Source organism: Acidovorax sp. NN32 (assembly GCF_057597245.1).
The window spans coordinates 4,989,240-5,098,864 of sequence record NZ_CP199679.1; the positions used below are offsets into that span (position 1 = coordinate 4,989,240).

112 protein-coding genes (2 of these 112 cut by a window edge) are annotated in these 109,625 nt (G+C 66.5%); 49 read left to right on the top strand and 63 right to left on the bottom strand.

The features are described from left to right. On the bottom strand, positions 1-611 hold the 5' portion of the coding sequence (locus ACT89O_RS23070; RefSeq protein WP_176887423.1) for a mechanosensitive ion channel family protein. Its footprint begins 538 nt before the window's first position; the window shows 611 of its 1,149 coding nt (coding positions 1-611); it begins with the start codon at positions 609-611; its stop codon lies beyond the left edge, outside the window. A 375-nt stretch (positions 612-986) separates the two neighbouring features. Here ACT89O_RS23070 and ACT89O_RS23075 point away from each other — a divergent pair, with 375 nt between their 5' ends. Continuing rightward, entirely contained in the window at positions 987-1,364 is a 378-nt protein-coding gene (locus ACT89O_RS23075) for a DUF4398 domain-containing protein (RefSeq protein WP_055398468.1), read from the top strand. 108 nt (positions 1,365-1,472) lie between these two features. After that, positions 1,473-2,393 (top strand): OmpA family protein, encoded by a 921-nt coding sequence (locus tag ACT89O_RS23080; protein ID WP_055398498.1) that lies wholly within the window; start codon positions 1,473-1,475, stop codon positions 2,391-2,393. Between the two features lie 93 nt (positions 2,394-2,486). On the opposite strand, the gene ACT89O_RS23085 is transcribed toward ACT89O_RS23080, so the two are convergent. The 3 genes from ACT89O_RS23085 to ACT89O_RS23095 form a co-directional block, all read right to left on the bottom strand. Further along, a complete protein-coding gene (locus ACT89O_RS23085; protein WP_436131388.1) occupies positions 2,487-3,506 on the bottom strand; it encodes an aldo/keto reductase in 1,020 nt (339 codons plus the stop codon). Positions 3,507-3,565: 59 nt separating this feature from the next. Beyond that, positions 3,566-4,174, bottom strand: coding sequence for a YdeI/OmpD-associated family protein (locus tag ACT89O_RS23090; protein WP_487261300.1), 609 nt, complete (start codon positions 4,172-4,174; stop codon positions 3,566-3,568). A gap of 64 nt (positions 4,175-4,238) precedes the next feature. Continuing rightward, on the bottom strand, positions 4,239-5,066 hold the full coding sequence (locus tag ACT89O_RS23095; RefSeq protein WP_487261301.1) for a sigma-70 family RNA polymerase sigma factor: 828 nt from the start codon (positions 5,064-5,066) through the stop codon (positions 4,239-4,241). A 159-nt stretch (positions 5,067-5,225) separates the two neighbouring features. On the opposite strand from ACT89O_RS23095, the gene ACT89O_RS23100 reads away from it, so the two are divergent. The 3 genes from ACT89O_RS23100 to ACT89O_RS23110 all read left to right on the top strand — a co-directional run bounded on the left by ACT89O_RS23100 (position 5,226) and on the right by ACT89O_RS23110 (position 7,688). Beyond that, entirely contained in the window at positions 5,226-5,579 is a 354-nt protein-coding gene (locus ACT89O_RS23100; RefSeq protein WP_487261302.1) for a FlxA-like family protein, read from the top strand. A gap of 124 nt (positions 5,580-5,703) precedes the next feature. Continuing rightward, complete coding sequence (locus ACT89O_RS23105; protein WP_487261303.1) at positions 5,704-7,020, top strand: flavin-dependent oxidoreductase; 1,317 nt, start codon at positions 5,704-5,706, stop codon at positions 7,018-7,020. A 68-nt stretch (positions 7,021-7,088) separates the two neighbouring features. Next, positions 7,089-7,688, top strand: coding sequence for an ATP-dependent Clp protease proteolytic subunit (locus ACT89O_RS23110; RefSeq protein ID WP_487261304.1), 600 nt, complete (start codon positions 7,089-7,091; stop codon positions 7,686-7,688). Between the two features lie 81 nt (positions 7,689-7,769). Here the strand turns inward: ACT89O_RS23110 and ACT89O_RS23115 are convergent, their stop codons facing one another. The 8 genes from ACT89O_RS23115 to ACT89O_RS23150 form a co-directional block, all read right to left on the bottom strand. Then, on the bottom strand, positions 7,770-8,723 hold the full coding sequence (locus ACT89O_RS23115) for a Gfo/Idh/MocA family oxidoreductase (RefSeq protein ID WP_487261305.1): 954 nt from the start codon (positions 8,721-8,723) through the stop codon (positions 7,770-7,772). Positions 8,724-8,736: 13 nt separating this feature from the next. Beyond that, positions 8,737-9,603 (bottom strand): class III extradiol dioxygenase subunit beta, encoded by an 867-nt coding sequence (locus ACT89O_RS23120; protein WP_056067996.1) that lies wholly within the window; start codon positions 9,601-9,603, stop codon positions 8,737-8,739. A 2-nt stretch (positions 9,604-9,605) separates the two neighbouring features. Further along, positions 9,606-10,046, bottom strand: coding sequence for a protocatechuate 4,5-dioxygenase subunit alpha (ligA, locus tag ACT89O_RS23125; protein WP_487261306.1), 441 nt, complete (start codon positions 10,044-10,046; stop codon positions 9,606-9,608). Between the two features lie 4 nt (positions 10,047-10,050). Beyond that, positions 10,051-10,980, bottom strand: coding sequence for an amidohydrolase family protein (locus ACT89O_RS23130; protein ID WP_436131396.1), 930 nt, complete (start codon positions 10,978-10,980; stop codon positions 10,051-10,053). 34 nt (positions 10,981-11,014) lie between these two features. Continuing rightward, positions 11,015-12,022, bottom strand: coding sequence for a Bug family tripartite tricarboxylate transporter substrate binding protein (locus tag ACT89O_RS23135; protein ID WP_121421511.1), 1,008 nt, complete (start codon positions 12,020-12,022; stop codon positions 11,015-11,017). A gap of 97 nt (positions 12,023-12,119) precedes the next feature. Continuing rightward, complete coding sequence (gene ligK, locus ACT89O_RS23140) at positions 12,120-12,803, bottom strand: 4-carboxy-4-hydroxy-2-oxoadipate aldolase/oxaloacetate decarboxylase (protein ID WP_176887434.1); 684 nt, start codon at positions 12,801-12,803, stop codon at positions 12,120-12,122. Position 12,804: 1 nt separating this feature from the next. Further along, positions 12,805-13,839 (bottom strand): amidohydrolase family protein, encoded by a 1,035-nt coding sequence (locus ACT89O_RS23145; protein ID WP_487261307.1) that lies wholly within the window; start codon positions 13,837-13,839, stop codon positions 12,805-12,807. Positions 13,840-13,874: 35 nt separating this feature from the next. Next, positions 13,875-14,567, bottom strand: coding sequence for a substrate-binding domain-containing protein (locus tag ACT89O_RS23150; RefSeq protein WP_487261308.1), 693 nt, complete (start codon positions 14,565-14,567; stop codon positions 13,875-13,877). A 170-nt stretch (positions 14,568-14,737) separates the two neighbouring features. On the opposite strand from ACT89O_RS23150, the gene ACT89O_RS23155 reads away from it, so the two are divergent. Next, a complete protein-coding gene (locus ACT89O_RS23155; protein WP_121508259.1) occupies positions 14,738-15,688 on the top strand; it encodes a LysR substrate-binding domain-containing protein in 951 nt (316 codons plus the stop codon). A 105-nt stretch (positions 15,689-15,793) separates the two neighbouring features. Here ACT89O_RS23155 and ACT89O_RS23160 read toward each other — a convergent pair whose 3' ends face one another. The 6 genes from ACT89O_RS23160 to ACT89O_RS23185 all read right to left on the bottom strand — a co-directional run bounded on the left by ACT89O_RS23160 (position 15,794) and on the right by ACT89O_RS23185 (position 21,667). Continuing rightward, positions 15,794-16,717, bottom strand: coding sequence for an NAD(P)-dependent oxidoreductase (locus ACT89O_RS23160; protein WP_487262898.1), 924 nt, complete (start codon positions 16,715-16,717; stop codon positions 15,794-15,796). A gap of 38 nt (positions 16,718-16,755) precedes the next feature. Beyond that, on the bottom strand, positions 16,756-17,718 hold the full coding sequence (locus tag ACT89O_RS23165) for a Bug family tripartite tricarboxylate transporter substrate binding protein (protein ID WP_487261309.1): 963 nt from the start codon (positions 17,716-17,718) through the stop codon (positions 16,756-16,758). Further along, on the bottom strand, positions 17,718-19,037 hold the full coding sequence (locus ACT89O_RS23170) for a TRAP transporter large permease (RefSeq protein WP_055398487.1): 1,320 nt from the start codon (positions 19,035-19,037) through the stop codon (positions 17,718-17,720). The genes ACT89O_RS23165 and ACT89O_RS23170 overlap by 1 nt, the downstream gene beginning before the upstream one ends. Then, a complete protein-coding gene (locus ACT89O_RS23175) occupies positions 19,034-19,522 on the bottom strand; it encodes a TRAP transporter small permease (RefSeq protein ID WP_121421517.1) in 489 nt (162 codons plus the stop codon). The genes ACT89O_RS23170 and ACT89O_RS23175 overlap by 4 nt, the downstream gene beginning before the upstream one ends. A 102-nt stretch (positions 19,523-19,624) precedes the next feature. Further along, positions 19,625-20,662 (bottom strand): TRAP transporter substrate-binding protein, encoded by a 1,038-nt coding sequence (locus ACT89O_RS23180; RefSeq protein WP_121421518.1) that lies wholly within the window; start codon positions 20,660-20,662, stop codon positions 19,625-19,627. A gap of 216 nt (positions 20,663-20,878) precedes the next feature. After that, positions 20,879-21,667 (bottom strand): GntR family transcriptional regulator, encoded by a 789-nt coding sequence (locus ACT89O_RS23185; protein ID WP_487261310.1) that lies wholly within the window; start codon positions 21,665-21,667, stop codon positions 20,879-20,881. Between the two features lie 287 nt (positions 21,668-21,954). Here ACT89O_RS23185 and ACT89O_RS23190 point away from each other — a divergent pair, with 287 nt between their 5' ends. Together ACT89O_RS23190 and ACT89O_RS23195 are read left to right on the top strand one after the other, a co-directional pair. Further along, positions 21,955-23,010 (top strand): aromatic ring-hydroxylating dioxygenase subunit alpha, encoded by a 1,056-nt coding sequence (locus ACT89O_RS23190; protein WP_487261311.1) that lies wholly within the window; start codon positions 21,955-21,957, stop codon positions 23,008-23,010. Then, a complete protein-coding gene (locus tag ACT89O_RS23195; protein ID WP_055398492.1) occupies positions 23,007-23,972 on the top strand; it encodes a PDR/VanB family oxidoreductase in 966 nt (321 codons plus the stop codon). Before ACT89O_RS23190 ends, ACT89O_RS23195 begins: the two co-directional genes overlap by 4 nt. 183 nt (positions 23,973-24,155) lie before the next feature. On the opposite strand, the gene ACT89O_RS23200 is transcribed toward ACT89O_RS23195, so the two are convergent. From ACT89O_RS23200 to ACT89O_RS23210, 3 genes are all read right to left on the bottom strand, one after another. Continuing rightward, positions 24,156-24,506, bottom strand: a complete 351-nt coding sequence (locus ACT89O_RS23200; protein ID WP_055398493.1) for an HPF/RaiA family ribosome-associated protein — start codon at positions 24,504-24,506, stop codon at positions 24,156-24,158. 279 nt (positions 24,507-24,785) lie between these two features. Next, positions 24,786-26,795: a CHASE2 domain-containing protein gene (locus ACT89O_RS23205; protein ID WP_487261312.1), complete on the bottom strand. Its 2,010-nt coding sequence runs from the start codon at positions 26,793-26,795 to the stop codon at positions 24,786-24,788. Continuing rightward, positions 26,767-30,336, bottom strand: a complete 3,570-nt coding sequence (locus ACT89O_RS23210; protein ID WP_487261313.1) for a TonB-dependent receptor domain-containing protein — start codon at positions 30,334-30,336, stop codon at positions 26,767-26,769. The genes ACT89O_RS23205 and ACT89O_RS23210 overlap by 29 nt, the downstream gene beginning before the upstream one ends. A 294-nt stretch (positions 30,337-30,630) precedes the next feature. Here ACT89O_RS23210 and ACT89O_RS23215 point away from each other — a divergent pair, with 294 nt between their 5' ends. Beyond that, entirely contained in the window at positions 30,631-31,506 is an 876-nt protein-coding gene (locus tag ACT89O_RS23215) for a gamma-glutamyl-gamma-aminobutyrate hydrolase family protein (protein WP_487261314.1), read from the top strand. A gap of 9 nt (positions 31,507-31,515) precedes the next feature. Here ACT89O_RS23215 and ACT89O_RS23220 read toward each other — a convergent pair whose 3' ends face one another. Beyond that, positions 31,516-32,457, bottom strand: coding sequence for a LysR family transcriptional regulator (locus tag ACT89O_RS23220; RefSeq protein WP_487261315.1), 942 nt, complete (start codon positions 32,455-32,457; stop codon positions 31,516-31,518). A gap of 58 nt (positions 32,458-32,515) precedes the next feature. Between ACT89O_RS23220 and ACT89O_RS23225 the strand changes: the two genes are divergently transcribed. The 4 genes from ACT89O_RS23225 (at position 32,516) to ACT89O_RS23240 (ending at position 36,155) form a co-directional block, all read left to right on the top strand. Next, positions 32,516-32,863, top strand: coding sequence for a protocatechuate 4,5-dioxygenase subunit alpha (locus ACT89O_RS23225; RefSeq protein WP_431151154.1), 348 nt, complete (start codon positions 32,516-32,518; stop codon positions 32,861-32,863). 12 nt (positions 32,864-32,875) lie between these two features. Beyond that, entirely contained in the window at positions 32,876-33,721 is an 846-nt protein-coding gene (locus ACT89O_RS23230; protein WP_487261316.1) for a class III extradiol dioxygenase family protein, read from the top strand. Between the two features lie 136 nt (positions 33,722-33,857). Further along, complete coding sequence (locus ACT89O_RS23235) at positions 33,858-35,150, top strand: putative DNA modification/repair radical SAM protein (protein ID WP_487261317.1); 1,293 nt, start codon at positions 33,858-33,860, stop codon at positions 35,148-35,150. Between the two features lie 15 nt (positions 35,151-35,165). After that, complete coding sequence (locus tag ACT89O_RS23240) at positions 35,166-36,155, top strand: TIGR03915 family putative DNA repair protein (protein WP_487261318.1); 990 nt, start codon at positions 35,166-35,168, stop codon at positions 36,153-36,155. On the opposite strand, the gene ACT89O_RS23245 is transcribed toward ACT89O_RS23240, so the two are convergent. Both ACT89O_RS23245 and ACT89O_RS23250 read right to left on the bottom strand, forming a co-directional pair. Further along, entirely contained in the window at positions 36,049-37,050 is a 1,002-nt protein-coding gene (locus tag ACT89O_RS23245) for a pyridoxamine 5'-phosphate oxidase family protein (protein ID WP_121421528.1), read from the bottom strand. The genes ACT89O_RS23240 and ACT89O_RS23245 overlap by 107 nt on opposite strands. Then, a complete protein-coding gene (locus tag ACT89O_RS23250; RefSeq protein ID WP_487261319.1) occupies positions 37,047-37,688 on the bottom strand; it encodes a glutathione S-transferase family protein in 642 nt (213 codons plus the stop codon). Before ACT89O_RS23250 ends, ACT89O_RS23245 begins: the two co-directional genes overlap by 4 nt. A 117-nt stretch (positions 37,689-37,805) precedes the next feature. Between ACT89O_RS23250 and ACT89O_RS23255 the strand changes: the two genes are divergently transcribed. Together ACT89O_RS23255 and ACT89O_RS23260 are read left to right on the top strand one after the other, a co-directional pair. Continuing rightward, the gene (locus ACT89O_RS23255; RefSeq protein ID WP_487261320.1) at positions 37,806-38,729 is read left to right on the top strand and encodes a LysR family transcriptional regulator; all 924 of its coding nucleotides are present in this window, start codon (positions 37,806-37,808) and stop codon (positions 38,727-38,729) included. A gap of 301 nt (positions 38,730-39,030) precedes the next feature. Then, positions 39,031-39,600: a response regulator gene (locus ACT89O_RS23260; protein WP_218300909.1), complete on the top strand. Its 570-nt coding sequence runs from the start codon at positions 39,031-39,033 to the stop codon at positions 39,598-39,600. Positions 39,601-39,659: 59 nt separating this feature from the next. On the opposite strand, the gene ACT89O_RS23265 is transcribed toward ACT89O_RS23260, so the two are convergent. Next, positions 39,660-40,253 carry a TetR/AcrR family transcriptional regulator gene (locus ACT89O_RS23265; RefSeq protein WP_218300908.1) on the bottom strand — a complete coding sequence of 198 codons (594 nt, stop codon included), beginning with the start codon at positions 40,251-40,253 and terminating at the stop codon, positions 39,660-39,662. Positions 40,254-40,388: 135 nt separating this feature from the next. On the opposite strand from ACT89O_RS23265, the gene ACT89O_RS23270 reads away from it, so the two are divergent. Both ACT89O_RS23270 and ACT89O_RS23275 read left to right on the top strand, forming a co-directional pair. After that, the gene (locus ACT89O_RS23270) at positions 40,389-41,225 is read left to right on the top strand and encodes an SDR family NAD(P)-dependent oxidoreductase (protein WP_487261321.1); all 837 of its coding nucleotides are present in this window, start codon (positions 40,389-40,391) and stop codon (positions 41,223-41,225) included. Positions 41,226-41,269: 44 nt separating this feature from the next. Continuing rightward, a complete protein-coding gene (locus ACT89O_RS23275) occupies positions 41,270-42,403 on the top strand; it encodes a thiolase family protein (protein ID WP_487261322.1) in 1,134 nt (377 codons plus the stop codon). 13 nt (positions 42,404-42,416) lie between these two features. On the opposite strand, the gene ACT89O_RS23280 is transcribed toward ACT89O_RS23275, so the two are convergent. The 6 genes from ACT89O_RS23280 to ACT89O_RS23305 all read right to left on the bottom strand — a co-directional run bounded on the left by ACT89O_RS23280 (position 42,417) and on the right by ACT89O_RS23305 (position 46,486). Continuing rightward, a complete protein-coding gene (locus ACT89O_RS23280) occupies positions 42,417-42,893 on the bottom strand; it encodes an FKBP-type peptidyl-prolyl cis-trans isomerase (protein ID WP_121421535.1) in 477 nt (158 codons plus the stop codon). Positions 42,894-42,983: 90 nt separating this feature from the next. Then, on the bottom strand, positions 42,984-44,063 hold the full coding sequence (locus ACT89O_RS23285; RefSeq protein WP_487261323.1) for a pirin family protein: 1,080 nt from the start codon (positions 44,061-44,063) through the stop codon (positions 42,984-42,986). Between the two features lie 288 nt (positions 44,064-44,351). Beyond that, the gene (locus tag ACT89O_RS23290) at positions 44,352-44,720 is read right to left on the bottom strand and encodes a DUF1428 domain-containing protein (RefSeq protein ID WP_487261324.1); all 369 of its coding nucleotides are present in this window, start codon (positions 44,718-44,720) and stop codon (positions 44,352-44,354) included. A gap of 89 nt (positions 44,721-44,809) precedes the next feature. Continuing rightward, positions 44,810-45,304 (bottom strand): DUF1579 domain-containing protein, encoded by a 495-nt coding sequence (locus ACT89O_RS23295; RefSeq protein WP_487261325.1) that lies wholly within the window; start codon positions 45,302-45,304, stop codon positions 44,810-44,812. Between the two features lie 58 nt (positions 45,305-45,362). After that, the gene (locus tag ACT89O_RS23300; protein WP_487261326.1) at positions 45,363-46,022 is read right to left on the bottom strand and encodes a glutathione S-transferase family protein; all 660 of its coding nucleotides are present in this window, start codon (positions 46,020-46,022) and stop codon (positions 45,363-45,365) included. 35 nt (positions 46,023-46,057) lie between these two features. Beyond that, complete coding sequence (locus tag ACT89O_RS23305; protein ID WP_487261327.1) at positions 46,058-46,486, bottom strand: VOC family protein; 429 nt, start codon at positions 46,484-46,486, stop codon at positions 46,058-46,060. Positions 46,487-46,623: 137 nt separating this feature from the next. Between ACT89O_RS23305 and ACT89O_RS23310 the strand changes: the two genes are divergently transcribed. Next, positions 46,624-47,307, top strand: coding sequence for a TetR/AcrR family transcriptional regulator (locus tag ACT89O_RS23310; protein WP_121421539.1), 684 nt, complete (start codon positions 46,624-46,626; stop codon positions 47,305-47,307). 111 nt (positions 47,308-47,418) lie between these two features. Here the strand turns inward: ACT89O_RS23310 and ACT89O_RS23315 are convergent, their stop codons facing one another. The 3 genes from ACT89O_RS23315 to ACT89O_RS23325 form a co-directional block, all read right to left on the bottom strand. Further along, positions 47,419-48,231, bottom strand: coding sequence for a cupin-like domain-containing protein (locus tag ACT89O_RS23315; RefSeq protein ID WP_487261328.1), 813 nt, complete (start codon positions 48,229-48,231; stop codon positions 47,419-47,421). Next, positions 48,231-49,688, bottom strand: coding sequence for a metal-dependent hydrolase (locus tag ACT89O_RS23320; RefSeq protein ID WP_487261329.1), 1,458 nt, complete (start codon positions 49,686-49,688; stop codon positions 48,231-48,233). The genes ACT89O_RS23315 and ACT89O_RS23320 overlap by 1 nt, the downstream gene beginning before the upstream one ends. A gap of 214 nt (positions 49,689-49,902) precedes the next feature. Beyond that, entirely contained in the window at positions 49,903-50,883 is a 981-nt protein-coding gene (locus ACT89O_RS23325; protein WP_487261330.1) for a helix-turn-helix transcriptional regulator, read from the bottom strand. A 103-nt stretch (positions 50,884-50,986) separates the two neighbouring features. Here ACT89O_RS23325 and ACT89O_RS23330 point away from each other — a divergent pair, with 103 nt between their 5' ends. From ACT89O_RS23330 to ACT89O_RS23340, 3 genes are read left to right on the top strand one after another with little or no spacing between them, the layout of a single operon-like run. Continuing rightward, positions 50,987-51,751, top strand: a complete 765-nt coding sequence (locus ACT89O_RS23330; RefSeq protein ID WP_487261331.1) for an NIPSNAP family protein — start codon at positions 50,987-50,989, stop codon at positions 51,749-51,751. Between the two features lie 19 nt (positions 51,752-51,770). After that, on the top strand, positions 51,771-52,394 hold the full coding sequence (locus ACT89O_RS23335; protein ID WP_487261332.1) for a glutathione S-transferase family protein: 624 nt from the start codon (positions 51,771-51,773) through the stop codon (positions 52,392-52,394). 55 nt (positions 52,395-52,449) lie between these two features. Further along, a complete protein-coding gene (locus ACT89O_RS23340) occupies positions 52,450-52,971 on the top strand; it encodes a hypothetical protein (protein ID WP_487261333.1) in 522 nt (173 codons plus the stop codon). 141 nt (positions 52,972-53,112) lie between these two features. On the opposite strand, the gene ACT89O_RS23345 is transcribed toward ACT89O_RS23340, so the two are convergent. Next, positions 53,113-54,012: an oxidoreductase gene (locus ACT89O_RS23345; protein WP_487261334.1), complete on the bottom strand. Its 900-nt coding sequence runs from the start codon at positions 54,010-54,012 to the stop codon at positions 53,113-53,115. A 171-nt stretch (positions 54,013-54,183) separates the two neighbouring features. On the opposite strand from ACT89O_RS23345, the gene ACT89O_RS23350 reads away from it, so the two are divergent. Then, on the top strand, positions 54,184-55,158 hold the full coding sequence (locus ACT89O_RS23350; protein ID WP_487261335.1) for a LysR family transcriptional regulator: 975 nt from the start codon (positions 54,184-54,186) through the stop codon (positions 55,156-55,158). Between the two features lie 192 nt (positions 55,159-55,350). After that, the gene (locus tag ACT89O_RS23355) at positions 55,351-55,863 is read left to right on the top strand and encodes an SRPBCC family protein (protein WP_055401106.1); all 513 of its coding nucleotides are present in this window, start codon (positions 55,351-55,353) and stop codon (positions 55,861-55,863) included. A 38-nt stretch (positions 55,864-55,901) separates the two neighbouring features. On the opposite strand, the gene ACT89O_RS23360 is transcribed toward ACT89O_RS23355, so the two are convergent. Both ACT89O_RS23360 and ACT89O_RS23365 read right to left on the bottom strand, forming a co-directional pair. Further along, positions 55,902-56,777, bottom strand: a complete 876-nt coding sequence (locus ACT89O_RS23360) for a hypothetical protein (RefSeq protein ID WP_370628737.1) — start codon at positions 56,775-56,777, stop codon at positions 55,902-55,904. Between the two features lie 108 nt (positions 56,778-56,885). Further along, on the bottom strand, positions 56,886-57,686 hold the full coding sequence (locus tag ACT89O_RS23365) for an SDR family oxidoreductase (protein WP_055401108.1): 801 nt from the start codon (positions 57,684-57,686) through the stop codon (positions 56,886-56,888). A 138-nt stretch (positions 57,687-57,824) separates the two neighbouring features. On the opposite strand from ACT89O_RS23365, the gene ACT89O_RS23370 reads away from it, so the two are divergent. Continuing rightward, positions 57,825-58,748, top strand: a complete 924-nt coding sequence (locus ACT89O_RS23370; protein ID WP_218300972.1) for a LysR family transcriptional regulator — start codon at positions 57,825-57,827, stop codon at positions 58,746-58,748. Positions 58,749-58,938: 190 nt separating this feature from the next. Here the strand turns inward: ACT89O_RS23370 and ACT89O_RS23375 are convergent, their stop codons facing one another. The 4 genes from ACT89O_RS23375 to ACT89O_RS23390 form a co-directional block, all read right to left on the bottom strand. Next, positions 58,939-59,514: a DUF1439 domain-containing protein gene (locus ACT89O_RS23375; protein ID WP_121508226.1), complete on the bottom strand. Its 576-nt coding sequence runs from the start codon at positions 59,512-59,514 to the stop codon at positions 58,939-58,941. A 184-nt stretch (positions 59,515-59,698) separates the two neighbouring features. Then, entirely contained in the window at positions 59,699-59,950 is a 252-nt protein-coding gene (locus ACT89O_RS23380) for a hypothetical protein (RefSeq protein ID WP_055401112.1), read from the bottom strand. A gap of 162 nt (positions 59,951-60,112) precedes the next feature. Beyond that, the gene (locus ACT89O_RS23385) at positions 60,113-60,595 is read right to left on the bottom strand and encodes a GNAT family N-acetyltransferase (RefSeq protein ID WP_487261336.1); all 483 of its coding nucleotides are present in this window, start codon (positions 60,593-60,595) and stop codon (positions 60,113-60,115) included. 63 nt (positions 60,596-60,658) lie between these two features. Continuing rightward, the gene (locus ACT89O_RS23390; RefSeq protein ID WP_121421549.1) at positions 60,659-61,537 is read right to left on the bottom strand and encodes a PA4780 family RIO1-like protein kinase; all 879 of its coding nucleotides are present in this window, start codon (positions 61,535-61,537) and stop codon (positions 60,659-60,661) included. 191 nt (positions 61,538-61,728) lie between these two features. Between ACT89O_RS23390 and ACT89O_RS23395 the strand changes: the two genes are divergently transcribed. Continuing rightward, on the top strand, positions 61,729-62,577 hold the full coding sequence (locus ACT89O_RS23395; protein WP_487261337.1) for a hypothetical protein: 849 nt from the start codon (positions 61,729-61,731) through the stop codon (positions 62,575-62,577). A gap of 150 nt (positions 62,578-62,727) precedes the next feature. Here the strand turns inward: ACT89O_RS23395 and ACT89O_RS23400 are convergent, their stop codons facing one another. The 3 genes from ACT89O_RS23400 to ACT89O_RS23410 form a co-directional block, all read right to left on the bottom strand. Continuing rightward, on the bottom strand, positions 62,728-63,150 hold the full coding sequence (locus ACT89O_RS23400) for a hypothetical protein (protein WP_055401120.1): 423 nt from the start codon (positions 63,148-63,150) through the stop codon (positions 62,728-62,730). 358 nt (positions 63,151-63,508) lie between these two features. Further along, positions 63,509-64,288 carry a tRNA-uridine aminocarboxypropyltransferase gene (locus ACT89O_RS23405; protein ID WP_228897222.1) on the bottom strand — a complete coding sequence of 260 codons (780 nt, stop codon included), beginning with the start codon at positions 64,286-64,288 and terminating at the stop codon, positions 63,509-63,511. Then, positions 64,285-64,893: a methyltransferase domain-containing protein gene (locus tag ACT89O_RS23410; protein WP_487261338.1), complete on the bottom strand. Its 609-nt coding sequence runs from the start codon at positions 64,891-64,893 to the stop codon at positions 64,285-64,287. Before ACT89O_RS23410 ends, ACT89O_RS23405 begins: the two co-directional genes overlap by 4 nt. A gap of 124 nt (positions 64,894-65,017) precedes the next feature. Here ACT89O_RS23410 and ACT89O_RS23415 point away from each other — a divergent pair, with 124 nt between their 5' ends. Then, positions 65,018-66,253 carry a helix-turn-helix domain-containing protein gene (locus ACT89O_RS23415; protein ID WP_487261339.1) on the top strand — a complete coding sequence of 412 codons (1,236 nt, stop codon included), beginning with the start codon at positions 65,018-65,020 and terminating at the stop codon, positions 66,251-66,253. 120 nt (positions 66,254-66,373) lie between these two features. After that, positions 66,374-67,060 (top strand): Vgb family protein, encoded by a 687-nt coding sequence (locus ACT89O_RS23420; RefSeq protein ID WP_487262899.1) that lies wholly within the window; start codon positions 66,374-66,376, stop codon positions 67,058-67,060. A 40-nt stretch (positions 67,061-67,100) separates the two neighbouring features. Here ACT89O_RS23420 and ACT89O_RS23425 read toward each other — a convergent pair whose 3' ends face one another. Further along, positions 67,101-67,490, bottom strand: coding sequence for a VOC family protein (locus ACT89O_RS23425; protein ID WP_055401124.1), 390 nt, complete (start codon positions 67,488-67,490; stop codon positions 67,101-67,103). 173 nt (positions 67,491-67,663) lie between these two features. Here ACT89O_RS23425 and ACT89O_RS23430 point away from each other — a divergent pair, with 173 nt between their 5' ends. Continuing rightward, complete coding sequence (locus tag ACT89O_RS23430; RefSeq protein ID WP_487261340.1) at positions 67,664-68,263, top strand: flavin reductase family protein; 600 nt, start codon at positions 67,664-67,666, stop codon at positions 68,261-68,263. Positions 68,264-68,295: 32 nt separating this feature from the next. Here ACT89O_RS23430 and ACT89O_RS23435 read toward each other — a convergent pair whose 3' ends face one another. From ACT89O_RS23435 to ACT89O_RS23445, 3 genes are all read right to left on the bottom strand, one after another. Further along, positions 68,296-68,637, bottom strand: coding sequence for a DUF1330 domain-containing protein (locus tag ACT89O_RS23435; RefSeq protein WP_055400741.1), 342 nt, complete (start codon positions 68,635-68,637; stop codon positions 68,296-68,298). A gap of 187 nt (positions 68,638-68,824) precedes the next feature. Further along, positions 68,825-70,234: a DUF2130 domain-containing protein gene (locus ACT89O_RS23440; protein ID WP_487262900.1), complete on the bottom strand. Its 1,410-nt coding sequence runs from the start codon at positions 70,232-70,234 to the stop codon at positions 68,825-68,827. 72 nt (positions 70,235-70,306) lie between these two features. Next, positions 70,307-71,227 (bottom strand): LysR family transcriptional regulator, encoded by a 921-nt coding sequence (locus tag ACT89O_RS23445; protein ID WP_487262901.1) that lies wholly within the window; start codon positions 71,225-71,227, stop codon positions 70,307-70,309. A 116-nt stretch (positions 71,228-71,343) separates the two neighbouring features. Between ACT89O_RS23445 and ACT89O_RS23450 the strand changes: the two genes are divergently transcribed. The 3 genes from ACT89O_RS23450 (at position 71,344) to ACT89O_RS23460 (ending at position 74,575) form a co-directional block, all read left to right on the top strand. Further along, entirely contained in the window at positions 71,344-72,180 is an 837-nt protein-coding gene (locus ACT89O_RS23450) for a pirin family protein (protein ID WP_487261341.1), read from the top strand. An 82-nt stretch (positions 72,181-72,262) separates the two neighbouring features. After that, positions 72,263-72,907, top strand: a complete 645-nt coding sequence (locus ACT89O_RS23455; RefSeq protein ID WP_487261342.1) for an NADPH-dependent F420 reductase — start codon at positions 72,263-72,265, stop codon at positions 72,905-72,907. A 318-nt stretch (positions 72,908-73,225) separates the two neighbouring features. Then, positions 73,226-74,575 carry an MFS transporter gene (locus tag ACT89O_RS23460; protein WP_487261343.1) on the top strand — a complete coding sequence of 450 codons (1,350 nt, stop codon included), beginning with the start codon at positions 73,226-73,228 and terminating at the stop codon, positions 74,573-74,575. Positions 74,576-75,356: 781 nt separating this feature from the next. Here ACT89O_RS23460 and ACT89O_RS23465 read toward each other — a convergent pair. Further along, positions 75,357-76,115: a tyrosine-protein phosphatase gene (locus ACT89O_RS23465; protein ID WP_431151186.1), complete on the bottom strand. Its 759-nt coding sequence runs from the start codon at positions 76,113-76,115 to the stop codon at positions 75,357-75,359. Positions 76,116-76,244: 129 nt separating this feature from the next. Here ACT89O_RS23465 and ACT89O_RS23470 point away from each other — a divergent pair, with 129 nt between their 5' ends. Further along, positions 76,245-77,087 (top strand): helix-turn-helix domain-containing protein, encoded by an 843-nt coding sequence (locus tag ACT89O_RS23470; protein ID WP_431151187.1) that lies wholly within the window; start codon positions 76,245-76,247, stop codon positions 77,085-77,087. Here ACT89O_RS23470 and ACT89O_RS23475 read toward each other — a convergent pair. From ACT89O_RS23475 to ACT89O_RS23500, 6 genes are all read right to left on the bottom strand, one after another. Continuing rightward, positions 77,048-77,386 (bottom strand): DUF2834 domain-containing protein, encoded by a 339-nt coding sequence (locus ACT89O_RS23475; protein WP_426305583.1) that lies wholly within the window; start codon positions 77,384-77,386, stop codon positions 77,048-77,050. The genes ACT89O_RS23470 and ACT89O_RS23475 overlap by 40 nt on opposite strands. Before the next feature lie 149 nt (positions 77,387-77,535). Continuing rightward, a complete protein-coding gene (locus ACT89O_RS23480) occupies positions 77,536-77,886 on the bottom strand; it encodes a DUF4124 domain-containing protein (RefSeq protein ID WP_431151188.1) in 351 nt (116 codons plus the stop codon). Between the two features lie 71 nt (positions 77,887-77,957). Beyond that, complete coding sequence (locus ACT89O_RS23485) at positions 77,958-78,560, bottom strand: YbhB/YbcL family Raf kinase inhibitor-like protein (protein ID WP_487261344.1); 603 nt, start codon at positions 78,558-78,560, stop codon at positions 77,958-77,960. 115 nt (positions 78,561-78,675) lie between these two features. Then, positions 78,676-79,452, bottom strand: a complete 777-nt coding sequence (locus tag ACT89O_RS23490; protein ID WP_176887491.1) for a helix-turn-helix transcriptional regulator — start codon at positions 79,450-79,452, stop codon at positions 78,676-78,678. Between the two features lie 89 nt (positions 79,453-79,541). After that, entirely contained in the window at positions 79,542-79,772 is a 231-nt protein-coding gene (locus tag ACT89O_RS23495; protein WP_487261345.1) for a hypothetical protein, read from the bottom strand. Beyond that, positions 79,772-82,696, bottom strand: a complete 2,925-nt coding sequence (locus ACT89O_RS23500; protein WP_487261346.1) for a DNA topoisomerase III — start codon at positions 82,694-82,696, stop codon at positions 79,772-79,774. The genes ACT89O_RS23495 and ACT89O_RS23500 overlap by 1 nt, the downstream gene beginning before the upstream one ends. A gap of 131 nt (positions 82,697-82,827) precedes the next feature. Between ACT89O_RS23500 and ACT89O_RS23505 the strand changes: the two genes are divergently transcribed. Genes ACT89O_RS23505 through ACT89O_RS23515 form a run of 3 tightly spaced genes read left to right on the top strand, consistent with a single transcriptional unit; the run spans position 82,828 to position 85,089 of the window. After that, positions 82,828-83,430, top strand: a complete 603-nt coding sequence (locus tag ACT89O_RS23505; protein ID WP_121508207.1) for an SET domain-containing protein — start codon at positions 82,828-82,830, stop codon at positions 83,428-83,430. Further along, the gene (locus tag ACT89O_RS23510) at positions 83,427-84,290 is read left to right on the top strand and encodes a biotin--[acetyl-CoA-carboxylase] ligase (RefSeq protein ID WP_487261347.1); all 864 of its coding nucleotides are present in this window, start codon (positions 83,427-83,429) and stop codon (positions 84,288-84,290) included. Before ACT89O_RS23505 ends, ACT89O_RS23510 begins: the two co-directional genes overlap by 4 nt. 46 nt (positions 84,291-84,336) lie before the next feature. Next, positions 84,337-85,089 (top strand): SPOR domain-containing protein, encoded by a 753-nt coding sequence (locus ACT89O_RS23515; protein WP_487261348.1) that lies wholly within the window; start codon positions 84,337-84,339, stop codon positions 85,087-85,089. 45 nt (positions 85,090-85,134) lie between these two features. Here the strand turns inward: ACT89O_RS23515 and ACT89O_RS23520 are convergent, their stop codons facing one another. From ACT89O_RS23520 to ACT89O_RS23530, 3 genes are all read right to left on the bottom strand, one after another. Further along, entirely contained in the window at positions 85,135-86,136 is a 1,002-nt protein-coding gene (locus ACT89O_RS23520; protein ID WP_487261349.1) for an MBL fold metallo-hydrolase, read from the bottom strand. Between the two features lie 106 nt (positions 86,137-86,242). Next, a complete protein-coding gene (locus tag ACT89O_RS23525; RefSeq protein ID WP_487261350.1) occupies positions 86,243-87,694 on the bottom strand; it encodes a sensor histidine kinase N-terminal domain-containing protein in 1,452 nt (483 codons plus the stop codon). 232 nt (positions 87,695-87,926) lie between these two features. After that, a complete protein-coding gene (locus ACT89O_RS23530; protein ID WP_055394601.1) occupies positions 87,927-88,601 on the bottom strand; it encodes a response regulator in 675 nt (224 codons plus the stop codon). Between the two features lie 118 nt (positions 88,602-88,719). On the opposite strand from ACT89O_RS23530, the gene ACT89O_RS23535 reads away from it, so the two are divergent. Genes ACT89O_RS23535 through ACT89O_RS23545 form a run of 3 tightly spaced genes read left to right on the top strand, consistent with a single transcriptional unit; the run spans position 88,720 to position 92,029 of the window. Further along, a complete protein-coding gene (locus ACT89O_RS23535; protein WP_487261351.1) occupies positions 88,720-89,376 on the top strand; it encodes a response regulator in 657 nt (218 codons plus the stop codon). Next, a complete protein-coding gene (locus ACT89O_RS23540; protein ID WP_487261352.1) occupies positions 89,373-90,788 on the top strand; it encodes a sensor histidine kinase in 1,416 nt (471 codons plus the stop codon). Before ACT89O_RS23535 ends, ACT89O_RS23540 begins: the two co-directional genes overlap by 4 nt. 50 nt (positions 90,789-90,838) lie before the next feature. After that, entirely contained in the window at positions 90,839-92,029 is a 1,191-nt protein-coding gene (locus ACT89O_RS23545) for a serine hydrolase domain-containing protein (RefSeq protein ID WP_436131447.1), read from the top strand. 29 nt (positions 92,030-92,058) lie between these two features. On the opposite strand, the gene ACT89O_RS23550 is transcribed toward ACT89O_RS23545, so the two are convergent. Further along, positions 92,059-92,988 (bottom strand): N-formylglutamate amidohydrolase, encoded by a 930-nt coding sequence (locus tag ACT89O_RS23550; protein ID WP_487261353.1) that lies wholly within the window; start codon positions 92,986-92,988, stop codon positions 92,059-92,061. Between the two features lie 121 nt (positions 92,989-93,109). Further along, positions 93,110-94,075 carry a Bug family tripartite tricarboxylate transporter substrate binding protein gene (locus ACT89O_RS23555; RefSeq protein ID WP_228897203.1) on the bottom strand — a complete coding sequence of 322 codons (966 nt, stop codon included), beginning with the start codon at positions 94,073-94,075 and terminating at the stop codon, positions 93,110-93,112. 108 nt (positions 94,076-94,183) lie between these two features. Here ACT89O_RS23555 and ACT89O_RS23560 point away from each other — a divergent pair, with 108 nt between their 5' ends. The 3 genes from ACT89O_RS23560 to ACT89O_RS23570 all read left to right on the top strand — a co-directional run bounded on the left by ACT89O_RS23560 (position 94,184) and on the right by ACT89O_RS23570 (position 96,005). Beyond that, positions 94,184-95,161, top strand: a complete 978-nt coding sequence (locus ACT89O_RS23560; protein WP_218300865.1) for a LysR substrate-binding domain-containing protein — start codon at positions 94,184-94,186, stop codon at positions 95,159-95,161. 70 nt (positions 95,162-95,231) lie between these two features. Beyond that, positions 95,232-95,462, top strand: coding sequence for a helix-turn-helix domain-containing protein (locus tag ACT89O_RS23565; protein ID WP_121421570.1), 231 nt, complete (start codon positions 95,232-95,234; stop codon positions 95,460-95,462). 15 nt (positions 95,463-95,477) lie between these two features. Then, positions 95,478-96,005, top strand: a complete 528-nt coding sequence (locus ACT89O_RS23570) for a Clp protease N-terminal domain-containing protein (RefSeq protein ID WP_218300864.1) — start codon at positions 95,478-95,480, stop codon at positions 96,003-96,005. A 6-nt stretch (positions 96,006-96,011) separates the two neighbouring features. Here the strand turns inward: ACT89O_RS23570 and ACT89O_RS23575 are convergent, their stop codons facing one another. Continuing rightward, positions 96,012-96,524 carry a MarR family winged helix-turn-helix transcriptional regulator gene (locus tag ACT89O_RS23575; RefSeq protein ID WP_218300863.1) on the bottom strand — a complete coding sequence of 171 codons (513 nt, stop codon included), beginning with the start codon at positions 96,522-96,524 and terminating at the stop codon, positions 96,012-96,014. Between the two features lie 141 nt (positions 96,525-96,665). Here ACT89O_RS23575 and recA point away from each other — a divergent pair, with 141 nt between their 5' ends. Then, positions 96,666-97,742: a recombinase RecA gene (recA, locus tag ACT89O_RS23580; RefSeq protein ID WP_121422935.1), complete on the top strand. Its 1,077-nt coding sequence runs from the start codon at positions 96,666-96,668 to the stop codon at positions 97,740-97,742. An 82-nt stretch (positions 97,743-97,824) separates the two neighbouring features. Next, positions 97,825-98,307, top strand: coding sequence for a recombination regulator RecX (gene recX, locus ACT89O_RS23585; protein WP_487261354.1), 483 nt, complete (start codon positions 97,825-97,827; stop codon positions 98,305-98,307). Between the two features lie 33 nt (positions 98,308-98,340). On the opposite strand, the gene ACT89O_RS23590 is transcribed toward recX, so the two are convergent. After that, positions 98,341-101,034 (bottom strand): chemotaxis protein CheW, encoded by a 2,694-nt coding sequence (locus ACT89O_RS23590; protein ID WP_487261355.1) that lies wholly within the window; start codon positions 101,032-101,034, stop codon positions 98,341-98,343. Between the two features lie 164 nt (positions 101,035-101,198). Next, the gene (gene argC / locus ACT89O_RS23595) at positions 101,199-102,131 is read right to left on the bottom strand and encodes an N-acetyl-gamma-glutamyl-phosphate reductase (protein ID WP_487261356.1); all 933 of its coding nucleotides are present in this window, start codon (positions 102,129-102,131) and stop codon (positions 101,199-101,201) included. 215 nt (positions 102,132-102,346) lie between these two features. Here argC and sucC point away from each other — a divergent pair, with 215 nt between their 5' ends. The 6 genes from sucC to ACT89O_RS23625 all read left to right on the top strand — a co-directional run. Then, the gene (gene sucC, locus ACT89O_RS23600) at positions 102,347-103,507 is read left to right on the top strand and encodes an ADP-forming succinate--CoA ligase subunit beta (protein ID WP_056056610.1); all 1,161 of its coding nucleotides are present in this window, start codon (positions 102,347-102,349) and stop codon (positions 103,505-103,507) included. Positions 103,508-103,522: 15 nt separating this feature from the next. Beyond that, the gene (gene sucD, locus ACT89O_RS23605; protein WP_056056609.1) at positions 103,523-104,419 is read left to right on the top strand and encodes a succinate--CoA ligase subunit alpha; all 897 of its coding nucleotides are present in this window, start codon (positions 103,523-103,525) and stop codon (positions 104,417-104,419) included. Between the two features lie 358 nt (positions 104,420-104,777). Then, positions 104,778-107,408 carry a CHASE2 domain-containing serine/threonine-protein kinase gene (locus ACT89O_RS23610; RefSeq protein ID WP_487261357.1) on the top strand — a complete coding sequence of 877 codons (2,631 nt, stop codon included), beginning with the start codon at positions 104,778-104,780 and terminating at the stop codon, positions 107,406-107,408. A gap of 17 nt (positions 107,409-107,425) precedes the next feature. Further along, positions 107,426-108,214, top strand: coding sequence for a Stp1/IreP family PP2C-type Ser/Thr phosphatase (locus tag ACT89O_RS23615; RefSeq protein ID WP_121421578.1), 789 nt, complete (start codon positions 107,426-107,428; stop codon positions 108,212-108,214). A gap of 44 nt (positions 108,215-108,258) precedes the next feature. Continuing rightward, positions 108,259-108,912, top strand: coding sequence for an FHA domain-containing protein (locus ACT89O_RS23620; protein ID WP_121421579.1), 654 nt, complete (start codon positions 108,259-108,261; stop codon positions 108,910-108,912). Positions 108,913-108,975: 63 nt separating this feature from the next. After that, positions 108,976-109,625 carry the 5' portion of a CHASE2 domain-containing protein gene (locus ACT89O_RS23625; protein ID WP_487261358.1) on the top strand. 1,612 nt of this gene lie beyond the right edge of the window, so 650 of the gene's 2,262 nt are visible here — the first part of the coding sequence; it begins with the start codon at positions 108,976-108,978; its stop codon lies beyond the right edge, outside the window.

Sequence of the window (109,625 nt, forward strand, 5' to 3'; positions counted from 1 at the left end):
AACGGCTTGTCCACCGCGATGGCGAGCGAGGCAAACAGGTCTCCCAAGATGTTTTGCACCGCCAGCGCCACCGCAATGCCGCCCACGCCCAGGCTGGCGATGAAGGCCGTGATGTTCACACCCACATTCGACAAAATGGCCAGCAGCACCACGCTCCACAACAGCGTGCGCAGCCCCCAGGACATCAGCGTGGCCGAGGCACTGACCTGCGTCATGCCACTGGACGAGTGCCGCTCCACATAGCGGCGCACGCCAATGCCAATGGCACGCATGCCCCACAGGCCCATTTGCAGCGCCACGGCCACAAACCACAGCTGGCTCAGGCGGCTCTCCCAGCGGCCGGGCAGGTCCAGCAGGCTCGCGCCCACGAGCAGAGCCACCACCAGCATCAGTGTGCGGCTGGTGCCTTCCAGCACATCCACCATGGTCAGCGCCATGCCGCTGTGCGACTGCGTGGCCCACACCTTGGCGCGGCGGGTCAGCAGGTGGAGCACCACAAGGATGGCTGCATAGGTGGCCGTGGTGGCTGCCAGGGCCACGCACAGGCTCCACAGCGGCACGCCGGCAAAGGTGGTCTCCTGGACCCAGGTCATAAAGGTGGATGGCTGCATGCGGGGACTCTCCTCTTCGTGGTGCAGTGACGGGATGGGGCGCGCGGGGGCGGGGCTGATACACGGGGTCGACCCGTGACCTCGGCCATGCAGGGCGCTTCAGCCCCGCAATGGAGCGCTGAGGTGCGCAACGTCCTTGATCGAGACCCCGTGGAAGTCAGAGTTCCGCAGTTGATCAGGCAACGGCCAATGCGCCGCTGGTCTGCCCCCGTTTGCAAGTGTTCGTAAGACATGCCCCACAGCAATACAGAGGCAGGGCCTACGCCCCGGTACTGCGCGGGCCCCAACAATGCATCAACACCAGAACATCGCTGGCTGCCCGCCCGAAACCTCGGTGCGGCACATCCCACAACCTCCACAGGAGTCCACCACACCATGCATTCATCCGCACTGATCCGCACCGCCACAGCGGCACTCGCACTGGGCGCACTGGCCGCCTGTTCCTCCACCCCCGCACCCACCGAGCAAATGGCCGTGAGCCGCACCACCGTGAACCGCGTTGCGGCTGCCCCGGCTGTAGCCACGAGCGCCCCCGTGCAGTTGCAACAAGCGCGCGAGAAGCTCATGCAGGCCGAAAAAGCCATGGCTGAAAAGGACTATGTGGCCGCGCGCCGCCTGGCCGCTGAGGCCGAGGTAGATGCCCGCGTGGCCGAAACCCGCGCCGACGCAGCCAGCAATGCCGCCAACCTGACGCAAGTGCAAGACGGCATCCGAGCGCTGCAAGAAGAAATCAACCGCCGATCGCCGCGCTAGGCCAGCGCCAGACGTTGAAGCCTTAGCGCCCAACCTGGCTTCGACTCACGCCCAACACCGTTGAGGCCCCGCGATTGACCTCCCCCCCATTTCAAGGAACACCTGACCATGCATCGCTTTTTTCACCGAACCACCGCCCTGTGCACCAGCCTGATTGCCGTAGGCCTGTTGGCCGCCTGCGCCAGCACCACCCCATCGCCCGCGCTGGAAGAGGCCCGTACCGCAGTGAGCACCGCTGCAGGAGACCCGGCCGTCAACCAGTACGCGCAGCTCGAACTGAAGCAAGCCACCGACGCACTCGCCAAGGCCGACCGCGTGTGGGCCGATGACCGCGACACGTCCGAGACCAACCACTTGGCATACATCGCCCGCCAACGCGCCGAGATCGCCACCAACGCGGCCCGCGCGCGCCAGCTCGATGCCAACATCCAGCAAGCGGGCAGCGAAGCCGACCGCATCCGCCTGCAGGCCCGCACCCAAGAGGCTGACGCAGCCCGCCTGCGCGCCCAGCAAGCCCAACAACAGGCGATGAGCGCAGAGCAACGTGCGGCCCAACAGCAGGCCCAGGCCACGGCCGCCATGGCCCAGGCCAACGCCGCACAAGACCGTGTGCGCGCCCTCGAAGCACAACTGCGCGAACTCGAAGCCCAGCAAACCGAACGCGGCCTGCTGGTCACTCTGGGCGATGTGCTGTTTGCCTTCAACAAGGCCGAGCTCTCCGCCCAGGCCGGCCCGCGCCTGGACAAGCTGGCCAACTTCCTCAAACAGTTCCCGGACCGCAAACTGCTGATCGAGGGCTACACCGACAGCGTGGGTAGCGACAGCTACAACCAGGACCTGTCAGACCGACGCGCCCAAGCCGTGCGCGACGCGCTGGTGCAGCGCGGTGTGGACACCAGCCGCATCACCGCACGCGGCTACGGCAAGGCCCACCCCGTGGCCGACAACGCATCGCCCGAAGGCCGTGCGATGAATCGCCGCGTGGAGATCGTGATCGCCGATGACAAGGGCAACCTGCGCGGGAGATAAAGTACCCCCCTGAGGCGCTGCGCGGCGACCACTGGCTTGAGCCACGCCGGTTTCAGCGGCCTATATCGATAAACGCGTCAAAGACCGCGCCGCTTACGCCGCGCGGTCTTCAAACGTTTCGGTATCCACTTCGCGCGCGCTCTGGGCGTTGTAGCGATTGCCCACCACCGTGCGCTCATTGATCAGCGCGCCCAGACGCTCCATGGTGGCAGCATCCAGTCGCACGTTCACGGCACCCAGGTCGTCGTGCAGATGCTCCACGTTCGTGGTTCCTGGGATGGGGATGATGTGCTCACCTTGGTGCAGCAGCCACGCCAGGGCCAGCTGGGCGGGCGTGCAGCCCACATCGCGTGCAATCGCCTGGTAGCCATCGAGCAGCTTCAGGTTGGCCGCATACGCCTCGGGTGCAAAACGCGGCATGGCACGGCGAATGTCCTTGGCGTCCAGCGTGCTCACATCGGTCAAGCCGCCACACAAGAAACCCCGTGCCACCGGGCTGAACGCCACAAAGGCCACGCCCAATTCTCGGCAGGCGTCCAGCACGGCAATCTCGGGGTTGCGCGTCCACAGTGAATACTCGGTCTGCATCGCCGTGATTGGGAACTCGGCATGCGCGCGGCGCAGCGTGGCAGCAGACACCTCGGAGAGACCCACAGTGCGAATGTGCCCCCGCCGCACCAGCTCGCCCAGTGCGCCCACGCTTTCCTCAATCGGCACGCTCTTGTCCCAGCGGTGCAGGTAATACAGGTCGATCACATCGGTCTGCAGGCGGCGCAGGCTGTCTTCGCAGGTCTTTCGCAGCGTATCGGGCCGCCCGTCGATCACGCGCACCAGCTTGCCGTCACCCGCCACATCCACCCCCTGCATGCCGCATTTGCTGGCCAGCGTGAAGCGGCTGCGGTGCTGCTTCATCACACGGCCCACCAGGGTTTCGTTGGCTCCAAAGCCATAGAGCGTGGCGGTGTCGAACAGCGTCACGCCCGCATCAAGTGCAGCCAGCAGCACGCGCTCGCCCTGCTCGGCAGACACCGGCGCGCCATAGGCGTGCGACAGGTTCATGCAGCCCAGGCCGATGGCCGAGACGGAGAAAGGTCCAAGGTTTCTTTGTTGCATGTCGCGAGCTTACGGCAAGCGCGGCAACCCAGCGGGTGGCTCGGGCTTGGGTGCGGGGCCTAAGATTTTGCGGCCGATGGCCGCTTGGCCCACAGCTCAATGCGCTCACCCGCAGCGCAGGCGGCCACCAACTCCGCAAACCGTGCCTCGCGGGTCGCATCGCGCTTGGCGGATGCGACCCAGTGCAGCATGCTCTTGCGATAGCTGGGTGGCGTGGACTCCTGAAAGAACCGCCACGCGGCCTTGTTGCGCTGGAAGGCGCGCTGCAGCGACGCCGGCAGCTCGACCACTGCCGCCTGCTCGTGGGAATAGATGGCCGACTTGTGCGCCTTTCGGTGGGCAAAGGCCGCGAGCCCCGCGGGCGTCATGCGGCCTGCCGCCTGCAACTGCTCCACCTTGGCGATGTTGACCGCGCTCCAGATGGACGACGGCTTGCGCGGGGTGAAGCGGATCGAATACGTGTGCTCGTCAATGCGCCGCCGGATGCCATCGATCCAGCCAAAGCACAGGGCTTCGTCCACCGACTCCGACCAGCTCATGCTGGGGCGGCCCGAGCCCACCTTGTGAAAACCCACCAGCAACTCCGGCGCGCTGTCTGCATGGCGCTCCAGCCACTGGCGGAACGCCTTCGGGGTGGCAAAGAAGGTGGGGGTGGTCTGAGAGGCCATGGTGCTGCGAACGTCTTTTTGTGCAGGCGGGCGGCTGGCAATTGCTGTTGTGCGGGTGCGTCGGCTAGGCCACCACGCCTTCGTGCGCCAGCTCGGCGCATGGCCCCAGGGGCAACACGCACAGTGTCACGCCATCCAGCGTAAGCACCAAACCCAGTTGCCCACCTACCTGCACCACACCACCCGCCTTGGCCCGTGGGCGTCGGGCTTGGTGCTGCAACGGGAGCACGGCATGCACCGCACCATGTATGGCCAATGCACTGACCGGCGGCTGGCGCAGCAGGGCCCACAGGCCCTGTGCGTCCCGCGATTGCAGCGACTGCAGGTACAGGCGCAGCAGCGCAGGGTCGGCGTCCTTGGATTCATCGTGCCCATCACCACGGCGGGCCTCCTCTTCGGCCCGCCGCAGGCGTTGCAACGCGCGGCGCAATTGCTGGCGGCTGGCCGCCTCCGTCCGGCCGGTGGCCTGCGCCAGCTCGGCGTGGCTGGCATCGAACACAGCATGCAGCAGCACCGCAGCCCCCTCCACGGGCGTCACGCACGCCGCCAGCCGCCGCAACGCCAGCGTGGCTTGCTGCGCCAGCGCGGCATCGGCCTCTGCCGAAGGCGCGACCGAAACGAGGGCATCCCCTTGCGCTGCCTGGATGGTCTCTGCCGCCCACTGCGCCATCCACTGACGGCGACGCAGTCGATCAATGGCCAGGTTGCGCACCACCGTCAGCAGCCACGCCTGGGCCGCATTGAGCGCCGGGGCGTTGGCCTCCAGCGCACGCACATAGGCGTCCTGCACGGCGTCCTCGGCCTCGGCCGGGCCCAGCAGGCGCGTTGCGGCACGCAGCAAGGTGCTGCGGCTGGCGTTCACCAGCGCCATCAGGTGTTCATCGTTCTGCATCGGGGCATGGTGCCACAGGCTGAAGCCGGCCACACATCGGCAGACAATGGCTCGCAGGCTGTTGTCTCTACCTCCGTCACATGGGTTGGCGGCGTTCAACAGCCCGCAGCGCGAGAGGGCCGCCGGTCAACTTTCCTTGCGCCTTGCCGATAACCAGGGATGCAAATTGCCAGCACCACCTCCACCACCGGCCCGGTCTCTTCCTCCAGTGGCAGCAGCGACATCGCCAAGCTGCAAAAGCAGCTGCGCGAGCTGACCGAGCAGCTCAAGGGCTTGGCCAGCTCCGACATGGATGCCAAGGCCAAGCAACAGAAGGCCAAGTTGCTGCAGGCCCAGATTCAGATGGTGCAGGCCCAGATCACGGCGATACAGCGCGCGCAACAGCAAGAGCAGCAACGGGCCCAGGCAGCGAAGGCCGAAGGCGCTGCGGCCAGTGCCGCACAGCAGCAGAAGGCAGTATCCGCAAAGAATCAACCCGCTGGGCTGGGCAACAACGTCGATACCTACGCCTGACAAGAATGGCTTGCTGAGTGGGCGCTCCCAGTCTGCAAGCCCCCGCACCCGGCATGCACCAGCGCCGCATTCGCCTGCGGCGTCCGCGACAAGCTCCGCCCGCCATTGCATGGACAATCCCGGCATGTCTGGCGCATCTTCTACTTCACACCCCTCTTCCGTCCGCCCCGTGCTGATCGCTGGTGGCGGCATCGGTGGCATGGCCACGGCCCTCACGCTGCGCCAGATCGGCGTGCCCTGCGTCGTCTTTGAATCGGTGCCCGAGCTGCAGCCGCTGGGCGTGGGCATCAACCTGCAGCCCAACGCTGTGCGGGAGCTGCACGACCTGGGGTTTGGCAACGAGGTGCTGGACACGATTGGCCTGCAGGCGCGCGAATGGGCGCTGGTGGGGCGCAACGGCAACGAGGTGTACGCCGAGCCACGCGGGCTGGAGGCGGGCTACCAATGGCCGCAGTACTCGGTACACCGGGGGCAGCTGCAGATGATGCTGTTCAACGCCGTGCGAGAACGCCTGGGCGACGACGCCGTGCAACTGGGGCGGCGGGTGGTGGGCTACCGGCAAGATGCCGACGGTGTGACGGCGATCATCGAGACACGCGATGGTGAACGCCGGGAAGTGGACGGATCGCTGCTGATCGCCGCCGATGGCCTGCACTCGGCCGTGCGGGCGCAGATGCACCCCGCGCAGCCGCCCATCCAGTGGGGCGGTGCCATCATGTGGCGCGGCACCACGCCGGGGGTGCCTGTGCGAACGGGCGCTTCGTTTGTGGGCGTGGGCTCGCTGCGGCACCGTGTGGTGTTCTACCCCATCACACCGCCCGACCCGGCCACGGGCTTGGCCACCATCAACTGGATCGCCGAGATCACGGTGGACAACCAGGGCGGCTGGCAGCAGGGCGACTGGAACCGGCGTGTGGCGCTGGAGGAATTCGCTCACCACTTTGACGGCTGGAACTACAGCTGGCTGGACGTGCCCGCGATGCTGCGGGGTGCGAAGGACATTTTTGAATACCCCATGATCGACCGCGACCCCGTGCCCACCTGGGTGGACGGCCGCGTGGCGCTGCTGGGCGATGCCGCACATGTGATGTACCCAGTGGGCTCCAACGGCGCCAGCCAGGCCATTGTGGATGCGCGCGTGCTGGGGGCGCAGCTGATTGCGCATGGCGTGGGCCCGCAGGCGCTGCGCGCCTATGACGACACGCTGTGCAAGGACATCTCGGCGCTGGTGCTGCGCAACCGGGGCTCCGGCCCCTTTGGCCTGCTGGGGCTGGTGGACGAACGCTGCGGCGGGGTGTTCGACCACATCGACGACGTGCTGCCGCGCGAAGAGCGCGAAGGCTTCATGGCGCGCTACAAGGCGGCGGCGGGGTTTGCGATCGAGACGCTGAATGCGGCGCCGCCCACCATCGCGCCGGGGCAGCGCGTGGCCGCAGGCTGAGGGGTGTCACGCCCGGCGTGTCTCGTTCGTCATGGCAGTCCTGTCACTCTTTTCAAGGACCTGCCCCCATGGACACGCCAGACACCAACACCCCACCTGCCACCCCAGGCTCCGAGCCACGCACGTCGTACCTGGAAGAAAAGGCCTTCAAGGCCCGCACCCTGCTGGTCTTCGGCACCATCACCGACACCCTGGCCGCCGATGTGGCGCGGCGGCTGATTGCGCTGGATGCCGAGAGCGCCGAGCCCATCGACATGCTGGTGAGCTCGCCCGGTGGGCACCTGGAGTCGGGCGACACGATGCATGACCTGGTGCGCTTCATCACCGCGCCGGTGAACATGATCGGCACCGGCTGGGTGGGCAGCGCGGCGACGCACCTGTACCTGGCGGCGCCGCGCGAGCGGCGGTTTTGCCTGCCCAACACACGCTTTCTGATCCACCAGCCCAGCGGCGGCGCAGGTGGCCCGGCCAGCGACATTGCCATCCAGGCGCGAGAGATTGTGAAAGCCCGCGAGCGCATTGCGCGCACCATTGCCCGGCAGACGGGCAAGCCGCTGGAGGTGGTGCTGGCCGACATCGAACGCGATCACTGGCTGTCGGCCGAAGAGGCGGTGGACTACGGCCTGGTCTCGCGCATCATCGAGAACAAAGCGGCTTTGAAGGGGTGAAGCAGCACGCCCCTTTAAGCTATTAAATACATAGCTGCTAGCGCTTGATGGATGAGCGCTAGCAGCTTATTTGGCTTGAAATCAGCCTGCGTTGAGCTGCAGCTCCAGGTTGTGCAGCACCTGGTAGCACGGCAGCACCTGCGCCACGCTGGCGTTGGGCTCGCGGCCTTCCTTAATGGCGGCGAAGAACTCGCGGTCTTGCAGTTCGATGCCGTTCATGCTCACATCGACCTTGCTCACATCGATCTTCTCTTCCTTGCCGTTCACCAGGTCGTCGTAGCGCGCGATGTAGGTGGCGGTGTCGCCGATGTAGCGGAAGAAGGTGCCCAGCGGGCCGTCGTTGTTGAAGCTCAAGCTCAGCGTGCAGATGGCGCCGTTGGCCGCCTTGAGCTGGATGCTCATGTCCATCGCAATGCCCAGCGTGGGGTGGATAGGACCCTGGATGGCGTTGGCCTTCACGATGGGGCTGCCCGCCTGGTAGGCGAACAGGTCCACGGTGTGCGCAGCGTGGTGCCACAGCAGGTGGTCCGTCCAGCTGCGGGCCTGGCCCAGCGCGTTCATGTTGGTGCGGCGGAAGAAGTAGGTCTGCACATCCATCTGCTGGATGTTGAACTCGCCCGCCGTGATTTTCTTGTGCACGTACTGGTGGCTGGGGTTGAAGCGGCGGGTGTGGCCACACATGGCCACCAGGCCGGTCTGCTTTTGCAGAGCAACAACCTTCTCGCCATCGGCCAGCACGTCGCACAGCGGGATCTCGACCTGCACATGCTTGCCCGCTTCCAGGCAGGCGAGGGTCTGGCTGGCGTGCATCTGCGTGGGCGTGCACAGGATCACGGCGTCCACCTCCTTGATCGCCAAGCTGTCGGCCAGGTCGGTGGTGACATGCTTGATGCCGTACTTGTCGGCCACTTCCTGGGTCTTGGCCAGGTCGCGGCTGATGAGGGAGACGACTTCGACGCCGTCGATGTTCTTGATGCCGTCCAGGTGCTTGATGCCGAAGGCGCCAGCGCCTGCGAGTGCGACTTTGATGGTCATGGTGTGTGTCCTTTTACGTGTTCTCGAGAATCAGGTGGCCCACGGCGGTGTTGGACGCGGGCACATGGTAGAAGCGGTGCGCCAGCTTGGGTGGCTTGCCACCGGCCACATCGGCCATCGCGCCACGCGCGATGAGCCACATCACCAGCTCGATGCCCTCGCTGCCCGCCTCGCGCACATAGTCGATGTGCGGGATGCTGGCAGCGGCCTCGGGGTCGTTGATGAGCTTGTCGAGGAAGGCGTTGTCAAACTCTTTGTTGATGAGGCCGGCGCGCGGGCCCTGCAGCTGGTGGCTCATGCCACCCGTGCCCCAGATGTGCACGTTCAGGTCTTCGTCATAGCTCTCCACCGCCTTGCGGATCGCCTGGCCCAGGTTGTAGCAGCGGCGGCCGCTGGGCACGGGGTACTGCACCACGTTGACGGCGAACGGGATCACCGGGCAGGGCCAGGCGCCCGTCTTGGGGTCTTGCTGGCCGCACATCAGAGACAGCGGCACGGTGAGGCCGTGGTCCACGTCCATCTTGTTGACGATGGTGAGGTCAAAGTCCTGCTGGATGACCGACTGGGCAATGTGCGCGGCCAGGTCGGGGTGGCCCTGCACCACAGGCACAGGGCGGGGGCCCCAGCCCTCGTCGGCGGGCTGGAACTGCGCGGCCGTGCCGATGGCGAACGTGGGGATCATCTCCAGGCTGAAGGCCGTGGCGTGGTCGTTGTAGACCAGGAAGATCACGTCGGGCTTGTTGTCCTTCATCCATTGCTTGGAGAAGTCGTAGCCCGCGAACAGCGGCTTCCAGTAGTCTTCCTGCGTCTTGCCCAGGTCCAGCGCAGCGCCAATGGCAGGCACGTGCGACGTGAACACGGAGGCGGTGATCTTGGCCATGGTCAGTTTCCTTTCTTGCCGGCAGCGCCTTGTGGCTGGCGGTGTGCCTGTGCGTCGCCGTCTTCGCCGATCACGCGGTTGCCATTGGCCGAGCGGCCGCCGCTGATCATCATGTTGCGGTATTCCTCTTCGGTCATGCCAGTCATGCTGCCCGCCATCTGCTGGAAGCTCTTGCCATCGGTGGCGCCGATCTTGGCCAGAAAGTAGATGTTGCCGCCCAGGCGGATGCACCAGTTCAGGTCGCGTGCCAGCACAGCCTGCTTCTGCTCTTCGGTCATCGCCCATTCATCGAGGTAGGCGCGTTCGTTGGCCTTGAAACGCTCGCGGTTGCCGGCCTTCATCAGGCTCATGCAGAACTGGTTGAGCCAGTAGCCCTTGCGGCTTTGCTCGGCGTCGAAGATGGTCGTGCCGGGCACGTCGAGGTAGGGTTTATCGAGAGACATGGTGTCAGTCCTCCACGGTGACTTCTTCGGGCCAGTACAGGCGCATGGGGTTGTCCACCAGCAGCTTCTTTTGCAACTCCGGTGTCGTTGCGATGTGCGGGATGAAGTCCACCAGCAGGCCATCATCGGGCATGTGGTCCTTGAGGTTGGGGTGGGGCCAGTCGGTGCCCCAGAGCACACGGTCGGGGAACTCTTCCACCACGCGGCGGGCGAAGGGGATCACGTCGGTGTAGGCGTTCTGCTCGCCGTTCAGGGCCTTGGGGCCAGTCACGGAGAGGCGCTCGGGGCAGCTCACCTTGCTCCACACATTGGGGTGCTGGCGCATGAACTTCAGGAACAGTTCGAACTCCGGCCCATCCACCGGCTTGCTCACATCGGGGCGGCCCATGTGGTCCACCACCACCGTGGTGGGCAGGGCGGTGAAGAAGTCCCACAGCTCGGGCAGGTCCACCGCTTCAAAGTAAATCACCACATGCCAACCCAGCTGGTGGATGCGCGCGGCAATCTCCATCAGCTCGTCCTTGGGCGTGAAGTCCACCAGACGCTTGACGAAATTGAAGCGCACGCCACGCACACCGGCCGCGTGCATGGCCTGCAGTTCTTCATCTCTGACCGAGCGCTTGACGGTGGCCACGCCACGCGCCTTGCCGCCCGAGTGCACCAGTGCATCCACCATCGCGCGGTTGTCCGCACCGTGGCAGGTGGCCTGCACCACCACGTTGCGCGCAAAACCCAGGTGGTCGCGCAGCGCGTACAGCTGGTGCTTGCTGGCATCGCAGGGCGTGTACTTGCGCTCGGGCGCGTAGGGGAACTCGGCCCCGGGGCCGAACACGTGGCAGTGCGCGTCCACCGCACCGGCAGGTACCTGGAACCGGGGTTTGCTCGGACCCGCGTACCAGTCGAGCCAGCCAGGGGTTTTTGTGAATTCGCTCATGCGCGTACTCCTTGGTTTCTTGCAGGCTCGCAGATCAATCGAGCGACACGTTGGCCTTGCGGATCACGTCGCCAAAACGCTGGCTCTCGTCCTTGACGAACTGGTTGAACTGCGCGCGTGTGGTGGGGAACTGCTCGTAGCCAAAGGTCTTGAACTTCTCGGCCACTTCGGGGCCGGTCAGGGCCTGTTCGATGTCTTTGCGGATCTTGTCGGCCACGGCGGCGGGCAGGCCGGGTGGCACGGCGATAGCGTTCCAGCCCGTGACGGCAAAGTCCTTGGGGCCACCCGATTCGGCCACGGTGGGCACGTCGGGGAACTCGGCCGAGCGCTGGGGTCCGGCAAACGCGAGCAGGCGCAGCTTGCCAGCGCGGTACAGCGGGCCTGCGGTGGCGGCGCTACCCAGTGCAAAGTCGATCTCGCCGGTGGAGACCGAGGTGTAGAGCTGCGTGGTCTCCTTGAAGATCACGTGCTCCATCTGCGTGCCGGTGGCCGATTCGAACAGCTCCGAGCCCAGGTGCACCGGGTTGCCCACCGACCAGCTGCCGTAGTTGAGCTTGCCAGGTCGCGCCTTGGCGTCGGCCACGATATCGGCCACGGTCTTGTACTTGCTGCCCGTGCCCACGGTGAAGAAGAAGTGCGTCTTGAACAGCGGGAGCAGCGTGTCGAAGTCCTTGGCGGGGTCGTAGGGCAGCTTCTTGAACAGGCTGGGGTAAGCGGCCAGGTGCACGTTGTCCAGGATGAGCAGGTCGTGTCCATCCTTGGCGCCGCGTTTCCAGGCGTCGATGGCGATGAAGCCGTTGCCGCCAGGGCGGTTCTCCACGATCACGCCCGTGCCCCAGGTGCGCGAGAGCTTGTCGGCCACCAGGCGGGCCACGCCGTCGGGGCCGCCACCGACGGGGAAGGGGCTGATGATGCGCACCTGCTTGGTGGGGAACTGCTGCGCGGCAGCGAATTGCGGCGCCAAAGCTGCGGCCGCGGCCACGCCCAATGCCAGGGACAACGTGCGGCGGAGACGGAAAGAGGGAGACACAGAGAACGTCATGGAATACAGAGCAGAAGAAAAACGATAGCTATAAAATTAGTAGCTACTAGCGCTTATTGAATAAGCGCTAGAGGCCAAAAAGACTTGAGACCGGGGTTCAGTCGATGTACCTGAGGCCTGCCTTCTCCAGGCCGGGGCGCATGTTGTACATGTCCAGGCCCAGCACGCCGCTGGCGAGCTTGGCGCGCTTCTCGCCCTCAAAGCTCTCGCGCTTTTGCGCGGCGGCCAGGGTGTCGGCCGCGCGGGCGGCGGGCACACACACCACTCCGTCGTCGTCGGCCACGATCACGTCGCCCGGCGTGACCAGTGCACCGGCGCACACCACGGGGATGTTGACCGAGCCCAGCGTGGCCTTGATGGTGCCCTTGCTGCTGATCGCGCGGCTCCAGACGGGGAAGTTCATCTCCTGCAGCGTCTTCACGTCGCGCACCCCGGCGTCGATGATGAGCGCGCGGGCGCCACGGGCCTGGAAGCTGGTGGCCAACAGGTCGCCAAAATAGCCGTCGGTGCACTCCGAGGTGACGGCTGCCACCACGATGTCGCCGGGCTGGATCTGCTCGGCCGCCACATGCATCATCCAGTTGTCGCCGGGCTGCAGCAGCACGGTGACGGCTGTGCCGCTGACCTGCTGGCCGCCGTAGATGGGGCGCATGTAGGGCTTGAGCAGGCCCACGCGGCCCATGGCCTCGTGCACGGTAGCCGAGCCGAGGGCAGCCAGGCCGTCAGCGGCTGCGCGGTCGGCACGGGTGATGTTGCGGTAGACAACGCCAAGTTCAAACATGTCAGAGCCCCTTTGCCTTCAGGCGTGAATCGAGTCGGGAGAAAACACGGCGCGTGTTGGCTTCGTAGATCTGGTGCTTGTCTTCGGCACTGAGGATCTTGGACGCCTCGATATAGCGCTTGGTGTCGTCGTAGTAATTGCCGGTGGTGGGATCGATGCCCCGCACCGCGCCGATCATTTCGCTGGCAAACAGCACGTTCTTCACCGGGATCACGGTGTTGAGCAGGTCGATGCCGGGCTGGTGGTACACGCAGGTGTCGAAGAACACGTTGTTCATCACATGGTCGTCCAGCAGCGGCTTCTTCATCTCCTGCGCCAGGCCCCGGAAGCGGCCCCAGTGGTAAGGCACCGCGCCGCCGCCGTGCGGGATCAAAAACTTGAGCGTGGGGAAGTCCTTGAACAGATCGCCCTGGATCAGCTGCATGAAGGCCGTGGTGTCAGCATTCAGGTAGTGCGCGCCCGTGGTGTGGAAGCATGCGTTGCAGCTGGTGCTCACGTGGATCATGGCGGGCAGGTCGTACTCCACCATCTTTTCGTAGATGGGGTACCAGTGCTTGTCGGTCAGCGGGGGGCTGGTCCAGTGGCCGCCGGAAGGGTCAGGGTTCAGGTTGATGCCCACGGCGCCGTATTCGTGCACGCACTTTTCCAGCTCAGGGATGCAGGTCGCGGGATCGACGCCGGGGCTTTGCGGCAGCATGGCCACGGGCACGAAGTGGTCGGGGAACAGCGTGGAGACGCGGTAGCAGAGTTCGTTGCAGATGGCGGCCCAGGTGCTGGACACATTGAAGTCGCCGATGTGGTGGGCCATGAAGCTCGCGCGCGGGCTGAACAGCGTGATGTCGCTGCCGCGCTCCTTCATCAGCTTGAGCTGGTTGGTCTCGATGGACTCGCGCAGCTCGTCGTCGCTGATGAGCAGGTCTGCCACTTTGGGCATGGCCGCGGGGTCTTTGATGCCGGCGATCTGCGCATTGCGCCAGTTCTCCAGCGCCTTGGGGGCCGTGGTGTAGTGGCCGTGGCAGTCGATGATGAGGCTCATTTTTGGGTGCTCCTGGAAGGTGTTCTTGTGATCGATCAGGCGGGGGTCATGCCCTGTTTTTGCTTGGCTTCAGCAGCGGCCGGAGAGGCCAGGTAGGCCAGCAGCGAACGCGCGGCGTCCACCTGCTGCGAATGCACGCCAACGCCTGCGGAAAACGTGGTGGTGATCTGGATGGCCGGTGGCAACGGGCCCACGATCTGGATGCCCGGCACGTGCAGCAGCTCGCTCAACTGTTGAAAGCCCAGCGCCACCTCGCCCTTGGCCACCAGCGAGCCCACCGGCACCCCAGGGGGCGCCTGCACCATGCGCGGTGCGATCTGTTCGGCAATGCCCCAGCGCTCGAACAGCTTGGCCAGTGCCACGCCGCTGGGGCCGGTGGACAGGCTGATGCTGGGCGCGGCCAGCACGGCCTCGCGCACTGCTTCTTCGGTGCGGATGTCGGGCAACGGTGCGCCTGCAGGCACGGCCACGGCCACGCCGGAGTGCACCCAGTCCACCTTGCTGCCGGGCAGCAGGTGACCCGCAGCCAAAAGCTTGTCGATGGCGTCGGAGGCAAGGATGACGACGTCGAACGCCTCACCGGCCGCCACACGCTTGGCCGCGTCCACGCCGCCCACCGATTCGATGGCGGCCTGCGTGCCCGATTGCTGCGCAAACCCGGCCCCCAGATCGGCCAGCACCTGGCGCGTGGCCATCGACGAAATGCCGCGAATTTCTGGGGGGGTCATGCTGTGTCTCCTGCCGGGCTGCGGGTGGCCCGCGCGTTGCGTGCGCTGGGGTTCCATGGCGCTGATTGTGGTCAGCGCAGGGCCAAACAAGAAGGCGGCACCGGCACTACCAGATATATCATTCCGTGATCGTTGACTTGGAGCTATTCAAATAGCAGAGAGCATTCCCCATGGACCTCAAGCAGATCGAATACTTTGTGCGCGTGGCCGAGCTGGGTAGCTTTACCCGGGCTTCGGTGGTGCTGGACATTGCCCAGCCCGCCCTGAGCCGCCAGGTGCGCCTGCTGGAGGTGGAGCTGCGCCAGAACCTGCTGGTGCGCAATGGCCGGGGTGCCACACCCACCGAGGCGGGCAAGCTGCTGCTGGAGCATGGGCGGGGCATCCTGCACCAGGTGGAGCGTGCGCGCGAAGAGCTGGGCCGCGTGCGCGGCGCCCTCGCCGGGCGTGTGGCCATCGGCCTGCCGCCCAGCATTGCCAAGGTGCTGACCGTGCCGCTGACCCGCGCCTTCCGCGTGAAGCTGCCCGATGCGGCGCTGGCCATCAGCGAAGGGCTGTCGGTGGCCATGCGCGAATCGTTGACCACAGGGCTGCTCGACATTGCGCTGCTCTACAACACACCCCCTGCGCCGGGCATCGAGATCACCGCGCTGCTGGAGGAAGACCTGTTCCTGGTGCAGCGCCGCGCTGTGGGCCAGAGCGAGGCGGAGGCCGATGCCCTGGCCCGCACGCCCCTGCCGCTGGACGAGCTGCCCCGCTTTCCGCTGGTGATCCCCACACGCCCCAACTCGATCCGCATGCTCGTGGAATCGGAACTGGCCGCGCGCGGCAAACGCCCCCAGATCAGCCTGGAGATCGACGGTGTGGCCGCCATCCTGGACCTGGTGGCCGATGGCGCGGGCTGCGCGGTGCTGCCCATGAATGCGGTCACCACGTCGGGCAAGCCCGAGGTGTTCATTACGCGGCCGATTCTGGGTGCGAGCATGGATGGCGAGGACAGCGCACGGCTGCGCAGCAAGCTCTTCTTGGCAGTGAGTTCGCAGCGCCCGGCAACGCTCACGCAGCAAGCGATGGCGGAGCTGATTCGCAGCACCTTGCAAGCGTTGTACAGGAGCCCCCCCTGAGGCGCTGCGCGCCCCGGTGCAGCCGCCCGAGGTGGCAGCTCTTCGGGAACGTCCAAGCCTGCGCAAGCAGGCTTGGAGCAGAGGCCCATCAAAGGAAGCGAGGCGTCAGCCCCCGGCCGCCGGTGATGACAAACTTTCTAACAAACGATCCGCATAGTCCTGCCAGCGCGCGTCCTGGGGCAGACCTTGAAAGATGCCTTCGCGCGCCAGGTCGGCCACCCACTGCTGCTTGTCGGCAATGGCTGATGCCATCAGCGGCGCCATGCCTGCTTCACCCACAGTGCGGGCCGACTCGCGCATCTCTTCGGCGCGGCGCTGGCCGTGCTGCACCACGCGGCTGAAGAAGTAGCTGCCCTGCTTTTGCCAGTCGATGGACGGAAAGGTCTCGGCCAAGGTGGGCAGCACATGGTCTTCCACACCGTAGTGGCGGGCCGTGGCATAGCTCTCCATCACCAGCGCCTCCAGCCCCTTGATCATCACGCTGCGGCACATCTTGATGGCACTGGCCACGCCCAGCTGGTCGCTGACCGGCTTGGCGTCCATGCCCCACCCGTGCAACACAGGCGCCAGCGTGGCGGCGTGGGGGCCTCCGAGCAGCATGGGCACGGCGATGCCATAGGGCGGCACCGACGTCATCACCCCCGCCTCGACGTACCGGGCGCCACGCGCATGGATCAACGCGGCGGCCTGCTGCTTGGTGCCGGGGGATGCGGAATTGAGGTCCAGAAAGAACGCGCCAGGCGCAATGTGCAGAGCCACCGCCTCGGCCACCGCCAGCGTGTTGCTGGCCGTCACGGCCGACACAATGAGCTGGCGTCCGGCGCACAGGGCCGCAACGCTGTCGGCCGCAACCGCGCCCGCCACCTGTGCGTGAGCGAGCGGCTCGTGGCCCTTCGCAGGGTCGATGAACTTCAGGTCCCATACCGCCAGATCGCTCACACCGGCTTTGCGCAGGCCTGCTGCAAAGATACGGCCCACCTCGCCGTAGCCGACGATACCCAGGCGGTCCACGCGGTCCACAGGGGGCATGACTGGGTTCTCTTCGGTCTGCATGGTGCTATCAGGTTTCATTGCTTGGGGATGCCCGCGCGCTCCATCACGGCGCGCCAGCGGTCGATGTCGGTTTTGAGCAGGGCAGCGGCCTGCTCGGGCGTGGAGGTGCGGGGCTCGACGTTGAGCGCGCGCAGCTGCTGCTGCACGGCGGGTGTCGCCACGGTGGCCACCACCTCGCGCTGCAGCCGGTCCACCACCGCGCGCGGTGTGCGCGAGGGCACGGCCAGCGCGTTCCATGAAGCGGCCACAAAACCCTTCACGCCCAGCTCCACCGCCGTGGGCGCATCGGGCAACACCACAGAGCGCTGCTCGCCCGTGACCGCCAGAACGCGCAACGCCCCGGCGCGCACCTGCGGCAAGGTGGGGCCCAGAATCTCCACGCCCACATCCACCTGCCGACCCCGCAGCGCGGTGATGAGTGCGGGCGTGCCGTTGAACGGCACCACCTGCGCATCAATGGCCGCGCTGCTTTTGAACAGCTCGGCCGCCAGGTGCTGGGTGCTACCGATGTTGATGCTGCCGATATTGAGTTGGCCTGGATGGGCCCGCGCATGCGCCAGCAACTGGGCCAGCGTGCGGTAGGGCGAATCGGCTGGTACCAGCACCGCGATATCGAAGAAACCCAGCGTGCTGACCGGAGCGAAGTCGGCCAGCGTGTCGTAGGGCAGCGACTTGAAAAGGCTTGCGGATACCGCCGTGCCGTTGGACAGGAGGAACAGCGTGTGACCGTCGGGCTCCGCGCGTGCGACCGCATCGGCAGCCGCCACACCCCCGGCGCCGGGGCGGTTGTCGATGACCACGGGCTGCCCCAGCCGCGCGGCCAGCCCGGTTGCCACGGCGCGTGCAGTGAGGTCACCCACGCCGCCCGCCGCAAAGGGCACCACGATGCGCAGCGCCTTGGTTGGAAATGCGGGCTGCGCACGCAGCACGGTGCAGGGGGTGAGGCCCAGCGCGAGGAGTGCTGCCCGGCGATCCATCAGCCGACGAACTGCACCAGCCACAAGGAGATGGGCGGAAACACCAGCAGCAGCGTGGTCCGCACCACATCGCTGGCGAGGAAAGGCATTACGCCCTTGTAGCTCTCAGCGATGGGTACGTCTTTCGCAAGGCCATTGACCACGTACACATTCAGGCCCACGGGCGGCGCAAGCAAGCCAAACCCCACCGTCATGAGCACCATGATGCCAAACCAGATGGCTGTGTGCTCCTGCGACATGCCGAAGTCCAGGCCCATGATCACCGGGAAGAAAATGGGGATGGTCAACAAGATCATGGACAACTCGTCCATCACCGCACCCAGCACCACGTAAAAGAGCAGGATGCCGGCCACCACCATATAGGGCGAAACGTTCCAGCCCTGGATCAGGCCCGCCAGCTGACCAGGCACCTGCGTCAATGCGAGCGCCGTGTTCATCATGTCGGCGCCAATGAAGATCATGAAGATCATGGCGCTGGCAGACGCGGTGGACAGGAAACACTGCTTGATTTTCTCCAGTGTCAGTTCGCGCTTGAGCAGCGCCGCAAGGAAGGTGCAGGCCACGCCTACCCCCGCGCCCTCGGTGGGTGTGAACAGGCCGCCATAGATGCCGCCAAACACCACCAGGAACACGATGGCAATGGGCAGCACTCCCAGCAGGGCCTGCAAGGACATCTTGGGAAGATCGACGGTGTGGTCCGGCGCATGGCCGGGGCGGATGCGCACGTAGATCGCAATCGCGATCATGTAGCCCAGCATGGCGATGATGCCGGGGATGGTGGCCGCAGCAAACAGCTTGGCGATGTTCTGCTCGGTCAGGATGGCGTAGATCACAAGGGGCACCGAGGGCGGGATCAGAATGCCCAGCGTGCCTCCCGCCGCCAGCGTGCCGGTGGCCAGGCGGCCGGAGTAGCCGTGCCGCTTCATCTCGGGCAGCGCCACCGACGTGATGGTGGCTGCGGTGGCAATGGACGAGCCGCAAATGGCGCCAAAGGCCGCACTCGCCGCCACCGCTGCCATGGCCAGCCCGCCCTTGAAGCGCGCCATGAGCACACTGGCAAACTGGAACAGCGCCTTGGAGATGCCTCCCTGCGTGGCGAAGTTGCCCATGAGGATGAACAGGGGGATCACCGACAGGTCATAACTCGCAAACCGCGCAAAGGCCAGGCCGTTGAGGTTGTTGAGAAACGGCGGTAGCCCTACCTGATAGAGGTAGCCAAAGGCACCTGCGCCAAACATCGCCGCCGCAATGGGCACACGCACCACCATGAGCGCAAGCATCACACCAAAAATCGAAAGAGCGAGGGCCAGCGGGCTCATGCGGCATCCTCTTCTTCAATTTCAATGTGCGCCGGGCCGAAGGCCTGCACCAGGGCAATCACCCCCGTCAGCAACAGGGGCGGCACCATGGCAGCGTACGTGATCCATTCAGGAAACCCAAGCATCATGGTGGTGGTCATGGAGTTGCGGGCACTGAGCCCACCTGTGGCCGTGCGCCAGGCCAGCACGAGGAACATAGCCGATAGCAGCAGTGCGCCGAAGCGGTCCAGCCGGGCATTCACGGCCGAGGAGGCCCGGGCGGTGAAAAAGTCCACGATGATGTTCTGGCGGCGCAACTGGCACCAGGGCATGAACAGCGCGATCGCGGCCCCTGCGGCCACGGCCGTGAGTTCGTAGTCGCCCAGGACAGTCCAGCCCGTGGTGTTGCGGCCCACAATGCTTGCACAGGTGACCAGCGTCACCCCCGTGAGAATGACCCCGGCCAGCACCGCGCAAGCCTGGGCGAGAAATGATAGGAACTTCAAGGCAGGGTCCTGTCAAAAAATCAAACCGATCCATTCCGGTAACCACCAGAGCGGATCGGCATGGAGCAGCGCAACCGGGTGCGCCTGGCGTCACCGCCGAGGTTATCGGCTGTGCTTTTCGATCAGGGCCCGCGCCTCAGCAGCAAGCTTGGCACCGTCGATGCCCTTGCCCTTCACCTCGTTGATCCAGTCGGTTTCCACACTGGCAGCCGTGCGGCGCCAGCGCTGCGTCTCGGCCAGGTCCAGGGCCACGATGTTGTTCTTGGCGCGCTCGGCAATCTGGCGGCCCACCTTGTCGCCCTCGTCCATGGCGCGGCCAAACATGGCGGCGGTCTCGATGCCGGAGTTCTTGTCGATCACGGCCTTGAGATCGGGCGGAAGCTTGTCGTAGCTGGCCTTGTTCATCGAGAACGCAAAAGTCTGCGTGTACAGGCCTTCCTTGCCAGCAAAGGTCGTGTGGTTGCGCACCAGCTCGGTCACCTTGAGCGACGGCGTCACCTCCCACGGGATGGTGGTGCCGTCGATGGTGCCCTTGCTCAGCGCATCGGTCACCGCAGGCACGGGCATGCCCACGGGCGTGGCGCCCAGCTTGGTGAGCATGTTGCTGATGATGCGCGAGCCACCGCGCACCTTCATACCGCGCAGGCTTTCCAGGCCGGTGACGGGCGTCTTGGTATGGAACAGGCCAGGGCCGTGGGTGTGCACGGCGATCAGCTTGACGTCCTTGAACTCATCGGCCGCGAACTTCTCGACGTATTCCTGGATGGCGCGCGAAGACGCTTCAGCGTTGCCGCTCATGAAGGGCAGCTCGAACACTTCCGTCTTGGGGAAGCGGCCCGGGGTGTAGCCCAGCACCGTCCAGGTGAAGTCCACCACGCCGTCGCGCGCCTGGTCAAACAGCTGTGGCGGCGCACCGCCCAGCTGCATGGCGTGGAACAGTTGCACCTTGATCTTGCCGCCCGACTCGGCCTCGACCTTCTGGGCCCAGGGCACCAGGGCCTTGGCCGGGATGGTGGCCTGGGGTGGGAGCATCTGGTGCAGCCGCAAGGTCACGGTCTGCGCCATGGCACTGCCAGCCACCGTTGCCAGGGCCGCCGCCCCCAGGGCCGTCAATGCGGCGCGTCGCTTGAAGAAGTTCATTTTTTGTCTCCGGTCTCGATTTATCTGCACATCTGCGAGGCCACACCCCAGGGCCGCAGAGAACCTGCGGCATGGAGAGGGACACTGTCCCTCCCCCACTGTGCATGCAGTCGCATCCACATGCCAGTTCTATGACGGACTTTCAGCTATGCCGTAACGTTATGAAACCGGTGAAACCCGCAGACCCTGCAACCCTCGCGCTTGGAGGGTTGTCCGTCACCCCCGCCGAATGAGCGTGAGGGCGGGCATGTCGGCATGCACCTGCCCACCGGCCTGGCCCGACAAGGCTGCACGCAAGTTGCGCTGCGCGAGGCGCGAGTGCTCGCGCATGATCGCCTCGGCCCGCGCGCCCTCATGGTGCTCGATGGCGTCCAGCAACTGGCGATGCTGGTCTTGGGCCACCACCAGCAAGTCGCGCGCCTGCGGCGAATGGGTCTGCACCATCACAAAGGCCGAGGGCGACGCAAACGGCAAGCCCTTGACCCGCTCAAGCTCCCGCGCCACCACATCGCTGCCCACCATGCGGCCCAGCAGCAGGTGAAAACGTGCGTTCAGCTCCACATAGCGCGAGAAACCCACGTCGTCCAGCGTGGAAGGGGCCAAGGTGGTGTCGATGGCATCCAGGCAGGCATGGGCGTCGGCCAGCACGGCGGCATCCACCCCGCGCTCGGCTGCCAGGCGCGCGGCCAGCCCTTCCAGCGTGCCGCGCAGCGCAATGGCGTCGGCCACATCGGTTTCGGAAAAGGTGCGCACGGCGTACCCGCCCCCGGGCAGCAGCTGCAGCAGGCCCTCTTGCTCCAGCCGCATGAGCGCGGCGCGGATGGGCGTGCGCGACACCCCCAGCTTCTCGACGATGGCCAGCTCGGCAATGCGCGCACCGCCCGGCAACTCGCCCGCCAGGATCATTTCACGCAGGCGCAGCTGCGCCTTCACCGACTGCGAAGCGCCACCTTCGGCAGCGTCGCCCGGGGCGGAATCCGCGAGGAGGGGCTCAGAGAAGTTCATGTGGAGTGTGCGGAGAGGTGATCAAAAAACCATGCAACCAAGGCTTGGGTCAGCCCGGCGGCCCATTAATGTATACAGACAAAAACCAAACCAACTAGAAAATTCAAAAAATATCTTCAAAAACAATGGCATATGCGATATGCCCATTCGCAATAGCTGCTTTTCAACGATTGAATGTATACATCGAACGGCCTTTTTTGCACAATCCGCTTCACAACACCAAAGCGCTGAAGGCGGCCTGCGGGCCAGGCCAACAACATCCCACCACCCCACGGAGAGAGACAAGCATGTTTCCCAAAAACGCCTGGTACGTAGCCTGCACCCCTGACGAGATCGCCGAAAAGCCCCTGGGCCGCACCATCTGCGGCGAGAAGATCGTCTTCTACCGCCCCGCGCCCGACCAGGTCGCCGCGCTGGACGACTTCTGCCCCCACCGGGGCGCACCACTGTCGCTGGGCACGGTGTGCGAAGGCCACCTGCAATGCGGCTACCACGGCCTCAGGGTGGAATGCACGGGCAAGTCGGTGTCCATGCCCGGCCAGCGCGTGCAAGGGTTTCCCAAGGCGCGCAGCTTTCCGGTGGTGGAGCGCTACGGCTTCATCTGGGTGTGGCCCGGCGACGCCGACAAGGCCGACCCCGCCACCATCCACCACCTGCCCTGGGCCAACAACCCCGAATGGGCTTACGGCGGTGGGCTGTACCACATTGCCTGCGACTACCGCCTGATGATCGACAACCTGATGGACCTGACGCACGAGACCTACGTGCACTCCACCAGCATCGGCCAGAAGGAAATCGACGAGGTGCCCTGCAAGACCCGCGTGGAGGGCGACGAGGTGATCACCAGCCGCTTCATGGAAGGCATCGAAGCGCCGCCCTTCTGGAAGATGGCGCTGCGCATGAACGGCCTGCCCGACGACCAGCCGGTGGACCGCTGGCAGATCTGCCACTTCACACCACCCAGCCATGTGCTGATCGAGGTGGGCGTGGCGCTGGCGGGCAACGGCGGCTATGACGCGCCGGCGGACAAGAAGGCATCGAGCATCGTGGTGGACTTCATCACGCCCGAGACCGAGACTTCGATCCACTACTTCTGGGGCATGGCGCGCAACTTCAAGCCGCAAGACCCCTCGCTCACCACGCAGATCCGCGAGGGCCAGGGCAACATCTTTGCCGAAGACCAGGACATGCTGGAACAGCAGCAGCAGAACCTGCTGCGTTACCCCGACCGCAAGCTGCTCATGCTGAACATCGACGCAGGCGGGGTGCAGTCGCGCAAGATCCTGGACCGCATCATCGCGGCCGAGCAGGCCGCCGCTGCACCCCAGGCGGTGGCCGCATGACCGCGCAGGAAACGATCCAGGTCCGCGTCGTCAAAAAGCAGGCCGAGGCCGAAGGCATTGCCAGCTTCGAGCTGGCGCGCGTGGACGGCGCCGCACTGCCCCCGTTCAGCGCGGGTTCGCACATCGATGTGCACCTGCCCGGAGGTTTGACCCGCCAATATTCGCTGTGCAACGCCTCGCACGAATCGCACCGCTACCGCATTGCCGTGCTGCGCGATCCGGCGTCGCGTGGCGGCTCGGTCGCCATGCACGACAGCGTGCACCAGGGCGATGTGATCACCATCAGCACACCCCGCAACCACTTTGCGCTGCACCCAGCGCAGCGCACGGTGCTGCTGGCCGGTGGCATTGGCGTCACGCCGCTGCTGTGCATGGCCGACCGGCTGGCGCGCACGGGCGCCGACTTTGCGCTGCACTACTGCACGCGCTCTGCCGAACGCACGGCGTTTGCTGCCGAAATTGCCGCATCGGCCATGGCACCGCGTGTGCATTTCCATTTCGATGCGGGCCCGGCCGAACAGAAGCTGGACATTGCCGCCGTGCTGGCCGCGCCCGGGCCCGACAAGCGCCTGTATGTATGTGGACCGGCAGGCTTCATCGACCATGTGGTGAACAGTGCCAAGGCCCTGGGCTGGGCGCAGGACCACATCCACCTCGAATACTTTGGCGCCCCTGCGCAGGACACCTCGGGCGATCAGGGCTTTGACGTGCGCATTGCCAGCACGGGCAAGGTCTACGCGATTGCGCCCGATGTGTCGGTGGTGGAAGCCCTGCGCAAGGAGGGCATCGACATCCTGACCTCGTGCGAGCAGGGCGTGTGTGGCACCTGCCTCACGCGCGTGCTGGAGGGCGAGGTGGACCACCGCGACATGTACCTGACGGACGAAGAAAAGGCAGCCAACGAACAGTTCATGCCCTGCTGCTCGCGCGCGCGCAGCAAGCTGCTCGTGTTGGATTTGTGAAGTTGAACACCCCCTGAGTCGCCTGCGGCGCCTTCCCCCTGAAGGGGGACGACGCCCTCGCTGCGGGGCGGCCCTTGCCAGGCGTCCCCCGCGTGGGGCTCGCGAGGGTTTGGCTGAAAACTCCTGAATTGATAGCTGCTAGCGCTTATCTATCAAGCGCTAGTAGCCAATTTCACTCAAAACTCACTCTTCCACGGCCGTGCGGATCGTGTCGCGGCCGTGCCGGTCTTTGACGCGGCCCAGGTCGGTGTCGAGCGCGCGGGCCAGTTTGTCCACAGCGCCGATGAAGGCGTTGGCCATCTTGTCGGCTTCGTCGGTCACAGTGACCGGCTGGCGGCCGGTCACGCGGGCCTCGATGCGGCAGCGTTTGTCATTGGCGCCGGACTTGCCCGCATCCAGATCTGACAGAAACACCTCCAGCCGCGTGATGTGGTCCTGAAAGCGCGTGAGGCGGCTCTTGGACTCGTCCGTGATCCATTGCGCGAGCGACTCGCCGCCGTGGATGTGGTCGTCAGTGTTGACTTGTACTTGCATCAGAGTTCCTTTCAGATGACGTTGCTCAGGGGTCCATGATGGCACCGCAGGCCTTGACCCCGGTAAACACATGTCAAAACATCCTCAGAACCTGTTCAAGGTCTTTTCGGGGATCGCATTGGAGTGCCATCGGGATGAGTGGATGCTTCAGATGCGCCGCATGGGCTCGTGCCCATGCAAGCAGCCGGGGCGCCAAAGCTCCGAGTTCATCGGCCCGATTTCACTCCAACCCTTCGGGCAAGTGCCTTGTGCGACCCCGAAAAGACCTTGAACAGGCTCCTACAACTTGTCCAGCGCCACGGCGGGCGACCAGTCGCTGCCAACGGGCAAGGCGCGCGCCTCTGCCACGCGCTGCTGCAGGCGCCGCGCCGCCGCATCCCCAGGCACGCGTGCCAGCACCTGCGCCAGATAGCCGCTGGCACCGTCCCAATCGCGCGCGTGGAAGGCATTGAGCGCGGCCAGGCTGGCATCCCGCACAGCGGCATCGCCACACGGTGTGAACACACGCACGGGCTCGGTTTTTCCCTTCACGACCACATCATCGAGCGCGCGCAGAGCCACCGAGGAAGGCAGCTGCGCGGCGGTGGCGGCAGAGAGCAGGATGCCGGTGCCAAAGGCCTTGTTGGCGCCCTCCAGCCGTGCGGCCAGGTTCACCGCATCGCCAATCGCGGTGTACGAAAAGCGCTGCTCCGACCCCACGTTGCCCACCACCACCCGCCCCGTGTGCAGGCCAATGCGCATGTGGATGGGCGGCAGGCCCCGCGCACGCAGGTCGGCCACCAGCACCTGCATGGCCTGCTGCATGGAGATGGCCGCAGTCACCGCGTGCTCGGCGTGCTGCGGGTCGTCGAGCGGCGCCCCCCAAAAGGCCATCACCGCGTCGCCGATGAACTTGTCCACCGTGCCACCCGTGGCGTGCACGATGGGCGTCATGGCGTTGAAATACGCGGTGAGCACTTCCACCGTCTGCTCGGCACTCAGCTGCTCCGATAGCGTGGTGAAGTTGGCCAGGTCGGTGAACATGAGCGTGACCTCGCGCGCCTCTCCGCCCAGGCGCATCAGCTCGGGCTGCGCAATGAGGCGCGAGACCACGGCGGGCGGCACATACTGCGCAAACATCGCCCGCGTCTGGCGCGCGCGCCGGCGCACAAAGGCATAACCCGCCAGCGCCGCTGCACCGTAGACCGCCAATGCCGCCGCCGCAGGCAGCAAGGGCGGCCACCACAGCTGAAAGCGCCCGAACAGCCACCACGAGGCTCCCGCTATCGCCGCCACCAGCGCCGCCGCCAGCGCTGCGGCGCCCGCCGGGTGCAGCCTGCGGTTGCCCCATAGCAGCAAGGGGACCAGCAGCGCTACGAGGGCCAGCGTCCAGCCTTCGGGCACGGTGCGCAGCCCGCCGCCGGTGAGGTAGTTGTCCACCAGCGTGGCCTGCAGTTCCACACCGGGAAACAGGCGCTCGCCCCCTGCGGTGCCAAACGGTGAATTGAACAGGTCGGCCTGCGACCGCGACAACTCGGTCGCGGTGCGCGCCGAGCGCCCCACCAGCACGATCTTGTTCTTGAAGAAGCCCGCTGGCAGCAGGCCCGGCTCCAGCGCCTGGTAGTAAGAGCGCGTGTCAAACGTGCCGCGCGGGCCCCGGTAGCCGATCCAGTCGAAGTGGCGCAGCACCGGCAGCTTGCCGCGCGCCTCGGCCGCGCGCTGGGCCAGCCGCAGGGCAAAACCCTCGCGCGCCACGGGCACACGGCGCACCACAAAGTCATCGTCGGGCTCTACCCCGGCATCGCCCGCATCGGCTCCGGCGTCCAGAAACCGCTGCAGTGGCATCACGTCCAGCCACAGCGCAGCGTTGCTGCTGTCGATCTTTTCACGGGTGGCGGCCAGCACCACGGGGCCGGTCTCTGCGATGGCCTGCGCCAGTGCGGCATCTTCGGTTTCGGTTGATGGGTCGGCGAACACGATGTCCAGGCCCACAGCGGCGGCACCCTCGTCGTGCAAACGCTTCAAAAGCGCTGCATGCACGCTGCGCGGGAAGGGCCAGGTGTGCTGCAGCTCCTGAAACGTGGGTTCGTCAATCGCCAGGATCACCACGGGCAGTGCCGTGCGCTGTGGCGCAGTCCAGGCCGTAAGCACGTCGAAGGTCTTGAACTCCAGCGCGTGCCAGGTGCGGCTGAACGTGGCCGCCCCCACCAGCAGCAACGCCAGCGCGCAAGCTGCCAGCGCATAGAACTGTTGCTGGCGCCGGACCGCTGGCGATACGGAATCAGAAACGGTAGCGCGCGTCCAGGACATACCGGGTCTTTCTGCGGTCTGACTTCGGCGCCCACAGGTTCAATGCGGCCACGCCCACCACCCAGTGTTTGTCCTGCGATTCCCAGAAACCCATCAGGTCCAGGCCCCAGCCGGGCGCCATGCGCGTGAGGTTTTCCTTGTCTTCAAAACGCTCCGACCGGTACACCGCACGGCCGCTGACATAAAACCGCTGCGGGCTGACCCAGGTGGCGCCCAGCACTGCGGTGTGGCGCGGAATGTAGGGGATGCGCCCTGCCGGCCCTTCCGTGTCGTAGATATGGCTTTCGCTGCCCTGGTAGAGGTACTTGGCGTAGCCCGACCAGCGCCGGTTGAACATATGGTTGACACCGGCACCCAGTGTCTTGAGGGTGCCAGCGTCGAAGCTGGGCGTGTCTTCCAGCAGATCGGTGGTGGAGAGGTTGACCAGCTGGACGTTGCGCATTTCTTCCAGGAACGGCAGGCTGGGGGTGCGCAGGTCTACGCCCACGGTACCGGGGTTGCGCACACGCAGATGGTCTGCACGCAGGCTCAGGAACGTATTGGCTCCCAGTTCCATGCCCAGTTGCGCCACGGTACGCTTGTGGCGGCCACCGGCTTCCACCAGCCGGTCTTCCACGGGAATGCCTGCCGTTTCCACGCTGGTGAGGGTGGAAACGCTGAGTGGCCGCAGCCAGTCCTGGTAGGCCATGCGTACGGTGGTGCCTGCGGCGGGTTGCCACACCATGCCTACGCGGGGGGTGACGACGCGCTCCATCTCGGCACGGCGCGCGGTTTCGTCGGTGAACTCCTCAAGATTGACCAGGAGGCTTTGGGTCCGTCCATCGACACGGTGCCGGATTTGCTGCAACCCCAGTGCGGCATCCAGGTTCAGCGCCGTGTTCAGACGCTGGTTGGTGGCCAGGGTCAACGCCGTGTAGCGCCGATCGATGTGGTTGTAGCCATCGACGAGAAGGTAGTCGGTGTAGCGCCCAAACCCAGGGATATCCGCAGCGACCCCCGCTATGCCGCCAATCAGATTGTTCTGGCGCTCGCGCACGTGTTCCAGCGCCACGCTCCAGCGGCTTCCCGGCGCAGGGTCCACCGTATGACGCAGTTGCACATCGCTGAGCTGCTTGCTTGGCTCGCTGCCCACGCCCATGACGCTCACGAACGGAGGTGCGAAATATAGCGTGGGGTAGTTCCGCAGAACGCTGTTTTCGACACCCCGTCCAAGCTTGATCCAGGTCTGCTCCGTCGGCCCCCACCGGTACGCCATTCCAAGGGCGCCCTGTGTACTCTCGTTGTCCATGGACGTCTCAAGCAGGTTCTGGCTGCGCAAACGCATGTCGAACTGGTTGACATAGGCAAACAGGTTGATGCGCTCGGTAGGCTGCATGCCAGCCCCCACCGTGACTGCCCGCGCGCGCACGTCGCCATAGCCACCGCGCACGGCGGGCGCATCGTTGACCTGGAGGTCAAACGGGAACTCGCTGGCATTGGCCGACTGCGCCTTGAAGAACCACGACACGGGCACACGGCTGTTGTCCATGCCGTTGAGCGTGACCGCAGGGGCCCGCATGCGGTACTGGTCGCGGTCCAGCGTCACCCCCACCGCCCCATGTGCCCCGGGTTGCTGCAGCAGCGACGAATAGCGCTGGCTCGCACCAAACGCCATCGGGTCTGTGAGGAAACCCTGGAAAAGCGCCGAGTTCTTGTTGAACTCTCCCGCATACCGGTCTGCCAGGAACAGGTGGCTCCCGCCCCAGTAGGGATAGAAGCTCTGCTGCGCCAGTTCCAGCGCCCAGTCTTCCATGCCAAAGAAGGCCATGGAGGCCCCCAGGTTGGCGCTGCCTTTCTGGTCGTTGGCGACCTGGTTGAGCGACTTGAGGTAGGGCATGCGTTGCACCGCTGCGCGCGCAGCCTCCACCGCTTCGCCGGGCTGGAACAGGTCGGTGTGGATCTGTGCCAGCAGCATGTAGGGCACGGGGTCCTTGTCGTCCAGGCTGCTGGCCTGGCGCAGCGTGGCCAGTGCGTCCTGGTGGCGGCCGAGCTGGTAGTACGCCACGGCCGTCCAGGTCTTGGCGCGGGCGTAGCGGGGCTCCATCACACCCGCGCGCAAAAAGGCATCCAGCGCCGCCTGCGGGTTGCCCTGCTTGAGGTGCAGCAGCCCCTGGCCGGTGAGTGCCACGTAGTCCGCCGGGTTGTCGCCCAAAGCGGTGGCAAAGGCTTGGCCCGCCTCGGTGAACTGGTTGGTGAAGGTTTCCAGCGTGCCCAGTTCGCCCCAGGCGCCGGGGTTTTGGGGCGACAGCGCCAGCGCCTGCTGCAGATTGGCGCGGGCGGGGCGGGCGTCTTCGCGTTCGGTGTGGGCACTGCCCAGGCCCTGCCAGCCCCGGGCGTCTTGCGGCGCGAGCTGCGTGGCCTCGGTGTACGCGCTCAGCGTGCCGGGGGCATCTCCCCGGCGGCGGGCCAATTCAGCCCGCACCATCGCAAGCTCTGCATGCGCCGTGCCCTGTGCCGGGGCCAGCGTGGCGGTGGCCTCGTCCACGCGGTCGCTCAGCAGTTGCACCCGGGCCAGCTGGGCCACCAGGGCCGGGTGCGCGGGCCAGCGCTGCAGGGCGGTGCGCAGCGTGGTGGCCGCAGCGGCCGCGTCGCCTTCCATGAGCAACACGTCCGACTGCATGAGCCAGACCGGCAGCGGGGCGGCCGGCGTGGCCGCCTGGCGGGCCAGCTGTTCGCGCGCAGCGAGGACATCGCCCGCCTGCAGTGCGATGGCGGTTTCCATCACGGCCACCCAGGGTGCGGGTGCGCTGCCGTTTGCTTTCGCCTGCGCCAGCGCGGCACGCGCGGCGGGCAGATCGCGGGCCACCAGCGCGATGCGCACCGGGGCCAGCGCTTCGGGCACGGGTTCAGCAGAAAGGTGCGGCAGCGGGTCGGCGCGCAGGGCGTTCACCCACTGGATGCGGTCGCGCGGCTGGCTCAGCACCAGCTTGACCGGGGCCTTGCCCACCTCGGCATAGGCAGCCTCGTTGGCGCCCACCGACACCTGCCCCTGGGCATTGGAGAACTCCACCGTGCCCGACAGCACGGTCAGCAAGGTGCGGCCGTCGTCCTCCACGCTGATGTCCCAGTCGGTGCCCCGGATCGCCGCCGTGGCCGCCGGGGTTTCCAGGTTCAGCCGTGAGCCATCGGCGCGGCGCGTCTGCGTCCAGGCCCGGCCCGCGTTGAGCAGCAGCGTGGTCACCGGCTGGGCGGGTGTGGCCACGCCCTTGACCTGCAGCACCGTGTTTTGGTGCAGGCGCAGCTGGGTGTCGTCGGCAAACAGCAGGGCCATCCGCGCGGCTTGCCGGGTGCGCACGAAATCGCCCGTGGCGAGGGCCTGGGCCGGGCGAGCGGGCTGCCAGTCGGCTGCAGCTGCGGCACGCTGGTCGCCCGTGCCCTGCAGGCTGACGATCTCGGCGGCAGCACCTGCGGGCACAGCGGCCTGGGCCAGCAGCGGCCAGGCCAGGGCGGTCAACGTGGCCAGCGCCGTGAGCGCGGGCAGGCAATGCTTCTTGTGGGACATGTCATGGGCTTTCGGGGAAGGCTGGAGGGGCACCACCTGGCGCAGCCTCCCTGGCGCCCGGCGAGCAGAAATTATGGCCAGCCCACCGCCCCAACCGGCCTCTTGCGAGACACCGCACGGTTGCATTTTCATGAAGAAAGCCACATTTCGTAGCACTGCTTTACCGGCGGCAGGCCTCGCGCAGCCCTGCACGGCCCCTTCCTACAGACGTGGCGCGGGGGCGGTGCTACAAATTGGTAACCCAAGATTGCATTGATCACACGCCCCGCGCGTGTTCCCTGGAGCCCACCACCCATGCCCGCCGCACCCCGCCTCAAGATTGGCCTGTCCGCCTGCTTTCAACACGCCGACCCCGCCCGCCCGTTGTTCACTGGCAAGACGCTGCAGTACGTCGAGCAGTCCATCGCCCACTGGCTCATGTCGGCCGGTGCCATGGTGGTGATGGTGCCCTGCCCCACGGGCGAGACGGCACGCGGTGACGTGACGCTGGACCACTATGCCGAGTGGCTGGACGGCATCGTGATGCACGGTGGCGCCGACGTGTGGCCGGGCAACTATGGCGAGGAGCCCCTGCGCGAAGAGTGGGTGGGCGACCGCGTGCGCGACCTGTACGACCTGGCCGTGGTGAAGGCCTTTGCCCAGGTGGGCAAGCCCATCTTTGGCGTGTGCCGGGGCCTGCAGCTCATCAACGTGGCCTTTGGCGGCGCGCTGTACCAGGACATCGAGACCCAGCACCCCGGTGCGCAGCAGCACCGCAACGCCAGCACCTACGACCAGCACTTTCACGACATCCACATCCTGCCCGACTCGCACTTGGCCACGCTGTACCCCAACACGCCACGCGCTCGGGTCAACAGCATTCACCACCAGGGCATCAAACGCGTGGCGCCCGAGTTTGTGGTCGAGGCCCTGAGCGAGCCCGACGGCGTGCCCGAGGCGATTCGCCTCAAGCCCGCGCCGGGGCGCGGCTACATCGCCGCCACGCAATGGCACCCGGAGTTCCACAAGCAGGGTTCAGACACGCTGGACGACACGGCCATCCTGAATGACTTTCTGGCGGCGTGCGAACAGGCCAAGGCCCACCCACGGCCGGTGCTGCGCCCCGCGCCTTCGTTGCGGGAACGGGCGGCGCGGCGGCTGCGAAAGGCGCTGTCACGGCAGCGCGACTGACCCTGCGGGTCAGGCTCCTTCCACAGGCAACACAGCGGCCAAGACCTCTTGCAGCTGCGCCCGCAGCCAGCGGTGTGCCGCGTCTTGCTGGTAGCGCACATGCCAGATCAGGTACATGGGCAGACTGGGGCAGGCCACGGGCACCGGCACGCCCGCCAGCGCGGCCAACGCGGTGCGCCCCATCAGCGACGGCGCTGTAGTGAGCAGCGAGGTGCCCCGCACAAACGCGGGCAGCGCGGCAAAGCCCGGCACGCGCACGACCAGGCGGCGGCGCACGCCACGTGCTTCCAGTTGCCGGTCCAGTTCCAGCCCCCGGTGCGCCTCGTAAGCCACCGTGGCGTGGTCCGCCGCCAGGTACTCCGCCTCTGAGGCCGGAGCGTTGCGCACGGCCGGGTCATAGAACACGCGGTATTGGTCTTCAAACAGACGCTTCTGCACGATGTCGGTGCCCTCGGGCGGGCGGGGGCTGATGACCAGTTGGCACGCGTCAGACCGCAGCAGCTCGGCACTGGGCGCGCCGCTGGGCACGATGCGCAGCGTGACGCCCGGTGCGGCAGTGCGCAGGCGCGCGGCCAGCGCGGGCAAAAGCAGGTCGCGCTGAAAGTCGTTGGCGGCGATGGTCAGCTCGGTCTGCCAGGCGCTCGGGTCAAACTCGGCCCCTTGGGCAAACCGCTGCATCTGGTGCAGCATGTCACGCGCGGGCTGGGCCAGGGCCTCGGCCCGGGCGGTGGGCACGATGCCGCGCCCGCGCTTGACGAACAGCGGGTCGCCGGTGATGGCGCGCAGCTTGTCGAGCAGGTGGCTCACGGCCGACTGGGTGACGCCCAGTCGCTCGGCCGCTGCGGTGATGCTGCCGGTTTCCAACACGGCCAGCAGCAGCTTCAGCAGGTGGCCGTCCAGCGCTGATCCATCGAAATTGCTCATGCATTCGATGATGTTTTGAGGCTTCATCTTTGGCAATGGCATCGCGACACTGCGGGCTGACTTACATCAAGCCCCGGAGACTTCCATGCCTTCCCCACTGCCCCCGATCCCCGGCACCACGCCGTTCGATGGCGACCAGGCCCGCAAGGGCTATGCGCTGAACAAGATGTGCTTTTCGTTCAACGACGAGGCCAACCGCAAGGCTTTTCTGGCCGACGAAGAGGCGTACATGAAGCAATACGGCCTGAACGAGCAGCAGGCCGCCGCCATCCGCGCCAAGAACGTGTTGCAGCTGATTGCCGCGGGCGGCAACGCCTATTACCTGGCCAAGTTCGCGGGCATCTTCAAGCTGGACATGCAGGACATCGGCGCGCAGCAGACGGGCATGACCAAAGACGAATTCAAGGCCATGCTGGTCGCAGCGGGCAAATAAGGAGACAAACCCATGGCACAACTCATCGGCGGCCTCGGCACCTCGCACATCCCGGCCATTGGCAACGCCATCCACAAGGGCCTGCAAAACGATCCGTACTGGAAGCCCTTCTTCGACGGCTTTCCGCCCATCCGCCAGTGGCTGGGAGAGAAGCAGCCCGACGTGGTGGTGATGTTCTACAACGACCACGGCCTGAACTTCTTTCTCGACAAGATGCCCACCTTTGCCGTGGGTGCGGCGGCGCAATACAACAACGCCGACGAAGGCTGGGGCATCCCCACGCTGCCGCCCTTCCCGGGCGAGGTGGACCTGTCGTGGCACCTCATCAACACGCTGGTCGACCAGGAATTTGACGTGACCACCTGCCAGGAGATGCTGGTGGACCACGCCTGCACGCTGCCGCTCAAGCTCTTCTGGCCCGAAGGCGATTGCCCGGTGACGGTGGTGCCGGTGTGCATCAACACCGTGCAGTTTCCGCTGCCATCGGCCAAGCGCTGCTACGCGCTGGGCAAGGCCGTGGGCCAGGCGATCCAGAGCTGGGACAGCGACAAGAAAGTGGCGGTGATTGCGTCGGGCGGCCTCAGCCACCAGCTCGATGGCGAGCGCGCGGGCTTTATCAACAAGGCGTTTGACCTGCAGTTCATCGAGAGCCTGACCAGCAACCCCGAATGGGCCACGCAGTTCAGCGTGCACGAGCTGGTGGAAAAGACCGGCACCCAGGGCGTGGAGCTGCTGATGTGGCTGGCCATGCGGGGCGCCTTGGCCACTGCGAGTGCGGGAGTGCGCCGGGTGCACAGCAACTACCACATCCCGATCTCGAACACGGCGACCGCAGTCATGGCACTGGAAACGGTCTGACCCCGTCGAGTTAAAGCTTTTTTGGCTGCCTGCGCCTATCCATCATGCGCAAGCAGCTATCAATTCAGGAGTATTGACCTCCGCCAGCTTTCCCACAGGCTGGCGTCAGGCATTGTATTTACTGTAAATTCATACAGTGAATTTACAGTCCAAACTCGCCATCCTGGCCGACGCCGCCAAGTACGACGCCTCGTGCGCATCCAGCGGTGCTGCGCCGCGCAACTCGGTGGGCGGGCGCGGCATGGGGTCCACCGAAGGCATGGGCATCTGCCACAGCTATGCGCCGGACGGGCGCTGCATCTCGCTGCTCAAGATTCTGCTCACCAACTTCTGCCAGTACGACTGCCTGTACTGCGTGAACCGCTTGACCAGCAACGTGCCCCGCGCGCGCTTCACGGTCGATGAAGTGGTACAGCTCACGCTGGACTTTTACCGCCGCAATTGCATCGAGGGGCTGTTCCTGTCCAGCGGCATCATCCAGAGCCCGGACTACACGATGGAGCAGGTGGTGGAGGTGGCCCGCGTGCTGCGCGAAGAGCACGACTTTCGCGGCTACATCCATCTGAAGACCATTCCCGATGCAGCGCCGGAGCTGATGGAGCGCGCAGGCCGCTATGCGGACCGCCTGTCCATCAACATCGAACTGCCCACCGCCGAAGGCCTGAAAGCGCTGGCGCCCGAGAAAAGCAGCGCCGCCATCGACCGATCCATGGCCCGCATGGCGGTGCACATCGGCCAGTCGCGCGCCGCGCGCAAGGAGCAGGCCGCGCAGGCCATCGTGTCCATGCCGCAAGCGCGCACCACGCGCCGGGCCAGCGCGCCGCTGTTTGCGCCCGGCGGGCAAAGCACGCAGATGATCGTGGGGGCCGATGCCACCAGCGACCGCACCATCCTCGCCACCAGCGCCCGGCTGTATGGCGTGCACCGGCTGCGGCGCGTGTACTACTCGGCCTTCAGCCCCATCCCCGACGCGGCCCGCGCCCTGCCACTGGCCGCGCCACCCACGGTGCGCGAGCACCGGCTGTACCAGGCCGACTGGCTGATGCGCTTTTACGGTTTCACCCACGACGAGATCGTGCCGCCCAGCCAAGGCAACCCAGGCAGCCAGGCCGGCATGCTGGCGCTGGACATGGACCCCAAGCTGGCCTGGGCGCTGGCGCACCGCGAGCGTTTTCCGGTCAACCTCAACACCGCCCCGCGCGAACTGCTGCTGCGCGTGCCCGGCTTTGGCGTGCAGACGGTGGACCGCCTGCTGGCCGCGCGCCGCGTGCGCCGCCTGCGGCATGCGGACCTGGCGCGGCTGCATGTGCCGCTGAAGAAAGTGCTGCCCTTTGTGGAGGCGGCCGACTACCGCCCCGGCCGTGCGCTGGACGCTGCCGACCTCGCCGCGCAGTTGACGCCGCCGCCGGTGCAGCGCAGCCTGTTTTGAGCTGGAGAGGCCCGCATGCAGCGCCACACCATCACGCTGGACCACGCCACCGACTGGCAAGGTTTCCGCACGGCTGCACGCGCCCTGGTGCAAGCCAACGTGCCCCCGCAGGCGGTGGACTGGCGCTGCCAGGCGGATGCCGCTGAAGACCTGTTCGCGCCCGAGCCTGCTGCCAGCCACACCTTGCCCAGCCCAGCCCCCGATGCGCCGCCGCTGCGCGTACCGCCCGATTTTGTGCACCTGTGCGAGCAGCTCATCCTGCACCGCGACCCCGCCCGCTTTGCGCTGATGTACCGCCTGCTGTGGCGCATGGCGCAAGGCGACAATGAAGCCGAAGCCGCGCGGCACGACCCGCTGGACGCCGACCGCATGTTGGCCCACCACATGGTCCGCAGCGTGCGGCGGGACATCCACAAGATGCACGCCTTTGTGCGCTTTCGGCCCGTGGTGGAACCCGACGGCCAGACCCTGCACATGGCCTGGTTCGAGCCCGACCACTACATCACCGTGGCCAACGCGGGCTTCTTCATCCGCCGCTTCACGCAGATGCGCTGGGCCATCCTCACGCCCGACGCCAGCGTGCGCTGGGACGGCCAGCAGCTGCACACCGGCCCCGGCGCGCAGCGCAGCGACGCGCCGCCGCCCGATGCGGGCGAGGCGCTGTGGCTCACCTACTACCGCCACATCTTCAACCCCGCGCGGCTCAAGCTGGCCATGATGAAGAAGGAGATGCCCACGCGCTACTGGCACAACCTGCCCGAGGCCGCGCTCATCACCGAGCTGGCGCAGACAGCGCACGAGCGCAGCGCCAAGATGGTGGAGGCCGAGGCCACCGTGCCGCGCAGGCGCATCGCGGGGACAACGGCACCCCGTGCGCGGCCCGCTGGTGGTGCCCCACTCAGTCCAGCGCCGCCTCGCGCATTACCCGGAACTGAGGGGCCGACACCGGCGGTGTCCAGCGCCACGGCAGCACCTGCGGCCGCCACAGGGCGCGCAACACCGTGAGCCGCAGCACACGCTGTGCGCCGGGCCAGGCAGTACGCGCTGCGCGGTCCCACAGCACCTCGGCCTGCGCGGCAATGTGCAGCAAGCCGCCCTCTTCATAGTCCACCACCAGCAAGCCTGCCAGCGGGTGCAGCGCAAGGTTGCCCAGGGTGTTGAAGAACTGGTTGCCAGGGTAGTCCGGCAGGCTCAGCACCACGCCGGCCTCCGTGTGCGCCACCTGCACAAAGCCTGGCTCGCCGCCCCGGTGCGATACATCCACGCCTTCGCTGTGCCCGGCACCAGGGCGTGGCGCCGAGGCACTGGCAATGAACAGGGTGTCGGCACGCTGCACGCGCGCAATGGCGTCGGCGTCCAGTCCGGCGCCCAGCCACTGCACCGGGCCCGGAGCGGCCAGCGCAGCGCGCAGGCCTGGCTGCCGCGCCTGGATGTATTTGGGGCAGTTGCCAAAGCTCTGCACCACCTGCACGTCCAGGCCGCTATCGCCAAACGCTGCCACCCGCCCGTTCATGCGGTTGCGCCGCCGCGTGTGCGGCTCCAGCCCCAGCACGCCCACGGCCGCGCCAGGCGCCAGGTGTGTGAGCACCGGGTCCTGGGAATCCGGCGCGGTCGCGATCTCCATGCGCTGCGCATCGGGGGTGTGCACAAACCCAGGTGGGCCAGCGAGCATCGTGGCCCACGGCTGGCCTTGTTCATCCAGCGTCCCCAGCAGCAAGGTGGGCAGCTTTTCAAACAGCTCACGGTGCTGGTCCGGCATGTGATCGCGCAGCACCATCGCACCCACGGCCGCCATGCGCTCGCGCACGCCCACGCGTGCCTGCAAGGCCTGCTCACCGGGGTGGAATGCCTCGGGCGGCACCGGCACCACAACCGATGCAGCGGGCACGGTGGCTGTCATGCCGCCACCTGCTCGGCAGCGGGCAGCTGGTCGGCCAGCACCGGGTAGCCCGGCAAGGCCTGCATGCGCGCCACCCAGGCCGCAATGCGCGGGTAGGCATCCAGCGGCAGCCCCGCCAGGTGGGCCTGCGAGGTGTAGCTGACCATGGCCACATCGGCCAGGCTGGGTGCTGAGCCCCCTAGCAACCAGGCACGCCCCTGCAGTTCGTCCTCCATGAAGGCGAGCAGGCGCTTGCCGGTGGCCTGCGCTACCTCGTTCACGGCACGGCCCGTCAACGTCGCAAAGCGCGGCCCCCCGATGCCCGGCGCCAGAAAGCCCGCCGCCAGGCTGAGCCAGCGCTGTAACTGCGCCTGCCCCACGGCGTCTTGTGGCAGCCAGGCACTGCCGGGGGCGTAGCGCTGCACCAGGTACACCAGGATGCCGTTGCTGTCGCACAGCACCTGGCCTGCGTCTACCAGCACGGGCACCTGGCCCAGCGGGTTGAGCGCGAGGAACTCCGCGCGCTGGTGTTCGCCGCGCAGCAGGTTCACATCGATCAGCACATAGGGCAAGCCGAGCAGGGACAGCATCAGCTCCACGCGATGGCAATGGCCCGAGATGGGCATGCGGTACAGCTGGAGCGGGGTGGTGGGGAACATGGTGAAGCCTCGTCGGTGGGTAAGTGAAAAGATGGATCGACGATAGCTATTGCAAACTGCGATGTGAATAACCAATCACCGCTTTTCATAATTGCGGAATCCGCAATAATGGCTCGCATGGACTACCTCGACACCCTGCGCTGTTTTGTGGCCGTGGCGGACGCTGGCGGCTTTGCCGTGGCGGGCCGGCGGCTGGGCTGCTCCGCCACGGCTGTCACGCGCGCCATTGCGGCGCTGGAGGCGCGGCTGGGTGTGCTGCTGTTCCAGCGCAGTACGCGTTTGGTGCGGCTGACCGAGGCGGGCGAGCGCTTCTTGCACGACTGCCGCCCCCTCTTGAACGACCTGCACGAGGCCGAGCAGGCAGCCAGCGGTGCACAGGCCGAGGCCCAGGGGCTGCTGTCCATCACCGCACCGCAGATGTTCGGCATCCAGCACGTGGCGCCCATCGTGCAGGGCTTCTTGCACGCCCAGCCGCGTGTGCAGGTGCGCACGCTGTTCGTCAACCGCCTGGTGCACTTGCTTGATGAGGGCATGGACGTGGCCATCCGCATCGCGCACCTGCCTGACTCCGGCCTCACTGCCGTGCAAGTGGGTGCGCTGCGCCGCCTGGTGGTGGCGTCTCCCGCCTACCTGGCGCAACACGGCGAGCCCCGGCACCCCCACGAGCTTGCCGCGCACCGCGCCATCGGCTTCTCATTCGATGCGCGGGCCGTGGCGCCCTGGAAGTTCAAGGACGGCGCCACGGGCCAGCCGCAGTTTGCGTGGATCAGCAACAGCAACGAGGTGGACATCGCCGCTGCCGAAGCAGGCCTGGGCCTCACGCGCTGCCTGGCCTACCAGGCCGCCGCCAGCCTGCGCGCGGGGCGGCTGCGCATCGTGCTGGCCGAGCACGAACTACCGCCCGTGCCCGTGCACATCGTCTACCCCGCCGGGCGGCGCGCACCGGCCAAGGTGCGCGCGTTTGTGGAGTTTGCGCGCGAGCGGCTGGCGGCAGAGCCGGTGCTGCGCGGGCGTGGGCTGGTGCGCGGCGGTGCGCAGTGACAGGCCATACTTCGATTATTTTTGGCCTCTAGCGCTTATCTATCAAGCGCCGGCAGCTATCAATTTTGAAGTTTTTGCGAGGCGACGTTGTTCAACTGGGATGGGACCGCCGCCCGCTCTTTCACCATGACACGGAACACGCCGCCCGGAGCGGCGGCCGCATCTGGAATACTTGCGCCCTGTGGACACGAGATGTGCGAACGCGCCCGTCACTCACCCATTCAGCGGCCATCCGCTGGAACCCAGCGAACGCAATGACCCGCCGCCCGCCATCCAAGAACGAAAGAAACGAGACAGCACCATGAGCATCTTCGACCGGCTTCTGGGCAGTGTGCGCAAACCGACGGGGAAGCCCGAAGCCCCCGCCGTCCCACCAGCGGCACCCGTGGAACGCCGCCAGCGCAAACGCGTCAACGCCCGTAAGGGCACCACAGTGCTGATCATTGACGACTCGCCGACTGTTGTGGCCGTGCTGCGCAAGGCACTTCGATCTGCAGGCTATGACACCCGCGAGGCGCTCGACGCCGAGCAGGGCCTCGCCCTGATCGCAGAGGAAGCGCCCGAACTGATCTTCCTCGACATCATCCTGCCGGGCATGAACGGGTTCAACGCGCTGCGCGCGATCCGCAAATTGCCCGCTTCGCAGCACATCCCCGTGATCATGATCAGCGGCAACGAGCATGCCACCGAGCAGTTCTACGCCAACCGTATCGGCGCAGACGACTTCATGAAGAAGCCGTTCTCGCGCCACGAGATCTTTGCCCGCATCGAGGCGCTGCTCGACGAGCAGTTCGTCCCCCGGCGCAAGGTGGACGCCGCGCCAACGTCCTCGCCCACTGCGGCCGCTCCAGCCACGCCCACCGCGCCCTGAGATGCAGGCCGATCACGCCGCCTTCTCAACCGCGATCACATGAACAACCCTCCAGGGTCTCAAGCTGCAGGTGGTGCACAGACGCGCAGCGCCGCCGCCGTGGCCTGCAGGATCTCGTCCGAAAAGTCCGGATCGTCCACCGCGCGCGCCAGCACCATGGCGCCGACCATGCTCGCGTAGTCGGCCAGCGCGCGCTGGCGTTTGGCCGCCTTGGTGCGGCCGGGCATCAGCGTAGCCAGGGCGTCCACCTGTTTTTGCACCCCATCGGTCACGGCCTGCCGCACGGCGGGGCCCTGGCGCGCGGCGTCGCTGCCCAGCGCGGCCAGCAGGCAGCCGTGGCCGGGCGCGTCGCGATGTCTGGCTGACAGGTAGGCAGATTCCACCGCTCCCAGCGGGTCTTTCCCGTTGTGTGCAGCGTCGCGCGCCAGCGCAGCCCAAGCGGTGTGCAGCTTGCCCAGCGCGCGTTCGGTGGCCTGCGCCATGAGGTCGTCCTTGGATGCAAAGTGGCCATAGAAGCCACCGTGCGTCAGCCCCGCGCTCTTCATGAGGTCGGCCACGCCAATGCCATCGAAACCTTTCTCACGGAACAGCTGCGCGGCCGTCTCCAGGATGCGCTCGCGGTTTTCTGCCATCTGTTCCTTGCTGACTTTCATCGCATTCCCCTTGTTTGCTGCGCTGCCTGAAATCACCTGCTTGACATTTTAAATGATGATCGTCATATAATTCAAACATGATGATCGTCATGTAAAACATCTTTCGCCTTTTTCTGTTTTCTTCAGGAGCCTTTCATGTCCACTGCTGCATCCCATTCATCCCGCACCTCTATGCCCTCCCTGGGCACTGCTGTTGTCACCGGCGCATCGTCCGGCATAGGGGCGGTGTATGCCGACCGCCTGGCCCGGCGCGGCTATGACCTGGTGCTGGTGGCCCGCGACGCTGCACGCCTGACGCTTCTGGCCGACCGCCTGGCCCGCGAGACCGGCGTGCACACCGAGGTGCTGCAGGCCGACCTGACAAACCCCGCCGACCGGGCCCGCGTGGAGCAGCGCCTGCAGTCGGACGCCAGCATCACCTTGCTGCTCAACAACGCAGGCATGGCCGTGAGCGGCACGTTCCTCGAGTCCGACATCGATGCGGTGGAACGCATGATTGCGCTAAATGTGGTGGCGCCCACGCGGCTTGCAGCGGCCGTGACCAAGGGGTTTGCAGCACGCAAGGCGGGCACGCTGATCAACATCGCATCGGTGCTGGCGCTGGTGCCCGAGATGTTCAGCGGCACCTATAGCGGCACCAAGGCCTATGTGCTCAACCTCTCCAAGTCACTGCAGGCCGAACTGGGCCGCCACGGCGTGCGCGTGCAGGCTGTGCTGCCGGGCGCTACACGCACGGAGATCTGGGACCGCGCGGGCACGCCCATCGCCCACCTGCCGCAAGAGATGCTGATGGATGTGGACACCATGGTGGACGCAGCGCTGGCAGGCCTGGACCAGGGTGAAGAGGTGACCATCCCGTCGCTAGAAGCCGTGCATGAATGGACCGCACTGGAAGACGCCCGCCGCGCGCTGGGCCCCTTCCTGTCGCTGCGCGACCCGGCACGCCGCTACCTGGCTGCCGCTGTCGCCTAACCCGCAACCCACCCCACCAAATGTCACCCCCGAAAGGCATCCCCATGAAAGCCCTGATCACCGCCTATGCCCGCTCGCCCTTTCACTTTGCGCGCAAGGGCGCGCTGGCCGGCATGCGCCCTGACACCCTGGCCGCACAGGTGGTCTCCGGCCTGCTGCAGCGCACCGGCATTGACCCCTCCACACTCGAAGACGTGATCGCCGGCTGCGCCTACCCCGAGGCGGCGCAGGGCAACAATATCGCGCGCATCGTGTCGCTGCTCGCGGGCCTGCCGCAGGAGCTGGGCGGAATGACGGTCAACCGCTTCTGCGGCTCGTCCATGTCAGCCATCCACATCGCCGCCGCGCAGATCGAGGCAGGCCTGGGCGAGGCATACCTGTGCATCGGCGTCGAGTCGATGACCATGGTGCCGCAGGGCGGCTTCAACTTCTCGCCCCACCCCGCGCTGTACGAACACAGCGACGCCTACATCAGCATGGGCGAGACGGCCGAGAACGTGGCGCAACGCTACGCGGTGACGCGCGCCGACCAGGAGGCGCTGGCCGTGGCATCGCACCGCAAGGCGGCCACCGCGCGCGATGCAGGCCGCCTGCAGGCCGAGATCGTGCCGATCACGCTGGCATCCGGCGACATGGTGGGGCAGGACGGATGCATCCGTCCCGGCACCACGCCCGAAGCCCTGGCCGCGTTGCGCCCCGCGTTCAGGGACGATGGCGTGGTCACCGCAGGCACCTCATCGCCATTGACCGACGGCGCCGTGGCCGTGCTGGTCACCACCGAAGCGTACGCCACCCGCCATGGCTTGGCGCCCCTGGCCCGCATCCTGGCCATGGCGACTGCGGGCGTGGACCCCGCCTACATGGGCATGGGCCCGGTGCCCGCCACGCGCAAGGCACTTGCGCGCGCAGGCATTGCGGCGCAGGACCTGGATGTGGTGGAAATCAACGAAGCGTTTGGATCACAGGCCCTGGCCTGCATCCGCGAACTGGGCCTGCGCGAGGACGCGATCAACCTGGACGGTGGCGGCCTGGCCATCGGCCATCCGCTGGGCGCCACAGGTGCGCGCATCACCGGCAAGGCGGCGGCGCTGCTGCAGCGGGAGAAGGGCCGCTATGCGCTGGCAACGCAGTGCATAGGCGGCGGGCAGGGGATTGCGACGGTGCTGGGGGCCGTGTAGCAATCTTTCGTGATCAGTGCTGGTGGCCGTGTGCCCCGTGCACATGGCGGTGTGCAATTTCTTCAGCACTGGCAGCGCGCACTTCGGTGACCTTGCAGCTGAACTTCAGCGCCTGCCCGGCCAGCGGGTGGTTGCCGTCCAGGTGCACTTCGGGGCCCTTGATCTTGACGACGTTGAACAGGGCGGGCTGGCCGTCAGTGCCCATGCCCTGCAGCTGGCCGCCCACCTTCACGCCCGGGGGGAACTCGGTCTTGGGGATGGTGCGCACCAGGCTTTCGTCGCGGGCGCCGAAGGCGTCTTCCACGGCCAGGTCCAGCGCGGTGGTGAAGCCGACGGCCTGGCCTTCGAGGGCGGCTTCGACCTTGGGGAAGATGTTTTCATAGCCGCCGTGCAGGTATGACAGGCTGCCCGCGTCCAGCGGCTTGCCCTGCGGTGTAGTGACCTTGTACGTGATGGTGACGGCGGTGTCTTTGGTGATGTTGGTGGCCATGGTGGTATCTGCTTGCGCTAAAAGCGTGCATTGTCCACGAGGCGCCCGGTGGCCGCCGGGCACCTCGGGGGCGGGGCGCGCCGCCCCGGCTTACGCGCCAGCCGTCGCCTCTGCCGGCCGCTCTTCTTCCGCCTGCCCCGGATACCGCGCAAACCGCCGTGCCTCGGTGCCATGCACCGGGTCCTGCTGGGCCCAAGGCCACCCGCCGAACTGGGTGCGGCGGTAGTCGTTCATGGCCTGCATGATCTCCGCCTGCGTGTTCATCACAAACGGGCCGTACTGCGCCACGGGCTCGCCAATGGGGCGGCCCTGCAGCACCAGGCATTCGACGGCGGTGGTACCGGTGTTGGTCAGGGTCCAGTCCTCGGTGGCCCGCACCTGCAGCGCGGCGTGGCGGTCCACGTCTTGCGGGCCGACGCGCAGGCTGTCGCCCACAAAGAAGTACAGCATGCGCTGCGTGGTCTCACCCTTCGCCGCAGGCAGTGTCCATTCAGCACCGGGCTCCAGGTGCAGCGTCCAGATGGCGACGTCGCCTTCGGGCTGGGAGGCCCAGGATTCGGGCGGCGGCGACAGCGGATCGGGCGCGCCGGGCAGCGCACCGGCCACCACCGTCACCGTGGTGGCGCGGCCTGCAGCGTCGTGGTGCACCAGGCGCGGGATGCGCTCGTTCCACAGCATGGTGAAGTGCGGCGCCACCATCTTGTTCTTGGCAGGAAGGTTCAGCCAGATCTGAAAGAGTTCGAGCGGGTTGGGCTCGGTGGCGTTGAGCAGCGGGAACATCTCGGAATGCACGATGCCCTTGCCGGCCGTGACCCACTGCACGTCGCCGCCACCAAAACGCGCCGCCGCGCCCAGCGAATCGGAATGGTCGATGAGGCCCTTGCGCACCAGCGTCACCGTCTCAAAACCCCGGTGCGGGTGGCCCGGAAAGCCCGGCACGGTGTCGCCGTGGTACATGCTCCAGCCGTCCTTGCCGCTGAAGTCGCTGCCGATCTGGCGGTCTTCAATCGGCACGGCCGGGCCGAACGCGGCGTTGCCTGCGGGGTAGGCATCGTCATGGTGGGCGCAGAAAAGAAACGGGTCGAGCGTGGGCCACTGCGGACCGAGCAGCTGGGCGCGCACGATGGGCACCAGGGCGGTGCTTGCTGCAGCAGGTGTGGACAACGACATACGGGGGCTCCTCATGTTGTGCACCGCCACGATCGGGCGGTATGCCTGTGGAATATGGAGCCTATGGTGCCTGAGCAGAAGTGCTGTGGGTGGAACAGTGCGATGCGGCGGGCAGGACAGTGGGGGCTTTGCACCGCGTGCTCTTACAGAACACCCAGGGATGACCTGCATAACTCCCTGCGGTCTGTGATAGCGCGGCCTCGGGCGGGTTGTGCAGGACAACCCTAGCCAAATCCGGCCCTGGCGCTTGTCCACCAAACACCGATTGCTATCAGTTTCGACGGCTGATCAAGCCTTCACCTCCACCACCTGCTCGAAACCGCCGAAGATCATGCGTTTGCCATCAAAGGGCATGGGCGGGTTGCCGGGTTGGGACGGGTCCATGCGCGGGTCTTCCATCATCTTTTTCATGCCCGCGTCGCGCGTGGCTTTGTCGGGCCACTCGACCCACGAAAAGGCCACCGTCTCCTCGGCCGTGGCCTGGACCGCGTGGCGGAAATCGGTGACTTTGCCGTCGGGGACGTCGTCGCCCCAACCTTCGATCACACGGATCGCGCCCAGCTCGATGAACATCGCGTCGAAATGGCGCGCGTGCTCAATGAACTTCTGCTTGTTGGCGGTGGGGACCGCGATCACGAAACCATCGATGTAGGACATAGCTTGACTCCTGTGAGGTTGACCATGGGATGCGCCCGCCTGTGGGCGCCACGTATTCGTTCGGCGGACGCGGACCGGGGCTCGCCCCATCACTTGCGCCGGTACGTTGCCTGCATCATCTGCGACCAGCTGCCATCCGGCTGCAGACTGAACGATGTCAAGGTGCGTTCGTTTGCGCTCACCAGCGTGATCACGTCGCGGTAGCGGGCGGTCTTGCCGTCGTCCTTGAAGCTCGGGCCTTCGGTCTCCAGGGTCAGCACCTTCTGGCCGGCATCGAGCGTGCCTTCGTACACGAACATGTGGGTCATCATCGAGCCCACCCAGGTGCCGCGAAACACGCTCTTCTCGGGGTCGTAGCCCAGCGTCATCAGCATGTGGGCTTCGCCCCCGCCGGGCATGGTGCCCGTGCCTTCGCACAGTACCCACAGGTCGCCCAGGGCGCGCACATGCTCGGAGCCGGTGGATTGCTCTTGAGCGGGCGCGCCGGATTCGCCGGGTGGAGCGTCGCAGTTGGCGTCGCTGGTCCAGTCGCCAATCAGCTGCTGCAACCAGCGGTGCATGGCGTGGGGTTCGGCATTCATCATTTCGGTCTCCTTGGTGGTTGGGGTTTGGCAATTCAGTCAACCTGGGGGGTCGATCCCGTCAATCACGGTCTGGCGCCCCGAGCGGAAAGTAGTGGCGGTAGGGGCGGCCGCCCTCCACGGCTTGCGCAAATGAGGGTCGCGCCAGCAGTCGCGCGCGGTAGGCGCGCAGCAGGGGGTAGCTGGCGGCAATGGGGTGCGTCCAATCGGCATAGAACAGCGCGGGCGCCGCTGCGCAGTCGGCCAACGTGAAGCCGTCGCCCGCAGCCCAGGTGCGGCGGGCCCATTCGCCTTCCAGCCATGCATAGGCCTTCTCCAGCTTGTCAGCGGCCCAGGCCACGCCGTCAACGCGCTTGGCGGGGTCGCCAGTCAACGCAGCGTTCACCGCGTGCTGGACGGGCGCCATCACGTGCAGGTCAAAGAAGCGGTCCATGAAGCGCACCTGCAACGCCGCTGCAGGGTCGGCCGGTATCAGCTGCACGGGCCCCGGGTGGGCCATCTGCAGGTGCTCGATCACGATGCTGCTCTCCACCACCGTGTGATCGCCATCCACCAGAAGCGGAAACTTTGCCAACGGCCAGCGGCGCAGCCATTCGGGCGCATGGTTGCCCGGCGCAGCGGGGTCGAGATTGCGCAATTCAAAGGGAGTCCCGTTTTCATACAGCGCAGTCAGCACCTTCTGGGTGTACGACGAGAAAGGGTGTCCATAGAGGGCGAGCATGGCCGTACCTGTGTTGGGGCTCTGGTGCGCTTCGCTCATTCGGGCGCCACCACCATCCACGGCACGCCGAAGCGGTCGGCCACCATGCCGAAGGCCTGCGAGAAGAAGGTCTTGGCCAGCGGCATCTGCACCTGGCCACCGTCGGCCAGCGCATTGAACAGGCGCTGGGCCTCCGCTTCGCTCGCAGGGCTCAGCGCCAGCGAGATGCCCTGGAAGCTGGCCTTGCCCGACCCCATGCCGTCCGATGCCATCAGCGTCGTCTCGCCCACGGTGAATTCGGCGTGCATGACCATCTCGGGCGTGGGGCCTGGGCCGCTGCCGTCGGCGCAACCCTGTCCTACAGCGGGCTCGGGGTTGTCCTTGTAGCGCATGAGGGTGCCGACCTTGGCGCCCAGGGCACTGCGGTAGAAGTCCAGCGCTTCCTCGCAACGGCCTTCAAACATCAGGTAGGACTCGACTTTCATGGGGTCTCCTTGCAAACCAGGCCGTTCATCGCATGAAGGCCTGAGAGGGTCATAAAAAAGAAAGTGTCCACCTCATTGTGAACACCGTCCACAAACAATAGCAAAGATAATGGACAGTGTCCACATCCAAGTCCGCCATGCCCGTAACCAATCGCAACGCCCCCGCCGCTAGCACTGCCAAGACTGCCAGCGCAGGCCCCGCCCCGCGCGCCACCTACCGCCATGGCGACCTGCGGCGCGCGCTGCTGGACGCCGGTGTCGAGCTGGCCCGACAGGGTGGCCCCGACGCTGTGGTGCTGCGCGAGGCCACACGCCGCGCGGGGGTGGCGCCCAACGCGGCCTATCGCCACTTTGCCAACCGCGACGATTTGCTGGCCGCCGTGCGCGCCGCCGCCGTGGCCGCTGCCGCGCACTTCATGGAGGCCGAACTGGCCCAGGTACCCACCACCGGCACCCGCACCGAACAGGCCCACGCCAAGGTGCGCGCCGTGGGCGCAGGCTACATGCGGTTTGCGCATGCCGAAACAGGCCTGTTCCGCACCGCGTTCGGAGGCCGCTTCACCGTGCAGACCCATCCCGACCCGGCCATGGGCGGCGCTACGGGCCTCAATCCTTTTCAGCACCTGAGCGCCGCGCTGGATGACCTGGTCACCGCTGGCGCCCTGCCAGCCGAGCGCCGCCCCGGCGCGGAGTACCTGGCATGGTCCACCGTGCACGGTATGGCGCTGCTCAGCATCGACGGGCCACTGCGCGGCACGCCGCAGCCCCTGCTGGACGGGCTGGGGCAGCGGCTGCTGGACATGGTGGAGCGGGGGATCTAAGAGCGGCTCACAAAACTCAGCGCAGCGGCCCTGGCTAGGCGTTCCGTCGCAGGCAGTACAAGCGGTACGACAAGACGGAACAACGACGCCAGGGGAGTTTTGTGAGCCGCTCTAAACCCGCGCCGGATGGCAGGTGCAATGCCCACGTCGCCACAGGCCCGCCAAGTGCGCCCCCTGCACAGCCTGGCGCCACGCCCACTGCGCGTACACCGTCGTGCGGGTGCCAAAAAACCCGCTCAGCAACACGCTGGGGGTGTGGTTCACCACTTCATGCCACCAGCGCGCGGGCACATAGAGCACGTCCCCGGGCTCCAGGTCCACCACCCAGGCGTCGCCTGCAACAACACCTCGGTCCACCACGGCATCAGCATTCAGTGAAGCCAGGGCCGCCCAGCGGTCATGCTTGGCGGCAACGGCACCCAGCCGCTCCACCGCCCCGGGGCGCAGCAGATAAAAGCGCTTGCGCCCCACCAATTGCACGGCAAGGTTGTCGAGGTAGTCGTGGTGCAAGCCCGTTCTGGCCCCTGCGGGGCCGATCCAGGTCTGGGCATCGTGCAGTGCCCCGGGCGGAAACAGCTCTTGCGGACGCACATCGGCGCGCAGCGTGGGAAAGGCACCCAGAAGATTGAACTCCTTGAGGTACAGCGGCGCTTCGCCGGCGGTGGCGGGGCCTTGCAGGGACTGGAGATAAGCGCCCAGAGTGGAAGACTGGAACACGGTGGCGCCCAGCTCGCGGTTGCCCTGCACCAGCCGCACGGGCATGTCGGGGGCCAGCGCCCCCAGGCGCTCCCAGGTCCACTGCGCCACTGCGGGCCAATGGGCCGCGCGCTGGCGCAACACACAGGGCTCGCGGCGGCCGACGGCCTCGGCCACGGAAACTGCCTGCGCGCCCAATGGCTCCCACGCGCTTTCATGGTCTGCCATCACAGCCCCCTGGCCATGCAGCGTTGCATCCCCCGCAACCAGGGCAGTGGCACATGGCGCCACAGCGGCGCCAGGGACGACAACGGGATGCGCCCCCGCACCACCACCCCGTAGTCCAGCGACGCGGCATGCGGAAAGTAGTCTGGCTTGCAGGCCACGATGGTCTTGAAGCCCTTTTGCCAGTAGTAGCGCAGCTGCGGGTCTTGCGGCATGCCCCGGCGGGTGGCGTAGACGTACGACTCCACCGGGGCATGGGTCTCGCTCCTGCGCCAGCGGGCCAGGCCCGGCACGGGCGAGCCCAGGTAAATCTGGCGCCAGCCAGCCTTCAGCGCACGCGGCCAGAAGAACGCAAAGATCGCCTCCACCCCTTGCGGGCTGACGCTGCTCAGACTGATGCCAAACAGGTCACGGCTGGGCTGTGCCCCGTCCTGGCTTCCAACCTCCGCGCAATCGGCCCAGGTGCGGGCGCTTTGCAACTGTGCCGCTGAAATGGGCTTGAGGAACAGCGAGGCCAGCGCCTCGCCCGTGCGCGGGCAGAACGCCCCCATGCACAGCTGTGGGTGGGCCGCGATGCGTTGCGCCATGGCCTGCGCGCTGGCGGCCTGGTCGTCGCTCCACTTCCGGTGCTCCAGCACCAGCAGGCGGGGAATGTCGTGGGCCTGCAGCGGGCGCACTTCGATGCGGGTCTTCTCTGCGTTTCGGCCCGCGTGCGGCGCTGGCACCAGGCGGTGCAGCGGCAGCCCGTAGCCCAGCCACCCCACCGCCATGCGGGCCAGGCCCATGCCCTGCCGCAGCACAAACTCCGCCGCAGACCGGACACCACCCCCCCAGGTCAACCGGCCCTGCGCGCGATCAGTCTGAAAGAAGTCCCAGGTGTGGCGCGCCACATCGCCCAGCAATATCAGGGACGCCAGCACATACAGCCCCAAACGGCGCCCATAGCCCACCTGGCCCACCTCATTGAGAAGGCGCAGCGCCACGCCATGGTGCGCCACCTCTTCTTCGCAGTGCCAGCGCCACAGGCTGGACTGGCGGGACGCGTTGTGAACCAGCCAACCCTCGCCGCGCAGTGCCTGGCGCGAGATCAGCGCTGTCAGGTATTCCAGCGCCGCCGCCAGGGCCAGGCGCTCCTTCCAGGCCAGCGCCTGCTCCAGGCCCTGCACGGCGCGCCCGATGCGCGCCTCCAGGGCCACGGCGTTATAGCCCTGGGCCGCCAACTGCGTGTTGTACAAGCGGTGCGCGCGCTGGTGGGCGCGCTCCTCGCGCACGAACTGGGCCACATCTTCCTGCAAGGGTGCCCCTTCGGGCAGGCGCGTGGCAGCGTCTTCCATCGCCCGGATCACAAACTGCTCCCCGGAGGGCAGCAGCAGCGAAAACGCATTGAACAAATACGAACGAAAGGGGGTCTGGTTCCAGAACCGCTCGGACGCCCCCGACACCACCATCACTGTTTGCATCACCGCAGGCCATTGTTAAAGCCTGTCGAAGGTAGTGGGGGCACGTGTCGCGCATGTGACACCCCCAACACCACCCAACCGGCAGGGCGGCTGCAGTGGCAGGGCACGGTCTGCGGTGAAGTGCCTGCTCAGTTTTAGAAGATTTTTAGGCCCTAGCGCTTATCTACATTGCGCAAACAGCTACAACTTTAATAGCAATTCCCTACAACCCAGATCACGGCAATCCATACAGGCGCGCCGTGGCCACCACCCGCTCCATGAGCGCGCGGCGCAACGCCGCAGGCCGCAGCACCTCCACCTGCGGAGACAGCCGCATGAGTTGCCCGCAGGCGTGTTCCACCGACTCAATGGGAATGGTCACGGCCACGCGCCCATCCTTGCGGCGGGGCGGCGGGGCCGCAGCCACCGCGCGGGCCACGGCGCTGCTGAGCGCGCGCAGGCCCTTGAGCCCGGCCGGTGTGGCCAGCAACGCCGCCTCGCCGGTGTAGATCCCTGCTTCAAAACGCTGGATCGACTGCGCCCAATAGCTGGCCAGGTCAAACCGCGCCGGGCGGCGCACGGGTGTGGCCAGCGCCGTGGCAGCCCGGATGTTCGACACGCGGTAGGTGCGCGGTCCGCCTTCTGCCGTACCCGCAGGCCCTGCCACCAGGTACCAGACACCCGCCTTGAGCACCAGCCCCAGCGGGCTCACCGTACGCTCCACCGTGTCGGCCCAGCTCTCGTAGCGCATCGCGATCTGGTGACCGTTCCACACCGCAGCGGCCACGGTGGGCAGGTGGGGCGTGGGGTCGCTCTCGCGGTACCAGTCCACCGGGTCCAGGTGCAGGCGGGTGCTCACGCGTTGGGCGTCTTCGCGCCACGAAGCGGGCAGCGACGACAAAAGCTTCAGCCGCGCGCCTTCCACATCGCCGCCCAGCCCCAGATCCTGCGCGGGCCCGGGCAGGCCGCTCAAGAACACGGCCTGCGCCTCGGAAGGCGTGAGCCCGGTGAGCGTGGTCTTCCAGCCTGGCAGCAGCGCAAAGCCACCGTTGCGCCCGCGCTCGGCATAGATGGGCACACCGGCCGCGCTGAGCTGGTCCACATCGCGGTACAGCGTGCGCATCGAGACCTCCAGTGCCTCGGCCAGCGCCTGCGCACTCATGCGGCCCTGGGTTTCGAGCAGCATTTGAAGGGAAAGCAGGCGGCTGGCGCGCATGGGCAGGCGGTTGTGCGGGGTAACTGGGGGTAATCGGGCAAAGACAAAAGATAGCGCAAATACCTGCCATGGGTTGGCAGGTATTGCGGCGCAGACTCCGATCATGAGCTTGTCTTACCCCCGCAAACCCGGAGCCCGCATGCCCACCGCCGACCTTCACCCCATCGTCGAACTGCGCCAATACACCCTGCACCCAGGGCAGCGCGACGCACTGATCGACCTCTTCGACCGCGAGTTCGTTGAAACACAGGAGGCCCATGGCATGCGCGTGCTGGGCCAGTTCCGCGACCTCGATCAGCCCGACCTGTTTGTCTGGCTGCGCGGCTTTGCCGACATGGACTCACGCCGCCGCGCGCTCGAAGCCTTCTACGGCGGCCCCGTGTGGGCGGCGCACCGCGCTGCCGCCAACGCCACCATGATCGACTCTGACAACGTGCTGCTGCTACGCCCCGCGTGGCCCGGGGCGGCGTCCACGTTGCCGCAACACGCCCGGCCCGCGCCGGGCGCCACAGGCACTGCGGCGGGTGTGCTGGACGCCACCGTGTTCTATCTGCACGAGCCCGCCACCCCGGCCTTGCTGGACTATTGCCGCCACCGCATGGCCCCCACGCTGCAGCGCGGCGGCGCGCGCCAGGTGGCGTGGTACAGCACCGAAGCCAGCCCCAACACCTTTCCCCGCCTGCCGGTGCGCGCGGGCGAGCATGTGCTGCTGGGGCTGGCGCTGTTTGGCGATGCAGCGGCGCTGCAGTCCTTTGCCAACAGCGGCGCCTGGGCGCAGGACGTAGCCCCGGGCCTTGCCCCCTGGCTGGCCCGGGCGCCCGAGACGCACCGGCTGCAGCCCACAGCGCGCTCGGCGTTGCATGCCTGATCGCAAAGGAGAAGAGCCCATGTCCACACCCGCCTCCCTGCTGCTGTACGGCGCCGCAGGTTCCGGCCACTCGTACAAGGTTCGGTCGCTGCTTTTACTGACTGCCACCCCGCACCGCTACCAGCCCATTGCGCTCGATACGCCCCGGGCCGAGCGCCCCGCAGACTTTGTGGCCGCCAGCCACTTCGGTGAAGTGCCGGTCCTCGTCGATGGCGGCACCGCCTATTGCCAATCCAATGCCATCCTGCTCCATCTGGCGCAGCGCACCCGCGCCTTCTGCGGCGCTGCGGCGGAAGGGAGCGCCATCCTGGAATGGCTTTTCTGGGAGACGAACCGCATTGGCTTCAGCGTGCCCAACCTGCGCTTTGCACTGCGGTGTGTGCCACAGCCCGCCGAGGTTCTGGCCTACCTGCGCGCACGCGCCATGGCAGACCTTGCCACGCTGAACGAAACACTCGCAAGCTCGGCGTTCCTGGTGCCCTCCGGCCCCACCATCGCAGACCTCGCCTGCTCTGCGTATCTCTTCTGGCTGCCCGAGGCGGGCCTGGCCAAAGAGGACTTCCCCCATGTGTCGCGCTGGCTGGACTCCCTGCGCGCGCTGCCCGGCTGGGTTCATCCCAACGAGGCCATGGCGTCGCCCTGATCTCGTTCTGATCCGTCTCCCCTCACGCAACCCCATCACCCCATCACCGAACACCATGCAAGACAACACCACAACCCCGGCCACCGGCCACCACGCCGCCGGCGACTTCGACTTCCTCATGGGCTCCTGGCACATCCGCAACACGCGCCTGATGCACCGGCTTCAGGGCTGCAACGACTGGGAGGTGTTCGACGCCACCGGCACCGCGCGGCCGCTGCCCGGCGGCATCGGCAACTACGACGACTTCATCCCCGCCACCTGGAAGCCCGGCTTTGTGGGCATGGCGCTGCGCGTGTTCAGCCCTGAGGCACAGCGCTGGAGCATCTACTGGCTGGACAACACCACCGGCGGCGTGGACGCGGCCACCGGGCTGCTGCATCCGCCCGTGGTGGGCGGGTTTCGCGATAGCGTGGGCATCTTCGAAGGCCAGGCGAACTTCGATGGCCGCCCCGTGCGCGTGCGCTTCGAGTGGTCGCAGATGCACACCGGCGCACCGCGCTGGCAGCAGGCTTTTTCGGACGACGGTGGGGCCACCTGGGAAGTCAACTGGGTGATGGAGTTTGCGCGGCCGGTGTGAGGCCCTGCACACCATTGCAGGGGTGGGCGGCTGGCAGGGCATCCGCCATTCCATCCAACCACACCATCGCCACCGATTGAGAGCAAAAATAGCATCCAGCGCTTATCCTATAAGCACTAAAAGCTATTAAATCAGGAGCTTCTATCCAGCAGACAGCGCCTGGGCCTGCTCACGCTCCTGCACCGGAAAATCCGTGGACGCCGCTACGGCCCGCCACTGCGCGGTCTCTTGCGCCACGAAGGCATGCGTGTCGGCAATGGTCTGCAGCGTGTCGGTGCCCAGTGGCAGGCGCAGCGGCGGCGTGGGGCTGGCCACCAGCTTCATCACGGCCTGGGCCAGGCGCACGGGGTCGCCAGGCTGGTTCAGGTTGATACGGCGCGCAGCCTCGCGCACGGCGCCAGCGCTGGCGGCGTAGTCGTCCAGCACACGTGGCGCCACGGCCAGCGAGGCACCATCAAGGAACTCGGTGCGGAAGTACCCGGGCTGCACCGCCGTGGCATGGATGCCCAGCGGGGCCAGCTCAGCATGCAGCGCCTCGGTCAGGCCTTCCACCGCGAACTTGGTGGCGCAGTACACGCCAAAACCGGCACTGGAGCGCACGCCACCCAGCGACGAGATGTTGATCACGTGCCCTGCGCGGCGCGCGCGCATGGCGGGCAGCACGGCCCGGGTCACATGCAGCAGGCCGAACACGTTGGTGTCGAACAGTCGCAGCACTTCGTCGGCGGTGGATTCCTCCACCGCACCCAGCAACCCGTAGCCCGCGTTGTTGACCAGCACGTCGATGCGGCCAAAGCGCTCCAGCGCGGCGCCCACAGCGTGGCGGGCCTGGGCTTCGTCGGTCACGTCGAGCGCCACAGGCAACAGTGCGTCGCTGGGGCCCAGGCGCTTCTCAATCGACGCGGCATCGCGGGCCGTGGCGACCACAGCGTCGCCCTGGGCGAGCGCCGCCTCGGCAATGCGGGCGCCAATGCCGCGCGAGGCGCCGGTAATCATCCAGACGCGGGGGAAGGAGGAAGGGAGAGCAGTCGAAGCCGTCATGGCGGAAGTCCTTGAAAGGGATTGAAAGCGGGGTTCTGGCAAACGCAACACGCTGAGATGCAGCGGCGCGGCCATGGAGGTGAACTGTAGGCAGACCATTGCCATCGCACTAGCCCATAATCGTTTAATTCATTTACAAGTAAAAATTGCCAATATCTCGGAACGGACACCATGGCCATCAATGAACTGCGTGCCATTGCCACGTTTGCCAAAGCCGCCGAGCTGGGCAGCCTGCGGCAGGCGGCCTCGGCCCAGGGCATCACCCCGCAGGCCGCCAGCCTGGCGCTGGGGCAGCTCGAATCGCACCTGGGCGTGCGGCTGTTCCACCGCACCACGCGCAGCCTGAGCCTGACCGAGGAGGGGCGCCAGTTTCTGGAGGCCGCGCAGCCAGGCCTCTCGACCCTGCAGCGAGCGGTGCACGGCGCGCGGCGTGGGCGCGAGGAGATTGCGGGGCCGCTGCGCATCGTGGCACCACGCTCCATCATGCTGGAGGTGGTCTGGCCCGTGCTCGACGTGTTCTGCCGCCGCTATCCGCTGGTGGAGCCCGATGTGCAGCTGGACGACCGCATCGGCAATTGGGTGGAGGACCGGGTGGACGTTGGTTTCCGCTCGGGCTACCCGCCCGAGGGCGGCGTGATTGCGCGGCGCCTGATGGCGCTGCAGCTGGTGGTGTGCGCCACGCCGGACTACCTGGCCCGCCATGGCACACCCACCCGCATCGAAGACCTGGCGCAGCACCGCTGCAGCGGGTTTCGCCACCCCACCACCGGCAAGCCCATGCCGTGGGAGTTTCAGGTGGGCGATGACATCGTGGCCCATGCCATACCGCCAGCGTTCTGCGTCAACGACATCGAGCTGGAAGCGCGCGCGGTGCTGGGCGGCCACGCCATCGGCCAGCTTGTCGGCGTGACGGCGGCGCCACTGGTGCGCAGCGGGCAACTGGTGCCCGTGCTGACCGAATTCGTGCCCCAGCACCTGGGCCTGTACGTGTACTACGGCAGCCGGGCGGCGCAGCCAGCCCGCGCGCGCGCCTTTATCGATCTGGCGGTGGAGATGCTGGCCGACAACCCGGCGTTCGGACTGAGCGTGCAGGAGCTGCGGGGCCCGGCTCCAAAGCCCCGGCGGCGCAAAGCATCGGCCACCTGAACGGGCGCAGGCCGCCGATGGCTGCCGTGTGCGCCCGCCGCGTCGGCGCACAGCGTTTTCGCCCGTGAAAGAGGCGATTGCGGGTCATTTGGCAAACAGTCCGTTGCGGAGAAGGGTATTTATCGGTGTGGTCGCACGCCCTACAGTGACTTGACTGCCCGAGAGGGCGGAAGCAACGCACCGGATTCACCCATGACCACCTTCTCTGCCACGGTCCAGACACACATCAAGGCCTCCCCGGCACTGGCGTTCCAGCACATCGCGCCCATTGACCCGCGCGCCCTGTTCACCGGCTACGGGCCTTTGCCCGCAGTGATCGGCACGCGCGACCAGACGGGCGCCTGGGACACGCCGGGGCAGACGCGCACCGTGGCGCTGTCCGACGGCAGCGTGGCCGAAGAAAGGCTCAAGCACTACCACCCGGCGCAGTACTTCAGCTACACCGTCAGCGGCTTCACCGGGGCACTGCGCTGGTTGGCCACCGGGGCCAATGGGGCCTGGTGGTTTGACCCGCAGGCGGGTGGCACGCAGACCACGGTGCGCTGGCGCCACGCGTTTCATCCCCGCTCCAAATGGGCCGCGCCGGTGCTCTGGCTGCTGGCCAACGTGCTGTGGCGCGGCTACATGCGCAAGGCGCTGCGGCTGGCCAAGATGCAGATAGAGACCCCACTGCGTGCGCCCGGAGGCCCAGCGATTTCAGCCTGAGGCGGCCCTCATCCGACCCGACGACTACCCACCACGGCTCAGTTGCTTTTGGCTTCGAAGAATGGAGTGCCCTGAATGGCCGACGGGCTGACGGTAAACGTTCTCAGGGGCTCCAGGGGCGGGGTCTCGCCTTGCTTCGGCGCAGGGCGCGGGGCGCCAGGATTCAGAGCGGGGGCTATGCAACCCGTGCGCACCGTTTGCACCACTTCAGGGTCCAGCGCCCGGCGTTTGCCCAGGCGGCTGCCCGACAGAAACAGCATGTCTCCTTTCAGCTCGGCCCGCTGGCTCATCAGCGGCAAGGCCTGCAGCGGATCAAACCCCACACGCACTGAATTGGCACCGTCCAGCCGGTACTGCACCACCTTCACGACCGCTGGCTTGCCCGGGGCTTCCTCCACCACGTCGCCCAGGTAGAAGTAGCGCACGGCCTCTGCAGGCAGTGGGGGCAGCGGGTAGTTTTCAGACCAGCTGCTGTGGTCCGGGCCAAACAGCGGGCGCAGCGTGGCCGGGGCCTTGTCATCCGCCGACACCGCAAACACCGGCGCGCGGGCACTGGACAGCGTGGGGCCGTGGAAGTCGAACTCCACCATGGCGCCCAGCGCTGCCACCTTGCGGGCGTAGGCCGGGAACAAGGTCTGGTCCTGCCGCACCTGCTGTAGCCGGACTCCGCTGCCTTCCGCCTTCCAGCGGCCCGCCATCAGCATGTCCAGCACCCCGCCCGTCACCGCAAAACAAAAGGTGTTGTCGTCCAGCAGCGCCAGTTGCGTGATGGTGTCCACGGAACGCCCCCGGTATTCGCCCACATAGCCCGACTCGGCGGGCGTGGCGGCGTGCAGGGAGACGCTGACCGTCAGCGCGGCCAACGCTGCTGCAGGGGCGCAGGCATTGCGCAAAGTGCGGAGGGTGAGGTTCACAAAAGGGTCCCAGGTGGAAGGGTGGGCCACTATATCGCCCTGGGCGCAACCCGCGCGCGCAACGCCACCCACCAGCACAAAGCCCAAAGAGCCCCGAGCTACCTTGGCTCAGGCAGCAAACCCGCCATCGATGAGCAGGCTGGCCCCGGTCACCATCCCCGACTCCGGCCCCGCCAGATAGGCCACCATGCCCGCGATCTCGTCGGGGTGGGCATGGCGGCCGAGCGCCATCATGCCGTGCATGTTGCTGGCCAACGGGCCATCGGCGGGGTTCATGTCGGTGTTGACCGGGCCGGGTTGCACGTTGTTCACCGTGATGCCACGCGGCCCCAGGTCGCGCGCCAGCCCCTTGGTGAGGCCCACGATGGCGGCCTTGCTCATGCCATAGACGCTGAAGCCTGCCCATGGCACACGGTCGGAGTTGGTGCTGCCGATGGTGATGACGCGGCCATAGGCACCGCCCTGGCCCATGTGGCGCACGGCAGCCTGCGTGGCCACAAACACCGCGCGCACGTTCACGTTGAGCGTGTGGTCGAAATCGGCGAGGGCAAAGCTGTCGATCTCGCCCGCCACCGCCACGCCGGCGTTGTTGACGAGGATGTCGAGGCGGCCCAGCGTGCGCGCGGCCGTGTCGATGGCTTGCGTGAGGGCGGCGGCGTCTGCACTGTCGGCACGCAGCGCCAGGGCCTTGCCTCCGGCAGCTTCAATAACCGCCACCAGCGTCTGCGCGGGGGCCTCGGAGCTGCTGTAGGTGAAGGCCACGGCCGCTCCGTCGCGCGCCAGGCGCTGGACGATGGCGGCGCCGATGCCACGCGCGCCGCCGGTGACAAAGGCCACCTTGCCCGCCAACAGGCGTGACGCGCTGGCAGGCAGCGTGGTGGGGGCGGATGTATCGGGCACAGAAGACATGGTGTTTTTCCTCAAAAATCAAGTGGTTGAAAGGTTCTTCACGGAACCAGGAACACCTGCAGTTTCAGAAAAACATTGCTTTGCGGGTAGCCAGGAATGGGCTGGATCTATTTCAACCTACAGTTGAAAATGCAAACCATGCAACCCCTGAGCCACCTCGAATCGTTCGTCAAATCCGCCGAGTGCGGCAGCTTCTCGGCCGCCGCGCGGCTCATGGGCCTGACGCCTGCCGCCGTGAGCAAGAACGTGGCGCGTCTGGAAGCAGGCCTGGGCGTGCGGCTGTTCCAGCGCAGCACGCGGCGCCTCACGCTCACCGAAGGCGGGCAGCGCCTGCTGGCGCAGATCAGCCCGCCGCTGACCGCGCTGGCCGATGCGGTGGACCACGCGGCCGAGGCCGAGCAGCAGCCTGCGGGCACGCTCAAGGTGAGCATGGGCCTGGCGTTTGGCCGTGCCTACATCGTGCCGCTGCTCACCGAGTTTTTGCAGCGCTACCCGGCCATCCAGCCCGACTGGCGCTTTGAGAACCGCCAGGTGGATCTGATCGGCGAGGGCTTTGACGCCGGCATTGGCGGCGGCCTGAACCTGAACCCCGACATGGTGGCGCGCACGCTGGGGCCGATCCACCTGGTGGTGGTGGCCGCCCCCGCGCTGCTGCAGGGCCGCAAGGCGCCGCGCCACCCGGCAGACCTGGCGCAGTGGGACGGCATTGCGCGCCGCGCCATCCGCACGGGGCGCGTGCCGGTGACCACGCTGCGCAACAAGGCGGGCGACGCTGCAGCGGCGGTGTTCCGCCCCCGCATCGTGTTCGACGACCCCGAGGCCATGTGCCAGGCCGCGCTGATGGGCCTGGGCCTGGCCGTGCTGCCCATGCCGTTTGCGCAGCCCTGGCTGGCGCGCGGCGACCTGGTGCGGGTGCTGCCGGGCTGGTGGGCGGATGCAGGGCCGACATCGCTGTACTACCCCAGCAAAAAGCTGCTGCCAGCGCGCACGCGGGTGTTTGTGGATTTTGTGGTGGAGCAGTTCGCGCTGCGCGGGTTTGCGCAGCGGGTGCGGGGCGATTGAGCGCAAGCCCCTGCGCGAGACAGACCTGCGCAACCGCGCCACCCTCGGCCCAGCCCTGGTGGGAGAGTGCGGGGAGAGGGAGAACAAGCGCGGCGCCCCCGAAGCCCCGTCTCCCCCACCCGCTCCCACGAGGGGAAAGGGAGTTAACCCCGGCGCTGCGGCGATGGAAGGCAGCCGTGCCCAGCGGGCGTCATGGCTGCTTGCCCACAAACGCCACGGTGAGCCCCTTGGCCGTCACTGTGATGGGCCCGGGCTGCAGCCCCAGGCCGTCGAACATGGCCGTGTCCTGCGGGCGCAGCTGGTGCAAGGTGACTTCGCGCAGGGATTGTTCGGCCAGCACGGGGGCATAGGCGTTGATCAGTTCGGTGACGGCCGGTTTGAGCGTGGGGAAATCCAGCCGCCCCAGCCTGATCTGGTGGGCGCGCAGCGTGCGGTCACTGGCTTCATAGCGCAACGCAAACTCCACATCGAACGTGCCCGCGTGGCTGCGCCGCAGCGCAGCGCCCGCCGCGTCCACCGCCATGACGGCGCCCAGGCGATTGACCTCAGGCAGCAGGCGCAGGCGCGGGGGTTGCAGGGTGAGATCGAACAGGCCTTGCACCGGCACACTGCGCGGGAACTTCGTGGCCACCATCTCCTGCAGCTGCGCGAGCGGCACGGTGTAGCTGGGCTGGGCCCACGCGGCACGCCCTGCCAGCAGCAAAGCGGCGCTGCCCAGGGCCAGGCCGCTGCCGGTGGTTCTCAGAAATCGTCTGCGGTGCAGCATGAGGCTATCTCCTTGATAGGCCTGTGTGACACGCACGAGATGAAAAGGTGCCCCATTTGTGGGCCATGGCTGTGTATCCGTTCGCACAGCCCTGCAAGCCGTTCGCAGCCATGGGTTGGAACCCAAAATGACCGCTGGCGCTTATCCAACAAACGCTGACCTCTCTCCATGGAGATGCGATTGCTTATCGCCCCACCACCGACCAGCCTGCCTTCTGGTTGCCCTTGTCGTTCTCATACTCCCACGCCGTGCCGCAGCGGTCGCACACATAGCGGGTGATGGTGACGGAGCCCGTCTCGCGGTCTTCCTTGCGGTTGCCGCGCTGCACCAGCTCGGCGTGGCCCGGCGCCTTGCGCCAGTTGCGCTGGATGCCCTGGCAGGGCTCGCACAGCGCCATGGGTTTGAGTTCGTTCTGTCGGGCCAGGTCTTTGGTCATGGGGTGTCAGCCGTCGTGGGCCGGTGTGGGTGGGTTTGTCTGCTGCGGGGCGGCTACTGTAAGGCACCTGCGGGTGCGAAGACACAGCCTGGTGGCTGAATCACATGGCAAATTAGCATCTAGCGCTTGATAGGCAAGCGTAACCAGCTATCAAATCAGGAGTCACTTCTTCAGCGCCTTGGCCATGCGCGCGTTGTGCAGCACCACGCCCGCGCGCTCCACCTGCTGGCGCGCTTCCACCGCGAAGCCCTGCGCGGCGAAAAAAGGCTCGGCGGTCAGGCTCACGTGGGCGTTCAAGCGGGTGATGCCGCACTGCACCGCCTGCGCGTGGAGGTGTGCCATCAGCGCCCGGGCCACGCCCTGGCCTGCAAACGCCGGGGCCACAAAAAACATGTCGATGGTGCCGCTGGCCTGCAGATCGGCAAACCCAGCTATCGCCCCGCCGTCAATGGCTTGCGCGATGAAGGGCTGGTTGGCCCGCATGCGCTCGGCCCACTGCGCAGCGTCATGGTGCAGCGGCGCCCAGGCGGCGAGTTGTTCGGCGGTGTAGTCCTTGCAAGCAAGGCCATGCACCGAGGCATGAAAAACGGCGCGCAACGCGGGTTCGTCGCCAGGGCAGAAGTTGCGGATGTGGAAGGAAGGCATGGCGAGCGAACTGCAGAGAAAAAGGGGCGCGATGGTGCCACAGCGCAGCGCGGTGGAGAAATCTCAGCCCGCCGCCATGCGCAGCCTGCGCGCTGCATCTTCGTCGCGTGCGTCGTCGATCTCGCGCAGCACGGCTTGCATGTCCACATCAACATGCTGCGGCGCGTAGCGGCCTGTCAAAGGCGTCTCGTTGCTCAGCAGGCCGCTCTGGTACAGGCTCCAGATCTCGGGGCCGTATTGGGTGGCGCGCAGCTCGGGGGCAAACTGGCCGAAGAAGTCGCGCAGGTTGGCCACATCGCGCAGCAGCATGCGCTGGGCGTGGTTGTTGCCCGCAGCGTCCACGGCCTGGGGCAGGTCGATGATGACGGGGCCATCGTGGCCGGCTTCTCCACCTTCTGCGCCCGGCAGGTGGGCCAGCAGGATGTTGAACTCCGACAAGTCACCATGCACCACGCCCGCACACAGCATGCGCACCACCTCGGCCACCAGCGTGGCGTGGTGGGTGCGCGCGTCTTCGGGGGTAAAGCTCACATCGTTCAGGCGCGGGGCGGCGTCACCGTGGGCGTCGGTCACCAGCTCCATCAGCAGCACGCCGTCATGAAAGTTATAGGGCTGCGGCACGCGCACGCCGGCAGCGGCCAGGCGGTAGAGCGCATCGACCTCGGCGCTTTGCCAGGCGGCCTCTTGTTCTTGCCGGCCAAACTTGCTGCCCTTGGCCATGGCGCGGGCCGAGCGTGAGTTCTTGACCTTGCGGTTTTCGGTGTAGTCCACCGCCTGCCGAAAGCTGCGGTTGTTGGCCTCTTTGTAGATCTTGGCGCAGCGCGTTTCATCACCACAGCGCACCACATAGACCATGGCCTCCTTGCCGCTCATGAGCTGCCGGACCACGGTGTCGATCAGGCCTTCCTCAATGAGGGACTGCAGGCGGGGGGGAGCTTTCATCGGGTCAGTGCGGTAGAGGGGGAATGGTCCATTGTCGTTGCAAGGCCACAAGAGGACGGCGTGCCCAGGGCCTTGAACGACAATCCGACGGCTTTTCAGTGTGATGACGGGCCGCCCCCAGGCACGCCGCCGTTCCACCGCCTTCTCTTTTTCTTGCGCCGTACCAGGCGCTGCCGCCCGGAGACCCCCCCATGCCCTTCGCCATTGCGCCCCCCGCCACCGCCCCGCGCGCTGCTGCGTTGGTGGGGCTTCTGATCGGGGGCGTTGCGGTTTCGCAGCCTGCGGCGGCTGCCGGGTTCCGCGAGGGTGCCTATGCGGACTCCTTGGGCAGCACCGCCGTGGTGTGCGTGACAGCGCAGCACATGGCAAGCCTGACGGCCCCCGCCTGGAAGAACGCCATGCAGCAGCGCGGCATGGACTGCACGGTCAGCGAGTCTGACCAACCCATGCCCGGCCATGAGACCTGGAAGGCCCATTGCATCGCCCCTGCCCAGGCCGCAGGCGCCAGCGCCGCGCACCTGTACCAGTTCACCGTACACGCCGATGGCGAGCGGCTTGTCATCGACAGCGGCATGCAGACTTCGGCGGGCCGGCAGATGATGAAGAAGGCCTTTTTCGGCACCTACCAGGGGGCGTGTGCGCCCGGCACCCCACCCCTGGACGTGTGGGCCTACCTGGATGGCACGCACGGCATGGAAACACCTGCGCAGGCCGATGCACGCAAGGCGGTCGCCATCGACCTGATCCGCTGCGGCAATGTGTTCAACGGCCTGTCGCTCAGCGTGGCAAAAGCCCGGCAAGAAGGCATGCGCGCCGCTGCGGCGGCCATGCTGGAAGCAGCGGTGGAGCTGCACCCGGGAGAGGGCGACTTCCACATCGACGCGCTCAAGAAATCGGCGCCCGAAGTGTCGGCCGAACTGGTTGGTACGTCGGCAGAAAAGAAGTTTGCGCTGTACCAGACCTGCAGCCCGTATCTGGAACCAGACGGCATCACCAAGGCGGTACAAAGCCGCGTGGCTGCGGGTGCCACCCCACGCTAGCGGGGTGTTGCACGCTATCCGGCACGTGGAACGGCGATTCGTTCGCAACTGCAGCACCTCGGTTCAGCCACCTCACGGTGCCCACAAACACCAACGCCCCGCACCACGCACAGTGGTGTCGGGGCGCTGCTTGGGGCTAGGAGTCTGCGCTTATTTGTCCAGCTCGGCGGCCAGCATGTCCCAGCTGGGGTACGAGCTTTCATCGAGAGTGATCGCACCCTTGCCTGCGGCAAACTTGAAAGCGGTGGTGCCGGTGCGGGCAAATTCCAGGGTCTTGAGTTGGCACACCGCGGCCTTGGAAGGGGCATCGTTGCAGTAGCGCGGGGCGTTGTCCACGATGGTGCCGGCCGCGTAGCGCACCTGGCGCAGATGGTCCACGGTCTGAAAGCTGTCCTGCTTCACATCCATCTTCACATCGCAGCCGCACGATTGCTTGAGGGTGCTGGCGGCGGTTTTCAGCGCGGGGGCCACCTCGGCAGCAAAAAAGTCGCGCTCGGCCTTGCCGGCATGGGCCAGCGATGCGACAGCCAGGCTGAGGGTTGCGACGAGCAACAGGGGGATCTTGTTTTTCATGGTTCTCCAACGGGTTGGCTTTGGGTGTGCAGGCCCCTGCCCCTCCCGGACAGACGGGCCGCGCCAGAGGTGGTGGCGCCAGCGCCGAATTTTGCGGGGGGCCAGGTGCAGCGCTTGTAACAACGCGGTAACAGCGCATGCTTTTTGGGCAACAGGTCATGCACGCACGCGGCCCGGCAGTCCGAGGGGCGATGGCTCAGAGGCTGAGAGTTTTTTAGCCGAGCCCGAAAGGCGCGCGAAAACGCCTCGGATCTAGGCACAAAGCACAGCCATAGCTCGGGCTACGGCGAGCATGTGCAACGACGAGCCGGGGCGTTTCGGCGTGCAAGGCGAGCATGGATAAAAGACTCTCAGACTCTCAGCCGCGGCCCTGCGCCAGAAGCCGGAGCCGTGCGTGCGCCGCCCCGTTCACGTCCGGCGGCAGCTGGTGCTTGGCTTGCAGGTAGTGGTGGGTGAACACGTCCAGGTACGCCTCCAGCGCCTGTGCTGCCTGCAGCTCGCCCGCCAGCTCTAGGCACAGCGCGCCCACCTCCGAGGTGCAGAAATGGTCCGTGCGCGTGGAGCGGCGCAGGTGGTAGCGTGAGAGCTGCTCGGGCTGCAGGCTCAGCACGGGCAGACGGTCCAGGTACGGGCTCTTGCGGAACATCTTGCGCGCCTCGGGCCAGGTGGCATCGAGCAGGATGAACAGCGGGCGCTTGCCCGTCGGCTCGGTGCTGCCCACCTGGGTGACCACGCGCCCGGGCTCCACAAACTCACCCGGAAACACCACATACGGCTGCCACTGGGGGTCAGCCAGCAGCGCCAGCAGGTCGGGGTGCACCTCGGTGCGCGCCCAGCCAAACGCGTAGGTGTCGGCCACCACGTCGGCAATCAGCCAGCCGGTGTTGCTGGGCTTGAGCGGCTCGATGTCGGCCATCAGCAGGCACATGCCCGCGCGCGTGGGCAGCACGGGGCGCAGTGCGCAGATGCAGTGGCTGGGCACCAGTCGGCAGCCCGCGCAGCGCTCGCCCTTGGGGCCGCCCCGGGCCAGGAAGGGCTTGGCGCTGCGAGCCAGGCGCTCGGTGCGCAGGCGCGATACCGCATGGGGCGGGTGCGGCACCGCCTGCGGCTGGGGCGGCGGCACAGGGGTCGCCGTCACTGCCCGCCCGCCTGCTCCAGCGCAAACAGCGGCAGCTCGGCCCGGCGGCTGAGCCACACGCCGCCACCCAGTTCGATGGCGCCTTCGCGCAGGCCGCGCCGGTACAGCTCGGCACGGTGGCGGAACACACGGTTGTCGGTGATCTCTTCGTCGATGATGTCGCGCTCAAAATCCTCGCGCGACACAGCCTCGACATACAGCGCGCCTTTTGTCAGGCGGCCCAGGTTGAGCAGCGCGGCCTTCAAATCCGGCGGGCTCAGGTAGGGCAGCACGCCCTGGCAGATGACCAGGTCATACGGCGCATCGGCGGCATAGTCCACCACCGAGCCCTGCTGCCAGCCAAAGCGCTCGCACAGGTAAGGGCTGAACTCCACGCCCTGGTAGCTGGCCTCTGGAAAATGCTGCGCCACGATGCCCTTCCACAGGCCAATGCCACAACCCACGTCCAGCACGCGCGACACCGGCACGCGCAGGTACTTGAGGTAGCTGCACACAAAGGTGCCCAGGCGCTCCATGTGCGCCGGGTCCACCACGCTGGTCTTTTTGTCGAAGTAAAAGCGCTGGTAGTAGGCCTCGTCAAAAGTGGTGGCGCTGGCGGATTTCAATGGCGGGTCCTTGTGTCTTTTGGTGGGATGCGCACCACCCATGGTGCGACCGTGCGAAGCGTCCAAGTATCCACCACGTGTTCTCACACACCATCCCAAAGGCACGCTGCGTTAGTCTGTCGCCATGGATTCGCTGATCTCCGCCGCCGCCCGCGCGCTGGCCGCAGGCGACGCCCTGGCCGCCCTGCAGCGCGTGGCCCTGCGCGACGACCCACCGGCCCTGGCCCTGCGCGGCATTGCCATGGCCCAGCTGGGCGAGCACCCGCGCGCCCGCGATCTGCTGCGCCGCGCCGCACGCGGCTTTGGCACGCACGAGCCCGTGGCCCGCGCCCGCTGTGTGGTGGCCGAGGCTGAGGTGGCCCTGGCCCAACGCGACCTGGGCGGGCGAGCGCAGGCGCTGATGTCGGCAGGGGCTACGCTGCAGGCCCACGGCGACATCGCCAATGCGCTGCAGGCACGGTTGGTGGCAGCGCGCACGCTGATCCTGCTGGGCAAGCTGGACGAAGCATCGGCTGCGCTGGCAGACGCTCCCACCACCGACGCCACAACGCGGCTGCCCCCTTCCCTTGTCGCGGTGGCCGAACTTGCCGCCGCAGAGCTGGCCCTGCGGTCACTGCACATCGGCGCAGCACGCACCGCCCTGCAACGCGCGCAACAGGCTGCAGCCCAATCCGGCGTGCCCGCGCTGCTGACCGAGGTGGCGCAGGCCCATGCGTTGCTCGAACAGCCCGCTGCGCGCTGCCTTGCGAACGGCGCCGAGCACACGCTGCGGCTGGACGACGTGGCCGCGCTGCTGGCGTCCCCCGCGCTGTGGGTCGTGGACGCCTGTCGCCACGGCGTGCGCGCGGGCGAGGTGTGGCACCCGCTGGCACGCCGCCCTGTGCTGTTTGCGCTGGTGCGCGCGCTGGCTACCGCGTGGCCGGGCGGCGTGGACCGCGAAGCCTTGATTGCCAACGTGTTCCGCACCCGCCACCCCGACGAAACCCACCGCGCCCGCCTGCGGGTGGAAATCGGCCGCCTGCGCGCCCTCATCGCTCCGCTGGCCGGGGTGGAGGCCACGCCGCGCGGCTTTGTGCTCCGACCCCACGGCGGACGCACTGTGGCCGTGCTGGCCCCGCCGGTGGAGGGCGAGCAGGGCGCGCTGGTGGCGCTGCTGGCCGACGGTGCGGCATGGTCCACATCCGCCCTGGCGCTGGCCCTGGGCGACAGCCAGCGCACCGTGCAGCGCGCACTGGCTGAACTGGAAGCTACCGGCCGCGTGCGCGCCATCGGCCAGGCGCGCGCACGCCGCTGGCTGGCCGCGCCCCTGGTGGGATTCACGACGATCTTGTTACTCCCCACCGCGCAGCCGATTGCCTAAAGTGGCTTCACCGCCCAACGCACAGCGCCCTTGCCGTGCACCGGGTACCTACCCTCAGGAGCTACCGAGATGACCACAGTCACACCTACCGCCACCCACGACACCGCCTGCAGCAGCGACATGGCGGGCACCCCGCCGTCCACCAAACACCTGCCCATTGCGGCCCGCCAGCCCGCCGAGGTGGTGCGCGAATACGGCCCGTTTGGCGGCGCCAGCACCATCCACGGCGTGACGCACGATGGCCAGTGCGTGTGGGCCGCCACGGGCGAACACCTGGTGGGTTTTGACCCGGCCAGCGGCGCCACCACCCGCACGCTCAACGTGGTGTGCGACGCAGGCACGGCGTTTGACGGCACGCACCTGTACCAGATCGCTGAATCACGCATCGACAAGATCGACCCCGCCACGGGCAGGGTAGTGGCCACCATCCCCGCACCGGGCGGCGGCAACGATTCAGGCCTGACCTGGGCCGAAGGCAGCCTGTGGGTGGGCCAGTACCGTGACCGCAAGATCCACCAGATCGACCCGGCCACAGGTGCGATCCGCCGCACCATCGAATCCAACCGGTTTGTGACCGGTGTGACCTGGGTGGACGGCGAGCTGTGGCACGGCACCTGGGAGGGCGAAGAAAGCACCCTGCGCCACATCGACCCCACGAGCGGCGCCGTGCTGCAGCAGCTCGATATGCCGCAAGGCGTGGGTGTGAGCGGGCTCGAATCGGATGGGGCCGGGCTGTTCTACTGCGGTGGTGGCGGCAGCGGCAAGGTCCGCGCCGTGCGTCGGCCCGGCGCACACACGCCCGCTTGAAGATCAGAAAACCGATGCGCTGAGCCGGTCGGCCCGGCCGTCACGCCGCTGGCTTGGGTGGGCGGTGCAGCGCGCAAATCTTGTTGCCGTCCGGGTCGCGCAGGTATGCCAGGTAGAGCTTGCCGCCAGGGCCTTCACGGTAGCCCGGTGGGTCTTCGCAGGTGGTGCCACCGTTGGCCACACCGGCCGCGTGGAACGCATCGGCCTGCTCGGGCGACTGCATGGCAAAGCCGATGGTGCCGCCATTGGCAAAGGTGGCGGGCTCGCCATTGATGGGGGTGCTGATGCAGAAGGTGCCGGTGGGGCCCCGGTAGAAATACCGGTTTTTGTTGGCGACACCAGGGGGCACACCGATGGTGCCGAGCAGCGCGTCGTAGAACTTCCGGGACACCTCCAGATCGTTCACACCGACCATCACATGACTGAACATAGCTTCTTGTCTCCGTAGTGCCCCCGGGGGGCAGTGGTTGATAGGCCCGGGGATGTTACCGGCCCTACACCCACCCGGCGCGCACGCTGGCGACACGGCCACACACGGCAGTCTGGTTTCAGATCAAAATGCCATCTACCGCTTATCCAACAAGCGCCACCAGCTATGAAATCATGAGCAAACCCAGCCCACAACATTCGCCCCGAATCCCCCACATCGCCCCCGTCCCCCTCGACAAGGCCTACCGTCTGCTCAACCACGGCCCCACGGTGCTGGTGTCGGCAGAGCATGCGGGCCAGCACAACGTGATGGCTGCATCGTGGGCCTGTGCGCTGGACTTTGCACCGCCCAAGGTGACGGTGGTGCTCGACAAAGCGACACGCACGCGCGAGCTGGTCGAAGCCAGCGGCGAGTTCGCATTGCAGTTGCCCACCCTGCCCATGGCGGCGATGACCGTAGCCCTTGGCACCGACAGCGCCAAGACCCACCCCCAAAAACTGCAGCAACACGGCGTGGAGCTGTTCCACGCCCCTGGCCATGCCACCCCGCTGGTACAGGGCTGCGCCGCCTGGCTGCTGTGCCGCGTCATCCCCGAGCCCCACAACCAGCAGACCTACGACCTGTTTATCGGCGAAGTAGTGGCCGCCTGGGCGGACGAGCGCGTGTTCCGCCACGGGCACTGGGAGTTCGACACCGCGCCCGATGCGCTGCGCACGCTGCACTACGTGGCGGGTGGGCAGTTTTATGCGACGGGGGCGTCGGTGACGGTGTAGCCCCGGGCCCGTGTCTGTGCCCGGAGGAGCATTCAGGCCTTGACCCCCAGCTTGGCCAGCAAGGACTCTGCGCGGTAGTTCGGTTCCGCCACCCCATCGAGCAGAAACACCGTGGATTGCGCGTGCTGCGCACGCAGTGGAATCAGCTCGGCATAGGCTGGCGATTCGTACCAGGCACGCGCCTGCTCCATGGCCGGGAAGCTGATGATGATGCAGTCCCCATCGAACACGCCTTCCTTGACCTCTGCCCGGGTGCCATGCACGAGGAAGGCCCCGCCATAAGGCGTGAGGGTCGCGTCGATGCGCTGCAGGTAGGTGACGATATCGGGGCCGAACTGCAGATTGCTCAACAGGCCAACGGCATAGGCAGACATATTTGGGGCTCCTTTCTGGTCTCTCAGTGAGTTGGTTGGCTGCGGTTTCGATGTGTATGCACAGACGCAGCGCGCGTCTTCAATGCGCTTTACGCTGGCAACCGACCCGCGAGGACCACTGTAGAAAAAGGCGCTCCGCTTGGCGATTACCTCAGAGGTCAAGGTTTGGCGCCGCGATGCTCTTGCATCACTCCCCGTCCAAAAGCCCCACCTGCTTGAGCTCTGCAAACTTGGCCGCCATCGTCGGGTTGCCCCGGGTCAGCTTCTTGATCGTGAGGTCTTCGGCCTTGTCGTTGGCCAGGCGCAAATTGTTGGCCGACTTGTGCAGCGCCTCCTTGGTCTTCTCCAGGTCCTTGATGGCCTCGTCAATGCGCCGCACGGCCTCCTCGAACCCGTCTGACGCCAGGCGCCAGTTGCGCCCAAACGCGCCCTTGAACTCCTCCAGCTGCGATTCGAACTTGGTGATGTCCAGGTTCTGCGCCTTCACCAGCGCCAGCTCCGACTTGTACTGCAGCGACTTCATCGCAGCGTTGCGCAGCAGCGTGATGATGGGGATGAAGAACTGCGGCCGCACCACATACATCTTGGGGTAGCGGTAGAACATGTCCACGATGCCGGTGTTGTACAGCTCGCTTTCGGGCTCCAGCAGCGACACCAGCACCGCATACTCGCAGCCCTTTTCAGTGCGGTCCTTGTCCAGCTCTTTCAAGAAATCTTCGTTGCGCTTCTTCGTGGCCGTCTCGTCGCTCTCGTTCTTCATCTCGAACATGATCGAAACGATCTCGTTGCCCGCCTCGTCCAGGTCGCGAAAGATGTAGTCGCCCTTGCTGCCGCTGCGCGCGTCGTTGTCCTTCTCAAAGTAGGCGCGGGGAAACGCCGTGGCGCGGATGCGGTTGAACTCCGTCTCGCAGTGCTGCTCCAGCGTCTCGCCCACCATCTTGGTCGACAGGCGCGCCTTCATGTCCCGCAGCCGCGCAATCTCGCCGTCGCGGTCGCGCAGCTGCAGGGCGAACTGCTCCTTGATGGCGGTCTCCTCCAGCTGCTTTTTCACCACCACCAGGTTCAGGTCGTTCTTGAGCTCGTCGCGCTCCCGCGCCACCACCGTGACTGCCTCGGTCACCGCCAGCCTGCGCACCACCTCGCCTGCTTCCAGCTGCGATTTCAGCTGCTGAATCTCCGCGTCTTTTTGGGCAGCCACACCTTGCAGCTCCTGCGCCAGCCGGGCTTGTGCCAACTGGTCCGCTGCCTGCTGCGCCTGCCGCGCACGCTCCAGCTCATTGGCCAGCGCATCGCGCTGCTTTTCTACCGCGCTCAGGGCGTGCGCCACCGCCAGGTCGCGCTCCACCGCGCCCGCATCCAACTGCGCCTTCAGAGCTTGGATCTGTGCATCCTTGGCGGCTGCCGCCTTCTGCAGCTCATTGGCCACCTGGGCTTGCGCCAGCGCCACCGCATTGCGCTTGTCCTGCTCGGCCAGCTCCAGCCGCTCGTGCAACTGCGCATGGAAATCTGCGTCGCGCACCTGCTTGAGGATATCTGCGTAGCCGGTCTCGTCCACCTTGAAGGCCTTGTTGCAGTGGGGGCAGATGATGTCGTGCATGGCGGTCACCGTGGTCTTGTTTGGTTGGGTGGGGAGCATAGCGGGCAGGAGCATGAGCGGATTCATGCTGCATCAGCCGCAGGTCTGCGGCGGCAGTTCCTGCATCGCGCCCATCTTGCCGATCACCAGGTCCATGAAGGCAGACACCGCCAAGGGCAGGTAGCGCCGGCTGGGGTACACCATGTGCACGCCGTGGCCCTGCCGGTGGTACTGCGGGAGCACGGGCACCAGCAGGCCAGCGCGCAGATCGCGCTGGGTTAGCGTGGAGGGCAGCAGTGCAATGCCCAGGCCCGCCAGCGCGGCCTTGCGCAAGGCCTGCGCCGTGTTGCCACTGAAACGGCCCGCCACCTGCACCTCGGCCTGCGCTCCATCCGGTCCCGTCACGCGCCAGGCGGCCTTGCCGCTGGGGTGGCTGAACACCAGGCAGTCGTGGCCTGCCAGGTCTTGCAGCGTGTCCGGCACGCCCTGGCGGGCCACGTAGGCCGGGCTGGCCACCAGGCCGTCGTTTCCCGCATCCAGCACCTTGCGGGCAAAGAGGCTTGAGTCCTCCAGGATGCCGCCCCGAAGGGCCACATCAATCCGGTCTGCAATCAGGTCGGCGCGCCCGTCGCTCAGTACAAAGTCCACCCGCACCTTGGGGTGCGCTGCCAGAAACTCGGTCAGCCACTCCATCGCAAAGAAATCAAAAAAATCGGCCGGTGCCGCCACCCGCACCAGGCCACTGGGCTCCTGGTTCACTGCCAGCAACTCCTCGCCCGCATCCATCAGCCCCTCTACCGCGCCGCTACAGCGCTCCAGAAACACCTGGCCCGCGCTGGTAAGCGTGAGATGGCGGGTAGAGCGCTGCATCAGCCGGGTGCCCAGCTGCGCTTCCAGCTGCTGCACCCGGCGGCTCAGGGTGTTGGGCGGCACGCCCAGGCGGCGCGCGGCCTCGGCAAAGCTGCCACAGCGCACCACCTGCACAAAGATGGCCACGTCGTTCAGATCCAGCATGGTAGTGCTCATTCATTCAATTAATGGACGAGTTCAATCATATTGCACCATCTAGTCAATCAATCGATGAATTTTTAAGCTACAGGCATCAGTTCAACACCTCCAAGGTTCTCTTGATGTCTGCACCCGCCACAGCCCCCCGCGCCATCGCCCACCGCACCCGTGGCACCGCGCACGGCCCCATCACCCGTCTCATGAGCCCCGGGGACCTGGGCCAGGTGCTCAAGCCCTTCATCTTTTTGGACCTAGTCCACTTTCAGCCCGGCGCCGCGCAGCAGGGCTTTGGCATGCACCCGCACTCGGGCATCGCCACCGTCACGTTCTTGTCAGAAGGCGATGTGCGCTACGAAGACAGCACCGGCCAAGCGGGCCTGCTGCCTGCGGGCGGTGTGGAATGGATGCGGGCGGGCAACGGCGTATGGCACACCGGCGCCCCCGTGGGCGACACGCTGGGCCGGGGCTTTCAGCTGTGGGTTGCCCTGCCCGCCGCGCTGGAAAACGCCCCCGCCCACAGCCAGTACCTGGCCCCCGAACTGGTGCCCCAGGTGGGCCCGGTGCGGGTGCTGCTGGGCGAGTACGGCGCAGCGCGCAGCCCCGTGGCGGCGCCCGAGGGCATGACCTATCTGGCCGTGCAGTTGGCCCAGGGCGAACGCTGGACCTACACCCCGCCCCCAGGCCACACCGTGGCGTGGGCGGCGGTGGCTACCGGCGCACTCACTGCAGGCGAAGCCATTGACGCAGGCGATCTGGTGGCGTTTGAGCCCAGCAGCCAGGGCATCGACTTTGTGGCCACCCAGGCCACCAGCTTTGTGCTGGGCTCTGCCGTGCCGCACCCGCACGACCTTGTCATGGGCCGCTACTCGGTGCACACCAGCCCGGCGGCACTGGTACAGGGCTCCACAGAAATCCGGCGCATTGCCACGCAACTGCGCCAGGCCGGGCGGCTCGGGTAGTCGTCCGGCCCTTCCATCACGCTTTCTCACCTCACCCCTTCCACCTCACTTCAACCCACTTCATTTCAACAAGGAAAACATCATGAACATCGGCATCATCGGTTCTGGCGCTCTCGGCTCCAACGTGGCCCGCGCTTTGGCCAACAAGGGCCTGTCGGCCACCCTCTCCACCCGGCGCGGTCCGGAATCATTGGCCGCGCTGGTGGCCGAACTGGGCCCCACCATCAAGGCGGGCACTGTGGCAGAGGCCGCAGCCGCAGACATCGTGCTCATCGCCGTGCGCTGGGAAGACCTGGGCCAGGCCCTGCACAACCTGCCTGCGTGGAACGGCCGCATCGTCATCGACGGCACCAACCCCGTGGCGTTTCTGGACCCCAACTCGCCCGACGCCCAAGACCCCACCAACCCGCTGGCGGCCTACGGCATCAAGGCCATCGACCTGGGCGGGCGCTCGTCCAGCGAAGTGTTCAGCGAATTCGTGCCGGGCGCCCGCGTGGTCAAGGCGTTCAACCACCTGGACGTGAACGTGCTGGCGCAGCCCCAAGTGTCTGGCGGCCAGCGCGCCATGTTCTATGCGGGCGACGATGCCGCCGCCAAGGCCGAAGTGCGCAAGGTGCTAGACGCCATCGGCTACTTTCCGGTGGACCTGGGCACGCTGGCGGTGGGCGGGCGCTTGTCGGAGCTGCCGTTTGGCGCGTTGTCGAGCACGCAGTTCATCAAGATTTGAGCGGGGTGCCTGCCCAAGCACTTTCAGGGCCCCAGGTGCACCTTGTCTAGTCCAAGGTACCTGGGGTCTAGGCATTTATTGCAAGCGCTGGTCACCGCCGAATTGGTATCCATGGAGGAGGTGTCGGGGCAGACTCCCTCAGCCCCGTGAGTGTGGCGCTGTGAGACTTGGATTTTGGATCGCTGGATGACAACACGCTGGAGGTGGCGCTGACCGCGATGGACACTGAATACCAGCGGGAAGATGATCGAGATCATTGGCCATGTGGATGCGTTGAAGGAGCGGATTTAGGCGCAGATCAGGGTTAAATTGCACCGCATGCGTACCACCCCTGCTTCTGCACACATCGCCGCCCCCGCATCCCTCATCGATTCACCCCAAGCCGCCTGGCGACTGCTGACCACCCTAGGCCTCGTGGTGCTGGGCAACAGCAGCATGTATGTGGTGTCGGTGGTGCTGCCCGCCGTGCAGGCCGAGTTCGGTGTGGGCCGCGCGGATGCGTCGCTGCCCTACACGCTGATGATGGTGTGCCTGGGGCTGGGCGGGCTGTGGACGGGGCGGATGGCGGACCGGCATGGGCTGATGCCGGTGCTGTGCGCGGGGGCGGTGGCGGTGTGTGGCGGCTTTGTGTGGGCGGGGCTGTCGGGCAGCATCTGGGGCTTTGGGCTGGCGCATGGGCTGATGGGGCTGGTGGGCAGCTCGGCCACGTTTGCGCCGTTGATGGCCGACACGGCGCTGTGGTGGAACAAGCGGCGCGGCATTGCGGTGGCGATCTGCGCCAGTGGCAACTACATCGCGGGTGCGCTGTGGCCGCCCATCGTGCAGCACGGCATCGAAGCCATTGGTTGGCGCCAGACCTATGTGCTGATGGGGCTGGTGTGTGGCGCGGGCATGCTGCTGTTGGCGCTGCGCATGCGCCAGCGGGCGCCGATGGTGTTGATGGATGTAGCTGCGGCTGCGTCGTCGTCACCTTCGGCAGGGGGTGCTGCGTTGGGTGCTGCTGCTTCACCAGCGACTGCGTCCGCACCTTTGGTTCCCTTGGCACTGGACCGCAGCCGCCCGTTTGGCTTGCGCCCGGTGCACGCGCAGTTGCTGCTGTGCGTGGCGGGCGTGGCGTGCTGTGTGGCCATGGCGATGCCGCAGGTGCACATCGTGGCGTATTGCACCGACCTGGGTTTTGGCGCGGCGCGGGGGGCCGAGATGCTGTCGCTGATGCTGGCGTGCGGCATTGTCAGCCGCCTGGTGTCGGGCGTGATCTGTGACCGCATTGGCGGCGTGCGCACGCTGCTGCTGGGGTCGGCGCTGCAGGGGGTGGGGCTGATGCTGTTTCTGCCGTTTGACGGGCTGGTGCCGCTGTATGTGATTTCGGCGATGTTCGGGCTGTTTCAGGGCGGCATCGTGCCCGCCTACGCCATCATCATCCGCGAGTATTTCGCGCCGCAAGAGGCGGGCGCCCGGGTGGGCGCGGTGATCATGGCCACGCTGATCGGCATGGCGCTGGGGGGCTGGATGTCGGGCTGGATTTTTGACGTGACGGGCAGCTACCAGGCTGCGTTTATCAACGGCATGGGGTGGAACCTGCTGAACCTGTCGATCATGGGCTGGCTGTACTGGCGGGTGCGGCGCCAGGGTGCGGTTGGGGGGCGGGTGCAGACCAGTGCGGGGTGAGTGTGGCGGGCGTTAGTGTGGTGTTGCACGCTTGACGGCACATTGAAAACCGATGGATTTTTGGTCAGGGCAAGGCGCAAACCACAGCGATACCCGTAGGTATCGCGCGGATTTGCAACGCAACCCTGGCCGAAAAGACGCGGTTTTAAGTGCCGGATAGCGTGCAACACCGCACTAGGGGCTCGCTGGCCCTGCGCCGCCTTCATTTCGTTGAAAATTTCGATCAAATAGGCATCTAGCGCTTGGTAGTCAAGCGCCAGAAGCTATTGATTTATGAGCAATTGAGCGCTGCAGCATTCGCTCAACAGGCCCCGGCAGGTGCAACCCGATTTTTTATCGGCCTGCACCTGCCGGGGCCCCACGGGACCGCAGTAGCAGCTGCGGTCCCTGAGCAGGTCGTCGTTGCCTTCGACCCTGTGTTCGGGCTGCTCAGCAAGGCGCTTCTCACCAGGCTGCATGCCTTCATCCCGAAGGTATGCGCCCGGTGCTAGTAGCAACCCTGTCTGTCGCCTTTGCTGTCAGCCTCTCCTCCCTGTTCCCGCCCTTGTGTGCATTTGTTACTTGACTGTAGGGGGTGAGGGAGCACGGCACAACCTGCGAAAGTTGGTAGGTACGGCGGGTTGTGCGGGGCGAGAGTACGGCAAAAAGAATCAGCCAACATGGCTCTATCGCCTTGCTGCATTGCATTGGCAGCTTCTGCTTTGATAGCAAACGGAATTTGCACGGCACAAACCCACGTACAGGGTGCCGCGCGATTCTTCGGGGTCTTGGTGCGAATTGGCTACACCGCCGCCTGCAGATAGCGGCCCGCCAGCTCTGTCTGCGCGGCGGCGTCCACGCCCAGCACGTCCACCAGATACGGCTGCAGGCCGCCGAACTCGGTGTCTACCTTGTGCAGGGCGGCGTCCAGAAATTCTTCTTGCACGCGCCACAGCACGGCCAGCACTTCCTCGGGCGCGTGGCTGCCCATGCCTTCGGGGCGGCGGTAGAGGGCGTTGGTGAGCAGGTAGTCGTGCATGACCACGTCGCGCGGCACGCCCAGGGTGAGCAGGATGAGGGCGGCGGCGAAGCCGGTGCGGTCTTTGCCAGCGGTGCAGTGGAAGACGGTGGGGGTGTCGCTGGCCAGCAGCAGCTTGAACAGTTCGGCAAAGCGCGGGGCGTTGTCGTGCACAAAGCCGCGGTAGGTGTCTTGCATGAGCCCCACGGCGTCTTGCGCGGTGAGCTGGCGGCCGGTGCGCTGCAGGTCGAGCGCGCGCTGCACCACGGTGGGTTCGATGGCGAGCGGGTGGTAGGCGATGCCGGGCAGCGCGTAGGCATAGGCGGCGCTTTCGGCCTTGCCGCGAAAATCCACCGCGCGGGCCACGCCCAGCTGGGCCAGCAGGGCCTGGTCCTCGGGGGTCAGGGCGGCGAGGTGGTCCGAGCGAAAGATGCGCCGCCACTTCACGGGCCGCCCGCCGTGGCCGGTGTAGCCGCCCAGGTCCCGAAAGTTGGTGGCGCCTGCTAGGGGGAGGGATCGGGTGGGGGCTTGCTCTTGCTGCATGGTGCGTGGCACAGGTGTGCGGTGGATAGGAATGCTGAAGCAACAAGGATAGTCGGGCAGTGCGGCAGGCGCGTGTCGCACGGGTGGCTGGTGCAATGCGCGGGGCGCGACCGTGTGCAGAATCCGGGCATGCAGCGTTTTGTGCCCGTGCCCTCTGATTTGCAGCCCTGGCTGATGGCGGGGGTGGTGGTCGACGCCCCGGCGGAGCTGGCGCAGTCGCATTTTCCGGCGATGGTGTCGAGCATGCTGGTGGTGCGGCTGGCCGGGCAGGTGCATTGCCGGGGCGCACTGGTGCCGCCAGCGGCCTGGATCAGCGCCAGCACCACGGCCACGGTGTACGAACACGGTGGGCCGGTGCGGGCCGTGGGGCTGGTGCTGCGGCCTGAAGCTGCGGCGGCACTGTTTGCCAGCGCACGCGGTTTGGTGAACACGCTGCGGCCGCTGGCAGAACTGGTGGGCCCTGGGTGGGCCGAGGTGGAGCACGGCGTGCATGCTGCGCAGAATGATGGCGCGCGGATTACGGTGCTGTGCCAGTTCGTCCGGCAGCTGGTCGCGCCTCCGTCACCGTGTGAAGCACGGCGGCTGCAAGCCCTGGCCCTCTTGCAGGCGGCCCACGACGATGCCCCAGGCGCGAATCAGCACATGGGCCTGAGCCAGCGGCAGTTTGAACGGCGCTTTGTGGCGCACTGGGGCATGGCGCCCAAGCAGTTTCAGGTGATTGCGCGGCTGAACAGCACGCTGGGCAACGCCCTCGCCACGCCCGGCGGCCCGGTGGTGGACCTGGCGGCCGACCAGGGCTACTACGACCAGTCGCACATGGCGCGCGATGTGCGCAGGCTGGCGGGCCACCCGCTGCAGGCCCTGGTGCAGGGCACGCGCAGCCCGCTGACCGCACACTGGCCCTTGCAGATTGGGGCGCAGACCCTACCGAATCAACCTGCCCCACCCTTGGAGCCCACGCGCAAGCGCTGAGCCAGGTACAGCGGCATCACAAACGCGAGGCCAATGCCAAAGCAGGCGGCGATGTAAGCCCAGCGCCACGCGCCCAGGCTGCGGTCTGCCGCCACCCAGGCGGAGAACGCCACGGCGGCCAGGTACACGTCGAGGGTGATGCCGGTGGTCAATGCATTGGCAAAGGCATCGCGCCAGAAAACGTCGGGCATCACGCTGCCGCCCGCCAAAAAATACACGGTGTTGAAGTACCAAGGGACGGCCAGGCCCAGAAGGGCCAGCAGAAGAAAAAATGCGCGCAGGTGGGTGTGGTTTTGCATCGGTGCATGCGGCCCTCTCAAGAGAAAGAGAGAGGCCTTGGGTAGTGAATCAACGCACCGATTGAATCCGCGCAGCCCCCTGGCGGGCTAGGAAAAAAACGACATGCCTCGCACCGGCGGACGAGCCGCTGCACGCCATCTTCATGAACTTACTGCGCGCGCGGCAGCGATGTCACAGCGCCATCCACCGGCAGCTCCTGCGTGCCCTTGGGGCAGGGCTGGTCGGTGTAGGTCGTGCGGCCGTCCTTCACGCACTTGCGCGGCTGCGGGGCCACGGGCTCAGACGCTCCATTGTTCGCAGAGCGGGCCTGTGCGGCAGGCTGCTGCCTGCCGGGCGGCAAGGTGTCGGGGCCGGGGCGGGTGATCTTCTTCCAGGCCTGCTCGGTCCATGGCCCGGCGTGGGGCAGCCACTGGTCGGCTGTCCACCATGCGGCGGCTGCGGCGGCCAGCAGCAGTGCGGCCAGAATGGACCAGAGGGTGCGTTCGCGGGTGCTGCGCATGGGGTGGGCCTGTGGTGTGGTGGGTGACCACCAAGCTTAAAACATCACGACGCCCACCCGACCACGCGGTATCACGGCTGCTTGCCTTTGGCCGCAGGGCGCCCGTAGCGCGCCGTGAGCGTGGCCTTGCCCAGGCTGTTGGCGTTGATCATGTAGCCGGCCAGCGCGGCGGTGGCGTCGGCAGGCAGGTCCAGGCGCGGCACCTTGAGCGCATGCACGGTGAAGATGTAGCGGTGCGGCGCATCGCCTTCGGGCGGGCAGGCCCCGCCCCAGGCGGCCACGCCGTAGTCAATGCGCACATGGCTGGCGCCTGCGGGCAGCTTGGCGCCGCCGGCAGCACCCGCGTCGGGCCGCAGCTCGGTGGTGCTGGCGGGGATGTTGACCACAGACCAGTGCCACCAGCCCGAGCCTGTGGGGGCATCGGGGTCGTAGGCGGTGACGGCGAAGCTTTGGGTGCCTGCGGGCGCACCGCTCCAGCGCAGGGCGGGTGATTGGTTGTCGCCCGCACAGCCAAAGCCCTTGAACTCGAAGCGCGGGGGCAGTGTGCTGCCTTCGGCAAAGTCGGGGCTGGTGAGCGCGAAGGCCTGGGCGTGGGCGGCAGGGGCCAAGCCGATGGTGGCGAGTGCCGCGATGGCGGCGCCAACGCGAAGAGGGCGTGAAAGTGGGTGGGTCATCCGAAAAGCTCCTTGCAGTAGCGGTGTGAGACAAGGGCTTGATGGTGCTGCGCGCCGCGCCTTCGCATTGGCCCGGCGGCGTCAATGGCTGTGCGCTGCGCGTCAGCCGCAGCCATCAGGGCCGCAGCTGCGAAGGCGGAAAGCCGAAACGTTCGCGAAAGGCCGCGCTGAAGCGGCTGTGCGATTCATAGCCGCAGCGGGCCGCAATCTCGGACACCTGCAGCGTGGAGCTTTGCAGCAGCACCAGCGCCGTCTCCAGCCGCACATCGCGCAGACACTGGCTCACGGTCTCGCCCTCTTGCGCCAGGCGGCGCTGCAGGGTGCTGGCGCTGGTGGCAAAGGCGGCGGCGATGCGCTCCACCGTCCAGTCGGCCTGCGGGCTGGGGCCGACCAGGCGGCGCACGCGCTCAGCCCAGCCCAGCTCGCCCGGCGGGGCGAAGACGATGCCCGCCTCGGCCAGCATCAGCAGCACTTCGAGCGCGCGGTGTTCGCGCAGTGCCTGCGAGCTGGCATCGCTCTCCAGCGCGGCCACGGCGCGCGTGAAACTGTCTTCAAAGGTGGCGTCGGCCGCCAGGCCTGCGCAGCCCTGCACTGGCGGGACGGCTGCAAACTGGCCAAACTGGCGGTGAAACTGCTCCACCAACTCGGGCGCAAAACACAGGAGCCGCGCCACATAGCGGCCTTGGGGCGCCGGGTCGTTCACCACCTCCCACTGCGCGCCACGCGGCAGCACAAACACCCGCCCGCGGGGGTAGCGGTGGCCGCCGCCGGGCGTGACCAGGTGCTTGGTGCCCGAGACCACCCAGCCCACCGAATCCATGCGTACGGTGACGGTGTGGATGCGGTGGTGGACCGTGGTGGCTATCTGCAAGGACAGTGCGGTTTCGCCCATCGTTCTTTCCCCTGGGGCTCAAGCGCCATCATCTGCGCGGCGCTGTGCCGGATGATGGCAGGCTTCAGCCGACGGCAGCACAAGCACCGTCAGCGCATGCGCTCTTTCGTCACGCCCACATCGATGTCGCCAAACACGGTAACGCCGCTGGCACCCTGAGGCTGCTGCTGGCTGGCCGGGTCGCTGGAGCGCGCGGAGCCTGCGGTACTGCTGCAACCACCCAGCGCCCCGGCAACCGCCAAAGCCGCCAGCGTGGTGCGCCAGAAGCCTTGTGCGAACCGTGCGGGCGATGCGGCGTGTTCCGTGTGGAGCGGCTGCATCATTCGCCACCCAGGTGGTTGCCCAGGATGCCCGCCAGCTCGAACATGCCCGCGCTGTCCTTGCCAAACACGGCGCGCAGCTTGTCGTCGGCGACGATGGTGCGCTTGTCCTTGGGGTCTTGCAGGTTGTGGGCCTTGATGTACTCCCACATCTTCTTCACGGCCTCGGGGCGCGCCACGGGTTCGTTGCCGATCACTGCAGCCAGCGCGGCACTGGGGGCCTTGCCAGCGGCGGCCTTGCGCGGTGCCTTGGTGGCAGCGGTCTTGGTGGCCGGGGCCTTCTTGGCAGCGGCAGGTTTGGCGGATTTTTTGGCTGCAGCGCTTGTCCTGCCTGCCTTAGCAGCTATCGTTTTAGCAGCAGCGCCTGGGCGCGGCGGGAACTTGCTCGGCGCAAACTCAAAGTTGACCTTGCCCGCCTCCTTGTCCCACGCCAGGTGGGCCTTGAAGGCGCGGCGCGTGCGCATGCTCACGAACTTGTCGAGCAGGTCGGTCTTGCCGGTGTCCAGCAGCTTGGTCATCTGCTCGCGCTCCACAGGCTGTTGCAGGATGATCTTGCCGCTCTTGAAGGTGCAACTCGGTGTGGGCTGCGCAGCGGTGGGCACGGCCTTGCTGCACACGTAGTTGCTGCCGTGCTCGTGCACTTCCGATCCGCAGATGGGGCAAGGGCCGAGCGCGGCGTCTTCAAACTCGACGATCTCGCCAGATTCTTCGCCCTTCTTGTCATCGCCAAAGTCGAATTCGAGCTTGTAGTTGTGCGCCTCGTCGTCGTACTTGATGACGATCTCGGACGTGAAGGGCCAGCCCGCCTTGGAGCGGAAGCCTTCCAGCGGGCCGATCTTCTTGTCGCGCAGCAGGGCGTTGGCCTCGGCGGTTTCAAACGTGCGGCCTGCGGGCGACTTGCCAAAGCTGAAGCCGCAGCCTTCCGAGCCGGGCTTGCCCACGCAGGCAAAGCGGCGGTAGTTCTCTTTGACCACGCCGCCGCAGTTGGGGCACGGCGATTCGAGCGTGGCGTAGTCGCCGGGGATGGTGTCGCGGTCGTATTCCTTGGCCTTCTTGACCATGCGCTCGGTCATGGCGGCGATCTCGGCCATGAAGGATTCGCGGCTGAGCAGGCCCTTTTCCATTTGCGAGAGCTTGAACTCCCACTCGCCGGTCAGGTCGGCGCGGCAGAGTTCTTCGACCTCCAGCCCGCGCAGCAGCGTCATCAGTTGAAACGCCTTGGCCGTGGGGATGATCTCGCGGCCTTCGCGCAGCATGTACTTTTCAGTCAGCAGGCCTTCAATGATGGCCGCGCGCGTGGCTGGCGTGCCCAGGCCTTTTTCCTGCATGGCTTCGCGAAGTTCGTCGTCGTCGATCTGCTTGCCCGCGCTTTCCATGGCGCCCAGCAGCGTGGCTTCGGAATAACGTGCGGGCGGTTTGGTCTTGAGGCCCTTGGGGTCCACCTGCAGGGTGTTGACCATTTCACCGGGCTTCACGGGCACCAGGTTCTGGCCCTTGTCGCCGTCCTTGCCGCCTTCCACCTCCTCGGCCGCTTCCTTGCCGTAGATGGCTAGCCAGCCGGGCTTGACCAGCACCTTGCCTTCGGTCTTGAAGCTGTGGGGCGCCACGGTGCTGATGCGCGTGGTCACGGTGTATTCGGCACTCGGGAAGAACACGGCCATGAAGCGGCGCACGACCAGGTCGTACAGCTTTTGCTCGGCCTCGCTCAGCCCGCTGGGCGCCTGCAGCGTGGGGATGATGGCAAAGTGATCGCTCACCTTGCTGTTGTCGAAGATGCGCTTGGACGGGCGAATGTAGTTGTTGTTCAGCGCGGTGAGCGCGTGCGGCGCCAGGTGGCGCATGCCGCTGTCGGCCAGCATTTCAAAGGTTTGCTTGGCCACGGGCAGATAGTCTTCGGGCAGCGCGCGCGAATCGGTACGCGGGTAGGTCAGGGCCTTGTGGCGCTCGTACAGGCTTTGCGCCAGCGCCAGCGTGGTCTTGGCCGAGAAGCCGAACTTGCCGTTGGCCTCGCGCTGCAGGCTGGTCAGGTCGAACAGCAGGGGCGAGGCTTGCGTGGTGGGCTTGCTCTCTTCGGTGACCGTGGCCTGCTTGCCGCGCACGGCGTTGGCAATCGCCTGGGCTTCGGCGGCAGACCACACGCGGTCGGCGCGGGCTTCCACATCCTCGCCCTTCTTCCACTTGGGGTCGAACCACTTGGCGGGGTATTCACCCGCCTGCGCACCGAAGGTGGCGTGGATTTCCCAGTAGTCGCGGCTGATGAACTTGCGGATCTTTTCTTCGCGCTCCACCACCAGCGACAGGGTGGGCGTCTGCACCCGGCCCACGGTGGTCAGGAAGAACCCGCCGTCGCGCGAGTTGAACGCCGTCATGGCGCGGGTGCCGTTGATGCCCACCAGCCAGTCGGCTTCAGAGCGGCTGCGGGCCGCGCTGGCCAGGCCCGCCATCTGCTGCTCGGTGCGCAGGGCGTCAAAGCCGTCGCGGATGGCCTGGGGCGTCATGGACTGCAGCCACAGGCGCTTGACCGGCTTGCCCAGGGGCTTGGCGCCGCCAGCGTATTGCTCGATCAAACGGAAGATCAACTCACCCTCGCGGCCCGCGTCACAGGCGTTGATGAGTTGCGTCACGTCCTTGCGCTTGGCTTGCTTGACCACGGCGTTCAGGCGCGTCTTGGTCTTGTCCACGGGCTTCAGGTCGAAGTACGGCGGGATCACGGGCAGGTGCGCAAAGCTCCACTTGCCACGCTTCACGTCAAACTCTTCGGGCGCCTGGATCTCTACCAGGTGGCCCACGGCGCTGGTGACTACATAGCGGTCGTTCTCGAAGTGGTCTTCATGTTTGTCGAACTTGCCGGCCACGGGGGTCAATGCGCGCACGATGTCTTGCGCGACAGAGGGTTTTTCTGCAATTACCAGGGTCTTGGTCATTTTGGGGCTCTCGCCAGTCATTCTGGTTGCCCGGGTTCCGGGCGCTTCTACAATTCGGGTCTCACGCGCATGCACACGCATACACGCGCACGCACACATGTGTGCACTATCAAGTTAACAGAGTTTTTGCCATGCCCCGCTCCGCATCGCCTGCCGCCCCCACCCTTGCACCGGGCCGCCGCATCCAGACCCGGCGCTCTGGCGTCCATGGCAAGGGCGTGTTTGCCGTGCAGGATATTGCGGAAGGCGAAGTCCTTGTGGAGTACACGGGCGAAGTGATTGGCTGGCAGGAAGCGCAGGACCGGCACCCACACGACCCCCTGCAACCCAACCACACGTTCTACTTTCATGTGGATGAAGACCACGTGATCGACGCAAAGTTCGGCGGCAATTCGTCGCGCTGGATCAACCACAGCTGCAACCCCAACTGCTACGCCGATGAGCGGGACGGCCGCATTTTTATCACCGCGCTGCGCAATATCAAGGCGGGCGAAGAGCTGAACTACGACTACGGCCTGATCATCGAAGAGCGCTACACCAAGAAGCTCAAGGCCGAATACCCCTGCTGGTGCGGCAGCAAGAACTGCCGGGGCACGCTGCTGGCGCCCAAGCGCGGCTGGGCACCACCGGTGCCGTTGCCACCATCCAAACCCTCTCCAACCAAGTCTTCCGCCAAAAAAGCCAAAGCCCCCAAAGCGCCTTCAACCACCAAGCCACGGGGCCGAAGCCAGTGAGCGCCGCCTCCCCCATCCGCTGGCCCGCCGAGGCCATCTGGGAAGCGGTGTCACCGCTGTTACCGGGCTTTACCGTCGAGGTGCTGCCCACCATCGACTCCACCAACACCGAGCTGATGCGCCGCGCGCGCAACGGCCAGTGCGAGCCCACGCTGCTGGTGGCCGAGCAGCAGACCGCCGGGCGCGGGCGGCTGGGGCGGGTGTGGCAAAGCGATGTGGGGGCTTCCCTCATGATGTCGCTGGGGCTGCCGCTGGCGCCGCAGGATTGGTCGGGTCTCTCGCTCGCTGTGGGGGTGAGCGTGGCTGAAAGCCTGCAGCCCGTGCTGCCCGCTCTGGGCGCCGACCAGCCCGCGCGTGTGGGGCTCAAGTGGCCCAACGACCTCTGGCTGGGCGGCGCGGCGGGTGACCGCAAGCTGGGCGGCATCCTGGTGGAGACCGCGAGTTTTGTGGCGCCCCAGGCGGCTTCTGCCGCAAAGGCCAGTGCCAGCACCGCACGGTATGTGGTGGTGGGCATCGGCATCAACGTGCTGCCGCGCAGCGCCGAGGGCATGAGCATGCCGCCCGGCAGCTTGCAGGACGTAGAGCCCGGCTTGGACGCCCCCACCGCGCTGCTGCGCATCGTGCCGCCACTGGTGGCCATGCTGCGCTCGTTTGAAGGCTACGGGTTTGGCCCCATGCAGCCCCGCTTTGCAGCCCGCGATGTGCTGCAGGGCCGGGCCGTGACGCTGAGCGACGGCCACACCGGCACGGCGCACGGCGTGGGGGACGATGGTGCGCTGCTGGTGCACACTGCGGGCGGCATGCAAGCCATCACGAGTTCCGAAATCAGCGTGCGGCCCACTGCGGTGCCTCCGGTGTGAAGAAGCTCCCTTTGTTGATCTCGATGTTCCTGAAAGGCCGCGCTCCATGCTCCGTCTTGCCGTGATCGCACTGCTGCTGGCCAACGCGGGCTACTACGCGTGGTCGCAAGGGCTGCTCAAGGACTGGGGCTTTGCCCCCGAGGAACAGGCAGAGCCGCAGCGCATGAACCAGCAGATCCGGCCCGAGACGCTGCAGATCCTGCGTGTGAACCCCAGTAAAACATCTTCCTCTTCCTCTTCCTCCTCCTCTTCTTCTTCGTCCTCCCCCCCACCCGCTCCCTCCACCCCCGGCACGGCCACCGCATCGGCCGACGTGGCGTCTTCCGCCGCTTCCTCCCCACCCCCTGCCGATACCGCCGAATGCCTGCAGGCCGGTGTATTTGACGAGCGCCAGGCCGACGCCCTGCGTACCGCCGCCGCCAACCTGCCACCGGGCAGCTGGCTGCTGGAGCCCACGCCCATCCCGGGCCGCTGGATGGTCTACATGGGCCGCTTTGAAGACCTGGAAACGCTGGACCGCAAACGCGCCGAACTGCGGGCCCGCAAGGTGGACCACGACCGGGCAGGCGGCACACTGGAGTACGGCCTCTCGCTCGGCCGTTTTTCGTCCAAAGAGGCCGCAGAGCGCGAACTGGCCAACCTGGGCAACAAGGGCGTGCGCACGGCCCGCGTGATCCAGGAGCGGCCCGAGTCCCCCGGCTTCACGCTGCGCCTGCCCGCCGTGACCGACGCACTGCGCCCGCAGTTCGACGCGCTGCGCAGCGCCATGGCGGGCAAGACGCTGCGCAACTGCGCGTGACCGCAGCAGCGGCGATGGCGGAGCCATCGCTTGCGCCGCCGGTTGTCACATCGGGACGGCGCGCGTCTCGCCGTGGCGCATGAGCCAGACCCGGTCCTGCGGCAGGCCGCGCTGCGCCAGTGCAGCGGCCACGTCGCGCGGAGGGTGGTCAAACGCCTCCTGCGTCAGCATGAACGTGCCCCAGTGCACGCCCATGGCCTGCTTGGCGTCCACATCCAGCATCAGCTGCACGGCGTCCTCGGGGTTCACGTGCATGGGTTTCATGAAATCGCGCGGCAGGTAGGCGCCGATGGGCAGGGCCAGGAAGTCCACGGCCCCCAGGCGCTGGCGGATGGCCTTGAAGTCGTCGCTGTAGCCCGTATCGCCCGGAAACAGAAAACGCCAGGGGTCCCCAGCGTCCGGGCGCGCCCATTCCAGCGCGTAGCCGCCCCACAGCGAGGCGTTGGTATCCCACGGGGTGCGGCGGCTCCAGTGCTGGGCGGGCGTGAAGTGCACCCGCAGACCCGGGGCGATGTCGGTGTGTTCCCACCAGTTCAGCTCGGTCACGGGGCCCATGCCGCGTTGGGTGAACCAACCTCCCAGGCCCAAGGGCACCACAAAACGCGGCGACTGGCCCGCGTCGCGCAGGCGGCGCAAGGTGCCGTAGCAGAGGTGGTCGTAGTGGTTGTGCGAGATCAGCACCACGTCGATGGGCGGCAGCTGCTCGGGGGTCAGCGGTGCCGGTACGCGGCGTGGTGCGCCAAAGCGGCCGAGTGGCCCGGCAAAGCCGCACAGTGTCGGGTCCATGAGCACGTTCAGGCCTGCCACCTGAAGCAGGATGGACACATGGCCCAGCCAGGTGACGACCGGTGCCTGCGGGCGCTGCGCCAGGCGCGCGTGGTCCACGGGCGCGCCCCACTGCCGGGCAAAGGCTTCATAACCCCCGGCGGGGTCCGAGCGGGGTTTGAAATCGCCGCGCAGCGAGCGCCACACCATCTCGTACCAGGGGAAATTGCCAATGACGACGCCGGGGTGGGTGTTGGCAAAACGGCGGGGTGATGGGGACATGGTGACAGCTTCGGGTCAAAGAGGTCGCATGATGCCGCAGCCCGGTGCGGGGCGGTGGGGTCTAGTGCATCGCCCCTGCGGCGTGCCGGTATTCGGGCAGTGCTGTTCAGCCGCCCGCCACTTCATCGCGCGCGGCAAAACGCACGCTGAAGCGCGCGCCCGGCGGCTGCTGGCCCGGGCGTGCGTCTTCCAGGGTGACCTCGGCATCGTGCTTGCGCGCAATCTCCAGCACGATCGGCAGGCCCAGACCGGAGCCGTCGGCCTCGCTGCCCAACGCACGGTAGAACGGCTGGAACACCAGCTCGCGCTCGGCCTCGGGCACGCCGGGGCCTGAGTCTTCGACCTGCAGCAGCAGCACATGGCCAAACGTATCGGCCAGCACGCGGGCGGTGACCACGCCCGGCTTGTCGGGCGTGGAAGGGGTGTAATTGAGGGCGTTGTCCACCAGGTTGCGCACCAGTTCCTTGAGCAGCGTGGGGTTGCCGTCGAGCATCACGCCGGACGAGCCCGGCTCTGCACCGTCGTAGCCCAGGTCGATGTGCCTTTCCAGGGCGCGGGGCACCGAGTCGCGCACCACCTCGATGGTGAGCCGGGCCAGGTCGCAGGGCTGGCGCGCAAAACCCACGCCGCTGCCCTCGGCGCGCGCCAGCGCCAGCAGCTGGTTGACGGTGTGTGTGGCGCGGATGCTGGAGCGGCCAATCTGCTGCAGCGAGCGCTTGAGTTCCTCGGTGCTGGTGCCCTCGCGCTGGGCCAGGTCGGCTTGCATGCGCAGGCCTGCCAGGGGCGTCTTGAGCTGGTGCGCTGCGTCGGCCAGAAAGCGCTTTTGCGTGGCCAGCGAGTCGTTCAGGCGCTGCAGCAGGTCGTTCACCGAGGCAACGAGGGGCGCCACTTCGAGCGGCACCGTGCGGTCGTCCAGCGGGGAGAGGTCGTCGGGGTTGCGCGCGCGGATGCGCTGCTCCAGCTGGTTGAGCGGCTGGATGCCCCGCGCCAGCGCCAGCCACACCAGCAACACGGCCAGCGGCAGGATCACGAACTGCGGGAGCATCACGCCCTTGATGATTTCGGTGGCCAGCACGCTGCGCTTTTCGCGCGTCTCGGCCACCTGCACCAGCGCCACGGGGGTATCTGGCAAGGGCAGGCGCACCCAGATGTAGGCGACGCGGATCTCAATGCCGCGCATTTCGCCGTCGCGCAGGCGCACCTCGCCGGACATGGGCACCTCGTCGGCGGGCGGCTCGGGCAGCTCGCGCTCGCCGGAGAGGAACTCCCCGCCGGGGCCCAGCACCTGGTAGTAGACGATGTCGGACTCATCGGCCCGCAGGATCTCGCTGGCAGGCTGGGGCAGGTTGAACTGCACCTTGTTGCCCGCCACGCCCACCAGCTGGGCAAGGGCGTGGGCGTTGTATTCGAGCGCCCGGTCAAACGGCTTGTTGGCCAGGCCCTGTGCCACCAGCCAGGTCAGCGCCAGGCTGACGGGCCACAGCAGCAGCAGCGGCGTGAGCATCCAGTCGAGGATTTCGCCGAACAGGGATCGCTGCTCTCGCTGGAATATTTTCAAGGCGTTCGCCGCGGTGGTTTTGAATGGAATTGGCCGCTAGCGCTTATCCATCAAGCGCAAGTAGCTATCATTTTTAAAGTATTCAATCGGCACGTCATGTCCGTCCACACCATGTGCAACTGACGCGGCCAACGCCAGTGCACCCGTGGAACTGGCTCCGCCAGGCCACCGGGTGCGTCCCCCTCCCGAAGGAGAGGGGGAAGGCGCGAAGCGACTCAGGGGGTGCTTCATATCAACCTGGAATCTTTTCCAAACAGTAGCCCAGGCCGCGCACGGTGGCGATGCGGATGGGGCCGCCTTCGATCTTCTTGCGCAGGCGGTGGATGTAGACCTCGATGGCGTTGTTGCTGACTTCTTCGCCCCACTCGCACAGGCGCTCCACCAGTTGTTCCTTGCTCACCAGGCGGCCCGCGCGCTGCAGCAGCACCTCCAAAAGGCCCAGCTCGCGCGCCGACAGCTCGATCATCTTGCCGTCGATGGTGGCCACGCGGCCGGCCTGGTCATACACCAGCGGGCCGTGTTTGATGGCGCTGCTGGTGCCGCCCATTCCCCGCCGCGTGAGGGCGCGCACGCGGGCTTCTAGCTCCTGCAGGCTGAAGGGCTTGGCCATGTAGTCGTCGGCGCCAAAGTCCAGGCCCTTCACACGCTCTTCCACGCTGTCAGCGGCGGTGAGGATGAGCACGGGCAAGGCGGAGCCTCGGCCGCGCAGCTTTTTGAGCACCTCCAGCCCGTGCATCTTGGGCAGGCCCAGGTCCAGGATGAGCAGGTCGAATTCGTTGTTGGTCAGGAGCGCTGCATCGGCCTCGGTGCCGCTGGCCACGTGGTCCACCACGGCTCCCGAGGCGCGCAGGGTGCGCAGCAGGCCATCGGCCAGCACCTGGTCGTCTTCGGCAATGAGAATGCGCATGCGTTGTCTCCTGGTGAGGTGGCGGCGGTCTGGTGCCGCGCCTGTGCTGTGATTTTAGGCGTCTGGCTCCCGCCTGGTCTTTGGTTTCGTGCAAGCTTGGGCGGGGACAATCACCGCCATGCACATCCTGCTCATTGAAGACGATCTGGACCTGGGACAAGCGCTGCTGCAGGCCCTGCAGCTGGACGGCTTCACGGTGCAATGGCTGCGTAGCGTGGCCGCCACGCCGCCCGTGCCCGACGCCAACGAGATTGCCGCCGTGCTGCTGGACCTGACCCTGCCCGATGGCCAGGGCATGGCGCTGCTGCGCCACTGGCGGCGCGCGGGGCTCGCGGTGCCCGTGATCGTCATCACTGCCCGCACGGCGCTGCAGGACCGGCTGGACGGCTTGGACGCCGGTGCGGACGACTATGTGCTCAAGCCCTTTCACGTGCCCGAGCTGCTGTCGCGCCTGCACGCGGTGCTGCGGCGCAGCGCCCGCCAGGCCTGCGAGGAATGGACACTGGGCCCACTGCGGATTGCGCCCCGGCGGCATGAGGCCTGGCAGGGCGACGCCCTGCTGGCCCTGTCGCCGCGCGAGTTCCGCCTGCTGGTGGAACTGGCCCGCGAGCCCGGCACCGTGGTCGCCAAGAACGTGCTCGCCCAGCGGCTCGAACCGCTGGGCGATGCGCTGGACGCCGCCACGCTGGAGGTGCATATCTCCAACCTGCGCAAGAAGATTGGCGCCCAGCGCGTGGTCACGGTGCGCGGCGTGGGCTACCGACTGCAGCCATGAAGTGGCCTGTCCTTGCACACGGCGCATGGAACCGCTGGTGGGGCCCCAGCCTCACGCGGCGCACCCTGCTGGCGCTGCTTGCAGCCATGGGGCTGGTGTGGCTGGTGCTGCTGGCGCAGATGGCCTACACCCACTACGAGACCATGGGCACAAACCCGGGCGTGCGCCAGCTGGCACAGGGGCTGGCAGTGCCGCTGGCCTCCATGCCCGACCCGGTGGAAGCCCGCGCGCTGGTGCGCGGCACGGCACAGACGTTCAACGCCATGCGCCTGGACGTGGAACTGCTGCAGGGCGAGAAAGTCGTGCTGCAGCTGCAGGACACGCACGGGCAGCTGTTTCATAGCAGCGCCGCCGACCTCCCCGCCGTTGCCCTGGCCGGCCCGTCCGGCCACGCCAAGTTGGTGATTGCAGGGCGCTCGCACTGGGCCGCGTGGGAAACCTCGGGCGCGTGGCGCGTGCTGGTGGCAGAGCCCCTGTTGTCCGACGCGCGCCTGCTCAGCTTCATGGGCGAAGACCTCGCGGCCTCGGTGCTGCTGGCGCTGCCCCTGGTGGGACTGCCGCTGTGGCTGGCCGTCCGCACGGGCCTGCGCCCACTGGCGCGGCTGGGTGCCCAGATCGCGGCGCGCTCTGCCCACGACCTGCGCCCCCTGCAGGACCTACCGCCCGAGCGCGAACTGCGCGGGCTGGCCCAGGCATTCGACCACTTGCTCAACCGACTGCGCGCCCATCTGGCACGTGAGAAGGCGCTGGTGCACGACGCGGCCCACGAGCTGCGCACGCCCATGGCGGTCATTGCCACCCAGGCCCACGTGCTTCTCCAGGCGCCCGAGGGCCCCGCGCGGGCGCGGGCCTCCGAGGCGCTGATGCACGCCGTTGAGCGCGCGGCCCACCTGAGCGAGCAATTGCTCACGCTGGCTGCGCTGGAGGAAGCCCCGCCCCCCAGCGCCGAACGGCAGGACCTGATGGCCTTGCTGCAGGACTGCCTGGCCCAGCGCATGCGCTGGGCGGATGAGATGGGCGTGGAGCTGTCGCTCGAAGGGCCCGACACCTGGGTGCTGGCCTTTGACCGCCAGCTGCTGTGGTCGGCGCTGGGCAATGTGCTGGACAACGCCCTCAAGCATGGCTGCGGGCCGGGGGCCGGACGCGCGGTGCAGTTGCGCGTGGGCGAGGAGGCAGGCGATGTGGTGATCTGGATTGCCGATGACGGCCCAGGCATCGAGGCCGGCGAGCAGGCACGGGTCTTCGAGCGGTTCTGGCGTTCGCCGCGCGCGCGCAGCAGCGGCTCCGGCCTGGGGCTCACCATCGCGCAGCAGGCCATGGGACACCTGGGCGGGCGGGTCACTGTCGGCACGGGCCTGCAGGGCCGGGGCGTGGGCTTCACGCTGCGCTGGCCAGCTGAGACCTTTGGGTAGGCCCAAGGTTCGCGTTCCAACAATCGGGCATCTTTTCTTTACGAGATGCCATGAACTTCCTGAATTTCCTTGCGGCGCGCGGCGCCATCCTTTCTCGTCGCCGCTGGCTGGCCGCAGCTGGCCTGGGCACCCTGGTGACAGCCTGTGGCGGCGGTAGCGATGATGGCGCTGACGCCTTGCTGGAGCGCCTGCAGTCGCAGGCCAGCAAGCTGGTGTCCCAAGGCGTTGTGGGTGCGGCCACCGGCTGGACGGATTCCACGCGCGCCCAGGTGGCGGTGGCCGGGCTGCGCAGGTTGGGCGGCACCGCCGCGCTGGAGCGCGGCGACCTGATGGCAATTGGCTCCAACACCAAGGCCATGACGGCGTGTGTGGCCGCCAGCGTGGTGGACCAGGGCCTGCTGCGCTGGGACAGCACGCTGGCGCAGACGCTGCCCGGATTGGCCCGCGAGGCCCTGCCCGCCTACCAGGGTGTCACGCTGCGGCAATTGCTGGACCACCGTGCGGGTGTGATGGCATTCAACAAACCGGAGGATGTGGCGATGTTCCTCGGCGAAGTGGGCACCGACGTGCTCACCCGACTGCAAGAGCCCGCCGAAGTGGAGGACTTCTTCCTGCAGTGGCTGCTGCGCCAGGCCCCTGTCCGGGGCACGGGGGCCGACCCGGATTTTGCGTACTCCAACGCTGGCTATGCGCTTGCGGCCCGCATGCTGCGCGCCGCCACGGGGCAGGACTGGGCAGACTTGCTGCGCCAGCGCGTGGCCCAGCCGCTGGGCATCTCCCTGTTCGTCGGCGAGCCTTTGCGAAGGGGTAGCGACCAGCCCGCAGGCCATGCACTGGAAGGTGGGCAACTACAGCCCCAAAGCTTGGCCGGGGCGCCCGAGCGCGCATGGCTGGAAATCCTGAACCCAGCCGGCGCCGTGAGCCTGACCGCGCGGGACGACGCCCTGTGGCTGCAATGGCACCTGCACGCCCTCAGGGGTGACGCCACGCCCCTGCCCCGCAGTTACCTGCAGGGGCTGCAAGAGCTGGCACGCGCTCCTGCAAACCGCTATGCGCTGGGGTGGATCACGCACGCCATGCAGGGCGCAGGCTGGCTGTTGCACACGGGCGAAACCGGCGGGTTTCAGGCGTTGTCGCTGGTGGCAATGGACGGGTCGCGCGCCGCCTTTGCGCACAGCAACATCGCCACCGAGGACAGCATCGCGCTGCTGTACGAAAGCGTTTCTGTACTGCTGGCCTGAGAAGCGTTTCTGAAAGCGGCTCGCCCCCGTCAGCGCGGATCGTGCGCGAGCAGCCTGCGCACCAGCGCCTGCAGGTCGGCCTGCAGCCGTGCCATGCCCTCGGGCACCTGCGCCAGCGTGCGCTCGTCCATATAGAGCTTGCGGTTGATCTCGACCTGGATGCTGTGGCGGTGCTGCGCAGGGTTGCCATAGCGGCGCACCAGCTCCACGCCTTTGTAGGGGTGGTTGTATTCCACGCTGTAGCCACACGCGCGCAGGTGATCGCAGATCAGTGCGGACAGCGCGGGGCTGGCCGTGGTGCCGTCGCGGTCGCCCACCACGAAATCGGCGTGCTTCAGCCCCGGAAACTCGGTGGCAAAGCGCCCGGCCACGGCGGGCATGGAATGGCAGTTGAGGTGGATGCTGTAGCCGTGGCGCGCATGGGCGGCATCGATGGCCTGGGCCACTGCCGCGTGGTAGGGGCGCCAGCATTGGTCGATGCGCGCACGCACTTCGGCCACGGTGAGCTGTCGGTGGTAGATGGGCTCACCCTCGTCGGTGAACTTCCAGATCAGGCCCTTGCCCAGGCGCACCTTGCTGAGCACCTTGGGGTCGGTGGAAATGGGGTCGGTCCATTCTCCGTCGATCAGGCTGGTATCCAGCTCGGTGGTGTCGCGGTTGGCATCCAGGTAGATGCGGGGGAAGTGGGCCTCGACCCAGGCCACGCCCAGCGCCGGGGCAAAGGCGTAGATTTTTTCGACGTGGGTGTCCTCTGCCCTGCGCAGGGTGGCCAAGGCGAGGGCGGAGCCAAAGTCGGCGGGGTACTGAGTGCCGCTGTGGGGAGAGTCAAGCACCAGCGGTGTACTGCCGGACACCGCAGTGACGGTGGCAGATGGTTGCGTGGCCTGCCCGGGTGAACCGGTGGCTCCCGGTTGGGCGTGCTGAAAGCGGTGGTGGATCAGTTTCAAGGCTGAATGCATAGGCAGAGTGTGCGCAAAATGGGGCGGCTGGCCTAGCCGTCCAGACCGGGCGAAGACCATGGTTATCCCTGTGACGGTCTTCCTCGGCTATGGCCGCCGGGCCCGCGGGCCCGGTGTGGGTTCAATCGAGCACCACCTTGGCGTAGGCGGCAACACCCTTCATTTTCTCGATCTCACGGGCGATCTGTGCGGTGAATTCCTTCGAGGTTGTACCGGAGGGGTACAGGCCCTGACCCGCCAGGCGCTCGCGCACGGCAGGTTCCTTGAGGGCCTGGGCCACGGCCTGCTGGATGCGGTCTATGGCCGCGGCGGGCGTCCCCGCCGGGGCCACCATGCCAAACCAGGAGGGCTCGTTGGCCTGTTTGTAGCCCACCGCAGCATAGGTGGGCACATCGGGCAGGACTTCCAGCCGCACCGGCCACGACACGGCCAGCGCCCTGAGCTTTCCAGCCTTGATGTGGGGCAGCGAGGAAGCCACCTGGTCAAAGTACACCCCCACCTGGCCAGCCAGCACGTCGTTGATGGCCGGACCCGCACCGCGGTAAGGGATGTGAACCATGGAGACACCTGCGCTGCGCTTGAACAGCTCGCCCCACATGTGTCCGATGGTGCCGTTGCCCGGAGTGGCATAAGCCACTTTGCCGGGGTTGGCCTTGAGATAGCTCACCAGCTCGGCCAGGTCTTTGACGGGCAGGACGGCCGGGTTGACCACCACCACGCCGGGCGCTTTCACGATCTCGGTCACGCCCACAAAGTCCTTGATCGGATCGTAAGGCAGCTTGCTGTACACGGCGGGGTTCACGCCGTGGGTGGACAGCGTGGCCACGCCCAGGGTCAAACCGTCCGCAGAGGCCCGCGCCACTTCAGCCATGCCGATGGAGCCGCCTGCGCCGCCCCGGTTTTCCAGCACCACGGGCTGCTTGAGGATGCGGGCCAGTGACTCCTGCAAGCTGCGGGCGGTGATGTCGGTAGCCCCGCCGGGGGGAAAGGGCACGATGATACGCAGAGGCCTGGCCTCTTGCGCCAAGGACATTCCAGGAACGAAAGATACAGCGGCCAGCGCTGAAAGCATGTGACGGCGTTGCATGGGTTCTTCTCCTATAAGGAGCCACAAGGTTAAGTGAGGCATACACAGCCGCCAAGCAATGGATACGCCTGATAACATTCCATTCTGGAATGATTAAATCCAACAACCATGTCCTCCCTTCGTCGGCTGTCGCCCCCTTTGCACCTATTGCGCGCGTTTTCCATGGTCACGCGGTTTGGCAGCGTCTCGCGCGCTGCCGAGGCCTTGCACCTCACGCAAAGCGCGGTCAGCAAGCAGGTCAAGGAGCTGGAGGGCTGGGTGGGCGTGGCATTGTTTGAGCGCAGCCGCAAGCGCTTGGCGCTGACGCCCGCGGGCGAACGCTACGAGAAAGCCGTGCGCGCGGTGCTGGCGCAGCTGGAGGCCGCCACCCTGGAGCTGATCACCAGCGACGACGGTGGCGGGGCGCTGCACCTGTCCAGTCTGCCCACGTTTGCGGCCAAGTGGCTCATCCCGCGCCTGCCGCAGTTCCAGCAGCTGCACCCGCAGGTCACTCTGCACTTCGTGCCCTACGTGCACAGCTACGACTTCGAGCGGCCCGAGCTGGACTGCTCCATCCTGTTCGGTGAAGGCCACTGGCCCGGCGCACACGCGCACTACATCACGGGCAACGAGGTGGCCTTGATCGCCCCGCGCACCCGCGTGGCCGACTGGACCATCGACACGCCAGGCGATGTGGCCCACCACACACTGATGCGCCACGTGACGGTGCCCGAGGCCTGGCTGCGCTGGAGCGAGACACACGGGGTGGAGGCCCTCATCGACCCGCTGGCCGGGCCGCAGTTCGACCAGTTCCAAACCATGATCCGCGCGGTGATGGCCGGCATGGGCCTGGCGCTGGTACCGCGCTGCTTGGTGCAGGATGAAATCACGGCGGGCCTGGTGCGCGAGCCCCTTGCCGACCATCCGCTGCGCGGCGGCTTCCGCAGCGACATGGGCTACTGGTTTTGTTACCCCGAGGGCCGCACGCAGCTGCAGGCGCTGCAGTGCTTTCGACAGTGGTTGCTGGCGTGTGAATCGCCCGGGGGTGAGACAGTGCTTTCGCCACCCACACCGGGTGCAGGGCCGATCGCGCTCGTTCCGCGGTGACGCCTTGCTGTGAACAGGCCGTCGTCAACATGGGTTGACGATAGAGCTATTCGTCAACTATAGTTGACGAATGCAAGCGCCACCCGCACTCCCCTCACCCGACAACCCCGAGGCCGCGCTGGCTGCCGTAGTCGCCTTGCGGCTGATGGCCGACCGGCTGGAAGCTGCCGCCGTGGCTGCGGCGCTGGAGCAAGGGTGGTCGTGGGCACAGATTGCCCAGGCCCTGGGCGTGAGCAAGCAGGCAGCGCACAAGCGCCTGTCACCCCACATGCCCCAGGCCCCACAGCGCCCCCGTTCTTGAGAAGGAGTTATCACCATGTTTCGCCAATTGCAGCACCGCTTCCAGAGCATGCGCACCCTGAGCCGCCTGTGCACCGGCGCCGAGGCACATGCCCGCGCAAGCGGCCAAGCCGCACCGGGGGCAGAGCATTTTTTGCTGGCCGCCATCGACCTTCCCGATGGGTCGGCCCGGCGTGCGCTGGAGAGCATGGGCGTCGCACCCGCCGCCGTGCGGGATGCGATCGAGCAGCAGTACCGCGATGCGCTACGCAGCGTGGGGCTGGATGCAACCCTGCCGCAGGCGCCAGCCCTCGCGCCACCGGCCCCGGGCCTCTACCGGGCACAGCCATCGGGCCAGGAGGTCATGCAGACGCTGGCGCGCTCCCGCAAGAGCCAGGGCGGCCCCCTTCTGGGCGCCCACGTGGTAGCAGCGGTGGCCACCATGCCGCACGGCGTGGCGGCACGCACGCTGCGTGCCATGGGCATTGACGCTGACCAGCTGGTGGCAGTGGCGCAGGCCCAGGTGTCAACGGCAACAGCAACCGCAACGGGTACAGCCGACTAGCCGGGTTCAGCGCATCAACATGCCCGCCCCATCGCCGCCCGCATAGGCTTCCAGCCCAATCGCTACCACAGTGGCCACGTCATGGCCCACTTCGGCCCGGAACTCGGCCTCCGCCTGCGCCACAGCATCGCGAAACGCCTGCAGCCAGGCCAACCCCGTGGACGTAAAACACACGCGGCGGGCGCGCGCGTCCAGCGGGTCGGCCTCGCGCGTGACCAGGCCCCAGGCCTCGCACTGGTCCACCAGGTTGGCCATGGCCTGCTTGGTCATGCCCGCGCGCTGGGCCAGGTCGGTCAGTCGGTCGCCCTGCAAGGCCAGGTGCCGGGTGATGTGCACATGCGCGGCCGTCACCTGGTCGCGCGCCGCCAGGTTGGACAGCGCCAGCGGCACCTCCACGTTGTGCGCCATGAGCTGCAGCACGCGCGCGTCAAAACGCCGCATGGCGTGGCCGAAGAGGCGACCCAGGTGGGTCTGGCGCCAGCCGTCTTCGACAGGGGATGGAAGGGGCGAATCAGGCATCACCGAATTGTCAGGCAAACTGACCAAATTATCCTTGAAGACCTTGCAACAGCTCGCATAAACTACTGTTCAAGCATCCAGCCTGTGATTAACCGCAGAGCGATGCAAGCATCCAACCTGTTGTTTTTCAAGGAGTTTCTCATGGACGTCGCAGTCAAAGGCACCAACCCCGCATTGCCCGTGAACACCGAAAAGGCCAAGGCCCTGGCCGCTGCGCTCGCCCAGATCGAGAAGCAGTTTGGCAAGGGCACGATCATGCGCCTGGGTGAAGGTGAGGTGATCGAGGACATCCAGGTTGTCTCCACCGGCTCGCTGGGCCTCGATATCGCGCTGGGCGTGGGCGGCCTGCCCCGTGGCCGTGTGGTCGAGATCTATGGCCCGGAATCGTCGGGCAAGACCACGCTCACGCTGCAGGTGATTGCCGAGATGCAGAAGCTGGGCGGTACCTGCGCGTTTGTGGATGCCGAACACGCGCTGGATGTGCAGTACGCCCAGAAGCTGGGTGTGCAGCTGTCCGACCTGCTGATCAGCCAGCCCGACACCGGCGAGCAGGCGCTGGAAATCGTGGACAGCCTGGTGCGCTCCGGCGCCGTGGACCTGATCGTGGTGGACTCGGTGGCTGCGCTCACGCCCAAGGCCGAAATCGAAGGCGAGATGGGCGACGCCCTGCCCGGTCTGCAAGCCCGCCTGATGAGCCAGGCGCTGCGCAAGCTCACCGCCACGATCAAGAAGACCAACTGCATGGTCATCTTCATCAACCAGATCCGCATGAAGATCGGCGTGATGTTCGGCTCGCCCGAAACCACCACCGGCGGTAACGCGCTCAAGTTCTATGCCTCCGTGCGCCTGGATATCCGCCGCACCGGCACCATCAAGAAGGGCGACGAAGCCATCGGCAACGAAACCAAGGTCAAGGTGGTCAAGAACAAGGTGAGCCCACCCTTCAAGACGGCCGAGTTCGACATCCTGTTCGGCGAGGGCATCAGCCGCGAGGGCGAAATCATCGACATGGGCGTGACCGCCAAGATCGTGGAAAAGAGCGGTGCCTGGTACGCCTACAACGGCGAAAAAATCGGCCAGGGCCGCGACAACGCGCGTGAGTTCCTGCGCGAGAACCCCGACCTCGCCCGCGAGATCGAGAACAAGGTGCGCGAAGGCCTGGGCATTGCGCTGCTGCCTGGCGCACTGCAGGCCCCTGCCGCCACTGCGGACGAGTGAACTCCGAAGTTTCAAGCAAAATTGGCTGCTAGCGCTTGATTGGCAAGCGCTAGCAGCTATCAAATTTGAAGCAAATAGATTCATGGGGTTCACCACGCTCTCGCTCAAGGGCCGGGCCCTGCGCCTGCTAAGCCAGCGGGAGCATTCCCGCAGCGAGCTGGCCGCCAAGCTGGCGCCCCATGCAGAGAGCCCCGAGGAGCTGGCCGCCCTGCTGGACCTGCTGGTGGAGCAGGACTGGCTGAGCGACCAGCGCGCGGCCCAATCCCTGGTGCACCGCCGTGGCCCCCGCCTGGGTGCAGCCCGCCTCGTTCGGGAACTGCGCAACCGGGGAGTGGCCGATGAGCTGGTGCGCGAGGCCACGGCCCCGCTGCTGACCACCGAGGTGCAGCGTGCCCGAGAGGTATGGCAGCGCAAGTTTGGCCAGGTGCCGCTGGACATGAAAGAACGCTCGCGCCAGGTCCGCTTCCTGATGGCACGCGGCTTCACGATGCATGCCATCCAGAAAGCCATTGGTGGCGATACGGACGGCGACACGAATGACGAGGACCCTGGCGGCGCCACCTGACCCAACCGGGCAGCGTCCACAGACCAGGCCCGGTCAGCGCTGTGTTGTCAACTCTGCAGAGGTACTGCTGGCTGAGGGTGCCGCAAGCACCTCGGGTGGCAAGGGTACCCACCGGGCATCCAGGCCATTGGGGTCCACCACATACACGATGGCCTGGCCCGAGCCTCGGTCGCTCAGGATGCCCGTGATCCATGGGGCATGTGCGGACACGCTGCCCGGCACAGGGTGCACGCTGTCCTGCGACACCACGCCCACCAGACGCTCCACCAACAGCACCACCGGGCGGCCCTGGCTCTTGACCACGACCGCCACGGCCCGCCGAGGGTCGGCCAATGCAGACAGGCCCGCAATGCGGCAGGCGTCATAGGCGGGCGCCATGCGGGTGCCGCCTTCGTGGGCAATCTCCAGCATGCCGGCCAGCTGCGCCGGGCCCGGCACCTGCACCAGGCGCGCGGCCGACATGGCCTGCTGCACGTGCATGCTGTCAATGGCCAGCAGCAGGGCGCCACAGGCCACCACACCATAGCGGCGCACATTGCCGCCCGCCCCCTGCACAGATGACTGCGGCAAGGCCAGGGCACCGCCGCTGACCACGGCAGGCTGCACGGGCATCAGCAATACGGAGTACACGGGTTCCCGGTATCCATCGTCGCGCTTGAATTCCCGGTATCCGGTGCTGACCGCCACACCCGCCAGATAGTCCCGCCCTTGCCAGTGCACGCGCTGCGCGGTGGCGGGCAGGACAGACGCAGTCGCCGCAGAGGAAGTTCTTGCGCCCTGCCCGGGCTGCCGCCCTGCGGCGGCGGGTGGCACTGCGGCCCGTGCGATATCTGCCACAAAAGGCAGCACAGGTTGGGCACCGCCCAGAGCGGCATCCGGGCCATCCTCGTCAGCGCTGGCCAGCACGCGTCCCTGCGCATCGGTGAAGAAGCCGCGCATGCCCTGGCCCTGCGGCAGTGCGTCGCGCAGCATGGCCTTCAGCTCGGTGGCGCAGTTGAAAGCCAGCGCGATGCCGCCCACCACCGGGCCGCCCGGCGCAGCGCGCAGCGCGGCGCAGTACACATAGGCGGGCAGCCCATCGGCCAGCGCCTGCGGCTGCATGGGCGACACGGCGTAGGCCTGCGAACCTTGCAAGGCCAGGGTGCGCCGGACCAGGTCGGCATCCAGCTGCAGGTCGGCGGGCAGCGTGGCGGCATCGCAGGACACGGCCACCACGCGCCCCTGGCGGTCAAACAGCGCCACGCGCCGGTACACCGTGTAGAGGCTGTTGAGGTGCGCGAGGATCTGTGCCGCGCGCTGTGCTGCAGCGGCTGATTGCCCGGGCACGCCCCGCGCCTGGATGTCACCCAGCGCATGGGCCAGTTCTTCGGACAGCGCCCACCAGCGGCAGTCGTTGGCACGTTCGTAGAGGTTGCGGTCCATGATGCGGACCGCCAGGCCGGCATGTGCCTTCATCTCGGCGCGGCGCCCTGCCAGCAGCAGTCCGCGCAGTTCCTGGATGGCACCGTCGAAGACGGCAATGGTGTCCTTGCCCGTGCGCCCGATCTGGTCAAACACGGCATGGATCGACGAGCCTGCACTCACCGCCGATTCGGCCACCTTGCCATTCCAGATCACGCGGGTAAGCCCTTCTTCGATGGCGCGGGCGCGTTCCACAATGGCGCGCAGCATGGGATCGTCCACCTCCATGCGCGCTGCCTCAGCCGTCGCCTGCGCGCCACCGCCCCCTGCAGACTCCTGCATACCTTGCTCGCCCTTGAACGCCGCATCCAGCCGCACCAGCGCCACCGCCCGCCAGGGCAGGCCTTGGTACCCCTGATAGCCCCGGGTGGTGCGCGCCTGCGCCAGGTAGTCGTGGCCCCGGTGGGTGCAGGGGCGGGCGTCAAGCGACTGCAGAGAGCCAGTGGCCAGGACCTCGCCCACCGAGAATTCAGCGGGCTTGCTGGACGCAATGACACGGTCACTGCCATCCACGAGCAGCAGCGCCACGCGGTCCTCGGGGTCGCGCAGGTCGGCAAAGATCGACTCCAGCTCGGAATGGAGTCCAAAGCGCAGCACCACGGCCCCGCAGGCGCGCCCCTGCGCCGATACAACGCGGTGCACATACAGCAGCAGATCGCCTTCGCCGGGATACCAGCCCGAGGCACCGTAGTGCTCGCCATAACCGGACCTGTCCATCGCACCCCGCCACCAGGAGGGCTCCTGCACAACCAAGGCCTCAGTCACCTGCCGGTCTTGCAGGCCCAGCAACGGATGGGCACAGGCATCCAGCAGCAGGATGTCGTCATAGACGGTGTATTTGGCGCGGTACTCTTGCAACCGCTGGCGCAGCAGCGTGGCGGCATCGGGGTCGCCTTGGACTGCCGCAGCCTCCACAAAAGCCACCAGCGGTCCATCGGTGGCGATGAAGCCGACATCGGCCGTGCGCTCGAAAAGGTTGCGCACCAGAATATCGATGGCCACCTGGGCGCGGGACGCCAGGTCGCCCATGCGGTTGCTCAGGTGGGTGGTGGCAATGTGCTCCACCATCTCCTGCGCCAGCGTGGCGAATGCGGTGCGCGTCTGGTCCAGGGTATGCAGGAAACCCGCCGCCTCGCCCGGGCACACGATGCGTGCAGTGGTGTCGATGACCTCCCAGCGAAGATCCAGGCGCTGCAACGCAGCTTCGAGCTTCTGCAGCGACCGCATCTGCGGCGCCACGATGTCATAAGACAGTGGAAAACCCATCAGCCCCCCCCAAACATACGGCGTGCGCCAGTGGGCCTGGCGTGGTCAGCGGTCTGGAATCAGCTTAAACGATTCCGCCAGGGAGGCCCATAGAAAAAACGCGCCAGGTCTGGCGCGTCGAAAACCTGCCGGGCAGACAGGAGGGTGGGGAAACCCGTAGCGGTTCAGAGACCGAGCATCAGCTGCAGGTTCTGCACTGCGGCGCCGCTGGCACCTTTGCCCAGGTTGTCCAGGCGCGCAATGACCACGGCCTGCCGGTATTGCTCGTTGGCAAACACGCGCAGCTCCAGCTTGTTGGTGTCGGTCAGCGTGTCGGCGGCGAGCTTCAAATCATCGGTGGGCGGCAGTACGCTGACCCACTGCTCGGGCGTGTTGGTGCGGCTGTAGTGACCGGCCAGCGCGTCGTGCAGGTCGCTGGCCTTGGGGGCTCCGGGCAGCAGGTCCAGGTGCAGGGGCAACTGCACCAGCATGCCCTGGCGGAAGTTGCCCACGGCGGGGATGAACACCGGGCGGCGTGTGAGGCCGGTGTAGCGCAGGATTTCGGGGATGTGCTTGTGCGTCAGGCCCAGGGCGTAGGCCTCATACGGCGCTGCAGTGCCTGCCTCGTACGCTTCGATCATGGTGCGGCCGCCGCCGGAATAGCCCGACACCGAAGGCAGGCTCAAAGGGTAGTCCGCAGGGATCAGGCCAGCGTCCACCAGCGGGCGCAGCATGGCAATCGCGCCCGTGGCGTAGCAGCCGGGGTTAGAGACACGGGTGGCGTCGCGCACCGCCTGCGCCTGCGATGCAGCGAGTTCTGGAAACCCGTACACCCAGCCATCGGCCGTGCGGTGGGCCGTGCTGGCGTCGATCACCTTGACCTTGCGGCCCGAGGTGCGCTCGATCTCGTCCACCATGGCCACGGTGTCGCGCGCTGCATCGTCGTGAAGACACAGCACCACCAGGTCCACCCCCGCGATCAGGTCGCTCTTGGCGACCGGGTCTTTGCGCAACTCGGGCGCAATGCTGACCAGCTCGATCTGCGGCATGGCCTGCAGGCGCTCGCGGATCTGCAGGCCCGTGGTACCGGCTTCGCCATCGATAAAGACTTTGGACATGGAGGTGCTCCTGCAAAAAGGCGGCAGCGGCTGCCGGAATAGAAAAGAGAAAAAGGGGGGATGGGAAGGCTACCAGCCCAGCCCAGGGTGTAAGTTAGGCACAAGGATGGTGCGTTGCAACATGATACAGTCGCGGGTTGCCATGTCCCAAGCCCGCGGCCAGACATCTGTTCATGGTAAACGGGTAACTACCACCCTTCCCTGAGAGAGACCTCATGAAGATTCACGAATACCAAGGCAAGGAAATCTTGCGCAATTTTGGTGTGCCCGTTCCGCGTGGCATTCCCGCATTCACGGTGCAAGAAGCCGTTGAAGCAGCCCAGAAGCTCGGCGGCCCCGTGTGGGTGGTCAAGGCCCAGATCCACGCCGGTGGCCGTGGCAAGGGCGGCGGCGTGAAGGTTGCCAAGACCATTGACGACGTGAAGGCACGCGCCAGCGACATCCTGGGCATGCAGCTGGTCACGCACCAGACGGGCGCTGAGGGCCAGAAGGTTCGCCGCCTGTACATCGAAGACGGTGCCGACATCAAGAACGAACTGTATGTGTCGCTGGTCACCGACCGCGCCACGCAAAAGGTCGCCCTGATCGCTTCGAGCGAAGGCGGCATGGACATCGAGGAAGTGGCCCACTCCACGCCCGAGAAGATCATCACCGAGATGATCGACCCGCTGACCGGCATCACCGAAGCGCAGAGCCGCAAAGTGGCAGCAGCCATCGGCCTGACCGGTGCTTCCATCGACCAGGCCGTGGACATCTTCGCCAAGATCTACAAGTGCTACATGGACACCGATGCGTCGCTGGTGGAAATCAACCCGCTGAACTGCGACTCCAAGGGCAACCTGATGGCCCTGGACGCGAAGTTCAACTTTGATGCCAACGCCCTGTTCCGCCACCCCGAAATCGTGGCCTTCCGCGATCTGGACGAAGAAGATCCGGCCGAAGTCGAAGCCTCCAAGTTCGACCTGGCCTACATCAGCCTCGATGGCAACATCGGCTGCCTGGTGAACGGCGCCGGCCTGGCCATGGCCACCATGGACACCATCAAGCTGTTCGGTGGCGAGCCCGCCAACTTCCTGGACGTGGGCGGCGGTGCCACCCCCGAGAAGGTGACTGAAGCCTTCAAGATCATGCTGAAGAACCCCAAGGTCGAAGGCATTCTGGTCAACATCTTCGGCGGCATCATGAAGTGCGACACCATCGCCACCGGCGTGATCACCGCTTGCAAGGCCGTGAACCTGAACGTGCCGCTGGTCGTGCGCATGAAGGGCACGAACGAAGAGCTGGGCAAGAAGATGCTGGCCGAGTCTGGCCTGCCCATCATCGCTGCAGACACCATGGCCGAAGCTGCGACCAAGATCGTTGCTGCCGTCAAGTAAGCCCGGAGAACACACATGTCGATCTACATCAACAAAGACACCAAGGTCATCACCCAGGGCATCACGGGCAAGACTGGCCAGTTCCACACCGAAAAGTGCCAGGAATACGCGAACGGCAAGAACTGCTTCGTGGCGGGCGTGAACCCCAAGAAGGCGGGCGAGTCGATCTTCAACATCCCGATCTACGCCTCCGTCAAGGAAGCCGCCCAGCAGACCGGTGCCACCGTGTCGGTGATCTATGTGCCTCCAGCAGGCGCTGCGGATGCCATCTGGGAAGCCGTCGAAGCCGACCTGGACATGGCCATCTGCATTACCGAAGGCATTCCGGTCAAGGACATGCTGATGGTGCGCAACAAGATGAAGGCCAAGGAAGCCGCTGGCGGCAAGAAGACGCTGCTGCTGGGCCCCAACTGCCCTGGCCTGATCACGCCTGACGAAATCAAGATCGGCATCATGCCCGGTCACATCCACCGCAAGGGCCGTATCGGCGTGGTGTCCCGCTCGGGCACGCTGACGTACGAAGCCGTGGCCATGCTGACCGAAGTCGGTCTGGGTCAATCGAGCGCCGTGGGCATTGGTGGAGACCCCATCAACGGCCTCAAGCACATCGACGTGATGAAGGCTTTCAACGACGATCCAGACACCGATGCCGTGATCATGATTGGCGAAATCGGCGGTCCTGACGAAGCCGAAGCCGCCCAGTGGTGCAAGGCCAACATGAAGAAGCCTATCGTGGGCTTCATCGCTGGCGTCACGGCCCCTCCCGGCAAGCGCATGGGCCACGCTGGCGCGCTGATCTCTGGCGGTGCCGACACGGCCGACGCCAAGCTGGCGATCATGGAAGAGTCGGGCTTCATCATCACCCGCAATCCTTCGGAACTGGGCAAGCTGCTCAAGGCCCAGCTGAAGTAAATCTCGCTGCGCCCGTCCGCGTCACTGCGGACACCTCGGGCTTGAGGGCTCGCAGAGGAAGGCGTACCCAAAAAAAGCGCCCGGAACCAAGGTTCCGGGCGCTTTTTGCATGGGAAGACCAAAGTGTGCCTGGGTGGCTCGTCGCATTCGGGTGACAAAAATGGCACACCCGATTCACGCATCCTGCCTGCCCCGACAAGAACCGCCATCGAATCCTCGATGAACCACCCGTCGCACGCGGTTAGGGGTCACACCAAGCCCCCTGGCGCCCCGGCTTAAATATTGCTTTGAACAGCTCTCAATACAGAGAGTGGAATATCAGCAAGTGGGACGAACAACCTCGGGGCGGTGGCTTGGCATGTGGCGTACCGATGGTTTGCGGGGCGCATTGGCTGCGGCGGTGCTGGTTGCACTGTGCGCAGCCACGGGTGTGTTCCAGTGGCTGGAGTACCGCGTGTATGACGCTGCGACCAGCATCCACACGCCAGGCCCCCTGCCTGAAATTGCCATCATCGGCATCGACGATGCCAGCCTTGAAAGCTTGGGCAACGGCCCCTGGTCACGGGATGTCTACGCCAAGCTGATCGATCAGCTTTCGGCGGCTGGCGCCAAGACTATCGTCCTGACCCCGTCTTTTGCCGAACCCCAGTCCGACCGTGGCCTTGCCTACCTTCGCAAAATGCGGGACACGATGGCGCGGGCGGGGGACACATCCCCGCTGGCGACGGAGTTGAGCCGCACCGTAGACGAGGCGGAGAAGGCTCTGGATTCTGACGCGCGCCTGGCAGCCAGCATCCAACGGGCCGGCAACGTATTCCTGGCTTCGCGCTACACCCTGGCGGGCGGTGCCCGCACGCCGCTGCCCGCCTATGCGCACCGCAGCGTTTTGCCGAACCCTGCGAGCTTTGCGATCCCCGCCGCATCGGCGCAAAACCCGGTCGCTGAGATCGGTTCGGTGGCGGCAGGCGTTGGTCATCTTTCGGTCGCCCTGGACGAAGATGGTCACCTTCGCGGCATTCCCCTTCTGCTGCGGTACGACGACGTCGGCGTGCCCTCCTTGGCCTTGCTTGCGGCGAGGCACAGTCTGCACCTGGGCCAAAACGAACTGCGGGTTCAGACGGAGCCTCAGGGCATTCGCATGGGGGGGCTGCACGTTGTGACCGACGGTTCGGCGGTGATGCACCCGCGATTTCACGCGGCGCCGGACGGTGCCTCCGCATTCCCTGTGGTGTCTTTTGCCCAGGTATCCAGCGGCAAGATTCCGCCGCAGGACTTCAAGGACAAAGTGGTACTGGTGGGTGAGACAAGCAACGCGCTGGTCACCCCATGGGTCCAGTCCAGCGCGCGCACGATGTATCCCGTGGAGATGCTGGCGCAAACGCTGTCGGCCATACGGCTGGGCCTCGAGGTGCAACGACCTGAGTGGGCATGGACGGTGTCCTGGGGCAGCGCACTAGGAGCATTGCTCTTTGTTGCGCTGGCCCTTCCGAGACTCTCTCGTCCAGCCGGGGGAGTGCTGGGCGCAGGGCTCCTGCTCCTGCTCGTCGCCACTGAGTGGGGCCTGCTGCGTTACGCAGGGCTCTGGATTCCTTTGGCGCCCGGCGTGCTGGCTTTGTTGGGAGGCATCACAGCCTTTGCCGTGCTGGGCAAGCTCAGCGCAAGAGGTACACCCCCATCAGCGGAAACCGCCGAAACTGATCGCATGATGGGGCTTGCGCTGCAGGGGCAGGGCCAATTGGACATGGCCTTCGAGCGCTTGCGCCGAGTGCCGCCCAGCGATGCCCTGATGGACAACCTGTACCACCTGGCTCAGGACTTTGAGCGCAAGCGCAACTTTGCCAAGGCCAAGTCCGTCTACAAACACATCCTGCAGCACAACAAGGGATACAAGGATGCCCATGCACGGTACAAGCGTGTGCGGGCGCACTTGCAGAAGGAAACTGGCGCCCCGTCCAGCACACCCGCATCGATTCCCCCCACCCCAGCGCCGCGCTTGCCAGGTGATGCCGCAACCGGCATACCGATGCTGGGCCGCTATCAGATAGACAGGGAGATTGGCAAAGGGGCGATGGGCGTGGTCTACCTGGGAAGAGACCCAAAGATTGGACGCGTGGTTGCCATCAAGACCCTGGCGCTCGGCGAAGAGTTCGAGGGCGACGCACTCATCGACGCCAGAGCCCGGTTCTTTCGCGAGGCAGAAACAGCGGGGCGCCTGCAGCACCCCTGCATCGTGACGATCTTTGATGCCGGCGAGGAACACGATCTGGCCTACATCGCCATGGAGTTCCTCAAAGGCGCAGACCTGGCGCGGGCCTGCCATGCTGGGCATCTTCTACCGGTGGCCACGGTGCTTTCCATCGGAGCGCGCGTTGCCGAGGCGCTGGACTACGCCCACGCGCACAACGTGGTGCACCGCGACATCAAGCCTGCCAACATCATGTTCGACGCCGCCACGGATGCCGTGAAGGTGACGGATTTTGGCATTGCACGCATCACGGATTCCAGCAAAACACGCACAGGACTGGTTCTGGGAACCCCGAGTTTCATGTCACCGGAACAACTCGCAGGCAAGAAGGTAGATGGCCGGTCAGACCTCTACTCATTGGGTGTCACGTTGTTTCAGCTGCTGACGGGCTCGCTGCCGCTGCGCGGGGAGTCGATGACGGAGCTGATGCACAAAATCGCCAACACGGAGGCGCCCGACATTCGGCAGCTGCGCCCCGAGCTATCCCCCGCCGTGGCGCGCGTGGTGGCCCAGGCCCTTCAGAAACGCCCGGAGGCCCGGTACCAGACGGGCCGGCAATTTGCCGCCGACCTGCGGCAGGCGGGCGTGGCAGCCGGACAGGCGGGATCGCCGGAGCCGGGAGCAGTCGTCTATGATGCGGACCGCGATGCAACAGGGCATGAAATGGCGGATTTTCAGAGAACCGTGATGGAGCAACCCGCTGGGCGGGGCGCGGCATCCCCTCCGATTTCAGGCGCCCGATGACGCTCGCCCCAACATCCATGACCTACGAATTTTTCGCACGCACCGACAAAGGCCGCGTGCGCACCAACAACGAAGATGCGGTGGCGGTCGACCGGGATGCTCAGGTCGCCATCCTCGCCGATGGCATGGGCGGATACAACGCTGGTGAAGTGGCAAGCGGCATGGCCACCACGTTCATCCGCACCGAGATGGCCCGCTGGTTGGGGCAGGCCGGCAGCACTCCCCAATCGACCGACGTGCGGCGAGCCCTGGAGATCTGCGTCGAGAACGCCAACCATGCCATTCTGGGTGCCTCGCTTTCCAACCCCCAATATGCGGGAATGGGCACCACCCTGGTGGTCGGGGTTTTCCACGGCAGCCGCCTCATCCTCGGACATATTGGCGACTCCCGCTGCTATCGCCTGCGCGATGGCACCCTGCAGCAGATCACACGTGACCACTCCTGGCTCCAGGAACAGGTTGATGCCGGCCTGCTTACAGCGCAGCAAGCCGCGCTGTCGTCCAACCGCAATCTCGTTACCCGTGCGCTGGGCGTAGAGCCCAATGTCATGATGGAAGTCAACGAGTTTCAGGTGGCCCCCAATGACTTGTTCCTAATGTGCTCAGACGGCCTCACGGACATGGTCGCTGACTCAGACTTGGCGGAGCTGGTGCGAACACCGCTGCCTTTGGAGGAAAAAGCCACATTGCTCATCGACACTGCCAATGCGAACGGTGGGCGTGATAACGTCAGCGTACTGCTGGTGCAAGCGGCTGCGGGGGGCAAGAAACGCGGCCTTATGTCCCGATTGCTAGGGGCCGCGTAAGTGGCGCCGACTACAACAATTACTCATCACATCAGGAGTGGATCATGCCCAGAATGATCGTTTCAATCGACGGGGTTGTCATCAAGGAAGTGCAACTGACCAAAGAGCGCACTACGCTCGGCCGCCGCCCTTACAACGACATCGTGATCGATAACCTCGCCGTGAGCGGCGAACATGCCGTCATTCACATGGCAGGCCAGGATGTGGAAATTGAAGACCTGGGGAGCACCAACGGCACCTACGTCAACGCCAAGGCTGTCAAGCGCCAAGAACTGCGCAATGGCGACACCGTTGAGGTGGGCAAGTACAAGATCCGTTTCCTGCACGAGGCTGAAGGGCAAAACTTCGAGAAGACCATGATCTTCAAACCGGGAATGGTGCCTCCGTTGGGCACGGCATCCCGGCCTGCCCCGCTGGGTGCTGCCACTGCCCCGCCCATCTCCGGGGTCATCCGTGTGATGTCTGGTGCCGCTGCGGGGCGGGAAGTGTCGCTGCAAAAGGTGGTTACCACCATCGGCAAACCTGGCGTTGCCGTGGCCTCCATTACTAAGCGGCATCAGGGCTTTGTGCTGGCCCATGTCGAGGGCCCCGACATGCCCCTGCTCAATGGTGCTTCCATCGGCACATCTCCTGTACCTCTCAAACACGGTGATCGGCTGGAGTTGGCAGGTACGGAAATGCAGTTCGAACAAAGCTGACGGCCGCACCCGGGCCTCGCGCCCCATCTGGCAATTCATCTGCCGACCTTGTCGCCGGAACCCATGCAATCCAGACTTTTGCATCTGTTCCGACGGCACGCTCGCCGCACGGCAGTCACCCTGATTCCGTTAGCGTTTGCACTGCTGCACATTTCAGGAGCCCTTCATCTCCAGGTGCTGGAGCGGCTCGAAAACATCATCTACGACACCCGGCTGCGTGCGACCATGCCGCGGACCCTGGATGAGCGTATCGTCATCGTTGATATTGACGAAAAAAGCCTTGATAGGGTGGGGCACTGGCCTTGGGGACGGGACAAGCTTGCTGCTTTGACGCAAGAGCTGTTTGAACGGCAACAGGTCGCGCTGGTGGGGTTCGACGTCCTCTTCGCCGAAGCAGACGGAAGCTCAGGCCTCGCAAACCTGGAGCGTTTGGCCAAAGGGCCTTTGCGGGCGCAGACAGGCTTCAAGGAACAACTGGCGCGCCTGGCTCCCGCTCTTGACTACGACGCACTCTTTGCCCGCGCTCTGCAAGGCCGACCTGCGGTTCTGGGCTATTACTTCACCAGTGACCGGGACGGGAGAACAAAAGGTGTTTTGCCAGCACCCGCCTTGCCCGCAGAAAGACTTCGCGGCCTACCGTTGCTGGCAACCTCCTGGGGAGGATATGGCAGCAACATCAAGGAGCTGGCGCACGCCGTACCCGCTGCGGGCTT

Bases quoted from the DNA above. Each gene is read 5' to 3' on its own strand.
- ACT89O_RS23075 (WP_055398468.1), top strand. From the start codon at position 987: ATGCATTCATCCGCACTGATCCGCACCGCCACAGCGGCACTCGCACTG.
- ACT89O_RS23080 (WP_055398498.1), top strand. From the start codon at position 1,473: ATGCATCGCTTTTTTCACCGAACCACCGCCCTGTGCACCAGCCTGATT.
- ACT89O_RS23085 (WP_436131388.1), bottom strand. From the start codon at position 3,506: ATGCAACAAAGAAACCTTGGACCTTTCTCCGTCTCGGCCATCGGCCTG.
- ACT89O_RS23090 (WP_487261300.1), bottom strand. From the start codon at position 4,174: ATGGCCTCTCAGACCACCCCCACCTTCTTTGCCACCCCGAAGGCGTTC.
- ACT89O_RS23095 (WP_487261301.1), bottom strand. From the start codon at position 5,066: ATGCAGAACGATGAACACCTGATGGCGCTGGTGAACGCCAGCCGCAGC.
- ACT89O_RS23100 (WP_487261302.1), top strand. From the start codon at position 5,226: ATGCAAATTGCCAGCACCACCTCCACCACCGGCCCGGTCTCTTCCTCC.
- ACT89O_RS23105 (WP_487261303.1), top strand. From the start codon at position 5,704: ATGTCTGGCGCATCTTCTACTTCACACCCCTCTTCCGTCCGCCCCGTG.
- ACT89O_RS23110 (WP_487261304.1), top strand. From the start codon at position 7,089: ATGGACACGCCAGACACCAACACCCCACCTGCCACCCCAGGCTCCGAG.
- ACT89O_RS23115 (WP_487261305.1), bottom strand. From the start codon at position 8,723: ATGACCATCAAAGTCGCACTCGCAGGCGCTGGCGCCTTCGGCATCAAG.
- ACT89O_RS23120 (WP_056067996.1), bottom strand. From the start codon at position 9,603: ATGGCCAAGATCACCGCCTCCGTGTTCACGTCGCACGTGCCTGCCATT.
- ligA (WP_487261306.1), bottom strand. From the start codon at position 10,046: ATGTCTCTCGATAAACCCTACCTCGACGTGCCCGGCACGACCATCTTC.
- ACT89O_RS23130 (WP_436131396.1), bottom strand. From the start codon at position 10,980: ATGAGCGAATTCACAAAAACCCCTGGCTGGCTCGACTGGTACGCGGGT.
- ACT89O_RS23135 (WP_121421511.1), bottom strand. From the start codon at position 12,022: ATGACGTTCTCTGTGTCTCCCTCTTTCCGTCTCCGCCGCACGTTGTCC.
- ligK (WP_176887434.1), bottom strand. From the start codon at position 12,803: ATGTTTGAACTTGGCGTTGTCTACCGCAACATCACCCGTGCCGACCGC.
- ACT89O_RS23145 (WP_487261307.1), bottom strand. From the start codon at position 13,839: ATGAGCCTCATCATCGACTGCCACGGCCACTACACCACGGCCCCCAAG.
- ACT89O_RS23150 (WP_487261308.1), bottom strand. From the start codon at position 14,567: ATGACCCCCCCAGAAATTCGCGGCATTTCGTCGATGGCCACGCGCCAG.
- ACT89O_RS23155 (WP_121508259.1), top strand. From the start codon at position 14,738: ATGGACCTCAAGCAGATCGAATACTTTGTGCGCGTGGCCGAGCTGGGT.
- ACT89O_RS23160 (WP_487262898.1), bottom strand. From the start codon at position 16,717: ATGCCCCCTGTGGACCGCGTGGACCGCCTGGGTATCGTCGGCTACGGC.
- ACT89O_RS23165 (WP_487261309.1), bottom strand. From the start codon at position 17,718: ATGGATCGCCGGGCAGCACTCCTCGCGCTGGGCCTCACCCCCTGCACC.
- ACT89O_RS23170 (WP_055398487.1), bottom strand. From the start codon at position 19,037: ATGAGCCCGCTGGCCCTCGCTCTTTCGATTTTTGGTGTGATGCTTGCG.
- ACT89O_RS23180 (WP_121421518.1), bottom strand. From the start codon at position 20,662: ATGAACTTCTTCAAGCGACGCGCCGCATTGACGGCCCTGGGGGCGGCG.
- ACT89O_RS23185 (WP_487261310.1), bottom strand. From the start codon at position 21,667: ATGAACTTCTCTGAGCCCCTCCTCGCGGATTCCGCCCCGGGCGACGCT.
- ACT89O_RS23190 (WP_487261311.1), top strand. From the start codon at position 21,955: ATGTTTCCCAAAAACGCCTGGTACGTAGCCTGCACCCCTGACGAGATC.
- ACT89O_RS23195 (WP_055398492.1), top strand. From the start codon at position 23,007: ATGACCGCGCAGGAAACGATCCAGGTCCGCGTCGTCAAAAAGCAGGCC.
- ACT89O_RS23200 (WP_055398493.1), bottom strand. From the start codon at position 24,506: ATGCAAGTACAAGTCAACACTGACGACCACATCCACGGCGGCGAGTCG.
- ACT89O_RS23205 (WP_487261312.1), bottom strand. From the start codon at position 26,795: ATGTCCTGGACGCGCGCTACCGTTTCTGATTCCGTATCGCCAGCGGTC.
- ACT89O_RS23210 (WP_487261313.1), bottom strand. From the start codon at position 30,336: ATGTCCCACAAGAAGCATTGCCTGCCCGCGCTCACGGCGCTGGCCACG.
- ACT89O_RS23215 (WP_487261314.1), top strand. From the start codon at position 30,631: ATGCCCGCCGCACCCCGCCTCAAGATTGGCCTGTCCGCCTGCTTTCAA.
- ACT89O_RS23220 (WP_487261315.1), bottom strand. From the start codon at position 32,457: ATGAAGCCTCAAAACATCATCGAATGCATGAGCAATTTCGATGGATCA.
- ACT89O_RS23225 (WP_431151154.1), top strand. From the start codon at position 32,516: ATGCCTTCCCCACTGCCCCCGATCCCCGGCACCACGCCGTTCGATGGC.
- ACT89O_RS23230 (WP_487261316.1), top strand. From the start codon at position 32,876: ATGGCACAACTCATCGGCGGCCTCGGCACCTCGCACATCCCGGCCATT.
- ACT89O_RS23240 (WP_487261318.1), top strand. From the start codon at position 35,166: ATGCAGCGCCACACCATCACGCTGGACCACGCCACCGACTGGCAAGGT.
- ACT89O_RS23245 (WP_121421528.1), bottom strand. From the start codon at position 37,050: ATGACAGCCACCGTGCCCGCTGCATCGGTTGTGGTGCCGGTGCCGCCC.
- ACT89O_RS23250 (WP_487261319.1), bottom strand. From the start codon at position 37,688: ATGTTCCCCACCACCCCGCTCCAGCTGTACCGCATGCCCATCTCGGGC.
- ACT89O_RS23255 (WP_487261320.1), top strand. From the start codon at position 37,806: ATGGACTACCTCGACACCCTGCGCTGTTTTGTGGCCGTGGCGGACGCT.
- ACT89O_RS23260 (WP_218300909.1), top strand. From the start codon at position 39,031: ATGAGCATCTTCGACCGGCTTCTGGGCAGTGTGCGCAAACCGACGGGG.
- ACT89O_RS23265 (WP_218300908.1), bottom strand. From the start codon at position 40,253: ATGAAAGTCAGCAAGGAACAGATGGCAGAAAACCGCGAGCGCATCCTG.
- ACT89O_RS23270 (WP_487261321.1), top strand. From the start codon at position 40,389: ATGTCCACTGCTGCATCCCATTCATCCCGCACCTCTATGCCCTCCCTG.
- ACT89O_RS23275 (WP_487261322.1), top strand. From the start codon at position 41,270: ATGAAAGCCCTGATCACCGCCTATGCCCGCTCGCCCTTTCACTTTGCG.
- ACT89O_RS23280 (WP_121421535.1), bottom strand. From the start codon at position 42,893: ATGGCCACCAACATCACCAAAGACACCGCCGTCACCATCACGTACAAG.
- ACT89O_RS23285 (WP_487261323.1), bottom strand. From the start codon at position 44,063: ATGTCGTTGTCCACACCTGCTGCAGCAAGCACCGCCCTGGTGCCCATC.
- ACT89O_RS23290 (WP_487261324.1), bottom strand. From the start codon at position 44,720: ATGTCCTACATCGATGGTTTCGTGATCGCGGTCCCCACCGCCAACAAG.
- ACT89O_RS23295 (WP_487261325.1), bottom strand. From the start codon at position 45,304: ATGATGAATGCCGAACCCCACGCCATGCACCGCTGGTTGCAGCAGCTG.
- ACT89O_RS23300 (WP_487261326.1), bottom strand. From the start codon at position 46,022: ATGCTCGCCCTCTATGGACACCCTTTCTCGTCGTACACCCAGAAGGTG.
- ACT89O_RS23305 (WP_487261327.1), bottom strand. From the start codon at position 46,486: ATGAAAGTCGAGTCCTACCTGATGTTTGAAGGCCGTTGCGAGGAAGCG.
- ACT89O_RS23310 (WP_121421539.1), top strand. From the start codon at position 46,624: ATGCCCGTAACCAATCGCAACGCCCCCGCCGCTAGCACTGCCAAGACT.
- ACT89O_RS23315 (WP_487261328.1), bottom strand. From the start codon at position 48,231: ATGGCAGACCATGAAAGCGCGTGGGAGCCATTGGGCGCGCAGGCAGTT.
- ACT89O_RS23320 (WP_487261329.1), bottom strand. From the start codon at position 49,688: ATGCAAACAGTGATGGTGGTGTCGGGGGCGTCCGAGCGGTTCTGGAAC.
- ACT89O_RS23325 (WP_487261330.1), bottom strand. From the start codon at position 50,883: ATGCGCGCCAGCCGCCTGCTTTCCCTTCAAATGCTGCTCGAAACCCAG.
- ACT89O_RS23330 (WP_487261331.1), top strand. From the start codon at position 50,987: ATGAGCTTGTCTTACCCCCGCAAACCCGGAGCCCGCATGCCCACCGCC.
- ACT89O_RS23335 (WP_487261332.1), top strand. From the start codon at position 51,771: ATGTCCACACCCGCCTCCCTGCTGCTGTACGGCGCCGCAGGTTCCGGC.
- ACT89O_RS23340 (WP_487261333.1), top strand. From the start codon at position 52,450: ATGCAAGACAACACCACAACCCCGGCCACCGGCCACCACGCCGCCGGC.
- ACT89O_RS23345 (WP_487261334.1), bottom strand. From the start codon at position 54,012: ATGACGGCTTCGACTGCTCTCCCTTCCTCCTTCCCCCGCGTCTGGATG.
- ACT89O_RS23350 (WP_487261335.1), top strand. From the start codon at position 54,184: ATGGCCATCAATGAACTGCGTGCCATTGCCACGTTTGCCAAAGCCGCC.
- ACT89O_RS23355 (WP_055401106.1), top strand. From the start codon at position 55,351: ATGACCACCTTCTCTGCCACGGTCCAGACACACATCAAGGCCTCCCCG.
- ACT89O_RS23365 (WP_055401108.1), bottom strand. From the start codon at position 57,686: ATGTCTTCTGTGCCCGATACATCCGCCCCCACCACGCTGCCTGCCAGC.
- ACT89O_RS23370 (WP_218300972.1), top strand. From the start codon at position 57,825: ATGCAACCCCTGAGCCACCTCGAATCGTTCGTCAAATCCGCCGAGTGC.
- ACT89O_RS23375 (WP_121508226.1), bottom strand. From the start codon at position 59,514: ATGCTGCACCGCAGACGATTTCTGAGAACCACCGGCAGCGGCCTGGCC.
- ACT89O_RS23380 (WP_055401112.1), bottom strand. From the start codon at position 59,950: ATGACCAAAGACCTGGCCCGACAGAACGAACTCAAACCCATGGCGCTG.
- ACT89O_RS23385 (WP_487261336.1), bottom strand. From the start codon at position 60,595: ATGCCTTCCTTCCACATCCGCAACTTCTGCCCTGGCGACGAACCCGCG.
- ACT89O_RS23390 (WP_121421549.1), bottom strand. From the start codon at position 61,537: ATGAAAGCTCCCCCCCGCCTGCAGTCCCTCATTGAGGAAGGCCTGATC.
- ACT89O_RS23395 (WP_487261337.1), top strand. From the start codon at position 61,729: ATGCCCTTCGCCATTGCGCCCCCCGCCACCGCCCCGCGCGCTGCTGCG.
- ACT89O_RS23400 (WP_055401120.1), bottom strand. From the start codon at position 63,150: ATGAAAAACAAGATCCCCCTGTTGCTCGTCGCAACCCTCAGCCTGGCT.
- ACT89O_RS23415 (WP_487261339.1), top strand. From the start codon at position 65,018: ATGGATTCGCTGATCTCCGCCGCCGCCCGCGCGCTGGCCGCAGGCGAC.
- ACT89O_RS23420 (WP_487262899.1), top strand. From the start codon at position 66,374: ATGGCGGGCACCCCGCCGTCCACCAAACACCTGCCCATTGCGGCCCGC.
- ACT89O_RS23425 (WP_055401124.1), bottom strand. From the start codon at position 67,490: ATGTTCAGTCATGTGATGGTCGGTGTGAACGATCTGGAGGTGTCCCGG.
- ACT89O_RS23430 (WP_487261340.1), top strand. From the start codon at position 67,664: ATGAGCAAACCCAGCCCACAACATTCGCCCCGAATCCCCCACATCGCC.
- ACT89O_RS23435 (WP_055400741.1), bottom strand. From the start codon at position 68,637: ATGTCTGCCTATGCCGTTGGCCTGTTGAGCAATCTGCAGTTCGGCCCC.
- ACT89O_RS23440 (WP_487262900.1), bottom strand. From the start codon at position 70,234: ATGCACGACATCATCTGCCCCCACTGCAACAAGGCCTTCAAGGTGGAC.
- ACT89O_RS23445 (WP_487262901.1), bottom strand. From the start codon at position 71,227: ATGCTGGATCTGAACGACGTGGCCATCTTTGTGCAGGTGGTGCGCTGT.
- ACT89O_RS23450 (WP_487261341.1), top strand. From the start codon at position 71,344: ATGTCTGCACCCGCCACAGCCCCCCGCGCCATCGCCCACCGCACCCGT.
- ACT89O_RS23455 (WP_487261342.1), top strand. From the start codon at position 72,263: ATGAACATCGGCATCATCGGTTCTGGCGCTCTCGGCTCCAACGTGGCC.
- ACT89O_RS23460 (WP_487261343.1), top strand. From the start codon at position 73,226: ATGCGTACCACCCCTGCTTCTGCACACATCGCCGCCCCCGCATCCCTC.
- ACT89O_RS23465 (WP_431151186.1), bottom strand. From the start codon at position 76,115: ATGCAGCAAGAGCAAGCCCCCACCCGATCCCTCCCCCTAGCAGGCGCC.
- ACT89O_RS23470 (WP_431151187.1), top strand. From the start codon at position 76,245: ATGCAGCGTTTTGTGCCCGTGCCCTCTGATTTGCAGCCCTGGCTGATG.
- ACT89O_RS23475 (WP_426305583.1), bottom strand. From the start codon at position 77,386: ATGCAAAACCACACCCACCTGCGCGCATTTTTTCTTCTGCTGGCCCTT.
- ACT89O_RS23480 (WP_431151188.1), bottom strand. From the start codon at position 77,886: ATGCGCAGCACCCGCGAACGCACCCTCTGGTCCATTCTGGCCGCACTG.
- ACT89O_RS23485 (WP_487261344.1), bottom strand. From the start codon at position 78,560: ATGACCCACCCACTTTCACGCCCTCTTCGCGTTGGCGCCGCCATCGCG.
- ACT89O_RS23490 (WP_176887491.1), bottom strand. From the start codon at position 79,452: ATGGGCGAAACCGCACTGTCCTTGCAGATAGCCACCACGGTCCACCAC.
- ACT89O_RS23495 (WP_487261345.1), bottom strand. From the start codon at position 79,772: ATGCAGCCGCTCCACACGGAACACGCCGCATCGCCCGCACGGTTCGCA.
- ACT89O_RS23500 (WP_487261346.1), bottom strand. From the start codon at position 82,696: ATGACCAAGACCCTGGTAATTGCAGAAAAACCCTCTGTCGCGCAAGAC.
- ACT89O_RS23505 (WP_121508207.1), top strand. From the start codon at position 82,828: ATGCCCCGCTCCGCATCGCCTGCCGCCCCCACCCTTGCACCGGGCCGC.
- ACT89O_RS23515 (WP_487261348.1), top strand. From the start codon at position 84,337: ATGCTCCGTCTTGCCGTGATCGCACTGCTGCTGGCCAACGCGGGCTAC.
- ACT89O_RS23520 (WP_487261349.1), bottom strand. From the start codon at position 86,136: ATGTCCCCATCACCCCGCCGTTTTGCCAACACCCACCCCGGCGTCGTC.
- ACT89O_RS23530 (WP_055394601.1), bottom strand. From the start codon at position 88,601: ATGCGCATTCTCATTGCCGAAGACGACCAGGTGCTGGCCGATGGCCTG.
- ACT89O_RS23535 (WP_487261351.1), top strand. From the start codon at position 88,720: ATGCACATCCTGCTCATTGAAGACGATCTGGACCTGGGACAAGCGCTG.
- ACT89O_RS23540 (WP_487261352.1), top strand. From the start codon at position 89,373: ATGAAGTGGCCTGTCCTTGCACACGGCGCATGGAACCGCTGGTGGGGC.
- ACT89O_RS23545 (WP_436131447.1), top strand. From the start codon at position 90,839: ATGAACTTCCTGAATTTCCTTGCGGCGCGCGGCGCCATCCTTTCTCGT.
- ACT89O_RS23550 (WP_487261353.1), bottom strand. From the start codon at position 92,988: ATGCATTCAGCCTTGAAACTGATCCACCACCGCTTTCAGCACGCCCAA.
- ACT89O_RS23555 (WP_228897203.1), bottom strand. From the start codon at position 94,075: ATGCAACGCCGTCACATGCTTTCAGCGCTGGCCGCTGTATCTTTCGTT.
- ACT89O_RS23560 (WP_218300865.1), top strand. From the start codon at position 94,184: ATGTCCTCCCTTCGTCGGCTGTCGCCCCCTTTGCACCTATTGCGCGCG.
- ACT89O_RS23565 (WP_121421570.1), top strand. From the start codon at position 95,232: ATGCAAGCGCCACCCGCACTCCCCTCACCCGACAACCCCGAGGCCGCG.
- ACT89O_RS23570 (WP_218300864.1), top strand. From the start codon at position 95,478: ATGTTTCGCCAATTGCAGCACCGCTTCCAGAGCATGCGCACCCTGAGC.
- ACT89O_RS23575 (WP_218300863.1), bottom strand. From the start codon at position 96,524: ATGCCTGATTCGCCCCTTCCATCCCCTGTCGAAGACGGCTGGCGCCAG.
- recA (WP_121422935.1), top strand. From the start codon at position 96,666: ATGGACGTCGCAGTCAAAGGCACCAACCCCGCATTGCCCGTGAACACC.
- recX (WP_487261354.1), top strand. From the start codon at position 97,825: ATGGGGTTCACCACGCTCTCGCTCAAGGGCCGGGCCCTGCGCCTGCTA.
- ACT89O_RS23590 (WP_487261355.1), bottom strand. From the start codon at position 101,034: ATGGGTTTTCCACTGTCTTATGACATCGTGGCGCCGCAGATGCGGTCG.
- argC (WP_487261356.1), bottom strand. From the start codon at position 102,131: ATGTCCAAAGTCTTTATCGATGGCGAAGCCGGTACCACGGGCCTGCAG.
- sucC (WP_056056610.1), top strand. From the start codon at position 102,347: ATGAAGATTCACGAATACCAAGGCAAGGAAATCTTGCGCAATTTTGGT.
- sucD (WP_056056609.1), top strand. From the start codon at position 103,523: ATGTCGATCTACATCAACAAAGACACCAAGGTCATCACCCAGGGCATC.
- ACT89O_RS23610 (WP_487261357.1), top strand. From the start codon at position 104,778: ATGTGGCGTACCGATGGTTTGCGGGGCGCATTGGCTGCGGCGGTGCTG.
- ACT89O_RS23615 (WP_121421578.1), top strand. From the start codon at position 107,426: ATGACCTACGAATTTTTCGCACGCACCGACAAAGGCCGCGTGCGCACC.
- ACT89O_RS23620 (WP_121421579.1), top strand. From the start codon at position 108,259: ATGCCCAGAATGATCGTTTCAATCGACGGGGTTGTCATCAAGGAAGTG.